Below are 110,868 nucleotides of genomic sequence, written 5' to 3' on the forward strand. Positions count from 1 at the left end.
TCACCGGCGGCGCGGTCGCACAGTCTTCCGGTGACGACGCGGACCTGTACGAGTCGCTGGAGGAGATGGTCCCGGCGTACAACGAAAACGCCGACAGCGTTAATCTCGGCCCGGTCAGCATCGCCGGGACGAGCAATATCTACATCGAGGACGGGGACTCCGTCGTCACGTACTCGATGACGATAGACGACCGGAACCGCATCACGGACCTGTCCGAGAGCCCGGACGACGACGCGGTCCGAAAGATAACCACCGACCGCGAGACGATAGAGCGTCTCACTGCCGCCGACAACCCGGCTCGCGCGTTCCGCGACGCGGTCGCCAACGACGACATCGTCATCACCGGGGAGGACGGCCAGACCGTCGAGCGGATAAAGTGGGCGGTGATCAACGCGTTCAAGGGATTCTTCCTGTAGCGCGCGGCGATTCACGTCGCTGTCAGAACTCGTCTAACGCCGACTGCTCGGCGGCGGCGAGCAGGTCGTCGCAGGTCGCCCACGACCGGCGGGCGCAGTCGGGGACGTCGCCGGTATCGGCCACGTACTCGCGGAGAAACGACCGAGTCTTCGGGTCGCTCGGGTAGCCGCTACCGAGGGCGGCGTAGTCGTCGTACTCGGCGTCGATCGCGGCCATTCGTTCGTCGCGGGACACCTTCGCGACGACGCTCGCAGCCGCGACGACGGGGTCGTCCGCGTCGGCCCCGTGCGCGGCGGTGACGTCGATCGACGGGACCGTCCCGCGGTCGTCGATCCGCTCGTTCCCGTCGCGTTCTCGGCGAACGAACTCCCCGAGCCGCCGACCGAACCGCTCCTCGTCCGTGTCGCCCGCATCGGCGACGACGCGAACCGGCTCGCCGAGACCGGCCGCGACGTCCCCCGAGAGCGCGGTCCGTGCCGCTCGCGCTTGGGCGCGCACCGTGAGCGTGTTCATGTCGGTGTCGGGGCGGTCGATCTCGCCCGGCTCGACGAACGCGACGCCGATCGCGACCGTATCGAGCGCCGCGATCTCCGCGTCTATCGCCTCGCGCCGATCGGGTGAGAGACGCTTCGAGTCGTCCACGTCCGCCGGCAGGTGCGCCGGGTCCGCGAGCACCGCCGCGGCCACCATCGGTCCGAGCACGGGCCCCTTGCCGGCCTCGTCGACGCCGAGATACACGTACCGGTGGTCGTCGCTGAAGGATAAATACGTTCAGAAAGCGGTCGAGTGCGTCCGACGGCGGTCAGCTACTCGACGAGGACGGCGTTGACCTGTCCGGTCTGGCCGGGACGGGAGGTGACGCGGGCGCGGCCGGCGGACGTCTCGATGATAGCGCCCTTCGTGACGATGTTCCGGCGGGCGTAGTTGACGTTCGAGGGGTTCTCGACGACGTTCTCGATCGTGGCCTCGCTGACGACACCGTCGTCTGCGACCTGTGCGACGTTCGTCGAGAGCGCGCGGACCTTCGTCTCCGTGCCGCGGGAGTCGATGTACTGGACCCGCGTTTCGCCGACGGTCGTCTCGGCGGGCTCGCGGCCGAGCTGGTGGCGCTTCTTGTTCGCGGCGTGCTTGAGTCGTCCGCCCGTGCGCTTGCGTGTGGAGCGTCCTTGGTCTTTCATACAGAGACGAACAGCCAGCGAATACTTGAAGCGTTCGACTCGCACCGGGCTACACGGCCTGTCTCGCCGCCGACACGGCACGAACCGTTGTCGTCACGCGAACCGGGGAGCCGTCACGTGAACTGCCGCTCGAACGCGCGGATCCCGTCGTCGGTGCCGACCACGACGACCTCGTCGCCGGCGACGAAGCGCGTGTCGGGTCCGATGTCGGTGATCGTCTCGTCGTTCCGCTCGATCGCGATGACGCTGCAGCCGGTCGTCTCGCGGACGTTCGCCCGAGCGACGGTCTGCCCGGTCAGCTGCGGTGCCGCGGTCTGGATCACCTCGACGTGGGTGTCGAGCGAGAGCACGTCACGGTCGTCGAGGACGCGTGACGCACACAGCCGTCCGGTCACCGTCGCGAGCGCGAGCACGTAGTCGGCACCCGCCCGGTGCATCTTCGGGACGCTCTCGCTCTCTTCGACCCGCGCGAGGATCTCGACGTTCGGTGCCAGATCGCGGGCCACGAGCGTCGTGAACTCCGCCACCGTGTCGTCGGGGAGCGCGAGCACGGCCGTCTGCGCGTCCTCGATACCGGCGGCGGAGAGCGTCTCCGGATCGGTCGCGTCACCGACCACGTCGACGTCGTCGGCGTCCGTCTCGTCGACGACCGTCACCGGAATGCCGGCGTCGGTCAGGACTGACGTGACTGCGCGCCCCACCTGTCCGTAGCCGACGACGACCGTCTCGCCGGCACCGAACCGACGGGTCGAGGAGTTGCTCATGTCGACGAGCCGTTCGAGCTGGTCTTCGCGTCCGGAGACCAAGAGCACGGTCCCCGCCGACAGCGTCGCGTCCGGCGGCGGCGCGGCCTCGAACTCCCCGTTGAACCACGCCCCGATCACGTTGACGCCGGTTCGCGCGCCGATGCCGCTGTTGGCGAGCGTCGTCCCGGCGAGCCCGCTCCCGTGGTGGATCGACACCTCCGCGATCCGAAGCGAATCGCCGATCGGGACCGCCTCGTCCAGGTCGGTCTGCACCGCCGTGGTAACTTTCGCGGCGAGGCTCTCACCGAGCAGCGACCGCGGGGAGAGCACCTCGTCCGCGCCGGCGAGTCGGTGGTACCGCTCGCGGTCGGGGTTCTCGACGACGCTGATGACGCGAACGTCGGGCGAGATCTCCTTGGCGGCGAGGACGACGCTCGCGTCGACCTGGTCTGACACGTCGGTGACGAGCGCCCGGGCGCTCGTCAGATTCGCGCGCTGCAGCCCGTCGGTTGATTCGGGGTCGGCGCGGATCACGTCGTGATCGTCTTCGTACAGCGCCACCGCGCGGTCGGAGTCGGGCTCGACGACGACGTACGGGATCGACTCCGAGCCGAACTCGTCGAGCAGCGCGTCGGAGCGGGAGGTGTCCGCACAGACCACCACGTGGTCCGTGAGGCCGTCGTCGACCGCGCGGGGGACCGTCGTCGAGAACGCCTCTTGGAGGAGCGGGGTCACGACGACGGGCAACGCGCCGATGAGGAGCACCATCCCGACCAGGTCCATCACGGCGATGAACGCGTTCATCTGTTGGCTCTTCCACGGGGCGTCGCCGCCGAAGCCGGTCGTGGTGAACATCTCGACCGAGAACCGAAGCGACTCGACGAGCGTGCGTGGGTCGTTCTCGTACACCTCCATCCCCCACCGATAGGCGAGGGCGGTGGCGATCAAAACGGCGACGACGAACGCGGAGTACCCGACGACGCGACGCTTCCACGAGTCCATCGAATCGCCGTACGGAACCCACCCACTAAAACGGGACGTGTGCGCTCCCGCCCCGCTTCCGCGACCGAACGTCGAGGGTTTAAGATTCGCGGGCGTCGATTGGGGCACATGGTGCGGAACCCGCCGCGCGAGCGGGCCCCTCCGTCGGTCGACGAGGTGCTCGACGCGCTGGCCGACGACGCCGCGCGGCGGATCGTCACGGCGCTTTCCGAGCCGAAGACCGCGAGCGAACTCTCCGAGGAGTGTGACATCCCGCTGTCGACGACGTACCGCAAGCTCGAACAGCTCACGGAGGCCTCACTCCTCGAAGAGTCGACGGACATCCGCCGCGACGGACAGCACACGACGCGGTACTCGGTGGCCTTCGAGTCCGTGACGGTCGCCATCTCGGACGACGGCGACGACGGTGACGACTCGGAGCGCCGCGAGTTCGACGTGTCGTTCACGCGCCCGGAGCGAACCCGGGACGAACGCCTAGCCGACCTGTGGTCGGAGCTACGCGAGGAAACATGACTACGCACATCGACCTGCTCATCATCGTCGCAAAGACCGCCATCCTCGTGCTCGGTGGCAGTATCACCTACTACGCGCTCCGCGCGTACGGCCGGACCGGCGACCGGTCGCTTCGCGCGCTCGGTATCGGGTTCGGGATCGTCACCGTCGGGGCGCTCGTCGGCGGGGTGTCTCACCAGATAATCGGCGCCGACCTCGCCGTCGGCATCGCGGTCAACAGCCTGCTGACGGCGGTCGGGTTCGGGGTCATCGTCTACTCGCTGTACGTGGAGTGAGATCGGCGGTCCCCTCGGTGTGGCGTGTCGTCTAACGTTCGTGTCGCCGGCTCGCAGTCTCCGCGTCGGACGAGACGGCCACTGAACCCCCCGTTTCGGTAGCCTTTTGCGCCGTTCGACCGTCAGACGGACCAATGAGCGACGCACGCGAAGAGCTCTCCCGTCGGATCGCCGGCGAAATAACGCTCAGCGACGACCCCGGGGCGACGCTCCGGAAGTGGCGGACCGACTTCGACGTCTCACAGACCGAACTCGCAGACCAGCTCGACGTCTCATCTTCCGTGATCTCCGACTACGAGAGCGGCCGCCGCGAGAGCCCCGGCATCGGCGTCGTGCGGCGCACCGTCGACGGCCTCCTCGACATCGACGAACAGCGCGGCGGCGGGCGGCTCCGCCAGTACGCCCGGGTGCTCTCGGCGGGCTTCGAAAGCGACATCGTCCACGACCTCCGCGAGTATTCGACGGCCGTGTCGCTCGAGGCGTTCTACGACGCGATGGGGGCCACGGAGATCGCGCGCGGCGACCAAGACCACGTGAACGGCCACACCGTCATCAACTCGATCGAGGCGATAACGCGGCTGTCGAGCGAGGAGTTCTACCGGCTGTACGGGCAGTCCACCAACCGGGCGCTGGTGTTCACGGGAGTCACCCGCGGCGAGTCGCCGCTCGTCGCCATGCGGGTCGTGAGCCCCACGCCCAACGCGGTCATCCTCCACGGCATCGAGGACGGCGAACTCTGGGAGCACGCGGCCGACCTCGCGCGGGTCGACCAGTTCTCTCTCGCGACCTCCACGAAGGACCTCGACGCGTGCCTTGCCGACCTACAGGCGCTTTGAGCCGAACGCGGAACGACCGGTAACTGCGCGTCCGCCCCCCGTCACTCGTGGTGGTGGACCCACTCTTCGGTCGGCACGAGGTCGGACCCTCCGCACGCCCCGCAGGCCTCCGGCGCTTCGAACTCGTGTTCGCCGGGGGCGATCTGCGTGGGCGTCCCGGCGTGGGTCACTTGACAGCTCTCGCATACGAACTCCTTGACGTTCTCCGGGCTGTGTGCCATGCGAAGCCACCACACCCTGTTTTCATAAATGTGCTGACCGCTGTCGGGCGGAATAGGGCGTCGTCGACGGCCGCGGCGCGCCGCACCGCGCGTCACCGGGTGTGAGAATCTCGCGGTCCGAGTGCCACGTGTCGTCAGAAAGCGGCGGATCGGCGAAGCCAGGGCAGGGAGTTGAACCCCGGAAGTCTCGATTACAAGTCGAGTGCATGAACCACCCATGCTCCCCTGGCGCAGGCTGGCGTACTCGGTCCACCTATGAGTGCGTGTCGCTTTCGGCGAGCGGTTTCGTCAGCTCGACGCGGTGCGGCTCGTAGCCCCGATCCGCGTAGAAGTCGCGGGCGAGGTCGTTGTCCGCGAGCGCCTCCAGCGCGACCGCGTCCGCGCCCGCCTCGCGCAGCGCCTCCTCGGCCGCGTCCAGCAGTTCGGTCCCGATCCCCTCGCCGCGCCGACCGGGAACGACGAACAGGTTACTCACCGTCCCCCGCGTTCGGTCGCGCTCGTACCCGTTCCGGTCGAGCTCGAAGCCGACGAAGCCGACGACCTCCTCCCCGGAGCGAGCGACGAGCAGCTCTTCGGTGACCGCGGCGCGCGCGACCCACTCCCGGACCGCCCCCCGGTTCGCCTCCGCCCGCAGGGTCGCACCGTAGCGGCGCTGTCCCGCGGCGAGCGCGACCCAGAGGTCGGTCACCGCGTCGGCGTCGTCGGTGGTCGCGGGGTCGACCCGGACCCGATCGCTGTCGGGCATCATCCGTGGTTCGGCGCGGCGCGTGTTGAGCCTATCGCCGGGGGACGCGGCGCGCTCGTTCCGGACCGCTCACGCCTCCCGACACTCCGGACAGACCGCCTGTCCGTTGGCGGTGACGAGGTCCGGAACGAGCGCGCCGCAGGCCTCGCACACGCCCTGCGTCGGCGATCCGTCGGCGTCCGTGGTCGACGCGTCCACGGCGGGGTCGGTCCCGCCGTCCGCGTCCGGCGACCGCGTCCGCATCCGACGCGACTCGCCCGGCGACTGCTCGCCGAACGCACCGCCCGGTGCGGCGTCGCCGCTCCGAGGCGTCCTCGCGGCGAGCACGTCGCCGGCGGTGACGACGCCGACCGCCTCGTCCTCCTCGACCGCCACGACGCGATCGACGCCTTCGGCGACGAGCCGCTCCTCGACGGCCGCGAGCGCGTCGTCCGGCGCGACGGTCGGCAGCGGCGGTCCCATCGCGGACCCGACGGTCCGCTCCACGGCCGCCTCGACGTCCGCATCCGCCGACTCCGCGTCGAGCAGCACGCCGAGCGCCTCGCGGCACGCGAGCCGACCGACCGGTCTGCTCCCGCGGACCACGACGAGACAGTCAGTCTCCTCGGAGACCATGAGGTCGGCCGCCGCCGCGAGCGAGTCGGACTCGCTCGCCCCGAGGAACTCTCGGTGCATCACGTCCCGAACCGTGGTGTCTGTTCGCATACTGCGTGGCTCGCTCCCGATCGGCTAAAAACTGCCCCCGGTACGATTATACGAACCCGCCGCGTAGCCTGGGGGTTGGGACCTCGAAAAAGGAGGCTTCAAACCCGCCCCCGTCCGATCGCGAACATGACCGTGCCCTCGTTCGTGATCGGGATCGCTGGGGGGACGGGCGCGGGCAAGACGACGGTCGCCCGTCTCGTCACCCGCGACCTCGGCGACGACGTCACCCGCATCCCGCTCGACAACTACTACGAAGACCTCACGCACCTCGACTTCGAGGAGCGACAGTCCGTCAACTACGATCACCCCTCGGCGTTCGAGTGGGACCTCCTCCGCGAGCACCTCGAAACGCTGCTCGACGGACGCCCCGTCGAGATGCCCCAGTACGACTTCGAGGTCCACAACCGGAAAGCCGACACCGTCACCGTCGAGCCGACCGACGTGATCGTGCTCGAAGGGATCCTCGCGCTGTACGACGAGGACATAAACGAGCTGATGGATCTCCGGCTGTTCGTCGAGACCGACGCCGACGTGCGTATCCTCCGGCGGATCCGACGAGACGTGATCGACCGCGGCCGCGACTTAGAGGGCGTCATCGAGCAGTACCTCTCGACGGTGAAACCGATGCACGAGCAGTTCATCGAACCGTCGAAGAAACACGCCGACCTGATCATTCCGGAGGGCGCGAACAGCGTCGCGGTGAACCTCTTAGAAGAGAAGCTCCGCGCGGAAGTCGACGGCGAGTCGGGAAGCGGCTGGGAGCGCGGGAGCCTCGAATCGGCGCTGGGTGAGAAGCGCTCCTCGGACCTCGACGGCGACGAGTGAGTCTCAGTCGACGCGGCTCGACCCGTCGTCGCGTTTCGTCTCACCGCTCGGTCTCCTCGCCTCCCCCGCTTTCGCGGCCGCCTACCGCCGCCGGCTCGCCACCCGCTCTTCTGCGGTCTCCGCGCTGACGACCTCATAAAGCGTCGCCCGCCCACCGTCGTCTTTCGGCCGCAGGACGCGCCCGAGCCGCTGGGTGAACTCCCGCTCGCTGCCCGACCCCGAGAGGACGACGGCGACGTTCGCGTCGGGCACGTCGACGCCCTCGTCGAGCACGTTGGCCGCGACGACTCGGCTGTAGGTCCCGTCTCGGAACCGCTCTAACGTCTCTCGGCGCTCCGCCGCGCTCGTCTCGGCGGTGATCGCGGGGAGGAGGAACCGCTCTGAGAGCCGATAGACGAGGTCGGTGTGTGCGGTGAACACGATCACGCGGTCGTCGCGGTGCCGATCGAGGATCTCCCCGAGTCGCTCGACCTTCCGCGTCGCGTTCATCATGACCGCGCGAGCGTCCTGCTTCGCTAACAGGGCCTCGCGGGCGGCCGGGTCGTTGCCCGAGCGCTTGACGAGCTCCTGATAATCGCTCCCGCTCGTGAACGTGATACCGGCGTCGCGGACGTACTCGACGAACGTGCCCTGTCTCTCGTCGTAGCGCTCGCGTTCCTCTGGCGTCAGTTCGACTTCGATCCGACGGATGTCGTAGGGTGCGAGGTGCTCTCCGGCGAGGTCGTCCGCGTCGAGCCCGTACACGCGGTCGCCGAGCAGCTCCGCGACGGTCTCGTGAGCGCCGTCCGGTCGCTCGAACGTCGCCGTGAGCCCGAGCCGAGCGGGCGCGGCGAGCAGCCGCGCCACGTCGCGGTACCCCTCGCCGCCGAGGTGGTGGACCTCGTCGAAGACCACGAACTCGAAGGCGTCTCCCACGTCCTCGGCTTTCAGGTACGCGGAGTCGTACGTCGACACCGTGATCGCCTCCCGTCGCTGTTCGCCGCCCCCGAACCGGCCGATCGGAACGTCGAACTCCGTCTCCAACTCCCGCTGCCACTGGTCGAGGAGATCGACGGTCGGGACCACGACCAGCGTCGGGACGCCGAGGTCGACCATCGCGCGGATCGCGATCACGGTCTTTCCCGCGCCGGTCGGGAGTTCGAGCACGCCGCGGTCGCCCGCCTCGTGCCACGCGTCGAGCGCCTCGCGCTGGTACTCTCGGAGGTCGTAGTCGGTCGTGAGGCCGTCGCCGAGGCAGTCGGCCTCGGCGGCGCGGTCGCTCGCGTCGAGCACGCGGTCGTCGACGCTCACGCCCGCGACCGCCAGCGCACGGCGGATCGCGGCGTAGCGGTACGCGGGCGCGCGGCCCGTCTCCGATCGCGGATCGGCCTCGACGCCGGGGAGCGGGGGAAGCGGCTCGGTCGCGTCCGCGCCGGCGTCGACCCGGATCGTCCCGTCCTCGTAGGTGAGCCGGACGGTCATCGGCGAGTGTTGCCGTCCGACTCACAAAGACGCACCGTTCGGCGTCCGACCGCCGGCGTCGCGCCCCGGGCGCGGATCGCGGACGCCGGCTCGGCCAGTCTCCTACTCGGAGATGGTCGTCTTCACGATGCTCACGGGCGCGGTCGACTGCCGCGAGACGCGCTCCGTGACCGACCCGAGCATCCGGCGGTAGCTCCCCGACCGCGTCTTCGAGCCCATCACCGTCAGATCGATGTCGTTCCCGTCGATGTACCGGAGGATCTCCTCGTGCGGGTCCCCGTACACGAGCTCTGTAACCGCCTCGACGCCGGCGTCTCCGGCGTGGTCCGCCACCGCTTCGAGCGCCGTGCGGCCGCGCTCTTCGAGCGTCGACTCGGCACCTTCCGCGCCGTCGACGAACTCGTCGCCGGAGTACGCGTTGACCACGCCGCTGTCGACGACGTACAGCACGTGAAGCGTCGCGTCGTACCGATTCGCGGCGTCGATCGCGTGGTCGATCGCGCGGTCGACGCCCTCGCTGCCGTCCGTCGGGAGCAGTATTCGATCGTACATGGGTGAGGATTCGACACCCCGGAGAATAAATCGGTCGGCGGTTCTCACGCCGTGCACGGGGACGAGACGAGTCCGGATCTGCACCGCTGGCTCGTCTGCGGTCGTTCAAATAAGATCGAGCGGTGGTCGAGCGGTCGGCCCGAGCGGTGGTCGAATCGTTCGCCGCGCGTCGGACTGTCTCAGATGACGCGGTTCTGCAGGTAGTCGAGGTGTTTCGCGTTGTAGACGATCTTGACCTCGTCGGTCGCCGGGCTACCGATGCAGGTCAGGCGGACGTTCTTCTCTTCGACCTCCTCGTCGGAGAGGATCTGTTGCATGTCCATCTCGATGTCGCCTTCCTTGACGATGGACGCGCAGTTCGCACACGCACCGGCGCGACACGAGAAGGGCCAGTCGTAGCCCTGCGCCTCGGCCGATTCGAGAATGTACTCGCCCTGATTGACGTCGAGGGAGCCGTAGTCTTCGGCGTCGAGGTCGGCGTCGGCGGCCTCCTCGAAGAGGTCGTCGTCGTCCATCGACCAGCCGTGGTCGTCGAGCACTTCGTAGTTGAGGTATTCTACTGTGGGCATCATCTGCCGGTTTGGTGCCCACCTCATTAGGCTTTGCTGTTCAGCGTGTTCTGTGTGAAAATCGAGGCCCCGAAGCGAGACGAGACCGAGTCAGCCGCGTTCGGCCGCCTCCGACCCGAACCCGAGCGGTACGCGCACGCGATTCCGCCCGCCGCCTCCGTAGCGGCCGCAGGCCGTCTCGCTCGGACGGGCCGACGACCGACGGGCGAGTCACTCGTCGGCGTCGTTCCCGGCCGGGTCGTCGCTCGGCTCTCCATCCTCGGGGTCGAACTCGTCGACCGGGGTCACGCTGTAATCGACGGTGAGGGTGTCCTTCGTCGCGCGGACCTTCCCGACGAACGCGGATATCTCGTCGAGACTCCCTTCGAGCACGAAAAGCTCCATGCAGTAGCGCGACCCGACGTGGCTGTGGAAGTTCGAGGCGACGATCCCCTCGTGCTCGTGTCGGAGCCGCATCATCCGCTCTTCGACGCTCGTCGTCTCGTAGTCGAACAGCACGGTCACCACGCCCATGAGTTCCCGGTCGTCGAGCCGTTCGTCTTCGAACTCGCCGAGGAGGCTCCGAGACGCCTCGCGGACGACCTCGCTGCGACCGGTGTAGCCGTGCTCGTCTGCGAACCCGTCTATCCGCTCCAGTAGCTCCTCCGGCATCGAGACGCTGACGACCGTCATATAATAACTGACTGCATAGATATTATTAACCTTTGAGGTTCGACTCGCCCGTCGTCGTCGCTCGCCCGCCGTCGACTCGGTCGGTGAGCCACGCGTAGTGATCGAGGAGCGCGCGTTCCCCGGCGTCGGTGAGCGCGTACACGTCCGCGATCCCCTCGGTGTGGCGGTCGAGGAAGCCGGCCTCGACGAGCGACGTGAGCGTCCCGTAGAAGGATCCGGGATCGATCCGCTCGTCGTAGTGCGATTCGAGCCGACTCTTCAGCGACTGCGCCCGCAGCTCCCCCGCGTCGTACAGCAGGGCACACAGGTCGCGGCGACGACCGCTGTGAAGCCACTTCGTCATGGGCCGCGTTTCGCGCGGGTCCCCTCGACCGTTTCGGTCGACGACCAAAGCGCCCACCCGCTGTCCGAGGAGTTCTAACCCGCCAAACATACACCACAGTATATTCGCCATCACGACATCTATTTCTAACTAAATGAGGATATATTAGCTATTTGTATCGTAATATTCCTTGTAGTGTGTAGTAACGGAAGTTTCATCAGTCTCCTATCCGTGGGGAGCGTATGCACACCACGATCGAACGGGTGATCTGTCGCCACCGGTACGAGCGCCGTGCGGTCGTCATCGATCCGGACGAGGTCGTCGAATCCTGTGCCAAGTGCGGCAAGGAGCGGGTCCGGTCGACCGCCGGTTCGTAACGCAGACCGGCCGCGTCTCTGTCGCGGACCGGCCGCGCCTCCGTCCGAGTCGTGCGGCTGCGGCGCGCGACACGTCGACCAGCGCAACACGACGATCGCGCGGCGGGACGACCGCGCGACGGACGCCGGATCAACCCCACTCCGCTCGTCCGCCGGTCGGTCCGGTATCACCCACCCGGGCGATAGGGGGAAATGTACGGAACTCCTACCCGGGGTATGCTCGCGCTCGTCGGGTTCCTCACCCTCGTCGCGCTCGTCGGATTCCACGTCCTGCTCGCCGGGGTGACGACTCGGTTCTTCCGTCTCCGCTTGTCGACCGCGTGGGGCTCGGTCGTCTACACGATCGTCTTGACGCCGATACTGCTCTTCGTCTCCACGCTGTTTTTCACCGGCGTGCTCAACGTCGGCATCGGCCTCGATCTGGGTAGCCCGACCATCGTCTTCGGGCTGCTCATCGTGCTCCCGATCGTGCTCGGCGTGGCGATCGACTACCTGTACGTCCCGTCGCCGGAGGAGTACGAACTCCCGGAGACCCGGTGACGACGGCCTACCGCTCTCCCGCGAGTTCCGCCACGACGTCGCCGACCCGGTCGCTCACCGCTGACGGCGACGCGGTCGCGTCGACGCGGTGGAACCGGTCCGGCTCGGCGTCGATCAGTCGTTCGTAGTTCTCACGGACCGCGGCGAGGTAGCCGTCCTGTTCGAACTTGTTCGTCCGTCCGGAGCGCTCGGCCGCGGTCCGCGCGTCGAGGTCGAGGTATATCGTCGCGTCCGGCGGCCGCGAGAACGGGTCGTGAACGTCGCGAATGTACGCGAGCGGTCGGTCGATGTCGACGTCGCTCGCGGCGAGCGTCGCCGCCTGATACGCGAACCGCGAGTCGGAGTAGCGGTCGGAGATCACGAGGTCGCCGTCCGCGAGCGCGGGCTCGATCGTTCGAGAGAGGTGGTCCGCGTGGTCCGCCGTGTAGAGGAACAGCTCCGCGAGCGGGTCCGCGTCGTCGGCCTCGATCGACCGGTAGACCGCGTCGCCGTACCAGCTGTCGGTCGGCTCGCGGGTGAACGTCGCGTCGGGGAAGCGGTCGCGAAGCGCCTCCCACGCGGTCGTCTTGCCGCTCCCGTCGATCCCCTCAAGCGTGATAAGCATGCGTCGCGCTCGGACGCGCCGGGGAATAAACGACTGGGGTTTCGGAGGGACGACGTCGTCCTTTTTAGTGTACCGGCGGCAAACCGCCGGCATGGTCAGCGACTCTCCCGGGCCGCAGCCGCCACGGAGGCACCGATGGTAGCCGTCGCCGTCTCAGTCACCCGCGTGGTCGCTGCGCTCGTGTTGGTGGTGTTGAACGGCTTCTTCGTCGCGAGCGAGTTCGCGTTCGTCCGCGTCCGCTCGACGTCGGTCGAACAGCTTGCCGAGGAGGGCCGCGCCGGGTCCGGCGCGCTACAGGACGTGATGACGAGCCTCGACGACTACCTCGCGGCGACGCAGCTCGGGATCACGATCGCGTCGCTCGGACTCGGATGGATCGGCGAGCCCGCGGTCGCCGCGCTCATCGAGCCCGTGCTCGGTCCGCTGCTCCCCGAGAGCCTCGTCCACCTCGTCGCGTTCGCGATCGGATTCAGCGTCATCACCTTCCTCCACGTCGTGTTCGGCGAGCTCGCGCCGAAGACGATCGCCATCGCGCAGGCGGAGCGGGTCGCGCTGCTTTTGGCCCCGCCGATGAAGCTCTCTTACTACCTGTTCGCGCCCGGGATCGTCGTGTTCAACGGGGCCGCGAACTGGTTCACGCGGGCCATCGGCGTCCCGCCCGCGTCCGAGACCGACGAGACGCTCGAAGAACGGGAACTCCGGCGCGTGCTGGCGCGCTCCGGCGAGGCCGGTCACGTCGCCGACGCGGAAGTCGAGATGGTCGAGCGGGTCTTCGAGCTCGACGACACCGTCGTCCGCGAGGTGATGGTTCCCCGCCCCGACGTGGTGAGCGTGCCGGTCGACGCCGACCTCGACGCGATCCGGACGATCGCACTCGACGCCGGCCACACGCGCTACCCGGTCGTGGCCGACGAGGACGCCGACCGCGTGGTCGGCTTCCTCGACGTGAAAGACGTGCTGCGCGCCACGGAGACCGGCGACGAATCGGTCACCGCGGGCGACCTCGTGCGAGACGTGATCGTCGTGCCGGAGACGACCTCGCTCTCCGACCTCCTCGTCCAGTTCCGCGCCGAGCACCGCCAGATGGCCGCCGTCGTCGACGAGTGGGGGGCCTTCGAGGGGATCGCCACCGTCGAGGACGCCGTCGAGGCGCTCGTCGGCGACCTCCGCGACGAGTTCGACGCCGGCCGCGGCGACCACACCATCCGGAAGGAGGCCGAGGGGACCTACGAGGCCGACGGCTCCGTCTCGCTGTCGGTCGTCAACGAGACGCTCGGCACCGACTTCGACGGGAACGGCTACGAGACGCTCGGCGGGCTCGTGTTGGACCGTCTCGGCCGCACGCCTGACCCGGGCGACGCCGTCTCCGTCGGCGGGTACGGCTTCGAAGTGACCGCGGTCGACGGTGCCCGCATCTCGACCGTCCGCGTGACCCGGACGGACGTGGAGGCCGGGAGCGGCAGTTCCCGAGGCGAGGCGACCGACGGCACTGACGAAAGCGTCACCGCCGGCGACAGCGGCGTGACTGACGACAGCGACGCCGACTCCGGCGACGACAGCGACGCCGACACGACTCACGACAGCGACGCCGACTCCGGCGACGACAGCGACGCCGACACGACTGTGTGACACCTCGCCAACGCGGGGGAGTATTTTAGTCTCGCGCGGTGACGGTGCGTGCATGATCGATCAGATCCTGTTTCCGACGGACGGGAGCGAGGGAGCGAGAGAGTCCTTCGAGCACGTCCTCGACCTCGCCGCCGACCACGCCGCGACCGTCCGCCTCCTCAACGTCGCCGACACGACTCACGACAGCGTCACGCGGATCGGAGGGGAGGTCGTCGACGTACTCGAACGCGAGGGGAAGTCGTTCGTCGACGACCTCGCCGACCGCGCCGCCGACCGCGGCGTCTCGGCGACGACGCACGTCGCACAGGGCGGGGTCGAAGAGACGATCGTCGCGTACGCCGCAGAACACGACGTCGACCTGATCGCGATGTCGACGCGGGGTCGCACGGGGCTCGACCGCCTGCTGCTCGGGAGCACCACCGAGCGGGTCCTCAGGCAGTCGGACGTCCCGGTGCTCAGCGTTCGCCCCGCCGACGCGACGCCGCGGTACCCGTATCGGAACGTCCTCGTCGCGACCGACGGGAGCGACCACGCCGACGCCGCGGTCGAGCGCGCCGCGGCGCTCGCGGCCGCCACGGACGCGACGGTCCACGTGCTCTCGGTCGTCGACGTCGGTGCCGTCGGGAGCGAGGCGTACTCGGGGGTCGACGCGCTGATCGACGACGCGGAGGAGACCGTCGCGGCGGCGTCGGCCGCCGCCGCGGCCGAGGGCGTCGAGACGGTGGAGGCCGTCGAAGTCGCCGCGTCGGCCGCCGGCGGCATCCGGTCGTACGTCGCCGACCACGACGTCGACCTCGTCGCGCTGGGGACGCGCGGGCGGACCGGCGTCGAGCGGTACGTCCTCGGGAGCGTCGCCGAGCGGACCGTTCGGACCGCGCCCGTGCCGGTGTTGACGGTTCCGCGACCCGACCGACCGAGTGAGTGACGCCCGACCGAGCAACGCGAGCGACGCCCGACCGCGCTCACGCGATCGCGGCCGAACCCGTCGACTCCGCGGTAGGTTTACGGGGCTTCCGCCCGTCACGAGTCGTATGAAAGTGTTGGTAGCCGGCGGAACCGGGTTCATCGGATCGCACCTCTGCCGCGCGCTCGCGGACGGCGGTCACGAGGTGACGGCCCTCTCGCGGTCGGCCGACGACACGCCCGGCGACGTCGCCGCCGCCGTCGGGGACGTCACCGACTACGACTCGATCGTCGACGCGGTAGACGGACAGGACGCCGTGGTGAACCTCGTCGCGCTCTCCCCGCTTTTCGAGCCGAAGGGCGGAAACGTGATGCACGACCGGATCCACCGTGGCGGCACCGAGAACCTCGTACGAGCCGCGGAGGAAGGCGGAGCCGACCGGTTCGTCCAGCTGAGTGCGCTCGGTGCCGACCCGGACGGGGCGACCGCTTACATCCGCGCGAAGGGCGAGGCCGAGGCGATCGTCCGCGACAGCGACCTCGACCACACGATATTCCGCCCCTCCGTCGTCTTCGGCGACGGCGGCGAGTTCGTCTCGTTCACCAAGCGGCTGAAGGGAATGTTCGCGCCCGGCGTCCCCCTCTACCCCCTGCCCGGCGGCGGGAGGACCCGGTTCCAGCCGATCCACGTCGAGGATCTCGTCCCCATGATCGTCGCGTCGCTCGAGTCGGACGACCACGTCGGCGAGGCCTACGAGATCGGTGGCCCGGAGCGGCTGACGCTGCGCGAGGTGACGGACCTCGTGTACGAGGCCGAACAGAAGGGGGTCACGATCGTGCCGCTGCCGATGCCGCTCGCGAAGATCGGGCTCTCGGTGCTCGGCGCGGTACCGGGATTCCCGATGGGGCCCGACCAGTATCGGTCGCTGCAGTTCGACAACACGACCGCCGACAACGACGTCGGCGCGTTCGGGGTCGACGCCGGCGAACTGACCACGCTCGCCGAGTACCTCGGCGTCGAGTGACATGACGCGGGTGCCGTGCGCCGCCGGAACGACCGAGACGAGCCGAGAGCGTCGGCCTCGCTCGCGGATACGGATCTCAGGGCTGGTAACGGCAACCGAAGGCTTAAATACGAGTTTACAGTCTGTTGTTTCCAAAGGCCGAGAGAGCACACGATGAAACTTGCAATGATCGGATTCGGACAGGCGGGGGGGAAAGTCGTCGACAAGTTCCTGGAGTACGACAAGCGGACGGGCTCGGAGATCGTCCGCGCGGCCGCGGCCGTCAACACGGCCAAGGCGGACCTGATGGGCCTCGAACACATCACCGAGGAACAGCGGGTACTCATCGGGCAGTCCCGGGTGAAGGGCCACGGGGTCGGCGCGGACAACGAACTCGGCGCGGAGATCGCCGAGGAGGACATCGACGAGGTACAGGGCGCGATCGACTCGATCCCGGTCCACGAGGTCGACGCGTTCCTCGTCGTCGCCGGGCTCGGCGGTGGGACGGGCTCGGGCGGCGCGCCGGTGCTCGCGAAACACCTCAAGCGGATCTACACGGAACCCGTCTACGGGCTCGGTATCCTGCCGGGCAGCGACGAGGGTGGCATCTACACGCTCAACGCCGCTCGGTCGTTCCAGACGTTCGTCCGCGAGGTGGACAACCTGATGGTGTTCGACAACGACGCGTGGCGACAGACCGGCGAGTCCGTGCAGGGCGGCTACTCCGAGATCAACGAGGAGATCGTCCGACGGTTCGGAATCCTGTTCGGCGCGGGCGAGATCCAGCAGGGTCAGGAGGTCGCAGAGAGCGTCGTCGACTCCTCTGAGATCATCAACACGCTCTCCGGCGGCGGCGTCTCGACCGTCGGGTACGCGGAAGAGGAGGTCGAGGAGCGAAGCTCCGGCGGGCTGCTCTCTCGGCTCCGAAACGACGACGACGAGGACGAACTCGACAGTGCACACACCACCAACCGGATCACGAGCCTCGTCCGCAAGGCTGCTCTGGGACGGCTCACGCTCCCCTGTGAGATCGAGGGCGCGGAGCGCGCGCTGCTCGTGCTCGCCGGGCCGCCGGAGTACCTCAACCGGAAGGGGATCGAGCGCGGCCGCAAGTGGCTCGAAGAGCAGACCGGCTCGATGGAGGTCCGCGGCGGCGACTACCCGTACCGCGGTGCCGGGTTCGTTGCGACCGTCATCCTGCTCGCGGGCGTCACGAACGTCCCGCGGATCAAGGAGCTCCAGCAGGTCGCCATCGAGGCGCAGGACAACTTAGACGAGATCCGCGAGGAGAGCGAGGACAACCTCGACGAGCTCGTCAGCGACGGCAGCGACGAGCTGGAATCGCTGTTCTAGGGCGACCCTCTCGATGGAGGTCCTCGTTCCGTTCTCGACCGACCGCCCCAAGTCTCGACTCTCTTCAGTCCTCGATCCAGCCGAGCGCGCGGCGTTCGCCAGGGCCATGCTCGCGGACGTGCTCGACGCTGTCAACGCCGCCGGCGGGGAGCCGCGGGTGCTCGCGACCGGTCCGGTCGAGCCCGAGACCGAGTGCCCGGTCGAGGTCGACGACCGCCCGTTGACGCGCGCGGTGAACGCGGCGCTATCGGACCGGCGCACGACCGCCGATCAGCCCGTCGGGATCGTCATGGCCGACCTCGCTATCGCCACCCCGTCCGCGCTTCGGGAGCTGTTCGACGCGGTCGAGCGAGCCGCTGACGTCTCGATCGCTCCCGGGCGCGGCGGCGGGACGAACGCGCTCGCGGTCGACCACCCCGAGTTCCACGTGGACTACCACGGCGCGTCCTACCGCGACCACCGACGGATCGCAGACGAGGTCGACGCGACCGTCAGCGCGATCGACTCCCATCGGCTGGCGACCGACGTCGACGAGCCCGCGGACCTCGCGGAGGTGCTGATCCACGGCGAGGGACGGTCGGCGGCGTGGCTCCGCGAGGCGGGATTCGCGCTCGACGCGTCCGGTGGCCGGGCCTCGGTCGTTCGGAAGTGAGCGTCCGGGCGCTCACCGCCGTTTCCGTCGGTACCGACAAGTGAGTGACGTCCCTTCCACACGTCAGAGCGTATGCCGAGGCGCATCGAAGAGACGCTGTCGGACCGGTTCGACGTCGACGTGGGGTACTGAAGACGAACGCGGGGCCCCTCGTTTCGACGGGGTCGGCGAAAGGACCCCGACTGACCATCCCGGCCCGTCGGGACGTAACCGGAACCGGTGTCGTCGGGAGATCCGCAACCGCGATCCTTTTTGAACGTCGACCGCGAGTAGCGCCCGTGTTCGCCGGAGCGGACGAGTACGACGTCGACGTCGCGGTCGACGAGCGGGCGGTCGAGCGGCTGCTCTCGGTTCGGCCGGACGACGTGGACACCGCCGATCGGCTCACGTTCGCCCGAAACGTCTTCGTGCCGCTGACGACCGCGTGCCGGTACACCTGCACGTACTGCACGTACTACGACGTGCCCGGCGAGGCGTCGCTGCTCTCGCCCGATGAGATCCGCGAGCGCTGTCGCGTGGGTGCCGACGCCGGCTGCACGGAGGCGCTTTTCACCTTCGGCGACGACCCGGACGACCGGTACACGGAGATCCACGAGCGGCTGGACGAGTGGGGGTTGGACTCGATCTACGACTACCTCTACCGCGCCTGCGAGATCGCCTTGGACGAGGGGCTCCTCCCGCACTCGAACCCCGGCGACCTCACGGAGACGCAGTTCGGCGACCTGCGCGCGGTGAACGCTTCGATGGGCGTCATGCTGGAGACGACGGCCGACGTCGACGCGCACAGCGGCGGTCGTCGAAAGACGCCCGGACAGCGGCTCAACACGATCCGCGCGGCGGGTCGGCAGGGCGTCCCGTTCACCACGGGGATCCTCGTCGGGATCGGTGAGGACTGGCGCGACCGGGCGGAGAGCCTGCTCGCCGTCCGCGAGCTACACGAGCGACACGACCACGTTCAGGAGGTGATCGTCCAGAACGTCGTCCCGAACGAGCGGTCGGACTTTTCGAAGCCGGACCTGTCGACGATGCGCCGGACCGTTGCGATGGCGCGAGCGGCGCTTCCTCCGGACGTCTCCGTGCAGGTGCCGCCGAACCTCTCGCCTGCGGCCGAGCTCGTCGACTGCGGGATCGACGACCTGGGGGGCGTCTCGCCGGTCACGGACGACTACATCAATCCCGAGTACGCGTGGCCGGACCTCGACGGGCTGCGCGCGGTGGCCGACGCCGGGGGGATGCCGCTTCGCGAGCGCCTTCCGACCCACGCCCCCTACCTCCCGACCGACAGTCGGCCGTCCGGTGTCGATCCCGCCCCGCCGCCGACGGGCCGCGACGACTGGCTCTCGCCCGCGGTCCGTTCCCGAATCCGCCGAGACGACGTGCACGGACGCCGGCTCCGCGGCGTCGCGCGCGGCGACGGACCGCTCGCCGCTCGCAGCGACTGAGACACCGGAGCGCACCGAACATAAACAACCGCGGAGCCAGTAGCTTCTTTATATACTCTCTCGAATGATGCGGTGATGGTACCACTCCAGTTCGGGCTGACGGGGTTGGCGGCAGCGATCGCCGGAATCCTGTTCACCGTGTTCTTGTTCGTCGCGGGCTTTCTGGCCGTGCTGTTGATCGGCAAAGTCGTCGCGATCCCCGCGGTCGAGCGGACGCTCCGCTCCCGCGGGTTCGACGAGGCCGTGTTGAGCCTCGGGTCGAGCGTCGCGAACGCGGTCGTCTGGGTCGCCGCGGTCGCGATCGGGTTCACGATCGCGGGTTACGGCGCGTTCCTCTCCGCGTTCGCCGTCTTCGGCGGCGCGCTCGCGCTCGCCGTCGGCTTCGCCGCCCAAGACCTGATCGGCAACTTCGTCGCCGGCGTGTTCATCCTGAAGGACAAGCCGTTCGAGGTCGGCGACTGGATCGAGTGGAACGGCAACGCGGGCCGCGTCGAGGACATCGACCTGCGCGTCTCGCGGGTCCGGACGTTCGACAACGAGCGGGTCACGGTGCCGAACGGCGACCTCGCGAACAACGCCGTCACGAACCCGGTCGCCTACGAGACGCTCCGACAGAAGTTCGTCTTCGGTATCGGCTACGACGACGACATCGACGAGGCGACCGACATCATCGTCGACGAGGCGGCGGAACACGACGAGATCCTCGACGATCCCGCCCCGTCGGTCCGACTGACCGAGCTGGGCGATTCGGCGGTCGGACTGCAGGCGCGGATCTGGATCGCCGATCCCGACCGCGGGGACTTCGTCCGCGTGCGGTCGGAGTACGTCACCGCGGTGAAAGAGGCGTTCGACGACGCCGGTATCGACATGCCGTACGTGCACCGACAGCTCACCGGCAGCGTCGAAGTCGTCGAGACGGTCGCAGACGACGAGTAGCCCGGTCCTTCCGGTGGCGATCCGCTCGCCGGCCGCCGCTTCGCCGCGTACGGAACCACTTTTCAGCCACCACTCGAAAGTACCACCGATGAATCCCACCGAGTGGCGGACGTATCTAGTGACGCAGTCGAGCCGATCGGCCGGCCGCGACACCGAGGCGATCGTCGAGGCGGCGATCGACGGCGGCGTCGACGCCGTGCAGCTCCGCGAGAAGGGTCGGTCGGCACACGACAGATACGACCTCGGCCGGCGGCTCCGCGAGGTCACGGCGGCGGCGTCGGTGCCGCTGATCGTCAACGACCGGATCGATCTCGCGGCGGCGATCGACGCGGACGGCGTCCACCTCGGACAGTCGGACCTCCCCGTCGAGGTCGCGCGTGAGCGGCTCGGATCCGAGGCCGTCGTCGGCTGTTCGACGTCGACGATCCCGGAGGCCGAGGCCGCGGAGGCGGCGGGCGCGGACTACCTCGGCGTCGGCGCGGTGTACGGAACGGTGTCGAAGGACGTCCCCGAAGAGAAAGACGGGATCGGGACGGAGCCGGTGGCGGCGATCGCGGACGCGGTCGACGTCCCCGTCTTCGGGATCGGCGGCATAACCGCCGACAACGCGAGGCCCGTGATCGAGGCGGGCGCGACCGGAACGGCGGTTATCTCCGCGATCACCGCCGCGGACGACCCGACGGCCGCGACCGCGGCGCTCGGCGAGGTGATCGGCGATGCCCGGTGAACCGATCGACGCCGACCGCGTCCGCGCGACGCTGTCTGCCGTCCGAGCGTCGGCACCGCTCGTCCATCACCTCACCAACGAGGTGACGACGAGCGAGACGGCGAACGTCACGCTCCACTGGGGCGGTCTCCCCGTGATGGCCAACGCCCCGGCCGAAGCGGGCGACATGGCCGCCGGTGCCGACGCGGTCGTGCTCAACACCGGAACGGCCTCCGTGACGGACGTCGACGCCATGATCGACGCCGGGACCCGCGCGAACGAGAACGGCGTCCCGGTCGTGCTCGATCCGGTCGGCTACGGAGCGACGCCCCACCGCGTCGAGTCGGTCAGTCGCCTGCTCGATGCGGTCGCGTTCGACGTGATCAAGGGCAACGTCGGCGAGATTCGCGGACTCGCGGGCGAGGAGGCGACCGTCAGAGGCGTCGAATCGGTCGGCGAGAGCGACGGAGCCGCTTCGGCGGCGCAGGCGCTCGCCGCGGAGACGGACGCGGTCGTCGTCACGTCCGGGCCGACCGACGTCGTCGCCGGCGACGGAGCGGCCTACGAGCTGGCGGTCGGTCACGAGCGGATGGGATCGTTCGTCGGGTCGGGCTGCATGCTCGCGAGCACGCTCGGGACGGTGGCCGCGGTCACCGACGCCTCCGAACCACCGGTCGACTCGACGCGAGAGGCTGCGCTCGTCGCGTGTGCGGCCTACGGGCTCGCCGGCGAGCGCGCCGCCGCGTCGGAGCCCGCCGGGCCGGCGAGCTACCGGACGGCGTTCATGGACGCGGTCGCGTCGCTCGCGGACGACCCCCTCGACGCCGACGTCGAGTCTCGCCTGTCACGGGTGTGACGTACTGACGGGGCACTGGTCGGACGCGGTGCGGTGACCGATAGCGAGGGCGAACAGGCGGTGCGTGTGACGGACGGGCACGTCGATCGTCCGATCCGCGCGAGACCGCACCGCACACCCGCGTTCCCCCGCGCGGTGGCCGAGGCTGGCACGGGCGGGATGGCCGCGGCACCGGTGATAAGCTAGCGGGTCGCGGCCTTCCACTCGCGGAGGCCGAGCCGCTCGCCGTCGAGGTCGTCGTCGTCGGCTTCGGTGGCGGCCCAGAGAAAAAGCGGCGCGACGCTCCCGGGGTCGCGAGCGCGCTCCTTACCGGTGAGGTCGGTGGCGACGAGCCCCGGATCGACGACGCCGACCGTCGCGTCGAGGTCGGCCGCGAACCCGCGTGCGACCGCCTCGGCGGCGGCCTTCGAGACCGCGTACGCGCCCATGCCCGGGGTCGAGTCGTGCGCGACGGTGCCCGACGGGACGATGATCCGGGCGTCCGCGGCGAGGTGCGGGGCCGCTTCCCTGATCGTCGCGAACACCCCCCGGGCGTTCGTCCGCATCGTGTCGTCGTAGTCGGCGTACGACAGGTCGTCCACCGGCTTCTCTCCCGGCGCGCCGTGGAGGACCGCCGCGTTCGCGAACACCACGTCGATCGGGCCCGCCTCGCGGGCGACTCGCTCGAAGAAGCGTTCGAGGTCGAACTCGTCGCGGACGTCGGCACGGGCTCCCCAGGCGGTGCCGGCGGGGTCGGATCCGTCCTCCTCGTCGGCGGAATCGGCCCCGTTCAGTGCCGCAACGGTCCGATCGACCGTGCCGCCGTCGCGCCCGGAGACGGCGACGAACGCGCCCGCGTCGACGAACGCCTCGGCGACCGCCCTCCCGATCCCGCTCGTTGCGCCGGTGATCGCGACCGTCGGATCCATATGGTCGTCGTAGGGGCGTCGGCGACTTAGGCGTACCCACTCGCCCGGTGGAATCGAGACCGACTCTGATTCGCGACGCGCCCGTCTGGCCGGTCTTTATACTTCGTCCGAGCGTACGAATGTGCATGGACGTGGCCCCGGATATCGACGCCGCGGCCGGCGAGTCCGTCGTCGTGATCGGCGGCGGATTCGGCGGCCTCTCGACCGCGTGTTACCTCGCAGACGCCGGCGCGGACGTGACCCTCTTGGAGAAGAACGAACAGCTCGGCGGACGCGCGAGTCGGCTCGAAGCCGACGGGTTCCGGTTCGACATGGGGCCGTCGTGGTACCTGATGCCCGACGTCTTCGAGCGCTTCTTCGGCCACTTCGGCCGCTCGCCCGAGGAGTTCTACGAGCTGGAGCGGCTCGACCCGCACTACCGCGTGTTCTGGAAGGACGGGGACCGGGTCGACGTGCTTCCGGACCGCGAGGCGAACAGGCAGCTGTTCGAGGAGTACGAGCCCGGCGCGGGCGAGGCGTTCGACGCGTATCTCGAGGAGGCGGAACGCACCTACGAGATCGGGATGGAACACTTCGTGTACGAGGACCGCCCGCGGCTGCGAGACTACGTCGACAAAGACGTGCTCCGGTACTCGTGGGGGCTCTCGCTTTTAGGCAAGATGCAGGGGCACGTCGAGGGGTACTTCGACCACCCCAAGCTCCAGCAGCTGATGCAGTACACGCTCGTCTTCCTCGGCGGCTCGCCGCACAACACCCCGGCGCTGTACAACCTGATGAGCCACGTCGATTACAACATGGGCGTCTACTACCCGGAGGGCGGGATCGGCGCGGTCGTCGACGGGATCGTCGAGCTCGGCGCGGACCTCGGCGTGGAGTACGTCACCGACGCCGAGGTGACGGGGATCGAGGGCCGCCGGGGCGCGTTCGCGGTCGACACCGCCGCCGGGGACCGACACCTCGCGGATCTCGTCGTCTCGGACGCCGACTACGCGCACACCGAGCAGGAACTGCTCCCGAAACACAAGCGACAGTACAGCGAGGCGTACTGGGAGTCGCGGACGTACGCCCCCTCCGCGTTCCTGCTGTACCTCGGCGTCGAAGGCGACGTACCCGAACTCGCCCATCACACGCTCGTGTTGCCGACGGACTGGGACGGGCACTTCGCGCAGATCTTCGACGAGCCGTCGTGGCCGGACGACCCCGCCTACTACCTCTGTGTGCCCTCGAAGACGGACGATACGGTCGCGCCCGACGGGCACAGCAACCTCTTCGCGCTGGTCCCGATCGCGCCGGGGTTAGAGGACACTCCCGAGCTTCGCGAGGAGTACCGAGAGCTGGTGCTCGATGACATCGCGGCGAACGCCGACACCGACCTGCGCGACCGGATCGTCTTCGAGGAGACGTTCTGCGTCGACGACTTCGCCGACCGGTACAACAGCTATCGGGGGAGCGCGCTCGGGCTCGCACACACCCTGCGTCAGACCTCGCTGCTCCGGCCGCCGCATCGCTCCGAGGCGGTCGACGGGCTCTACTTCACGGGCTCGACGACGACGCCCGGAATCGGGGTCCCGATGTGTCTCATCAGCGGCCAACTGACCGCGGAGTCGATCTCGGACTCGATCTGAGCGTGGGTGATCCCGTGACCGACACCGACGCGCCGACGGTCGCCGACGAACGCGGGGAGGGGCTCGCGGACCTCCTCCGGTACCTGCTGGTGTTGTCGCGCCCGCGCTTCTGGCTGTACCTCGCCGGTCCCGTCGCGGTCGGGGTCACCTACGGTATCGGCGACGTGAGCGGACTGTTCACACCCGTCACGGTCGGGCTCGCGGCCTACTTTCTCGTGCCGGCGAACGTCTACCTCTACGGCGTCAACGACGCGTTCGACGCCGACATCGACGAACTGAATCCGAAGAAGGACGACCGCGAGGCGCGCTGGCGGGGGTCCCGAACCGTCGCGCTCGCGGTGGTCGCGGCGGGGGTCGTCGGTCTCGTGACGTTCGCGATCACCCCGCGGGTCGCGTGGCCGTACCTCGTCGGCTTCTTCGCGCTCGGTGCGGCCTACAGCGCGCCGCCGCTGCGGTTCAAGACCACGCCGTTCGCGGACTCCGTCTCGAACGGGCTCTACATTCTCCCCGGCGCGGCCGCGTACGCGACCGCCGCGGGGGCGCACCCGCCGCTCGCGGCGCTCGCCGGCGCGTGGCTCTGGACGATGGGGATGCACACGTTCTCCGCGATCCCCGACATCGAGCCGGACCGCGCCGCGGGGATTCGCACGACTGCGACGCTTCTGGGCGAGAGTCGGACGTACGCCTACTGTCTCGGCTGCTGGACCGCCGCGGCGGCCGCGTTCGCCGCCGTCGACTACCGACTCGGCGCGCTGCTCGGGGTGTACCCGGTCTTCGTCGTCTGGGTCGCGACGTCGTCGGTCGCCGTCGACCGCGCGTACTGGTGGTTCCCGGCGCTGAACACGGTTATCGGGACGCTGCTCGCGATGGGCGGACTCTGGCGCGTCTACCCGATCACGGAGGCGCTCGGATGACCGACGAGAGCGGGTCGACCGCGACCGACGGGACCGCACCCGACGGTTCCGCCTCGTCGACCGCGAGCGACGCGTCCCCGCAGTCCGCCGCCTCGCGGGCGGACGCCGTCCGCGCCCGGCTCCCGGAGACACGGAAAGGGGCTCAACGCCGCCTCGACCGGCTCGTCCGGGAGAACCGGTTCACCATCGCCGTGTTGTTCCCGCTCGTCGGCGCGGTCGCGCTCGTCGGCAGCGCCGAGGGATGGGTGCCCGATCCGATCGCGTTCAACCCGTGGTTCGTGCTGTTCGGCGTGCTGGTGATGCGCTCGCCGCTCGCCGTCGGCGTGCTGCCGTCTATCGACCGTCGCGCGCTCGGCTGGGTCGGCGTCCTCGTCGCGTACACCTACGCGATCGAGTTCGTCGGCGTCGCGACCGGGTGGCCGTACGGGGGATTCGAGTACACCGTGAGCCTCGGGCCGATGCTCGGCGGCGTGCCGCTCGCGCTCCCCGTCTTTTTCATTCCGCTCGTCGTCAACGCGTACCTGCTCTGTCTGTTGTTGCTCGGGCCGCGGGCCGAGCACGGATGGCTCCGGCTCGCGACCGTGATCGCCGCCGTCGTCGCGATGGACGTTGTCCTCGACCCGGGCGCGGTCGCGCTCGGCTTCTGGGACTTCGGCGGCGGCGCGTTCTTCGGCGTGCCCCTCTCGAACTACGCCGGCTGGGTGCTCTCCGCGACGGTCGCGGTCGTCACCCTCGACCGGGCGTTCGCGCTCTCGGACCTCCGCGCCCGCCTGCGCGACTGCGAGTTCATGCTCGACGACATGGTGAGCTTCGTCATCCTCTGGGGCGGGATCAACCTCTTTTACGGGAACCTCGTCCCCGCCGTCGTCGCCGCCGCCTTCGGCGTCGGTCTCGTCCGCGCGGACCGGTTCGACGCCCGCCTGTTCGTCCCGTGGGCGTGAGCGGTTCGCCCTGCGGGCGCGAGCGCCGCCGTCTGGCTCGCTTGACATACGTCTCGTCGTCACCGGCCGCCGCCACTCGAAACCGCTTATATATCGCCCGTTCATCGATCGATCCATGAGCGTCCGCGCGGCCGCCGTTCCCCGGACGGCGGCGGAGGGAGCGAGATGAGTCGCCTCGCCATCGAGTACGGATCACACGATCGGGTCAGGGAGATAATCGATCGCCTGACCTACTGTACGGAGCACGTCAGCCGGTCGTTCGACGGCTGGGACGAGCCGCACGCCAAGGGCCCGGGGCTGTACTTCGCCGTCGTCGCGGACCGCGAGTACGGCGCGTACGCCGACGCGATGGGCGACAATCGCTGGCCCCGAGACGGCTGTCGGTCCGTCTTCGAGGAGGACGAGTTCGTCGACGCGGCGGAGGCCGTGAGCCTCGAACAGGACGGCGGCATCGTCGTCGCCGCCGACGGCGAGATCGAATCGCAGATGGTTCGGTTCCGCGATCTGGGAACGCGGAGCGGCGAGTCGGACCTCGTCGACGACGTGAGCTACGAGCCGTGGATGGGGTCCAGACACATGAGCGCGATCGAGACCTCGGTCCGCCCGGAGGTCGTCGCGACGGTCACCCTGAGCGAGGAGACGGGCCGCGTGAGCATCTTCCGCGACGGCGACGCGGAGTCGCTGGAGCGCGACGAGCTCGGCGGGCCGTGGCGCGTCGACTGACGGGGCTTTCTTCGACCGGGCTGCGGGCGGGTCTCCGCCCCAGCGCGCCGCCGTCGACCTCGGCGAAAACGCACGCTTACGACGGGGTTTTACCGCCGGGTTTCCTACCGTGCTATATGATGGCACAGATCGGGTCGGGACGGGCGGTCTCCGACGTCTCCCCCGTCGCCGGCAGTAGCGCCAACAGGCTTATTCCCGAACCGGGTGCAGTTACTGGTATCTCCAGCGAGGAAGCATGAACGAAGTTCAACTCGAAGTGGCGAAGGCGTACCCGAACGATTCGGGGCGCGGTATCGCCCGACTCGACCCCGACACGCTGTTGCACCTGAAGCTCTCGCCCGGCGACATCATCGAGATCGAGGGCGCGGAGACCACCGCCGCGAAGGTGTGGCGCGCCGACCGACAGGACTGGAACACGGACACCGTCCGCGTCGACGGATTCACCCGGCAGAACGCCGACGTGGGCATCGGCGAGCGCGTCACGATCCGGAAGGCGGAGGCGGAGAAGGCCGACAAGCTCGTCTTGGCACCGCCGGAGGAGGCGTCGGTCCAGTTCGGCTCCGACGCCGCAGGCATGGTGAAACGCCAGATCCTCAAGCGGCCGGTCGTCGAGCGCGACATCGTCCCCGTGATGTCGAGCACGAACCACCCGTTCATGCGGTCGCCGGGGCAGGCGATCCCGCTCATCGCGGTCGAGACGGAGCCGGAGGGCGTCTGTCTCATCACCGAGGACACCGAGGTCGAACTGCGAGAGGAGCCGATCTCCGGCTTCGAGAAGACCGGCGGCGGGATCACCTACGAGGACATCGGCGGGCTCCAGTCTGAGATCCAGCGCGTCCGCGAGATGGTCGAACTGCCGATGAAACACCCGCAGATATTCTCGAAGCTCGGGATCGAGCCGCCCCAGGGCGTCCTGCTCCACGGCCCGCCCGGCACCGGGAAGACCCTGCTCGCGAAGGCCGTCGCCAACGAGACGTCGGCGTCGTTCTTCTCCATCGCCGGCCCCGAGATCATCTCGAAGTACTACGGCGAGTCCGAACAGCAGCTCCGCGAGATATTCGAGGACGCCAAAGAGGAGAGCCCGAGCATCATCTTCATCGACGAGCTCGACTCGATCGCGCCCAAACGCGAGGACGTCACGGGCGAGGTCGAGCGCCGCGTCGTCGCCCAGCTCCTGACGATGATGGACGGACTGGAGACGCGCGGGCAGGTGATCGTCATCGGCGCGACGAACCGCGTCGACAGCGTCGATCCCGCGCTCCGTCGTCCGGGCCGGTTCGACCGCGAGATCGAGATCGGCGTCCCCGACGAGGTGGGCCGCAAGGAGATCCTCCAGATCCACACCCGCGGGATGCCGCTGTCTGACGACGTGAGCTTAGATCACCTCGCCGACGAGACGCACGGCTTCGTGGGAGCCGACATCGAGAGCCTCACCAAGGAGGCGGCGATGAAGGCGCTGCGCCGGTACCTCCCAGAGATCGACTTAGACGAAGAGGAGGTGCCGCCGAGCCTGATCGACCGGATGATAGTCAAGCGCGACGACTTCTCGGGAGCGTTAAACGAGGTCGAGCCCTCGGCGATGCGCGAGGTGCTCGTCGAGCTTCCGAAGATCTCGTGGGACAACGTCGGCGGGCTCTCCGAGGCCAAACAGCAGGTGAAAGAGTCGGTGGAGTGGCCGCTCTCCTCCCCGGAGAAGTTCGACCGGATGGGCGTCGACGCGCCGAAGGGCGTCCTGCTGTACGGTCCCCCCGGCACCGGGAAGACGCTGATGGCGAAGGCCGTCGCCAACGAGACGAACGCGAACTTCATCTCGGTGCGCGGCCCGCAGCTGCTCTCGAAGTGGGTCGGCGAGTCGGAGAAGGCGATCAGACAGACCTTCCGCAAGGCCCGGCAGGTGAGCCCGACGATCATCTTCTTCGACGAGCTCGACAGCCTCGCTCCCTCGCGTGGTCAGGAGATGGGCAACAACGTCTCAGAGCGCGTCGTCAACCAGCTACTGACGGAGCTCGACGGGTTAGAGGACATGGGTGACGTGATGGTGATCGGCGCGACCAACCGCCCCGACATGATCGACCCCGCGCTCCTCCGGTCCGGTCGGTTCGACCGCCTCGTGATGATCGGGCAGCCGGACCAGGAGGGCCGCGAGCAGATCCTCGACATCCACACCGAGAACACCCCGCTCGCGCCCGACGTGAGCCTCCGCGAGATCGCGGAGATCACGGACGGCTACGTCGGCTCCGACTTGGAGGGGATCGCCCGCGAGGCCGCCATCGAGGCGCTGCGCGACGACGACGACGCCGAGGAGGTCGAGATGAAACACTTCCGGCGCGCGATGGAGTCGGTGCGGCCCACGATCAACGAGGACATCCTCGCGTACTACGAGGAGGTCGAAGAGCAGTTCAAGGGCGGCGGCGGCGAGTCGCTCCGCGACACCGGCGGCCGGATCGGCTTCCAATAACGACTCGTCTCACGCGGTGAGGTGTTTCTGCGCTCGACCGCGACTGTCGCTCCGCCGGCGGAATCGCTTGCGTTGCGGTCGTCGACCGGTCTACTCGTCGTCCGTGTCGCACACGCCGAGCGGGAGCGCCTCAGTCGCCGCGTCGTCGGCGTCGAGCCCCTCGTAGGCGTCGTCGATGAGTCTGGCGAGCTGGGCCTCCGGAGTCACGCCGCGGGCGGCGGCGAGCGCCGTGAGCCGCTCGTACTGCTCGGACGGGACGGACACCGTACCATCGTTCATACGCGAACTGGATGTCGGAGCTACAAAAGCGTTGTTCGCCCCGGCCCGCGCGGCTGGGCGGCTCTCTGACCGGCTACCGCCCGAGGTCGGCGTGTGCCGACGACAGGTGCCGCGAGCCGAGCGCCGCGAGAAGCGAGAGTTCGCCGGCGAGCGCACAGACCGCGATCGCCTCCGCGAGCGCGTCGCCGTTGCTCCCGGCCGGATCGCCGCCGCCGCGCACTCCTAAGATGTCCAGCCCGGCCGCCTGCGTCGGGAGCGTCGTGCCCCCGCCGACGGTCCCCACTTCGAGGCTCGCTATCGACACCGACGCGTAGAGGTCGCCGTCGGTCGTCGTCTCGGCGGTGGTGATCGCGTTCGCGCCCTCGACTACCTGCGCCTCGTCTTGACCCGTGGCGAGGAACATCGCCGCCACCGCGTTGGCGACGTGGGCGTTGAAGCCGAGCGATCCGGCCTTCGCGGACCCGACGAGGTTCTTTCGCGTGTTGATCTCCGCGACGGCCTCCGGGGTCGTGTGGAGCCGATCCTCGACTATCTCGCGGGGCACCTCCACGTCGGCCGTGACGGAGCGCCCGCGCCCCTCGACGGCGTTGACCGCGGCGGGCTTTTTGTCCGAACAGAGGTTCCCGGAGAGCGCGACGAGCGACGCGTCGGTCTCGTCTTCGATCCGGTCGCAGGCCTCGCGAGTCGCGATGGTCGCCATGTTCATGCCCATCGCGTCTTTCGTGTCGTAGCGGAACCGCAGGAAGACGTTGTTCCCGACGACGTACGGCGTCACGTCGAGGAGTTCGCCGTGGCTCGTCGTCGACTCGGCCGCCTCGCGGAGGACGTCCTCGCTGTCGCGGACCCATTCGACGAGCGCCTCGGCCTCGGCGACGTCGCGGACCCGGAACACCGGCGCGCGCGTCATTCCGCTCTTCGTCACGCGGGCGGTCGCGCCGCCGGCGTCGGTGACGACGGAGCAGCCGCGGTTGATTGAGGCGACCAGGGCGCCTTCGGTCGTCGCGAGCGGGAGGTACCGCTCCCCGGAGAGCGCGCCGCCGTCGATCGCGACCGGTCCGGCGACGCCCATCGGCACCTGCACCGCGCCGATCATGTTCTCGATGTTCGAGCCGTGCGCGTCGGCCGCGTCGAAGGCGTACTCGCCGAGCGCGTCGGCGTCGGCGTCGGCCGTCTCCGCGACCAGCCGCCGGCGGGCGGCGGCCGCGGTGTCGGCGTCGGCGTGCTCCTCTATCTCGTGAAACCGCACGTCGCCGTCGCGGACGCGGTCCGCGAGCGACGCCGGCGAAGGGTCCGTCATGGACGACCCTCCTCGCGGCGTATGCTAATGGGTATCGGTTCGGCGGGGTCGCCGGGCGGTCCTACCGGCTCACGAACTCCGAGAGCCGTTCCCGTATCGAGTCGCTGCCGAGCTTGAGGTAGTAGGCGTCGCCGCCGTCCTCGTAGTAGTTGTCTATCCGGCGCACGACCTCGAAGCCGAGGTGCTCGTAGAACCCCAGCGCGGTGTCGTTCGTCGTGCGGGCGTGACAGGTGACGGAGCGGTGTTCCGCGGCGACGTCGGCGACGAGGCGTTCCGCGTGGCCCTGGCCGCGGTAGTCCGGATTGACCGCGAGAAAGAGCACGTAGCCGTCGCGGCGGACGGAGGCGAACGCGACGAGCGTGTTCCGCTCGACGAGGAGGTGCGTCGTGGACCGGCGGTAGGCGTCGACGAAGAACCCTCGACGCTGTCGCAGAACGCCCTCGTCGGCGCGGATCCGCTCTTTGAGATCCCACGCGGCCGAGGCGTACTCGGTCTCGCCGGGCGGATCCGTCCGTTTCTCTACGGTGACGCTCACTGCACGCATCTAACAGTCCTGTGGGATATAACTCCACCGCCACCGGGGTCCCTCGCGACGGCCGGCGTCCGCGACAGAACTGTTTTGTCGCGGTCGGTCGTGGTGACGCGTATGTTCGAGGAGACGCCGCCGGGGCGGAAGCGGCTCCGACGGGCCTTCGTGACCGGGATCGCCGTGATCGTGCCGGCGGTGATCACCCTCGCCGTCTTGGGGTTCGTCTTCAACGCCATCTACGACTATCTCGACGCCTTCTCCTCCGCGGTCGTGCCGCTCTCCTCGCGAGTCTCGGTCCCGCTCTTCGGATCGATCTCCCGACAGCTCGTCGTCGAGGTCGCGACGCCGCTCGTGTTCGTCGCCTCGCTTCTCGTCCTCGGGATCGCCGTCGAATCGACTCGGTACGGCGAGCGGGCCGTCGAGTACACGCACTACGCGATCGAGCGGGTCCCCGGCGTCGGGTCGGTGTACCGCGGGTTCAGGCAGATGAGCGACGCGATGCTCGAATCCGACGAGGGGAACTTCCGCGAGGTGGTCTTAGTGGAGTTCCCGACAGAGGGGACGTACACGCTCGCGTTCGTCACGAGCGCCACGCCCGAAGCCGTCTCGGGGCCGACCGGAAGCGACGAGATGCGGACGCTTTTCATGCCGATGGCCCCGAATCCGGTCATGGGCGGCCACGTCGTCTTCGTCCCCGAAGACCGGATCGTCGAGGTGGACCTGAGCGTCGAACAGGGACTGCGCGCCGTGGTGACGAGCGGCGTCGCGTTGGAGGGCGCGGCCGAGGACGTCGACGGCGTCTCGGCCGAGGGAATGCATGCGACCGACACGACGACCCACCTGCGGGACGGTCTCGACTCGGACTGGGAGATGGCGGCGGCAGCCGGCGACGCGGCCGAGTCGACGGAGGACGTCGACCGCGGTTCGACGGGGGGAGTCGGTCGCGAGTCGACGGACGAGGACGCGGCGGGGCCGGGCGGTGACGACGCGACAGAACCGGATAGTGCCGACGCGACCGGCCGAACGGACACGACCGAAGGCCCCGACCGATGACGTACGCCCTGCGCGACCACACCGCGGACGTCGCCGTCGAGGCGACCGGTGACTCTCTCTCGGCGCTGTTCGCGTCCGTCGCCGACGGGCTCACGGCGGCGAGCTGTGAGTCGGTTCCGGAGACGGGCGACCGCTTCGACCTCACCGTCCGCGCCGAGAGTCCGGAGGCGCTGCTTTTCGACTACCTCGACCGGCTGATCTACGAGCGAGACGTGCGAGGCGTGTTACCGGCCGACCATCGGTGTTCGGTCTCCGGCCTCCGGGAGGACGCGACCGGCGACGGAACTGCCTCCGGGAGCCGCGGCGAGCGGGACGACGACGCGTGGACGGTCGACTGCTCTGCCCGCGGCGTCCCCCTCGAGGACGTGACGGCTCGCGAGATCAAGGCGGTCACCTACTCCGAGATGACGCTCGAACGACGCGGCGACGAGTGGTACGCGTACGTCGTCTTCGACGTCTGACAGACCGTCTCACGCTACGGGCGGCCGCTCCGCTCGACACTCGTGGCGGCTCCGTCTCTCCGCGCCCGTCGTCGACCTATACTCTCCCGTTCGACCATTTATCCACACGGAGCCCCTTGTCTCGGCATGGCACGCACCCGTCTCGCCCGTCCGGCGACGGTCCTCGCCGCGGCGCTCGTCGGCGTCTCCCTCGTGCCCGGCGTCGCCTCTGCGCACGTGCGGTACGTCACCTCGACCGAACAGGTCGGGGAGGGGTTGGCGTTTCTGACCGCCGCGCTCGCAGACCCGGTGAACGTGGCGGCGCTCGCGGGCGGTGGTCTCGCGGCCGCGGCCGCCGTCGTCTCGTACCGCCGCGTCCGCGTCTTCGACCGCGACGTCGCGGCGTTCCGGACCGTGATGGCCGAGTACCGAGACCTCCTCCCGTGGCTGTTGCGCCTCGGGTTCGGACTCCCGCTCGTCGGCGCGGGCTTTGCCGGGTACTTTCTCAATCCCGTGGTCGACCCGCTGATCGGCGGCGGCGTCGACCGCCTGGCACAGATCCTGATCGGCTTCATGATCGTCTTCGGGTTCGGCACCCGCGTCGCCGCCGGCGTCGGACTCCTCGCGTACCTGATCGCGCTCCCCGTCGCGCCGCTTCTCGTCTACTCGCTGGAGTGGATACCCGGCTTCCTCGCGTTAGTGCTCGTCGGCAGCGGCCGCCCGAGCGCGGACCACGTGTTCGAGCGCGTGGCGTCGACGCCCGGGACGTTCTACAGCGAGGTCGACCCCGTTCGACGGGTCGTGGAGTGGGGAACCGACCGCCTCGATCCGCTCGAACGGTACGTCCCCACGGTCGTCCGCGTCGGGATGGGCGTCGGATTCATGTTCCTCGGTCTGTTCGAGAAACTGCTCGCGCCGGAGATGGCCCGGGGCGTGGTCGAGCAGTACGGGCTCTCGACGGCGACGCCGATCCCCCCGGACCTGTGGGTCCTCGGTGCGGGGTTCGGCGAGATCGCCATCGGTGCCGCGATCGCCGTCGGCTTCTTCACCCGAGCGTCGGCGATGGCCGCGCTGTTCGTGTTCACGCTCACGCTTTTCGGCATCCCCGACGACCCGGTGTTGGCGCACATCGGGCTGTTCAGCCTCGCGTCCGCGCTGCTCATCACCGGCTCCGGACCGTACGCGCTCGACAATAGACTCTCGGACCCGCGGCGCGCGCCCGACGATTCCGGGGCCGAGGGCGCAGCGCGGTCGGCGCGCGCCGCGGACGACTGAACCGGGGCTGTTCGGTGACCGCGTGGCGATCGTCCGCGGACGACCGTCCGCGCGACGGCCGACCGCGCGAGGGCCGCCCGCGGGACGTAACGCTATTCCCCCGTCCCGGCGAACGCCGGCGTATGACTACCCGCGAGATCGACGGGATCCGACTGGAGAAGGTGCGCGAGCACGTCTGGGAGATCCCGCGCGAGGGCGACATGAACGTTCCCGCCCGCGTCCTCGCCAGCGAAGCGCTCTTAGAGGAGATCGGCGAGGACAACACCCTCGAACAGCTGAAAAACGCGACGCATCTCCCGGGGATGGCCGAGCCGGCGCTCTGTATGCCGGACGGCCACCAGGGATACGGGTTCCCCGTCGGCGGCGTCGGCGCTATCGACGCCCGGACCGGCTGTATCTCGCCCGGAGCGGTCGGCTACGACATCAACTGCGGCGTCCGGATGGTGCGGACGAACCTCACGTACGACGACCTCCGCGGCCGCGAGGAGGAACTCGTCGACGCCTTATTCGAGGCGGTTCCCTCCGGGCTCGGCGGCGGCGGCGTGATAGACGGCACCGCGGACGCCATCGACGGGGCCCTAGAGCGCGGCGTCGAGTGGGCGGTGGAGGAGGGGTACGGGATCGAAAGCGACCTGGCGCGCTGTGAGGACGAGGGACGACGCCCCGACGCCCGCCCCGAGTACGTCACCCAGAAGGCGAAAGACCGCGGCCGCAACCAGCTCGGCTCGCTCGGCTCCGGCAACCACTTCCTCGAAGTACAGCGGGTCACCGACGTGTTCCGCGAGGGCGTCGCCGAGGCGTACGGGCTCGAAGAAGACGGGATCGTCGTCCTGATCCACTGCGGGAGCCGCGGGCTCGGCCACCAGACCTGCAACGACTACCTCCGCCGGATCGAAAAGGAGCACGCAGACCTCCTCGACGACCTCCCCGACAAGGAGCTCGCCGCCGCGCCCGCCGGCTCGGAGCTGGCAGAGGAGTACTACGGCGCGATGGGCGCGTGCATCAACTTCGCGTGGGTGAACCGCCAGCTCATCACCCATCAGGCCCGCGAGACGTTCGGCGAGGTGTTCGACGCCGACCCGATCGCCGACCTCGGAATGGAGCTGCTGTACGACGTGGCACACAACATCGCCAAAAAAGAGGTCCACGAGGTCGGCGTCGACGCCGACGGGCGGCCCGCGGTCGGCGACGCGGCCGTCGACCGCGCGGAGCGCGAACTGTACGTCCACCGGAAGGGCGCGACGCGGGCGTTCCCCGCCGGCAACGAGGACGTGCCCGCGGCGTACCGCGACGTCGGCCAGCCCGTCATCATCCCCGGGAGCATGGGCGCGGGCTCGTACGTGCTCCGCGGCGGCGACCGGTCGATGTCGGTCTCGTTCGGGTCGACCGCCCACGGTGCCGGACGCCTGATGAGCCGGACGCAGGCGAAACAGGAGTTCTGGGGCGGCGACGTGCGCGACGACCTCGAAGCCGACCAGCAGATATACGTGAAAGCGCAGTCGGGAGCGACGATCGCAGAGGAGGCACCGGGCGTCTACAAGGACATCGACGAGGTGATCCGCGTCAGCGACGACCTCGGGATCGGTGACAAGGTCGCGCGGACCTTCCCCGTCTGTAACATCAAGGGCTGAGTCAGGGATCGCTCGCCGACCGCACCCGTGCGGTGTCAGCGCTCGCGCTCGGCCGCCCGTCCCAGGTGTTCCTCGACCGCGTCGACCTTGCGGTCCGCGCTCTCGTCGCTCGTCCGTTTGTCGTCCACTTTCAACACCGTGGAGACGCGGTCACCGTCGACGGCGTCGTGCGCCGCCGCCGCGGCCGCGAACAGCGTGTCGGCGTCGTCGGCCTCGATCACCGTCCCCATCGGGTTCGTCTCGTAGCTCACGTCGAACGCGTCGAGCGCGTCGACGGCCTTCGCGACCTCTTCGGCCATGCTCCCTTCTATCACCGGCGCGACGCTCAACAGCGCGATGACGGTCATACGCGGCGCTCCGTGTCGCTCTTACTTAAAACACGCCGCGGAGGAACGACAGCTGGTGGCCGATCGCGGGCTCGAAGTCGTCGCCGAGCACGGAGAAGTGGTCGGCGGGCATCGAGACGACGGTTCCGCGAGTGAGCGTATCGCCCGCGTCCGCGACCGTCTCGCGCTCGACGATCGGGTCGTCGGTGCCGGCCACGAGGAGCGTCGGCGCGCGGATCTCCGAGAGCCGATCGACCGGCCGGTAGCTCGCCACGCGGAGCAGCGACCGCGCCGGCGTCTCGTTTCGCCACCGCGAGTCGCGGTCGACCAGATCGAGGTACCCCCGCTTCGTTCCCTGCTCCGTGATCGCCGCGAGGTCGGCGGCGTCGCCGACGATCGGGACCGTGCGTCCCCGCCCGAACCGGGACCCGACCAGGTCGCGGACCCCGGCGACGCCCGCGCGAAGCAGGTACCGCGCGCCGCGTCGGCGAGCGATCGCCCGACCGTCGAGCATCGGGACGAGGCCGATCACGGCGTCGACGTCGGTGCGGTCGGCGGCGAGCGTGAGGGCGTGTGCGGCCGACAGCGACGCGCCCCAGAGAATCAGCCCCCGGCCGACGGCGTCGACACGGCGCGCCCGATCGATCGCCGCCGCGTAGTCGGCGCGCTGTGCCGCGGGCGAGACCGCCTGTGAGTCCCCGTCGGACGCACCGAACTCGCGGTAATCGAAACACAGCGCGGCGTAGCCGGCGTCTGCGAACCGCTCTGCGACCGCGGGATAGCCGAAGCTCCGCTCCGCGCCCAGCCCCGGTGCCAACACGACGACGGGCGGGTCGTCCGGGTCGCCGGCGGGGAGATACAGCGTGCCCCGGCACGTCTCCCCGTCCACGTCGAAGGCGACCTCGCGGGTGGCGAACCGTTCTCGCGGCGGACGCTCGAGGCGTCGCTGCGCGCGGTTGATCGGGTTCCGTCGCGTCACTGTCCGTCTCCCTGCCCGGCTTCTGCCGGTTCGTGTTCGCCGTCGCCGTCCGCGTGCGTCAACGTCTCCAGCACGCGCGTCGAGAACTCGGTCTCCGATATCTCGTACGCGATGAGCGCGTCGAACCACTCCGCCTCGGCGCGCCACGTGCCGAGGACGTCTCCGGGCGAGCGGATCACGGTGCCGTCGACCGTGACGGGGTCCCACGCGTCGGCCTCCGCGCGATCGATGAGCGCGTTGAGCGCGCGACCGATCTCGCCGTGGTGAACCTCGCGGCCGGGGAACGCAGTCATGTACGTCAACTCCAGCGGGTCGTCCCCGTCGATGCGCTCGACGTTGATCCCGTAGCTCCGGAGCGCGGACTCCACGTCGTCCGTCCGGTCGTCGTCGGTCATACAGGACCGTCGGTCGGCCGGGATAAATCGGTACCGGCGTGTGATAGACGAGCGCAAAACGCTGATCGGCGTTCCGAAAGCCGCGGACGGGGAAGCCGCCGAGAGGCGGCTATCGATTCTGTCAGAGGCACACGATTTCCCGTGCGGCCGGCTAGCAGTAGCCTTCGAAAATATATAAACTCTCTGGCGAATTATCAGAATTTGATCGCCCGGCTCCGAGCCTCCCGTGTCGCCCGTTCGCCCCTCGTCGCGGTCACCATTTATCACCATCGCGGAACAGGGTCCGATATGCTCCGGAGGGCGACCACGGCGCTGGCACGGTCGACGGACGTCACCGGCACCCTCGTCGTCGGCGGACTGTTGACCCTCTCGACGTGGATCGTCCTTCCGCTCTGGCTCGTCGCGACGCTCACCACCCCGCCGGCGGCCGTGGCCGGCCCGTTCGTGCTCACGCCGGCGCTCGTGGTCCGCGGCTACTTCGTCCGGATCCTCGCCGACGGGATCGAGAACGGCAACGCCGAGGGTGCCGCGTCGTTCGTCGCGTGGAACGACCTCTACCGCGACGGCGTCAGGTCGCTGCTCGTGAGCGCGGTCCTCCTCGCGCCGCTCGCCGTGCTGCTCGCGACGGCGGCCGTCGCGGCCGCAGCCTTGCGGTCCGCGTCCACCGACCTGCGACCGATCACCGTCGCGATCGAGGGCGCGCTCGGGCCGAGTGGATCCACCGCGATCGCCGCCGCCGCGGTCGGACTCCTCGGCGTCCTCACCGCCGCGTACCTGCTCGCGTACGCGTACGTCAGGCCCGCCGCACTCGCCGCGTTCGCCGCCTCCGGCCGCCTCCGTGACGGCCTCCGACCGAGCCGGATCGTCCGCGTCGCCGGGTCGGGTCGGTACGCGGCGGCGTGGGTCGTCGCGACGGCGACGCTCGTCGCGGGATACGCGCTCGCCGGTCCGCTCGCGCTGATCGTGATCGGCAGCGTGGTCGTCTTCGCCGTCCGGGCGATCGCTCACGGCGTGTACGGCCGCGGCGCGCGAGACGCGCTGTCGGGACACCCGGCCGGGCCCTCCGGTATCACACGCGTCGGTTCCGGTGACGACTCCCGCCCTCCTCCCGCAGTCGCTGCACGTGGCGCGCCTGCGTCCACCGGGACAAGCTACCGCTCGTCGCGGTCGCTCGGCGACGGCGGTTCGCGGTCGCGCCGAATCGAGGCCTCCCCGGCCGTCCAGTCCGGGCGGACCGTCCCGATCCGCCGTCGCGAGTCCGCCGACGGACCGGGCGATCCACGGGACGAGAGCGAGGGGGGCGACGGTCAGAGCGAGACAGTCGACGCCGGCTTCGAGTGGGTCTCCGCGGACCGTCTGAGCGGTGGCAAAGACAAGAGTTGATACGAGCCCGGGCGAACGGGCGGGCATGCGAATCTCCGATCGGGGCTACGGCGAGGAGGGGCGCGAGCGGCTCACCCTCGTCCCCGAGAACGTCGACGACCTCTGGCATCTGGCACACGTCCTAGAGCCCGGCGACCACGTCGAGGGCGACACCACCCGCCGGATCCAGCGGAACGACGACCAGATGCGCGACACCGGCGGACAGCGCGAGCACATCTTCGTCACGCTCGAGGTCGAAGACGTCGAGTTCGCTCGGTTCGCCAACCGGCTTCGGGTCTCGGGCGTCATCGTCGCCTGCTCGCGCGAGGACCAGCTCAACGCCCACCACACGCTCAACGTCGAGGAACACGACGAGATCACGGTGGAGAAACACTTCAAGCCGGACCAGACCGAGCGGCTGGAGGAGGCGACGGAGGCCGCGGAGAACCCGGACGTGGCCATCGCGACCGTCGAGGAGGGGGCCGCGTACGTCCACACCGTCCAGCAGTACGGCACCGAGGAGTACGCCTCGTTCACCAAACCCACCGGGAAAGGCGACTACTCCCGCCCGCGAGAGGAGCTGTTCGCCGACCTCGCTGACGCGCTCGCCCACCTCGACGCGGACGCCGTGATCCTCGCCGGCCCGGGGTTCACGAAGACGGACGCGCTCGACTACATCGAGGAGGAGTACCGGGATCTGACGGACCGGATCACCACGGTCGACACCTCCGCCGCGGGCGACCGCGGCGTCCACGAGGTGCTCAAACGCGGCGCCGTCGACGAGGTGCAAAAGGAGACGCGGATATCCAAGGAGGCGAGCCTCATCGACGACCTCACCGCCGAGATAGCCCAAGGCGCGAAGGCGACCTACGGCCCCGAGGACGTGGCCGAGGCCGCCGACTTCGGCGCGGTCGAGACGCTGCTCGTCGTCGACGACCGTCTCCGGACCGAACGACAGGGCGACGGGGACTGGGACATCGACGTCAACGACGTCATCGAGTCGGTCGAACAGCAGGGCGGCGACGTGGTCGTCTTCTCCTCTGAGTTCGCGCCCGGCGAACAGCTCGCGAACCTCGGCGGAATCGCTGCGATCCTGCGGTACCGGCTCCAGTAGCACGCCGAGACGTCGTCGCGTCGAACTGACCTCAGCTCCCGGCGCGGAGGTCCCCCACCGTCAACACGCGCGTCCCGACCGGTCGCTTTACGAACTCGCCGACGTCACGCCCGAACAGCTCTCCGACTCCCCGTTGAGCCGCCACGTCGAGGAGTCGCTGGTCGATCCGACCGTCGATAACGACCGCGCTCGGGGCGACGTCCGCGCCCTCGACCGCGTCGAACGCGTCGTCGACGGAGACCTCCGCGAGCACGCCGAGATCGTCTCCGAGGAGCCGAGCTCGCCCGCTCTCAGCGTCGACGATCTCCTGTACGTGCTCTTCGAGCGATCGCGGCTCGCCGTCGGGTGTGTTCGGCTCGTCGCCTGCACCGTCCGGATCGCTGTCGGCGGCGGTCGTCCCGTCGCTTCTCGCCTCGTCGTCGACCGCAGTCGGTTCGTTTCCGGGAGCGGGAGCCGCGCCCTCGGCGACCGTCTCCCCGCCCGCGTCGGCGTCCCCGCTTGCGTCGGCGTCCCCGCTTGCGTCGGCGTCAGCGTCACGCTCCGCGTCGTCGTCGACGTCCTCGTCGGCGTCCTCGGCCTCGTCGACGTCCCCGTCCCCGCCGTCGCTCGAACCGCCGTCCACCGGTCGATCGCGCGCGTGGTCGCCGCCGCGTCGCCGGGATCCGTCCCCGGTCGCGTCCGCGGTAACGTCGTTCGGCTCGTCGGGCGCGCCCGCCTCGGCCTCGCTCTCTGCGGCCCCGTCCGCATCGACCGACTCGACTGCCCCCGCCCCGACCGCGGTACTGCCCGTGTCGCCGGCGGTCTCCGTCCGGGGCTCTGCCTCGACGGCCTCCCGGAGGTTCGGTTCGTCGGAGAGGCTGCTGTACGGAACCTTTCCGCGGAGCGCGTCGAACACGGTGCTGCGGTCGAGATCCTCGACGGACTCGCCCGGCGGAGCGAACGCGACGTAGTCGACGTCGCCGACCTGTGCCAGTTCGCGCAAGATCAGTTCGCCGCCGCGGTCGCCGTCGAGGAAGGCGGTGACGGTGCGGTCGGCGGTGAGGTCCGCGACCGCGTCGGGGACGTTCGTCCCCTCGACGGCGACCGCGTTCTTGATCCCGCAGTCGAGGAGGGTCAGCACGTCCGCGCGCCCCTCGACGACGATGACGGCGTCGGAGTCGCCGACGCGGGGACCGGCCGGAAGCCCCCGGTAGTCGACGATCCCCTCGACGCGGGCGGCCTCGCGGACCTCTTCGAGGATGTCGTCGCTCGCGAGGCTCGTCTCGTCGAAGCCGCCGGCGATCAGCTCTTTCGCGCGCTCGACGACCTCGCGGCGCTTCGCCGCCCGGACGTCTTCGATGCTCGTCACCTCGACCGACGCCCGACACGGTCCGATGCGGTCTATGGTCTCCAGCGCGGCCGCGAGGATAGCCGTCTCGACTTTATCGAGGCTCGACGCGACGGTGACCTCGCCGAACGACTGGCCGTTCTCGGACTCGACGGCGACGTCGATCCGACCGACGCGGGAAGACTCCTGGAGGTCTCTGAGGTCGAGTTCCTCCCCGAGGAGCCCCTCCGTCTGTCCGAACACCGCGCCGACCACGTCGCTCCGCTCGACGACGCCGTCGGCCGCGATGGTGGCGTGAATCAGGTATTTTTCTGTGTCTTTCATGATGGTGAATGGTGATGATCGGGCGGCACAAGCCGCCCGTGCGTGGTTGTGTCCCTCGCCGAAAATAGTTATCGCACTGTCTCCGTCGTCGCCGATTGAAGAAAATTATTCTGCGAAGTACCTAATCGAATCTCATTAGTAGAATTTATGGGCATAGAACCAAATTCGATCTGTATGGTGCGAGAGCAGAGAGATTTCCTGTGGATACCGACGTTCGCTGTGCTCGTCGCCTTCGCCGTGCCGTGGCCGCTGTGGGGCGTCGACCTGATCGTTGCGGGACTTCCGGTGTGGATATGGTGGCACATCGCGTGGCTCGGGCTCTGTACGCTCCTCTTCACACGCTTCGTCCGGAGCGGGGCATGGGAGCGGGGCATGGGGCTCCACGCGTCGTCGAGTCCGGCCGCAGAGAGCGCGAGCGAGCCGTTCGGTCGAGGTGACGAGCCGTGACCCTCGGTCTCTCGCTCGGGGTGGTCGTCGGCTACCTCGTGATCGCGCTCGCCGTCGGCCTCGTCGCCTATCGCGTCTCCGAGACGACCGCGGAGGACTACTACCTCGCGAACCGGTCGATAGGGACCGCGGTCCTGCTTTTCACCACGTTCGCCACGCTGCTGTCGGCGTTCACCTTCTTCGGCGGACCAAACCTCGCGTTCGCCGCCGGGCCGGAGTGGCTGATCGTGATGGGAACGCTCGACGGCGTGTTGTTCGCGGTGTTGTGGTACGCGATCGGGTACAAGCAGTGGCTGATCGGCGACCGGCACGGGTACGTCACGCTCGGGGAGATGCTCGGCGACCGGTTCGGCTCGACCGGACTCAGGGCCCTCGTCGCGAGCGTGAGCCTGCTGTGGCTGTTCCCGTACGTCATGCTCCAGCAGATGGGCGCGGGCGAGGCGCTCGTCGGACTCACCGGCGGCGCGGTCCCGTACTGGGGCGGCGCGGCGCTCGTCACCGCCTTTATGATCCTCTACGTCGTGCTCGCCGGGATGCGCGGCGTCGCGTGGACGGACACGATCCAGGGGCTGTTCATGCTCTCCGTCGTGTGGATCGCGGCCGTCTGGATCGTGTCCGCGGTCGGCGGCGTCGGCGCGGCGACCGGCGCGATGCTCGAGGCGAGACCCGAGTTCGGGAGCTTCGGCGGCGGGCTCTACTCGCCGGGGTTCATCGTCTCGACCGCGATCACCATCGCGTTCGGCGTGACGATGTTCCCGCAGATCAACCAGCGGTTCTTCGTCGCGGACTCGGGCGAGACGCTGAAGCGGTCGTTCGCGCTGTGGCCGGTACTCGTCCTCCTGCTTTTCGTCCCCGCGTTCATGATCGGCGCGTGGGCGGCGGGGATGCCGGTCGACGTGCCAGACGGCGCGAACGTGCTCCCGGTCGTGTTGAGCGAGTATACGCCCGCGTGGTTCGCCGCACTGGTGGTCGCCGGCGCGATGGCCGCGATGATGTCCTCGTCCGACTCGATGCTGCTCTCGGGGTCGTCGTACTTCACCCGCGACCTGTACCGTCCCCTGATCAACGCCGACGCGTCCGAGCGCCGCGAGGCGTGGCTCGCCCGGATCGGCGTCGCCGCGTTCGCGCTCGCCGCGTTCGTCGCGAGCCTGTTCCGGCCCGGCACGCTGATCGAGGTCGGCGACACGGCCTTCTCCGGGTTCGCGCTGCTGGCGCTCCCCGTGATCTGCGCGCTCTACTGGCCCCGGACCACCCGGAGCGGGATGATCGCCGGGGTGCTCGTCCCGCAGGTCGCGTACCTCGCGGTGGTGCTGTCGGCGGTCGCCTCGGCCGTCCCGACGCTGCCGCGAACGGTCGCCGGCGGCTGGGACGTGGCGCTCGGGCTGATGGTGCTTTCAGCCGTCCTCACCGTCGGCGTCTCGCTCGTGACCGCGCCGACCGCGGAGAGCGACGCCTCGCGGTTCGCCGTCGCGGGCGACTGAAGCGCGGCGGGCTCGCGGGCCACGCTCGGCGGCCGGTCGAACGACAATAACCGGCCGCCGACCGACGGCTATTCGTCGCCGCCGACCGCACCGAGGGTCGTGCTCAGATACGTCACGACGAATCCGGGAAAGGTGCGCGAGGCGGAGCGGTACCTGACGGACGGCTCCGTCAGCCAGCTCGACTTCGATTACACGGAAGTACAGGCCGACGAACTGGGCCCGATCGCGGCCCGCGGCGCGCGGGAGGCGTACCGCCACGCCGGCGAGCCGGTCCTCGTCGACGACGCGGGGCTGTTCATCGAGGGGTTCGACGGGTTCCCCGGCCCCTACTCCGCGTACGTCGAGGAGACGCTCGGCGTTGAGCGCGTCCACGAGATCGCCGCCGACCTCGACGACCGACGGGCCGCGTTCCGGTGTACGCTCGGCTACTGTGACGGCGAGGCGTTCGCCGCCAGCCCCGACCCGGTCGACCGCGGCGACCGCGACGCGGCCGCGGCCGCCGGACCGACGACGGACGACGACCCGGCATCGGCGGAGGCGCTTCCGGTCAAGCTGTTCGAGGGGTACGTGCCCGGACGGATCGTCGCGCCCCGCGGCGACGGCGGGTTCGGGTACGATCCGATATTCGAACACGACGGCGAGACGTTCGCGGAGATGGACACGGATCGGAAGAACGCGGTCTCACACCGGGGTCGCGCCCTCGCGAAGTTCGCGGAGTGGTACGCGGACCGATAGCTCGCGGTCGCGCGGCCACTCGCGGTCGCGCAGCCGCTCACGGCCGATCGGCCGTCACGAAAACAGCGGCTTCGCCGGACGGCGTCAGTGCTCGATGTACTGCGTCTCCCACTCGATCCGGGCGTCGATCTCGCGCTGCCCGCGTCGCGTCAGCGTGTAGTAGTTCGTCCGCCGGTCGCGCTGTCCCTTCTCCACCAGTCCCTTCTCGACGAGGGTGTCGAGGTTGGGATAGAGCCGGCCGTGGTGGATCTCCTTTTCGTAGTAGTCTTCGAGTTCGTCTTTGATCGCGAGTCCGTGCGGCTCATCGAGCCCGGCGATCACGTAGAGCAGGTCACGCTGAAAACCTGTGAGGTCGTACATACAACTGCCTATACCTTCAGTTTGCGAATAAATAAATACATCGTTATAAATAGTCACTATCGCTGGTATCGGCCCGCGCTACCCCGCGATTCCACCACCTACGATATATCAGAAAAGCAACTACCGTCTGCGGTTCGACGGTCGAACTCGCTGCGATCGTCGTTTATGAGAACTGATATACTCGTGTGAGCGGCCGCTCACTCGGCGCTCTCGTTCGGTAACTCGTCGGCAGAAAGAGGCACTCCCGACGCGGAAAAAAGCCGCGTCGGGCGTGCCGTTGGTCCCCGCTGACGCTTCGGCCCTCCAGACGAAGCGTCACCCGACGGTAACGGACACGGAGTGATAAACCTGACGAGCACGCGCTACCAGTGTCCGCTCGCTCACACGTTTGCGGAGCCGAACGTGTCGCGGTCACGAACACACGTATTCGGCCGTGTTCGGACGGACACGATCCGGCGGGCGGCCGCCACGAACGGTAACGTCTATACGTCGACCGCGGGTACAACGCGAGAGCATGGACGATCGGACGCGAGAGTATCTGGAGGGGCGGTTCGGCGACTACTATCGCCACGCCTCGCCCGCCCTTCCCCCGGACGCGAACCTCCGCGAGTGGGGGCACATCCCGTGGACTCCGGGGTCGGGCACGACGATGGTGCGCCATCAGTCGCTCTTCGACCTCGGTGACGTCGACACCTTCTTCGCGGACAACGCTCCGCGGCACGCGTACTTCTCGGCCGCCCGCTACGACGACCCGGGCGCGTCGACGATGTCGAAGAAAGGGTGGCGGTCGGCCGACCTGATCTTTGATCTCGACGCCGACCACCTCCCCGGCGTCGACCCGGAGACGACGAGCTATCCCGAGATGCTGGCGGCCTGTAAGGACGCCCTCTGGCGGCTGCTCGACTTTCTCGAAGACGATTTCTCCTTCGACGACCTCACGATCGTCTTCTCCGGCGGTCGGGGGTACCACGTCCACGTCCGCGACGACGGCGTCCGCGATCTGGACAGCGAGGCGCGACGCGAGATCGTCGATTACGTCCGCGCGATCGACCTCGACACGGAGGGGTTGATCCGAACGGTGTCGGACCGCGGCACGACGAAACGCGTCCTCCGCACCGAGGGGGGATGGGGCGCTCGCGTCCACGAGGCGCTCGTCGCGTACGCGGACGACCTCCGCGAGATGGACGAGGCGGCCGCCCGCGAGCGGCTGATGGAACTCGACGGGATCGGCGAGGGGCGCGCGGAGACGATCCTCGGCGCGTTCGAGCGCAACCCGACCGCGGTCCGCGAGGGGAACGTGGAGGCCGGCGGCCCGGGTGTGCGCCGGCTCGTCTCCGCGCTCGCCGCGCGGGTGGCCGCGACCGACACCGCCCCGATCGACGAGCCGGTCACCACGGACACCAGACGGCTAATTCGGCTTCCGCGAACGCTCCACGGCGGGTCCGGACTCGTCGTCACCCCGATCGACCGCGCGGATCTCGACGACTTCGATCCGCTTCGGGACGCGGTTCCGGAGCGGTTCGTCGGCCGCGAGATCCGGATCGAGAGCGACGCGGATCGGACGGTAGAACTAAACGGCGAGAGAGTGTTAGTCGAATCCGGTAGTAACACCGTGCCCGAGTTCGCGGGGGTCTTCCTGATGGCCCGCGGCGAGGCGCGGAAAGCCTCCGAACGATGAACCTCGACGAACTCAGATCGGCGCAGGCCAAGGAACGCCGCAAGGACAGCCTCCAGCACCTGCGGGACTCCTTTTACGACGACGTGGCCGCCTACGTCGCCGACCTGCGCGCGGCCCGCGACCGGCGCGCCGAGCAGGTCGAAAAACCGTTCTCCGACGACGACGTACGGCGCATGTCCGACGAGGTCGAGACCGCAGAGGAGGTCGCAGAGGCCCTCTACGAGCGCCGCGTCGGTAAGGTCGTCAAGCTCGCCTCTTTCGCGGCGGCCGACATGCCCGTCGAAGACGAGGGGATGACGACGGAGGAGCGCGAGCTGTTCGACGACCTCGTCGATCGGATCGGCCAGAACAAGTCCCGCGTGCTCGACGTGCTCTCCGGCGACGCCCCGCCGTCGTCCGACTCGGATGCGGCGACGCGGTCCGCTGATCCCGACCCCTCGACCGCGGCCTCGACAGCCGCCTCGACTGACTCTGACCTCCCCTCGGCGTCGGACGACACCGACGACAGCGCCCTCGCGGGGGCGATGGGTGGGTCCGCCGACACGGCCGGCGGACCGCCGCTCGACGACGCCCCCTCCGCTGACGCCGGCGACGCCGGCGATCACGCCCGCGACGACGCCGACGCTCCCGCGGCCCCTTCCGAAGCGACGTCCGCCGTCGGGACCGAGGATCGGCCGCCGGCCGACGTCGCCGGAAGCGACACGTCCCGTGACGACCCCCCCCGCGACGCCGCGGCCGACGGCTCCGGGGAACCGTCCGCGTCCACTGGCCCGACTGAAGTACCGCCGGAGCCTGCCCCGCCGGGCGCGCCGGGCGTGGAGGAGTCGAACCCGCACGCACCCGACTCGGTCGCGCCCGGCAGCGACCGGAAGGAGGCTCCCGACCGCACTAGCGACGGGCCGACGGCGCGCGACACGCCCGCGCACGACGACCGCACGACCGTCAGAATCACCCGGGACGTGGGCCCGATCCTCGGCGTCGACGACCGGGAGTACGACCTCGCGAGCGAGGACGTCGTGACGCTGCCGGCGGAGAACGCGGACCCCCTCGTCCAGCGCGACGCCGCGGAGCGACTGGACTGACGCGACGGGGTCGGTTCCCTCCTGCGACGTCGACCGACGGACACTAACGCCGAGAGCGACTACTCCTCGGCGATGGAGGTCGAGTTCCTCGGCGGAGCCCGCGAGGTCGGTCGGAGCGCCGTCCTCGTCGACGACGCCCTCTTGCTCGATTACGGGCTGATGACGGGTGACCCCCCGCAGTACCCGACCCGCGACCCGGAACCCGACGCGGTCGTCGTCTCGCACGGACACCTCGACCACGTCGGGGCCGTACCGGCGCTTTTGAAGGGCTCGCGCAGGCCGACGATACACTGGACGCCGCCGACCGCGGAACTCGCACGAACCCTCGCCCGCGACACGCTCAAGCTCCACGGGAACAGCCCGCTCTGCCCTTTCTCTGCGGAGCACGTCGCGCGGCTCGGCGAGGTCGAGGCGCGACACGGGTACGCGGAGCCGTTCGTCGTCTCGGCCGGCGGTCGCGAGTACGAGGTGACGCTTTTCGACGCGGGCCATATCCCCGGTTCCGCACACGTGCTGGTGGACGACAGCGTGGGACGGAGTCCCACGGGCGATCGGACGGAGTCCGATAGCGGAGCCACCCGCCTCCTGTACACCGGCGACTTTCACACCGACGACCAGCGACTGGTGTCGGGGACGACCGCCCGACCCGACGCCGATATCGTGGTCTGCGAATCGACGTACGCCGACGTGCGCCACGAGGACCGGGAGGCGGTCGAGACGCGCTGGACCGAGCGCGTGCGGACGACGATGTGGGAGGGCGGGACGGTCGTCGCGCCCGCGTTCGCGATCGGCCGGACGCAGGAGATGCTGCTCGTCGCCGACGCCGCCGACGTGCATCCCTACGTCGACGGAATGGGCGTGGACGTGACGCGGATGCTCCGGCAGCACCCGTCGTTCCTGCGCGACCCCGAGGCGTTCCGTCGGGCGACGGGCGGGGCCCGGTTCGTGACGGGCCGCGACGGCCAACGCGAGCGGATCGCCGGCGACAACGAACTGATCGTCACCACGTCGGGGATGCTCGCCGGCGGCCCGGTCCGATCGTATCTCCCGAAGATCCGCTCGAATCCGACGAACGCGGTCACGCTGACCGGCTATCAGGTGGAGGGAACGCCCGGCAGAGAGCTACAGGACCACGGTCGGATGGAGCTGAACGGCCGGGTGCGCCCCGTGAGCGCGACCGTCGAGTCGTACGACTTCTCCGCGCACGCGGACCGAGACGGGCTGGAATCGTTCCTCTCTGACTACCCCGACGCGCGGCTGGCGATCGTCCACGGCGACCGCTGCGAGTCGTTCGCGGCCGATCTAAAAAACGCGGGATTCGACGCGAGCGCGCCCGAACTCGGGGACCGGATCGAGGCGTGAGGCGGCGGTCGCCGTGGCCACTGCGGCCGAGTCAGGCGCCGCCGTCGGTGTACGCCCAGTCGTCGAGCACGCGCTCCGCGGTCGCGTTCGCCTCGGCCGGAGAGGGACAGCAGCCGTCGACGACCTCGTCCGAGAGCGCTCCGGCGAGCGCGTAGACGGCGGCCCCGTCCGCTCGGTCGGCGACTCGCTCGAACGTCGGCCGGTACCCGGCGGCGGCGCGCTGTCCGGTCTCGTCGAGCGAGGCGTCGATGGCGTATTCGAGCTGACGAACCGCTTCCTCTGGTTCCATACCTACCGATCCGACCCCGGTTCACTTAAACGTACTCTGATTCATAACTGAGTTAATAGTGGTGCCGGCGGGGTGTCGCGGTGACGCCTCGTAGATCGACGCGCATACGCGTCGCGAGCGCCGAGGGCACCTATGACCGACGCAGACGAGCGAGCCGCCGTCGCGGAGCGCGCGGCCCGGGCCGGGGCGCGGGTCGCGGACGAGCGGTTCCGGAGCGACATCGCGGTCGAGACCAAAGGCGAGGTCGACGTGGTGACGGAGGCCGATCGCGCGGCTCAGCGGACCGTGATCGAAGCGATCCGGGAGTCGTTTCCCGACGACGCGATCGTCGGCGAGGAGGAGGACGAACGCAAGACGGTCCCCGACGAGGGCGCGGCGTGGGTGATCGATCCGATCGACGGCACGAACAACTACGTCAGAGACATCCGGGTGTGGGCGACGGCGGTCGCGGCGGTCGTCGACGGCGAGCCCGTCGCGGCCGCGGTCGTCGCGCCGGCGCTCGGCGACGTCTACACTGCCGACGCCGAGGGCTCGTACCGCAACGGCGAGCCGATCGCGGTCAGCGACGTGAGCGACGAGCGGCGGGCCACCGTCGCCCCGACGCTGTGGTGGGAGTTCGATGCCCGCGACGAGTACGCGGCGGCCTGTGAGGCCGTCGTCCGTCGGTTCGGCGACATGCGACGGCTCGGCTCGGCCCAGATCACGCTCTCGACCGCCGCCGCCGGCGGGCTCGAAGGAGTCGTCTCGAACCTGCGCGCCAACCCGTGGGACTCCGTCGCGGGCGTGTTCATCGTCCGACAGGCCGGCGGTCGCGCCACGGATCTGGAAGGCGACCGCTGGCGACACGACTCGACCGGCCTCGTCGTCTCGAACGGGGACCTCCACGACGAGGTGCTTGCGACCGCGAGAGCGGTCGAGGAGTCGACGTGATCGGCCACGGCCTCGGGCCCGACGGCTCCGGATCGTCGGCCGACGCGACCGGACGGTGGACGGTCGGTCAGCCGACGTAGTCGAACGCGACGGCGAGGTCGTCGCCGCCCCAGAAGACGAACCGGTATCGACCGGCCACGAGGTCGGGACAGACGCGGAGGGCGTCGGCGTGTGGTCCCCCCTCGACCAGCCCCGAGTCCGTCATCTCGAACTCCCACGCGAGCGTCTCGCCCGGTTCGACGCCGAGCGCCTCGTCCGTGTACCCGAACAGTGCCTCGCCGTCTGTCCCTCGGACCTCCGTCCAGCCGTCCGTCGTGCGAACTTCGAGGTTGTACTTGCCCTGATTGCCGACGTACGCCAGACGGCCGGAGACGTTCGTCAGTTCGATCCGGAACGGATCGCCGCGGGCGAGCGGCCCGTCGGCGGAGCTGGGGCCGTCTCCCGCCTCGTCGTCCGTGGTCACGATCCGCAGCGCGAGCGGACCCGCAGCGTCGTCGGTGTCGCCGTCGTCGATCCCCCCGCCGCCGCCCCAGTTGACCGCGCCCTCGTACGCCTGCGGGTGTCGCTCGAACCCCTCTGTCTCGCAGTCGAACGAGGCGGGAATCACGTTCGGTTCGCCGTCCGGGCGGACGACGCCGGGCAGCGCGCCGGGGTCGATCACGCCGTCGGCGTCGCGTACCGTCCCCGTCTCGCCCCAGCCGTCGGTGACCCGCAGCCGCACCGACTCCGGACGCGGGTCGGACTCGGCGCGCACCATCGCGGCCGGATAGGTGATCGCCTGTCCGCAGGCTTCGTTCGCCGCCGAGGTGTCTTCGACCCGTGCGCTCGCGGTCAGCGTCCCGTCTTCGATTGCGACGTCGTCGAACGACAGTTCGTCGTGACACGTCGTGGGGCCGACCGACTCGACGTACACGACGACGGCGCGTTCGAAGTCGGTCTCCGAGACGAACTCGCGCGTCTCCTCGGACGCGTCGTCGAGCAGCCAGTTCGCGTCCTCCGCTGCCGCGATGCGCGTGCAGAACCCCCGCCGCGATTCACGGTCCCACGCCGGGCCGGAGAGCGGCGATTCGACCTGCCGAACGGTCGCAACCGGGGACCGTGCGCCGCCGTCACCGCCGCCGTCGCCACCGCCTCCATCGCCACCGCCGCCGTCCCCGTCGTCACCGCCCCCGCACCCGGCGAACGCGCAGACCCCTCCGGCCGCGACGCCGCGGAGCGCCAGTCGGCGCGTGATGTCGATCATGCACCGGCCTACGCCGCGACCGAATAAGTGTCTCGTGTACGGACAAGCCGCTCTTTGTCCCACGCGCGTCGACGAAGTATAACGGACGCAAAATGAGCTATAAACAATTAAATGGGTTCTACGGGCGTTGTGAAACGTCCCGCGACCTCCGAGAAATGAGATAAAAATCCCCGAACCCTCGCCCGGCTATATGTGGGTCCCCGACGTAGCGTGAACCGAGCATGTCAACCCCCGCTCCCACTCGTCTCGCCTCCGGTCGGCACGTCGCCGGTCTGATGACCGGCACGGTGAAGGCGGTCGCCTTCTGGGCGGCCATCGTCATCCCGCTCGCGTATCCCGCGCTGCTGTACGTGGGTCTCGACGGGACGACGGGACTGTGGTTCGTCGGACTGCTCGTCGCCAACGTCGTCGCGCTCGCACTCGGCCACGATCACAAGCGCTGATCGACGGACGGGACGCAGTCGACGGACGGATCGAGCGACACGCCCTCCACGGCCCTCCGACGATCCCTCCCGCACGCCCTCCGACGATCCCTCCACGGCCCCGCCCGTATCGGTCTGTCAGTGCGGCTCAGCGTTCGCGTCGATCGACTCCGTGCCGACCCGTCTCGAAGCGCTTACCCACGGTCCGACCCGACTGCGGGTATGACCGACGAGACGCACGTCGAGTGGCGCGACTGGGGCTCCGAGGCGTTCGCCGAGGCCGACGACCGGGACCGTCCGGTGCTTCTGTCGCTGTCCGCGACGTGGTGTGAGGGCTGTCACGAGATGGACGCGGTCACGTACGCCGAACCGCGGATCGCCGCCAACGTCAACGAGGGGTTCGTCCCCGTCCGCGTCGACGTCGATCGCCACCCGCGGGTGCGCGAGCGGTACAACATGGGCGGGTTCCCGACGACGGCCTTCCTCACGCCCGACGGCGAACTGCTCACGGGCGCGGGCTACCTCGACGTCGACGGGATGCGACAGGTGCTCGAATCCGTCCGACAGATGTGGTCTGAGAAGGGCCGCGGGGCGGGCCGCGTCCCCCGCGCGCTCGACGCCGACCTGCCGCCGCGCGGCGATCTGACCGACGCCGTCGAGAGCCACCTCGCCGGGCAACTGGAGGTGAAGTACGACGAGGAGCACGCCGGCTGGGGGACGGACGCGAAGTTCCCGCTCCCGAGGACCGTCGAGTTCGCGCTGAAGCGCGACCGCGACCGCGCGCTCCGCACGCTCGACGCGGTCCGGGACCACCTCGCGGACGAGGTCGCCGGCGGCTTCTTCCGGTTCGCGGGCACCCGCGACTGGGGCGACGTGGCCTACGAGAAGCCGCTCGACACCAACGCCGCGGTGACTCGCGCGTTCGCGAACGCCTACCTCTACACCGGCGACGAGGCGTACCTCGACCCCGCGCTCGACGCCGTCTCCTTCCTCACCGACGACCTCTGGACCGGCTACGGGGTCGGCGGGAGCCTCGGACCGGGGCTCGGCCGCGCCTACTACGCCGCGCCCGCCGAGGACCGCGCCGATCTCGACTCGCCGCGCCGCGACCTCACCGTCTTCGCGGGCGGAAACGCGCTGGCGGCCGACGCGCTGCTCGCCGTCGCCGCTTACACCGACGACGACCGCGCCCGCGAGTACGCGAGCCGGATCCTCGACGGGCTCGAACGCGACCTGATCGACGCCGATTCCGGAGAAGTAACCCGCTACCGCGGCAGCGACGAGGTCGGCGAGTCTGACCTGCTCGACGACGCCGCCCACGTCGTGAGCGCGTACACCCGCGCGGCGGGGGTGCTCGGCGAGGGGGCGGCCGTCGCCCGTGCGGTCGCGGACAGAGCTATCGACCGACTCCACGTCGACGGTTCGTTCGTCGACGGCCCGCGGTCGGGTGCCGGTCTGCTCGACCGCCCGTTCCGGCCGCTCGACGGGAACGTTGAGATGGCGACCGCGCTCTCCGATCTGGCGGTACTGACCGGCGAGGAGCGGTACCGGGCTGTCGCTCGTGAGACCGCGGAGTCGTTCGCGGGCGCGACAGAGCGGCTCGGCGTCCAGGTTGCCGGCTACGGGAGCCTCGTCGGCCGACTCCTCCGGGGGACGACGGCGATCGCGGTCGGCGACGAGCCGGGGAGCGACCTCCACCGCGCCGCGTGGCGCGTCGCCGACCACGAGAAGGTCGTCGCGCCGAACGCCCACCTGGACGGGTCGCCTGCTCCAGAGACGGTTCCGGAGGGGTCGGCGGTCGTCCTCGCCGGCGACGCCGTCTCGGAGCCCGCCGAATCGCCGGACGCGCTGCTGGAGCGGGTGGCGAAAACCGCAGAGTAGGTCGGTCCGGCCTCTCGCCGGAGACGCCTACGCGACGTCCAGTTCGTCGCGGAGGTCGCCCATCCGGACCTCGCGCTCGGCGTGGGCGTTGTGCTGGTGGATCGACTCGTCGTTCGACTGTTTCATGTGGATGACCGCGTCGTCCGGGAGGTGGTCGAACTCCGAGACGGTGCCCTCGGCCAGAGCGCGGACGCAGTCCTCGACGAACTTCGCGTCGGCGTGCGCCTGGTACGTCATGTGGTCCTCGTCGGGTCGCTTCGCCATGTTGTAGATGCGCGCGCTCATCGAGTCGCGGGCGACGTCGATCAGGTCGCGCAAGTCGATCTCGGGGTGGCCGTCGGTGGTCACCGTCAGCGTCGCGTGGCCGCGCTGTGAGTGTCCCGGCTGCGGGACGGCGTCTAAGAACTCCTCCGTGGTCTCCTCGTCGACGCCGAGCTCGGCGAGCTTCTCGCGGGCTCGCGACTCGCTCATCCCCTGTGAACAGGGACAGACGGTCATCCCCGTGACCTCCGCGCCGATCTCCTCGCGGGTGCCCTCCTCCGTCGCGGTGGCGCTCGCGACGATCGTCGCCGTGCTCTGGGTCTCGATCTCGGACGCGGGCGTGTCCTCTCTGGTGACGAGTTCGGCCGACATCGACACCTCGGCCGTCGTGGTGTAGTCGTGTTTCTCCAAGAGCCGCTCTGCGGCGTCGCCACAGACCTCCTCGACGCGGTACGCCTCCTCGCGGGTGATCTCCTCTAAGATCTCGTCGACCGTCGCGAGGTTCCGGGACATGTCGATCCCCTTGCGGCCGCTCGGCAGGTCGACGAACACCTCGAACTCGGCCATGAGGACGATCGGACGGTCCCCGTTCCGCGAGATTTTGACGAGCTTCTCGACGCCGGTGACGCCGACCTGCGAGAGCCCGACGGTCACGTCGGGCGACGACGCCTGTACGTCCGGCAGCTGATGACTCATTACGCACACGGTAGGGAAGTCACGGGATTAGCCCTTTCGAAAGGGGGGCTCCGTTCGGGTGTTTCGGGCGTCGGCACACGGGTTCGAGCGGAATCGGTGTCCGAGATTTTCGGCACCGAGCGCGGCGTCGCGAACCAGCACGCGTCGGTGTGCGATCGGCTCTCGACCTCGACCCGTAACGCACCATTTATAACCGCGGCAGCGGAAGAGAACTCAAGACCATGCCGAGTTCCAATGGGCCCCAGAAGGCGACCCGCGACAAGCTTTCGAACAAACCTCGCGACCGCGGCACGTCGCCGCCGCAGCGAGCGATCCAGGAGTTCGAGGAGGGGTCGCAGGTCCACCTCAAGATCGACCCGAGCGTTCAGAAGGGACGCTTCCACCCCCGATTCGACGGCCGCACCGGGACGGTGACGGGCAAACAGGGCGCCGCGTTCAAGGTGGCGATCCCAGACGGCGGCAAGACGAAGACGCTCATCGTCCGGGCCGCCCACATGAGCGCCCAGCAGAACTGAGATGACGATATTCAAAGAGAAGGTAGACGAAGAGTACGTCACCACGTCGGAGGCGAAAGAGATCCTCGTCGAGATCGAAGCCGAGCGCGCGGAAGACGAGGACCGCGATCTCCGCTACGAACTCGCCCGCGCGATCGAGCACGTCAACCGGTTCGCCCACCTCGACGCCGACGAGTCCCGCGAACTCGTCGAGGAGCTGGCGGAGCTAGAGCAGATCGACGTGCCGACCGCCGTGAAGATCGCCGACCTCCTGCCCGAGGACCGGACCGAACTCCGATCGGTGTTCGCACAGGAGCGCTACTCGCTCGACGGCGACGAGCTCGACGACGTCCTGAACGTCGTCGCGAAGTACGCCTGAGCCGGCGGTCGCCGACCCCCTTTCTCGCTGCCTGTCGCACAGCTTCTCGAAGTGACGCACGCGACCGGGTACAGAACCGTTTCCGACCGCGTCAGTACACAAGCTCGCCGTCGATGAACTGCCGCGTGCGCTCGTCGGAGGGATCCTCGAAGACGACCTCCGTCGGAGCCATCTCGGTGACCCCCTGATCCAGTAACACCGCGACGCGGTCGGCGACCCGACGCGCCTGATGCATGTCGTGTGTCGCCACGACGACGCCGATGTCCCGGTCGCGCGCCGCGTCGATCGCCGATTCGATGACGGCGGTGTTTCGCGGATCGAGGTCGGAGGTCGGTTCATCGAGCAGCAGGACGTCGGGCCGGTACGCCAGCGCGCGAGCGAAGGAGACGCGCTGTGCCTCGCCGCCAGAGAGCGACCCGGCGTGCTGGTCGAGCGCGTCCGCGAGCCCGACGACGTCGAGCGACTCGTGGACCGCGTCGGTCGTCGAGTTCGCTCCGACCAGCGACGCGACGCCGTTTCGGAGCCGGTCGCTCCACGGTCTCCGGACTCGGAGCCCGTACTCGACGTTGCGGGCGACGGAGGCGTCGAAGAGGCTCGCCTCCTGAAACACCATCCCGACGCGCCGCCGCAGCGAGAGCCGCTCCGACTCGTCTGTGTCCCAGACGCTCGTTCCGTCGAGCGTGACGGTTCCCTCGTCGGGTTCGACAGACAGCGCGAGCAGCCTGAGAAGCGTGCTCTTCCCGACGCCCGAGGGACCGATGACGGCGACGACCTCTCCCGCGTCGACGTCGACGGAGAGGTCGTCGAAGACGGGGTCTGTGCCGTACGCCTTCGTCACCCCGGTCGCGCGGAGCATCACGGCTGTACCCCCCGATCGCCGAAGCGGACGACCACGGCGTTGACCGTCAACACGAGCGCGACGAGCACGGCCCCGAGGACCATCGCCGTCTCGTACTGTCCCTGTCTCGCCTCCAACTGGATGGCGGTCGTGAGCGTCCGCGTCTTCGAGATGCCGTCCGCGCTCGTGATGTTCCCGCCGACGATGAGCACGGAGCCGACCTCGCTTATCGCGCGGCCGAACCCGGCCAAGACGGCCGTCGCGATGCCGTACCTCGCTTCCTTGACGACCACGAGCGCGACGTCGAAGCGGGTACCGCCAAGCGCGCGCGCGGCGTCGCGAACGGACTCGTCCACGCCGGTGACGGCGGCGAGGCTGATCGCCGTGATCGGGGGCGTCGCGAGCACGAACTGTGACATGATCATCGCCTGTTTGGTGAAGATGAGTTCGAGCGAGCCGAGCGGCCCCTGATTCGAGACGGCGAACAACACGACCAGTCCGACGACCACGCTCGGGAACCCCATCCCGGTGTTGATGACCGACTTCACGAACTGCTTTCCGGGGAAGTCGGTGAGCCCCACGACGATCGCGACCGGAATGCTGAACAGCGTGCTCAACGCCACGGCGGCGAGGCTGACGTACAGCGAGACGTAGATGACACTGGAGACGTACCCCTCCCTGAACGGCGACTCGAAAAGCGCCGGCACGAACGGTACTATCGGGTCGAGCGGCACGCTCACTCGTCAGTGGACTCGCTACTCCAGCCTTCCGGAACGTACTGCTGGAAGTCGGGGTTCTCCGAAACCGCCTCCGGGAAGAACAGCTGTTCGCCGTTCACCTGGTACTCCGAGATGGCGTCTTGCACGTCGGGACTCGTGATCCAGCCGATGTACGCCATCGCGAGGTCGTAGTTCGCGTTGTCGTGCACGCCGGGGTTGACGGCCATGATCCCGTACGGGTTCGCGAGGATCTCCGGGCCGTCCTCGATCGGTCCCTGAACGAGGATCGTCAGGTCGATCTCCGACCGCTGGGAGATGAACGTCCCGCGGTCCGAGAGCGTGTACGCGCCCTGCTGGTTCGCGATGTTCAGCGCCTCGCCCATCCCCGTCCCGGTCTCCTGGTACCAGTCGCCGCCCGGGTCGGTGCCGGCGGCCTCCCAGAGGTTGAGTTCCTTGGTGTGGGTCCCGGAGTTGTCGCCGCGCGAGACGAACTGGGCTTCGGCCTCGGCGATGGCCGTGAGCGCGTCGGTCGCCGACTCCATCCCCTGAATTCCGGCCGGGTCGTCTTCGGGCCCGACGATCACGAAGTCGTTGAACATCAGGTCGCGGCGGTTGATCCCGTACCCGTTGCGCATGAACTCGTCTTCGAGCCCGCGGGCGTGGACCATCACCACGTCCGAGTCGCCGTTGCGCGCCGACTCTAAGGCCGCGCCGGTTCCCTGTGCGACCGCGTCGACGGACACGTCGTACATCTCCTCGAAGTCCCCGTGGATCTCGTCCAGTAGTCCCGTGTCGTAGGTGCTCGTCGTCGTCGTGAGCGTGAGCGTCTCGCCCGCGACGCCCGCCTCGTCGCTGGCGTCGCTCTCTCCGCCGTCGCTCCCGTCCCCGCTGTCGGTCCCGTCTCCACCGTCGCCGCCACCGGATCCCCCGTTCGACTGTGAACATCCAGCCGTGCTCGCGACCGCCCCAGCGCCGATCGCCGCGATGAACTGCCGCCGTTGTATCGTCATAGACACACCGTTGGACTGATACTAAATATAGCTTCTGCTGGACCGTCACGACGTGCTCCGAAGCGCCCCCGAATCGACGGCTTCCGTCGGGGTGGACTCTCGTTTTGCCCTAGCGCCGACGGCGGGACGACCGTCGGCGATCGACCCCGACCGATCAATGACCCCGAACGTGTTCGCGACGGTCGACACGTATCGGGGACGCCGACGGTCACGTGCGATGTCAGAACTCGACGTCAGAGAGATTCCGCCGAACGAGCGACACGACCGTATCCACGACGCCTTCGCGGACGTAGATCCCGGCGAGTCGCTCACGATCGTCAACGACCACGATCCGAAACCGCTCTTCTACGAGCTGTCGGCCGAGGTGCCGGCGTTCGACGACGAGGGGTACGCCGTCGAGCGCGAGGGTCCGGAACGGTTCGTCGCCGAGCTACCGAAGGTCGCGACGGACGGGTCCGCCGACATCGTCCGAATAGACGCGCTCTCCGGCGAGCCTCACGCGGAGGTGTTCCCCGGACGCGAGCCGAAGACGGTCCGGCTCGCGCTGTCGGCCGGCGAGGGGGTGCCCGCACACGACCATCCCGGGAGTGCGGTGCTGTTTCACGCGCTTGAGGGGTCGTTCGACGTGCGCGTCGACGACGAAACACACCGCGTCGAGGCCGGTGAACTCCTCCGATTCGACGGCGATCGAACGGTCGAGCCGACCGCGCGCGAGGACGGCGCCGCGCTCATCGTGCTGACCGAACGGTCTGATTCGTAATCACCGGCCGCGCGTGGCGCGTCACGCGCACCGAAGATGCGCTCCGGCCCGAACGTGTTCGTCGCGTTCTCGCAGGCCGGATCAGCGCATGGCCCGTTACAAACACGACACCACAATCACCGACCGACTACATGACGAACGATACGCGACTCGACCGACGACGGTTCGTACAGGCGACGACTGCCGCCGGCGCGACGCTCCTGCTCGCCGGATGTTCCGGTGGGGGCGACGGCGGTGACGGCGGCGACAGTTCCGGCGGGAGCGATGGGAGTGACGGCGGTGACAGCTCCGGCGGGAGCGACGGTTCCGGCGGCTCCGGCAACACCGCGTACCTCAGTGAAGAGCCGGACTACGGCGGCTGGTTCGATGGCGCGAACAACTACGACCAGACGGTCGACGCCACGGGACAGGACGAGGTCACCGTCGACGTCGGCGCGGGAGACGGTCTCTCGTTCGGTCCGGCCGCGGTGGCGGTGAGCCCGGGGACGACCGTCGTCTGGGAGTGGACCGGCGAGGGTGGCGGCCACAACGTCGCCGCCGAGTCCGGCGACTTCGAGAGCGAAACGGTGAGCGAAGCGGGTCACACGCTCGAACATACCTTCGAAGAGTCGGGGATCCACGAGTACGTCTGCACCCCCCACGAGGCCGTCGGCATGAAGGGTGCAGTCGTCGTGCAGTGACGCCGCCGACGGACTGAGCGGTTGCATCGTCGTCACTCTCCTTTTTTACGGCGCGCGTGACGGATTCGACGACTGCGATCCGTCGGTTGCGACGCGGTATCGATCGTCACGTCGGGACGATCTGTCTCTGCGTCTCCTCACTCCTACTTGCGTCCCGAACGTGTTCGCGCGCTTCCTATCGTATCGCAAGCCGCTGGACCAGCTATATGGGTGACCCAGCAACCGCCAACTGTCGCGAGAACACGCCACTCGCGGAGACCACCTATGTCACAGGACACACGACGGTCCACGGACGCGGGAGAATCGGACGGCCAGCCGACCGGCGACGACGGCTTCGACTCGATGCTCCCCGGACTCCGCCGGCGAGACTTCATGAAGGCCGGCGCCGCGATCGGCGGGCTGAGCGGGCTCGCGGGCTGTACCAGCCTACTGAGCGACGAGAACACTGTCGACGGGGCAGCGTCGGCTAGCGGGGTCGACAACTCCGTCCCGCCGGGCGAACACGATGAGTACTACGCGTTCCTCAGTGGGGGCCAGCAGGGCGACGTGCGGGTGTACGGCCTCCCGTCGATGCGCGAACTCATCCGCATCCCGGTGTTCAACCGGGACGCCAGCCAGGGCTACGGCCACGACGACGAGAGCCAGCAGATGCTCGAAGAGTCTGGCGGATACACCTGGGGCGACACGCACCACCCGCGGATCAGCCAGACCGACGGGGACTACGACGGCCGGTTCGCGTACGTCAACGACAAGGCGAACGGCCGGATGGCTCGCATCGACCTGACGTACTTCGAGACGGACGCCATCGTTGACATCCCGAACCAGCAGGGGACTCACGGTGCCTGCGCGCAGTTGCCGGACACCGATCTGATATTCGGCGTCGGAGAGTTCCGAACGCCGATCCCCAACGACGGGAGCGGTGAACTCCACGACCCCGACTCGTACGGCTCCGTCCTCGCCGCGATCAACCCCGAGTCGATGAACGTCGAGTGGGAGGTGCTCATCGACGGCAACATGGACAACGGCGACGGGAGCAAAGAGGGTCGGTACTTCTTCACGAGCGCGTACAACAGCGAGGAGGCCGCGACCGAATCGGGGATGACGCGCGCCGACCGCGACAACGTGAAGGCGTTCGACATCCCGCGGATCGAGGCCGCGGTCGAGGCCGGCGAGTACGAGACGATAAACGAGGTGCCGGTCGTCGACGGTCGGCAGGACAGCCCGCTCAACCAGGGCGACGAACCGATCGTCCACTACATCCCGACGCCGAAGAGCCCGCACGGGGTCAGCGTCACGCCGGACAACGAGTACGTGATCGTCAGCGGGAAGCTCGACCCGACCGCGTCGGTCATCGACATCGACGCGATCGACGAGGTCGACGACCCGACGGACGCGATCGTCGGCCAGCCGAAGCTCGGTCTGGGACCGCTCCACACCGCCTACGACGGGCGTGGCCACGCGTACACCACGCTGTTCATCGACTCGCAGGTCGTCAAGTGGGACATCGAGGAGGCAGTCGAGGCAGAGGCGCGCTCGGAGAGCCCGGTCATCGAGAAAATCGACGTGCACTACAACCCCGGCCACCTGATCGCCGCGGAGTCGTACACCGAAAACCCCGCGGGCGACTGGCTCATCTCCCTGAACAAGCTGTCGAAAGACCGGTTCCTCCCGGTCGGGCCGCAACACCCGGAGAACGACCAGCTGATCTACATCGGCGACGACGAGTCGGGGATGGAGCTCGTGAAAGACTCGCCCGCACAGGCCGAGCCGCACGACGCGTCGATCTGCCACAAGTCGAAGCTCGATCCGGCGAAGACGTACGACCCCGACGACCTCGAACTCGACTACACCGACGAGGGCGAGGAGACGATGGAGCGCGTCGAAGAGGACCGCGTCGAGATCGAGATGTACTCGACGCGGAACCACTACGGCTTCCAGGAGATGACGGTTCAGGAGGGTGACACGGTCGAGATGCAGGTGACGAACATCGAGACCACGAGCGACATGCTCCACTCGGTGGCGATCCCCGAACACGACATCAACATGCGGGTCGCCCCCCAGGAGACGCGGAAGGCGACGTTCACCGTCGACGACCCCGGTGTCTACTGGATCTACTGCGCGCACTTCTGCAGCGCGCTGCACTTAGAGATGCGCTCGCGGCTGATCGTTGAACCGGAGGGATAAGCCATGACATCGTCGCTCGCGCGGCTGGCCGAGATCCGACGCGCGCTCCCGCTCGCAGCGGCGGCGCTGCTCGTCGGCGCGCTGCTGGTTCCGGTGTGGCAGATCACGCTCACTGCGCCGCAGTATCCCAGTCAGGAACTGCTCATCGAACTGTACGCGTACCCGCGTCTGGGCGGCAACTTCGCCGAGGTACAGGGGCTCAACAAGTACGCCGGGTTCTACTACCCGGACCCGGTGTACGTCGACCCGAACTACGAGGTCCAAGAGGGGGCCATCCGCGTTCCGGAATGGCTGCTCGGACCGATCGTGTTCGTCGGCCTCGCGCTCACCGGGGCCTTCGTCGCGTTCGCGCCGACCGTCCGAAAGCTCAAGGCCGGACTCACGGCGCAGTTCGTCGGGACGATCGCCGTCTTCGTCGGCATGTTCGCGTTCATCCAGTACCGGCTCTACCAGGCCGGCCACGCGCTCGATCCGGACGCGCCGTTGCGCGGCATCGACGGGTTCACCCCGCCCCTCTTGGGTCCCTACGAGGTCGCAAACATCAGCGGCTTCGCGTGGTTCGGTCCCGGCGGGTACATGGCCGTCCTCGCCGCCGTGCTGCTCGCGGTCGCGTACCTCGCACGAGACACCGAGGCGACGGTCGCCGAACTCCCCGCGCTAGCCCGAGCGCTCCCGGGCGAGATCCGAGACGCGCTCGCGCGTCGCCGCGACGGCAGTCCCGGTTCGAACCGCGGCAGTGACGGCTCCGATCGGAAGCGTAGCGACGACCGCGACGGGGGGAGTCATGCCGGGTAGCCGCGCCGAGACCGGCTTCCTCGCCGCGGCCTGTGTCGTCGCCGCGCTCGCGCTCGTGTTGCCGGTCGCCGCCGGGGCCGCAGACGCGAGCGCCTCCACCGCTGACGCCGGGCGTGCCGCGAACGGAACCGGCGCTGCCACCGGGTTCGACGTGCCTACCGACGTCGCGGCGACCGACGTGACCGCGCCCGGCCACGACGGCACCGCGACCGTCGACGGCGAGTCGTTCGAGTCCGCACAGGCCGCGATAGACGCCGCAGCGCCCGGCGAGACGGTCACTCTCGACGGACGGTTCGACGAGCGCGTCAACGCGAGCGTCGACGGCGTGCAGCTCGTCGCGGGCGCGGACGGGGCCGTGATCGACGGCGGCGGCGAGGGACGCGTTCTGACCGTGAGCGGCGAGAACGTCACGGTCTCCGGGGTGTGGGTGCGCGGGTCCGGCAGCGACCTCGGTACGGAGGACGCCGGCGTGTTCATCGCGGGCGGCGACGCTCGGATCGAGTCGGTCAGGATCACAGACACCGCCTACGGGATCTGGATCGACGGGGTCGACGAGGCCGTCATCGACGACGTGCGGATCGACGGCCGCGAGGAGGTCTACCCCGTGACCAACCGCGGCAACGGGATCCACCTCTACGAGACGAACGGCACCGTCGTCCGCGGCAGCGAAATCGCGAACGTTCGCGACGGGATCTACTTCCAGTGGGCGACCGAGGTGCTCGCCGCGAACAACACGATCCGGGACGCGCGGTACGGCGTCCACTACATGTACTCGGACGACAACCGCCTCGTCGACAACGTCGCCGCCGATAACGGCGTCGGCTACGCGCTGATGGTGAGCGAGGGGCTCGACGTGCGGAACAACGTCGCCTTACGTAACGGCGGTACGAGCGGCCACGGAATCATGGCGAAAGACATCGAGGAGTCGACGATCGCCGGCAACCATCTCGTCGCGAACCGGCACGGCCTGTACCTGTACAACGCGCAGGACAACCGGGTCGTCGACAACCTGCTGTACCACAACGGGGTCGGGGTCCACAGCGCCGCCGAGAGCAACAACGCGGTCGTCGCCGGCAACAGCTTCGTCGCCAACGACCGCGCCGCACGGACCGCCCGCAACTCGCTCGCCGTCTGGAACGGGACCGACCGCGGCAACTACTGGTCCGGTGCGCGAGTCGCCGACCGCGACGGCGACGGGACGAGCGAGATCCGCCACCGCCCGATCGGACTCGTCGAGAACCTCGTAGACGCCCATCCGCAGGCGGCCGTCTTCGCCGACAGCCCGGCGTTCGAGGCGGTTCGGCTCGCCGAGAGTTCGTTCCCGGTGATCGAGTCGCCGGGTATCGTCGACCGCCGTCCCTTGGCCGAGCCGAACCACGACTGGCGCGTCTACGCCCCGGACGACGAGGCGGCCGAGCCGAGAGGTGGAGAGACGACTACGACGGCGAGCGACGACACCGACCGCGGCGGGAACCGAACCGCAGACACGGAGGGACACCAATGAGGATCGACGCCACTGACGTTCACAAGACGTACGGGGACGTGACCGCTCTCGACGGCCTCTCGCTGTCGATCCCGAGCGGATCGACGTTCGGTGTCCTCGGCACCAACGGTGCCGGGAAGTCGACGCTGTTCCGGCTGCTCGTCGGCCACGATCGCCCCGACGCCGGCACGGTCGCGGTCGGGGGCACCGACGTGACGGACGACGGCCGTCGGATCCGCGAGCTGGTCGGCTACCTCCCCGAACACGTCGGCTTCCCCGACGGGCTCACCGGTCGCGAGGTGCTCGGTTTCCACTCGCGGGTCCGCGGGCTTCCCCGTGACGGCCGCGTCGCGGACGCGATCGACCGCGTCGGTCTCGCGCCGGAGGAGGCCGACCGCCGCGTCTCGGGGTACTCGAACGGGATGTGCCGGCGGCTCGGGCTGGCGTCGGTGCTGTTGCCCGACCCCGACGTGCTCGTCTTGGACGAGCCGACCGCCGGGCTCGACCCTCGCGGCGTCGACGAGTTCCACGCCATCATCGAGGAGGTCACGTCGTCGTCGGACGCGACGGTGGTTTTCTGCTCGCACGTCCTCCCTGAGGTTGAACGGCTCTGTGATCGCGCAGCGGTGCTCCACGAGGGCCGAGTTCACGCGGCCGGACCGATCGACGCACTCGCGGCCGACGCTGCGGACGACGACACCGGCGCGGCGAACCGCGCAGACGACCGCCACCGCGGCGGTCTCCGCGCCGCGTTCCGCGCGGCCGTGACAGACGCGTCCGCCGATGAGCCGTCGGAGGTGGCACCATGACGGGCCCCGTCGACCCCGACGAGAGGGCGTCGGACCGACGGACGCCGGACGAGCGAGAGTCTGCTCCCGACGAGACGGGGACGCGACCCGACGGCGGGCACGCCGGCGCGACGGTCGAGGCGTCGACGACGCCGGTGACGGCCGCGAACGCCGCGGCGGTCCGCGGTTCGGTTCGGCGGGTCCTGACGGTCGCCGTGACGGAGTACCGGCTCGCGGTCCGGAGCCGCTGGGCCCTCGCGCTGACCGGGCTGTTCGTCGTCTTCGGCGCGATGATCCTGACCTTCAGCGGCTCCGCGCTCGGTCCCGACGGGGCCGGGCGGGTCGTGGCGTCACTGACGAGTCTCGCCGCCTACCTCGTCCCGCTCGCGGCGCTCGCGCTCGGCTACGACGCGGTCGTCGGACGCGAAGACGAGGGATGGCTCGCGGTCACGTTCTCGCTTCCCGTGCGCCGGAGCGAGGTCGTCGTCGGGACGTACCTCGGGCGGCTGGCAGTGCTCGCTGGGGCGACGGTCCTCGGATTCGGGTTCAGCGGCGTCCTGATCGTCCGCGAGTTCGGGATCGGCGCGTGGTCCGCGTTTCTCGGGTTCCTCCTCGGCGCGGTCGCCGTGGGATCCGCGTTCCTCGCGGTCGCACTGCTTTTGTCGACGGTCGTCCGCGAGAAGACCCACGCGCTGGGCGCGGCGCTGCTGGTGTGGGTCTGGTTCGTCTTGATCCACGACCTGCTCGCGCTCGGATTGGTCGCCGCGTTCGAACTGCCGGACATCGCGCTCACGGCCTTCGTGCTGTCGAACCCGGTGAGCGCGTTCCGCGTGCTCGTCTTGAGCGGGCTCGGCGCTGCGGCTGGCGGCGGCTTCACCGCCCTCCTCGTCGACAGCGGGCTCTCGACCGCCTCTATCACGTTCGCGCTGATCGCGTGGTGTCTCGTCCCGGTCGCGGTCGCGGCGCGGTTTGTCCGTCGACGGCGGCTCTGATTTTCCGGGTCGTTTCACTCGACCGGGTCGGGTCGCGTCACTGGACGCGATCGACGCCTTCGGGGCCGTCGTCGATCGATTCAAAGTCGACCGGGCGGCGCGGGAGGTCGTCGACGAACTCTCGGACGACGGTGCGCTCGACGCGCTGGAGCACTTCGCTACAGGTCGATTTGGCGATGCCGACGTGGTCGGCCACCTCGGTGAGCGTGCATTCTCGGGGGACGTCGTAGTAGCCGCGGTCGACCGCCTCGAAGAGGACTTCTCGCTGGCGCGCCGTGAGAGACCCGCCGGGGTTCACGCGCTGCTGGACGTAGTCGACCTCGAACTCCGCGCCGACGTCGCGGAGCGCGTCGCCGAACTTCGCCACGCGTTCGTGCGGGCCGGTGATGTCGACGCGGGCGACGCCGTCACAGATCTCGACGGGCATCTCGATCGGGACGCCCGCTCGGCGCGCAACCGTCTGTAACAGCGGGACGAGTGCCGCTACTTGGAGCGTCAGCATGCCGTCGTCCTCGGCCATCACCGAAACGTCAGTGATCGTGTCGTGTTCCTCGACCGCGTCGAGGATCGGGTCCACGTCGTCGGCGGTGACCCGAACCAGCGCGAACCCGCCCCCGTCGTCGGGCGTCGCGGTCAGCACCTGAAACCGCGCGTTCGGGAACTCGCGGGAGATGTCGCCGACCCACGGGCCGTCCGGGATGTCAACTCGGAGACGTGCCTGTGCCATGGTACCGCTTCGTCGTCGCGGTGGAAGTACCTTCGGCTCCGCAGTTTCGTCGCTCGTTCTCGGCGATACACGGCATCGAGCGGCCGTTATCCGTCCGACTCGCCGCGAAGCGCACCCGGTGCGTGCTCGACCACGACGCGCGCGACGTTTGCGACGAAGAGCGCGACACCGAGGGCGACGAGGACGAGTCCAGCGCGGACGACGAGACCGATCGACGTCGCGACGGGAACGCTCCCGACGCCCGCACCGCCTGCGATGTCCAGACCCCCAGCGACACCCGCCTCACCGGCGACACCCACAACGACCAGCAGGGCTCCTGTGAGCGTACACCACAGGTCCGTCCTAGCGATCCGCGCGTCGTAGAGGTCGTCGATCATCGGGACTTGTTCGAGTCCAACGCGGTCCGCGTACCGCTCCAGCCAGACGATGAACGGAACCACGTGGTACAGCGTTCCGACAACGACGAAGCCGACGAGGGCCGCGAACAGCGGCAGCCCCAGCGTCGGGTGGCCGAACCGGACCGCGGCTCCCGTCGCACTGTCGGTCCACGCGAGCGCGGCGCTCGTCGCCCAGGCGACCGCGGCGACGCCGACCACCGCGTACCGAGAGACCATCGGCGTCGTCGCTCCCGAGGCAGCGAGGACGCGTCGCAGCAGCACCGCGCCGGCCAACCCCGTTCCGAGCGCGACCGCGACACCACCGACGGTCGCGACGCCTTCGACGCCCGTCAGCCGTCCGCCAGCGAGGACGAGCACGCCGGTCGGCGCGGCGACCGACTCCAACTGCGTCGCGACTCGATCGACCGCGGTCGGCTGCTCTCGCGTGAACATCGGACCGAGCTGATAGAGCGCAGCGACGACGGTCGTGAGTACGCCGCCGAGTACCGCGAGCGTGACGTGCGCGTCCGCGACCGCGGACCGGGAGAGCCCGCCGGAGCCGACGACCCCGGCGACAGCGTCCGGCCACCCGAGCCCGGTCGCCGGAAACAGTCCGTACCGATAGTCGATCGCGAGGAGCCACCCGAGCGACGCCGCCAGCGCGAGGTAGCCGACCGCGGCCGCGAAGTGCCTCTCGGTGACGTCGAGCGGGCGCGCCCGCCACAGGGTTGCGAGCAGGTTCGCGGCGAACGCCCACACCCCGGCGAGCAGCACGGTCGCGAACGCGGCGGTCGCGGCGGGCCGTCCGATCCAGAGCAGGCCGGCGAAGCCGGCGACGCCCACCGCAGACAGCGTCAGATCCAACGACGCGAGGCGGTCGGAGTACAGCTCGACACCGGCCCACACCGGGACGAACTGCGTCATCGCGCCGAAGATGGTGATCCCGACCCATCCGGCAAACAGCAGGTGTGCGACCGCGACGCCGTCGAGTCCCGCCGCGAGGAACGACCCGCCGGTCGCCGCGAGCGACCCCGCGGTCGAGCCGACCCCAACGGCGGTCCCGAGAGCGAGGAACCCGAACCCGACGACGAAGTGTCGCAGCGGGATCGTCGTGGGGGGCGCTGCGTCCGTCGAGAGATCGCCTCGCAGATCCTCCATACCGAACGGATCTCCCTCGACGCTCCTCAACCCGTCTCCGAACATATTCGCCTGCCCGGAGATTCGAGAGGGCCCGCTGAACATGTTCGTCACAAGCGACCCGGTGATGGGACGCGTCGTCTCACACATGGGATCCGAAACCGTCGATTCGACGGCGATCGAACGGGCGGTAGCCGAGCGGACGGACGCGCCGACCGGAGGTGAGACCGAGTCTCTCGACGTCCGCGAACTTGGACCGCCCGAACCGCTCCGGAAGACGCTAGAACGGATCGAGGCGCTCCCGGAGGAAGGGGTCTTGCTCCAGTACAACGACCGGTCCCCGAAGTTCCTCTTCCCGCGGCTCGACGAGCGGGGGTTCGCGTACGCCGCAGTCGAAACCGACGCGACAGACGCGGTCGTCACGGCGATTTGGCCCGACGGATCCGAGGGGGTGGAGTCGTGAGTCTCCTCGGCGGGTCCGAGCCGGAGTTCGATCCGGTCGATGCATTCACCCCCGACCACCTCCCGGAGCCTGGACCATTCGTCCGGGAACACGACGTGTTGGCCGGTGCGCGCCACGCCACGGTCCACGAGCACGTCACCGACGCCTTCGAGGAGCACGACGTGTACGACGCCACCTTCGGCTACAACCTCGCCCGGCTCAGTCTCGACCCGAGGCATCCAGACGCGGGGTTCCGGTACGCCGAGGCCGCGGACAACGGGAGCGACGACGTGGTCCTCCGCGTCGAGTTCACGCCGACGACCGCGTTCTGCCCGCAGGCGGAACCGCTCGCGGTGGGGGCGCTCCGGGCACTGCGTTCGACTTCCGAAATCACCCACGACGCGGTCGAACTCCGGATCGCCGAGCGGGCCGACAACGCCGACCAGATCAACGAGCGGCTCGCGACGCTCTCGGCCGATGGTCCCTGATGCTCCCCGATGGTCCCCGATGATCCCGCGGCGGGTGCGGAGGTCGACACCTCGCGACGCGAGCGGGTGGTCGCTCGGACGGAAATCCGCGTCTCGCTCCGCCCTGAGGAACACGTTCGGGGGTCTGCCCAAAGGGATCGGGGCCGTACTGCGATCTGACAATGTTCGACGACATCGACCCGACTCGGCGGCCGCTCGTCCTCGTCTGGGAGGTGACACAGGCCTGCGGGCTCGCCTGTCGCCACTGCCGGGCGAACGCCCGTCCAGAGCGCCATCCCGACGAACTCACGACCGCGGAGGGAAAGCGACTGCTGGAGGACGCGGCCGAGTTCGGTGACAACCAGCTGATCGTGCTCTCCGGAGGCGACCCGCTCGTCCGCGACGACCTCATCGAACTGGCCGCACACGGCGATGATTTGGGTCACCGGATGACGATCACGCCGAGCGGAACCCGGTCGTTGACGCCGGATCTGGTCTGCGCTCTCGAAGCCGCCGGGATCTGCCGGATGGCGCTCAGCCTCGACGGCTCGACCCGCGAGCGCCACGACGACTTCCGCGGCGAGGAGAGCTTCGAGGACACGATGAGGGCCGCGCGCGCGGCGCGTGACGCCGGGATCCCCCTCCAGATCAACACCACCGTTTGCGCGGACACGGTCGCGGACCTCCCCGCGATCCGGGACCGCGTCCGCGAGTTGGGTGCGGTCCTCTGGAGCGTCTTCTTCCTCGTCCCGGTCGGGCGCGGTCGCGTGCTCGATCCCGTCTCACCTGAGCGCGCCGAGGAGACGATGGCGTGGCTCCACGAGGTCTCCGAAGCCGAGGCGTTCGGCGTCAAGACCACGGAGGCACCCTTCTACCGACGGGTCGGACTCCAGCGAGCGAGCGCGGGAGAGACCGACAGTGCCGCCGAACGCCGCGGCGGGATCACGGCCGGCCGCGGGTTTGCGTTCGTCAGCCACACCGGCGAGGTGTATCCGTCCGGGTTCCTGCCAGCCTCCGCCGGCAACGTCCGCGATCGGGACCTCGTCGACGTGTACCGGAACGCCGACCTGTTCGAGTCGCTACGCGATCCCGACGCCTTCGCCGGGAAGTGCGGAGTCTGCGAGTTCCGACAGGTCTGTGGCGGCAGTCGGTCCCGAGCGTACGCTGCCACCGGCGACCCGCTGGAGAGTGACCCGCTCTGTTCGTACGTCCCCGAGGAGTACGACGGTCCGCTCCCGAACCGACAGACGACAACCGGAGAGCGGAGTGAACCGGCGGAGTGACGCAGAACGGCTTTCTTTTCACGGAGAACCGAGGAGAACGCCTCGCGCTTCAGCGCGGGAGATGTCTAGCTTCGCCAAACGCCGATAGACTCGGTACACTCGCCTATCGAGCCCGACGAAGCTACGCTTCGTCGAACAACTCCTCGCCCTCCACCATGTGCGCCTCGACGGCGTCCATGTCGAGCGTGACACCGAGCCCCGGCTCCTCGGGGACCTCGATGTAGCCGTCCTCAATGACGTCCTCCTCGACGAGGTCCTCCCACCAGCCCAGTTCGTAGGAGTGGTACTCGATCGCGAGCGAGTTCGGAATCGACGCGCCCACGTGAGCGGCCGCCATCGTCGCCACCGGCGACGCGACGTTGTGCATCGCGACCGGCACGTAGTACTGGTTCGCCACGTCCGCGATCTTCCGCGTCTCGCGCATCCCGCCGACCTTCGGCAGGTCGGGCGCGACGATGTCGACCGCCTGGTTCTCGATGAGCCGGCGGAGCTCGGTGACGCGGTAGCGGTTCTCGCCGACCGCGATGGGCGTGACGGTGTTTTTCGTCACTTCCTCCTGCACCTCCAGATTCTCCGGCGGCACGGGGTCTTCGAGCCACCACACGTCGTACTCCTCGATGGCGTCGGCGAGCCGCTTCGCGGAGCCGCCGGAGAACGTCCAGTGGCAATCGAAGGAGACGTCGGCCTTGTCTTTGACACGCTCCGTGACCTTCTCGACGATCTCCGCCTTGTGGCGGATCTCGCCGGGGCGCAGGTGGCGGTTCGCGCGGTCCTTCTCGTGGCCGCTCGGCACGTCGAGGTCGAACTTCAGCGCGTCGTAGCCGAGTTCGTCGACGACGCGCTCGGCCTCGTCGGCGCACGCCTCCGGGTCCGCCTCGTCCTCGGTGTGACAGTCGCAGTAGACGCGCATCCGGTCGCGGTACTTCCCGCCGAGCAGCTGGTAGGCGGGCACGTCGAGGATCTTGCCGGCCAGATCGTGTAACGCCACCTCGATCCCGGAGATCGCGGTGACCGTGACGCCCTCGACGGAGCCCTCACCGGACATCTTCTGGACGAGGTGCTCGTAGAGCCGGTCGATGTCGAGCGGGTTCTCGCCGATCACGAACGGCTTCATGCGCTCGATGAGCTCCGGCACGCCCGCGCCCCAGTACGCCTCACCCGTGCCGACGACCCCGGCGTCGGTGTACACGCGGACGAGCGTCCACGGGAAGTTCCCGTCGACCATGGTGGTCTGTACGTCCGTGATCTCGACGTCGCGGCCGCCGCCGCGCGACCCCGTAACACCCATCGTTCCCGCGGAGAGCTCCCGCATCGTGTACTCCGCGTTCGGGTCGTGAAGCGACTCGTAGTTCCTGCTCATGGCCCAGTTGTTTATTCGAAACAGGGTAAACGTTTATGTTCGACCGCCGGGCCGCCCGCCTCGGACGCGAAGATAGGGAGCTTTTCAACGACGCACCCGCAACGGGGTGCATGGTCGAAATCACCGATTCGCTGGCGTGTCTCTTCACCGGCGAGATCGAAGAGCGCGACGGCGAGCACGTCGTCACGGTCCCGTCGTCCGAGATCGAACACGGCACCCTCGAACCGGGCGAGTCGTACCGCGTCGCGCTGATCGCACGGGAGGCGTCGGAATCGCCGGCCTCCAGCGCCGGAGGCGCGGCAGAACCGACGTCAGGCCGGTCTCCTTCCGGAAACGGCGCGAGTCCGACGACGTCGCAGTCGTCGACCGACGCCGCGCCGTCCGGCCCTCCGGTGTCGGAGGGTGACGTCCGCGAAGTGACGATCGAGACGCTCGGCGACAAAGGCGACGGGATCGCCAAGATCGAGCGGGGATACGTCGTGATCGTTCCCGACTCCGAACCGGGCGACCAGCCGACGGTGGAGATCACGAGCGTCCGCGAAAACGTCTCCTTCGCCGACGTCATCGACGAGTAAGCGATCCCCTCGCCGTTCGCCTCACTCTCGCAGGCCGTCTCGCTCCGGCGGATCGCTCCGCGCGAACAGCTTGCGGAGGTGCGCCGGCGAGAAGACGGAGGTCGGTCGGTCCATGTGTACGCCGATCTCGCCCGACAGCGCCCACAGCCCGGCCCGCTGGACCGACTCCGGCAGCGAGTAGCAGGTGCGGATCGCGTGGCCGAGCCGGATCTCCGTGCCGAGTTCCTCGCGCCATCCCGTCTCGTAATCGGCGAGCGTGTCGGGATCGGTCGGGTCGATCGTCTCCGCGGCCACGTCCGCCGCGGTCATCCCGTACAGGATCCCGCCGCCGGTGAACGGCTTCGTCTGCGCGGCGGCGTCGCCGATAAGGAACGCTCGGTCGGTCGTCACGCGATCGGGCGGGCCGATCGGGATCGCCCCCGAACAGAACCGGTCGGTCGTCACGCCGTAGGCGTCGGTGAGGTCGTCGAACCGCGCCGAGACGTCCTCGCCCGGCGGCGCGGCGAGCCCGTACTCCACCCCCGCGTCGCCGCGCGGGATCCGCCACGCGAAGAACGTCGGCGCGGTGAGGTGCACGTCGACGAGGTCGCCGTCGTCCGGGTCGTCGTCGAACGCGAGCACCCCGTGCAGCAGCTCGTCCGGCTCGGGGAGGCCGAGCGACCGCCGGACCCGCGAAGTGGGACCGTCGCAGCCGGCGACCATCCGCGCCTCGAAGCGCTCCGTGCCGCCGTCGGCGACGCTCACCTCGACGGTCACGCGGTCCGCGCGTTCCTCGACCGAGACGACCGTGTGCCCCTCGCGCACGTCGGCACCCGCATCGCGGGCCGCGTCCGCGAGCGTCCGGTCCAGCTCGACCCGGTCGATCACGTTCGAGACCGGCTCGGGCTTGTAGAACGGGTACGCTCGCGAGTCCGGGCCGCCGACGTGGAACCGCGCGCCGTACACGCGGTTCTGGAGGAGCCGCTCTCGGGCGTCGTCGGGGACGAACGCCCAGATGTCGTCGGAGACGTGTCCGGAACAGGCCAGCGGCTCGCCGACCGTCCCCTTCTCTACGACGAGCACGTCGCGGCCCGCGGCGGCCGCGCGGCGGGCGAACCGCGAGCCGGGGGGACCGGCACCGACCACGACGAAGTCGTACATGTCCGGACGGTCGTGACGACGATACATAACTGCGACGAGCCGGACTCCAGCGCGCGATCGGGGCGTGCGCCGCGAGTCACTCCAGCCGCGCGAACAGGTTCATAACGTACGCCGTCCGGAGCATCTTCGCTGATTGGCCCCGATCGAACACCAGCTCGTCGTGATCGAGGACGTGCGAGAGCACGTCGGCGGAGGCGTGCTCCGGCGCGGCCGCGATCCCGGCGTCGTTGGCGGCGGCCCACTCCATCACCCGGAGGTCAGACTTGCTGTCGCCCATCACGAGCGCGAAGGGGTCCGTCACGTCGAGCACGTCGAATGCGGCCTCTACCCCGGCCACCTTGTCGAGTTCCAGCGACCCGATCTCCGCGGCGTCCCCCCGGTAGTACGCGACGTCGATCTCGTCGAAAAGCGATGCGACGGGATCGGGGATGGAGACGGACGCGTCCGGCTCGTCGGCCGCCGGCTCGATCCCCGACGCCTCGAGCACGTCGCGGATCTCCGGGTCGGCGGCCGCGTAGTGCGCCCGCGCCCACGCCGCACCGCGGTTCGCGCGGCCGGTCGGGTCGTCGCCTCCCGTGTCGTCAGCTGGGGCGTCGCCTTCCCTGTCGTCGGCCGAAGCGTCGGAACCGTCTCCGACCCGTTCGGCGACCGCCGCGCCGAGCGCGTCGAGCAGGTGGACGAGCCCGTCGTCGATCACGGCCTCGGCGTCCGCGCTCCCCGTCTCGAAGTTCGGCTTCAGCGTGACGTTGAACTCGTTGCCCTGGAGGTGACAGCCGCGCCGCACGTTGTCCGGCGCGGCCGACAGCGCGCGCGTCCGGACCCGCTCGAATATGCTCCTGACGTCCGCGCCGAGGTCCTGATACAGCAGCCGCTTCGTCTGTGAGCCGTGACCCGGCGTGAACACGCCGTTTCCGGCCTCGTAGACGATAGAGAGGTCCCCCGAGTGCACCAGTTCGTTGCCGAGCCCCTGAATCATGAACCCCTTCACGTTCTCCAGCGTCTGGCCGGTACAGATGACGATCGGGACGCCGGACTCGTGTATCTCCGTCAGGATGTGGAGCGTCTCGCGGGGGATCTCGTTGTCGGTCTGTCCCGCCGACCGAAGCGTCTCGTCGACGTCCAACACGAGCGCGTTGACGGCGCGGTCGTATCGCGCGAACAGGTCGAGCGCGGTGAAGGCCGTCTCTCGGTCGGCGCGCGCCGCGGTCTCGGCGAACGTGCTCCCGGCGGGAAACGACTCGCGGATCTGTCGTTTCAATCGGTCGAGCTCGTCGCTGACCTCTTCCCAGTGATCGAGCGCCACCCGCGAGTCGACCGGCGGAAAGAGGTCCACGAACGACTGGTACTCTCGCAGCGTCTCCACGTCGAACTCGTCGTACAACCGATAGAGGAGATCGTACCGCTCCATAGCGCCCCTGCGATCCGGACCGCGTAAAACGTGCCGTCTCGCGGTCGGGTGGGCCGGCTCAGTCGAATATCATTGTGGTATGTCAGCTAGTAGCACGTGTTCTGTGGCGGTCGATTCACCCGAACTGAGAGGGCTGTCTGGTGTCACCGCGTCTGACGTCGACCGGTACTTTCGGGAAGTTGAAATAAGCGTTATGTGCGGCGCTCCCGTCGTTCGCGTAATGATTGTACCTCTCGATGGCGGCCGTCGACGGCTGGGCCTGACCGGCCGGTCGGTCGGCCGTGTCTCCCGGTCCGGTCGGCACGACGCGACCGGAGGAAATGAGACCTGATCGACCAGTCGTTCACGTCGGCGATCGTCTCGACGCAGCGTGGGCGGTGCTACCTGCGGACACGATATCACTTTCCCCGGCCGATCGCTCGGATCTCGGCGACGACATCGCGGCGGCGGTATCCACGCGGACGACCACGCCCGACGGCACGCGCGAGGACGCGGCGGAGACCGCGACGGACTCCGTCGTGGTCGTGCGCGTGGGGACTGCGGCCGGCTCCGCGCCCAGCCGACTCGACACCGACACTGCGACGGTGTTGCGCTCGGTCAGAACGCGGTTCCCGGAGGCGAAACTACTCGCGTACTCCGCCGAAGACGACCCCGACGCCGCGATCGACGCCAGCCGGTTCGGTGCCGAGTACGTCTCCGGCCGCCGGCTTACGGCGGACGACGAGACGCTCGAAGCGCGCATCGATGACCGATCGTCGCCCGCGGCGACCGGCGGAACCGCGTTTCTCGAACCGTTCGTCCGGATCGTCTCCGACCGGACGACGGGGCTCGAAGCGAAGCTCGACGCGCTCTTGGACCTCGGGCGAGCGCGCTTAGACCTCTCGGTCGGCTACGCGTCCCGGACGACGGAGGACCGCTTCACCCTCGACCGACACCGCGGCGGGTCCGCGCTCGTGGAGTCGCTCGTCGAGCGCGGCGTCATCGACGCCGACGGGTCGCTTCCGCTCTCGAAGACGTACTGCCGACGAACCGTCGGAACCAGCGACGGACTCGACGATTCGGACAACGGACCCGACGATTCGGACAACGGACCCGACGACACGCGCGACGCGTTCGGCGGCGACACCGACGGTGATCCCGCCGGCGACGCGGGCGGCACGGTGGGCCGCGCGTCCGGCGGATCGGACGACGCCACGGTGGACGCCGGGAGCGGATCTCGCGGCGTCGTGGCCTTCACGGACCCGGATGAGGCGGGGTGGGACGGCGACCCGGCACACGAGCTGTTCGGCCTCGGGAGCTACGTGGGCGGCCGCGTCGTCGTCGACGGCGAGGTGTTCGGGACCCTCTGTTTCGTCGACGAAGACAGCCGCGAGCGTCCGTTCACCGAGGACGAACTCCTCTTCGTCGAGCTTCTCGCCGACTGGCTCGGCCGGGCGATCGAGCGGCGAGAGGACCGCGAGCGGCGCGAAGAGGCCGTCAGAGAGCTTGAAGACACGCTCTCGCGGATCGACGACGGGTTCTTCGCGCTCGATACGGAGTGGCGGTTCACCTACGTCAACGACCGGGCCGCAGAGCTGCTCGACCGGCCGGCCGACGACCTGATAGGCTCCGTCGTCTGGGACGAGTTCCCCGCCGCGCTCGGCCGGGCGTACGAGACGAGCTACCGACGCGCCATGGAGACGCAAGAGACGGTCTCGTTCGTGGACCACTACGCGCCGCTGGACCTGTGGACCGAAGTGACCGCGTATCCTTCGCCCGACGGGCTGTCCGTGTTCTTCGCGGACGTCACCGAGCAGCGGCGGCGCGAACAGACGCTCGAACGGCTCCTTCGGACCGCAGAGCGGATGCAGCGCGACCCCGACCCCGAGAGCGTCGCAGACCGTCTGAACGACGCCGTCGACGACATCCTCGGGTTCGACATCGGCGGGGTTCGGTTCTTCGACGACGACACCGAACGTCTCCGGCTCGTCTCGACCGGCGGCGACAAGGGCGACGCGTACGCGGATCGCGACCCGAGAGCACCTGGCGGCGGCGTCGCGGGGGCCGCGTTCGAGACCGGTGAGACACAGACGTACGACGACCTGAAAGCCCGCGACGACGACCGGGAGTACCACGGGATCCGATCTGCGATCGGCGTTCCCCTGGGCGACCACGGCAGCTTCGTCGTCGGGTCGACCGAGCCGGACGCGTTCGACGACTCTCACGTCTCGGTAGTGGAGCTGTTAGCGATGAACGCGACGGCGACGCTCGACGCCCAGCGGAGACAAGAGCGTCTCCGGACCTACGAGAACGCCCTGCAGAACGTCGACGACATGGTCTGTGTGCTCGACGGATCCGGCGCGGTCACGTACGCCACGCCGTCGTTTATCGCGTGGCTCGGCGTCGACGAGGACGAACTCGTCGGCTCGTCGCTCTGTACGGTGCTCCCGGACCCGGCCGCCGGCCGCGTCGCGGGTGCGCTCGACGGGCTCGTGGCTCGCGACGCGATCGACGCCGAGGCTCACGGGGGCGAGGACGGCGACGGCGCGAGCGACGCCGGCGGCACCGACTCCAGCGGTACCGACGCCGAGAGGCGGCGGATCGACGTGACGATCGGCGGAGCAGACGGGGCCTTGGAGCGACACGGCGAACTGCGCCTCTCGGCGCTTTCCGGTGGGATCTCCGGAGCGGTCGTGTCGCTCACCGACACGACGGATCTCCGGCGGACGCGGACCGAACTCTCTCGCGAGCGTGACCGGTTCGATCGGCTGTTCGAGCGACTTCCGGACCCGGTGATGGAGGTGTCGCTCGAATCCGAGGAGACGGTCGTGACCGGGATCAACTCCGCGTTCGCGTCGCAGTTCGGACACGACCCGTCGACGTTGCGGGGCCAGTCGACTGACGCGCTGGATATCATCTCCGATCGACGCCACCGCGACCGAGACGGCGGTGCGGACGCGGCCGCCTCGGCCGACGACGATCCGGCTCCCGCGGAGGCGAAGACGCTCGATCAGCGCGTCCGGGAGGAGGGGTCGGTCACGGCGGAGGTCACCCGGCAGACGGTCGACGGGCCGAGGGAGTTCCTCTTCCGAGGCTTCTCGTACGAGACGACCGACGGCCGCCGGGCGTTCGGCATCTACACCGATATCACCGACCGGAAGCGGCGGGAGCGATACGTCCGCGTCATCAACCGCATCCTCCGGCACAACCTCCGGAACGAGCTGAACGTCGTCTTCGGGTTCGCGAGCGAGATCGAAACCACCACCGACGACGAGCGTATCGCCGACTTCGCCCGACGGATAGAGACGACCGGGAAGCGGCTCTCCGAGCTCGCCGAGGGCGCGGCGACGATCAAACGCGTCGTCGAGGACGGGATCGTGGCCGACCCCGACGCGGTCGCCGTCCGACCGGCCGCGGAGGCCGTTCGAGACCGGTACGCGGAAGCGTACCCCGACGCGCGCATTTCGGTCTCGGTTCCGGGAGACGTCGAGATACGCGGCGACGAGCGCTTCGAAGACGCCCTCGACCAGCTCGTCGAGAACGCGGTCGCACACGGGAGCGCGGGTGCGCCTCGGGTCGAGATCGCGGCCGACCGCGACCCCGCGACCGGCACCGTCACCGTTCGCGTCGCCGACGACGGCTCCGGGATCCCCGAGCCGGTCCGCGCCGTGATCACCGGCGACGCGGAGGTGACACAGCTCACGCACAACACGGGGATCGGGCTCTGGATCGTCGCGTGGATCGTCGAGTCGTACGGCGGCGAGATCGCGTTCGATCCCGGGCTCGGCGGTGCGGGGACGACCGTCACGCTGCGGATTCCGGCCGCCGAGTGACGGCCGATCGCCGGGGCACCCCAGCGGCGAGGTCGCCGACGCGGACGCGAGGCTCGGCGGTGCGTCGCCGGTGGCGTTCCGACCGGTTTATAATCGCCCGCGAGCGCCTCTCCAGTATGATCGACGACGAGCGACGACGCGACCTCATCGCCGCGCTTCGGGCGGCCGACGCGGTCAGGTTCGGCGAGTTCGAACTCTCACACGGGGGGACGAGCGACTACTACGTCGACAAGTACCGGTTCGAGACGGACCCGGAGGCGCTGCGGCTCGTCAGCGAGGCGTTCGCCGACGAACTCGCCGAGACGGACGCAAAGCTCGCCGGCGTCGCGCTCGGTGCGGTGCCGCTCGTCGCCGTGACCGCCGCGGAACTGGCCCGACCGTACGTCATCGCCCGCAAGCAGACGAAAGAGTACGGCACGGCCAACCGGATCGAAGGGAAGCTGGAAGACGGCGAAGAGGTCGTCGTGATCGAGGACATCGCGACAACCGGCCAGTCCGCCGTCGACGCCGTCGAGGCGCTGCGCGAGGCGGGCGCGACGGTGAACCGCGTGCTCGTCGTGGTCGACCGCGAGGAGGGAGCCGGAGCGCTGCTCGCCGACCACGGCGTGGAGTTAGAGTCGCTGATATCCGCCTCGGCGCTGTTGGCGGAGCGCGACGCAGACGAGTAGCGGCGGCCGACAGATATCGAGACCGAGCGTCCCGCCGCCGTCCGCGATCGAAACGCATAACAGCGGAACCGGCCAACCCGAAGACGAGCCGAGGTAGCCTAGCCTGGCCAAGGCGGTAGATTCGAAATCTACTGTCCATTCGGACACCGGAGTTCAAATCTCCGCCTCGGCGCTTTTCCAGTTTCCACCCGTCGAGTCGCTTCGCCGCGTTCTCTCGCAGCCCTCAGTCGCTCTCGCGAGCGGAATCGATCGTGTGCGCACTGATCCGTCACAGGGGAAAGACCCATACCCCGACGCCGCGTCCCCCGAGTATGCCCGACGCGACGCTGTACGACCGGCTCGGCGGCGAGCCGGCGGTCGGGGCGGTGGTCACGGAGTTCTACGACCGGGTGCTGGCCGACGACGACGTTTCACACCACTTCGAGGACGTCGACATGAGCGAGCAGCGCTCCCACCAGACGAAGTTCCTGAGCGCGGTCACCGGCGGACCGATGCAGTACGAGGGCGACGACATGGAGGCGTCCCACGGGGGCATGGGTATCACCGCCGCAGAGTTCGACGCGGTCGCGGGACACCTCGACGACGCGCTCCGCGAGTTCGACGTCGACGACGCGGACCGCGAGGCCGTACTGGAGGCCGTAGAGGGGTTTCGCGACGACATCGTGGAGGCGGGGTAGAGACGTCGACGCCGCGCTCACCGCTCGCGATAGCGACTCTCGACGCGGCTACGGCTCACTGCCGAGCGACTCCTGTTCGGGTGTCGGGCCGCCGCGAAGCCGACGACGGCGCTTGTCGTAGGCCGCCTCGAGCTTCGCGTTCGTCGCCCGGGAGACTAAATAGAGGTCGGCGTCCCCCTCGTCTCGCGGATGCGCGCTCGCGATCCAGACGTGGCCGTCGCCCGTAGAGAGGTCGTCTGCCCACCGCTCGGCCGCGGCGCGGCTCTCGAAGGCGTGGCGGCTCCCGTCCTCGAACACCAGCCGCCCCACCTTCGCGTTGCGCTTGCGGGCGGACGGTTTGACCGCGACGACGACGCTCACGGGTTCGATTGGAGCGTCATCGATTAAAACCCCCGTCAGACGGCCGGGGCGAGCGAGCAGTTCAGTCGTCCGCGACGGCGCTCGGTTCCGTGCCGGTCGCGTCGGCCTCGGCGGCCAAGAGGCGGTCGAGCCCGTCGACCATCCCGACGACGCTGGCGCGGGTGATGTCCGCGTCGGTCGCGGAGACGCTCACCGACCGGTCGCCGCGGGAGAGGTCGACCTCGACGGTGACGACCGCGTCGGTGCCGCCCGTGATCGCGTCGACGTGGTAGGAGTCGAGGTCGAAGGAGACGCCGGTCGACCCGTCGGCGTCCGCGGCGTCGCCCGTCCCGTCACCGCCCGCGAGCGCGGCCCGGACCGCTTCGAGCCCCGCGTCGACCGGCCCGGCACCGGTGCCGGACGCGACGCGCTCGTCGTCGCCGACGCGGAGGCGGACCGACGCCGTCGGGAGGTTGCCGCCGGAGGTCGCAGAGAGGTCGACGAGTTCGACGTGGCGGTCGCGCTCGCGGCCCTGCACGTCCTCGGTGATCGCGAGCAGGTCGGCGTCGGTGACGCGCTTTCCGCGGTCGCCGAGCTCCTTCACGCGGCTCACGACCTCGCTCAGCTCGTCGTCGTCGACGGCCACGTCCTGCTCCGCGAGCGCGGCCTTGACTCCCGCCCGTCCGGCGTGTTTCCCGAGCACGAGTCGCCGCTCCCTGCCGACCGTCTCCGGCGGGTACGGCTCGTACATCGTCCCGTCCTTGAGGGTGCCGTCGGTGTGGATGCCCGACTCGTGCGCGAAGGCGTTGGTCCCGCAGACCGCCTTGTTCGGCGGGAGCGCGACGCCGGTCGCCTCGCTCACGGTCCGACAGAGCCGGTAGAGCCGTGCCAGCTCGACGGTGTCGACGTCGTACGAGCGGTCGAGCGCGATCGCGACCTCTTCGAGAGCGACGTTGCCGGCGCGCTCGCCGACGCCCATCACCGTGCCGTGAACGGTGTCGGCACCGGCGCGCAGCCCCGCGTGGACGTTCGCCATCCCGAACCCGAGGTCGTCGTGGGTGTGGAGGCTCGTCGGACCGAGGTCGGCGAGCCGGGAGACGACCTCGGCGGTGCGCTCGGGGTCCGCCGCGCCGACGGTGTCGCAGTAGCAGATCCGGTCCGCGCCGGCGTCGAGGCCCGCGCCGAGCAGCCGTTCGAGGTAGTCGAGGTCGGCCCGCGAACCGTCCTCGCCGAGTACCTCGACCCACAGCCCGTGGTCTTTCGCGTACTCGACGAGTTCGACCGTCGTCTCGACGACCTCGTCGCGGCTCGACCCGACCTTCGTCTCGACGTGTTTGTCCGAGGCGGGAACGACGAGATTCACCCCGTCGACGCCGCAGTCGAGGGCGTGGTCGACGTCCGCTTTGACCCCGCGAGCGAAGCTCGTCACCGTCGCCGAGAGCCCCTCTGCTGCCACTCGACGGATCGCCTCGCGCTCTCCCTCGGAGGTACACGCCGAGCCCGCCTCGACGAGGTGGACGCCCGCCGCGTCGAGTTCGCGCGCGATGTCGACCTTCTCGTCGGGCGAGAGCGAGACGCCCGGCATCTGTTCCCCGTCGCGCAGGGTGGTGTCTAAGAGCTGTACCTCGTCGAGGGTGGTGAGTGGTGTCTGAGTCAAAAGCGGATCCGTAACTGTGTCGGCTGTCTCGGGGTCGGTGCCGCCGCGGGGCGGGCGTGCCCCGGAGTCGTTATCGTCGGAGAATTTCGCGGCCAGCCGCCGTGAGGCGACTTCCTCTATCCCCCGAACGATCACGATCGTCTCGTGTCATTCGTGTGCGTGCCGACGCGTCACACACTGATAAATGGTCGGATTCCGCCGACGGCGGCGAGCGCCACCGGATCTCGACGAAAGCGACGGCCGACGGCAGATCTCGACCGGTTCGACGCGCTCTCGGCCGCGGCTCGCGGGTCACCCCAATAGCGAGCGCAGCGATCGGCGGCCTGTCCCGCACTGATCGCGGTACTCACACGCCGAACAGCGGTCGTCGTCGACGCGAGGCGGCGGCCCGTCGATCGCCCGGGCGGCCCGCAGCGCCCGGCGGTAGGCGGCCAGCTTCCGGCGCGTGAGCCGGACCGAACGAACGACGCCGACGCTGGGGTACTCGACGAGCGCGCGCGGCACCGTCCGCTCGCGCTCCCACGACAGCGCCTTCGCGGCCGCGACGGCCCTGACCGCCTGCGGCTCCCAGACCCCGTTCTCCGGCGGCTCGCCCGGCGAGACGATCACCGGCGTCGGCGGACCGTCGTCGTCGGGCGTATCGACGGCACCCGTGCCGCCGTCCGCCCCACCGCCGTCCGCCCCACTGTCCGCGAGCACCTTGTGGACCCGCCCGTGGCAGTCCTTACCCGCACAGAACGCCCGCGTTCGGTCGGGGTCGACGAGGCGGTCGTAGTCGTCGCGCTCGCGAAGCCGCGAGAGGTTCCGCCGGTAGGCGGCCGGCGACCGCCGGATCGGGAGCCGGCGGAGCGTCGCGTCCGGCGCGCCGACGAGAGACGGGTACCGGTACGCGAGATCGATGCGAGCGCTCGCCTCCGGCGGGACCCGACGCTCGTCCGCGCGCCGCACGTAGTAGAGCTGCCGCGGACAGTAGGCCGCGCGGGCCACGTCGCTGAACGAGATCACGGCGGGACTGTGCCCGTTTCGGTGATAAGGTGACGGCCGGACCGAACGAACGCCGCTCGCGCGACGGGTGGTACGTCGTGAAAAACATCGACGACCGACCGATCAGCGTCCGCGGCGGAGCTCTTCTATCAGCTGTTCGATGAGGGCGGACTGTCGTTCGAGCCGCTCGGACTGCGTCTCGACTTCGCGGCGGAGCGCGGCGACCTCCGTCGCGAGGTCCTCGCCCTCGACACCGGCGCTCTCGAAGGGTGACTCGTCGAACGCGTCGGACTCGATCCGTCCGGTGTCGTCGGACGCGTCGGAGACGGGATCGTCGAGCACGTCGGTCGCGGTGTCCGTCGAGGGCGCGTTCGCCGATTCGGTCGCCGGGTCGCCGTCGTGTCGCGGTTCGGTCGGAGCGTTCGCATCGGCGTCCGCCGTCGACCCCCCGGTCGCGTCCACCACCGGGTCGACCGACGGCTCCGCCCCTTGGGCGTCCGCCGTTTCCGTCGGTCGGTCGCCCCCCGATTGCGTCGTCGCTCCGGCCGTCGAACCGGAGTCGGAGTCAGCCTCGCCGATACCGCGTACCGCCTCGTCACGGGCGTCGACGTCGTGCGCGGCGTCGGACTCGGCCTCGGCCTCCGCGTCCGCGACGGGCGACGCCGACAACGGGTCTGGACCCTCACCGAAGTCCGTGGTGCTCTCGGCGCTGTCGGGCCCTTCGCCGGCGTCGTCCGCGTCCGCGGCGACGGTCGCCCGGAACTCGCCGAGGCTGTCGACGCCGTAGAACGAACAGACGGCGTCGACGAGCGTCTCGCGGACCGCCCGAGCGGACTCGTTCGGGGCCTTGAACCGCTCCGAGCGGCTGTCGAGCGCGAGCACGACGGCGGTCGCGACCGTCCCCTCCTCGAAGTCGAGGTCGGTGAGGTCGGCGTAGTGGAACTCCTCGAACTCCTCGTCCCAGACGACCGACCCGATGTGCTTGACGAGTCGGTCGCTGGTGACGACGAGCGTCAGCTCCGAGAACCGGAACGTCCGGACGACCGACTCGCCGGGATCCGTGACGCCCGTCGCCGAGAGGATGCCGGCGAGGATCGGGTGGAGCACGTCGTCGACGCGCTTCGCCGGCACCGATATCGTCTCGTCGCCGTCGAGGCCGTAGCTGAGCGTGAGTTTCGCCTTGCGGCGGCCCGAAGAGACCGCGATTCGCTCGACGTCGTGGGAGTACTCCGCGACCGACTCGTCCGACAGCAGCCCGTCGCTGCGGTACACGAGCGTCCGCGTCGGCGTGACCGCGAGCCGGTCGTCTCCCCCGAGCGAGACCTCGGCGACGACGCTCTCGTCGCCGACGGTCTCGGCGAGCAGGTCGGGAAGGCTCATGTCGCGGATATCCGCCCCGCCCGGCATAAATCCGCGGGGTCCGCGGCGGGAGACGCTCCCGAATGCGCTCGTCGCGTCGTCGGCCTCGAACACGAGCGAACCTCTGTCACCGGATCGCACGCGTCGAACGGATGGGAAGGTTAAAGAGTATCATGGCGGTACGGAGACGTGAGGCCGGGTGGCTTAGCTGGACATAGCGCCGCACTCATAGGGTTCAGAGATTCGGTGCGGTGACGCCTTGGAAGCGTCCGCGTCCTTCCCGTGGCTCCGCCGAGCCTCGGACCTGGGACATGCGGAGATCGTGGGTTCGGAGCCCACCCCGGCCATTCCGTTTTTCCCGACACCGCCTTCGTCAGCGGAGCCGAGACGCCGAGAGCGCCTTCATTATCACCGGGAAGACGACGAAGAACGCGAGGACGCCGCCGAAGGTTCGGAGGAGCACGAAGAGGACGTCCCGCGGACCGAGAGCGGTGAGTCGACCGCCGGAGACGAGTATCACCACCGTCACCGAGAGGAACGTGAGCGTCCAGAGGACCGCGCCGAGCGCCTTGACGCGACCGCCGCGGAGGCCGGTGGCCGGTCCGTCGATCGGCTCGTCGTCACCCGGCCGCGGAGCGGTCATGCCAATCAGTTGACGCTCGATTGGTAAAGGTCATTGTGTTTGATACCACGTGCCATATCCGACGCGACGGAACGGGGCGGCGCGCGCCGGCCGGCCGAAACGCCTACCACGCCGCGACGAGACGGCGACGGTATGCACGCGCGTGACCTGATGGTGACCGACGTGAAGACCGTCGCTCCCGACGACGACGTGGCGGACGCGTTCAAGCGATTCGCCCGGCACTCCTTCAGCGGGTTTCCGGTGGTCGACGACGGTGGGCACGTCGTCGGCGTCGTCACCGAGTCCGACCTCGTCGACCTGTTCGAGCCCGACGACGAGACGCTGTGGATCCCGATCGGACTCCCGCCCTTCGTCGACACCCTCACGTACCAGATAAAGCCTCCGTGGGGCGACCTCGACTTGGGCGTCGACATGGTCCGCAACGCCGACCGCCCCATCTCCGACGTGATGAGCACGGACGTGGTGACGGTCACTCCGGAGACGGACGTCGACGAGGTGCTCGACCTGCTCGCGAGCGACGATCCGAACATCAATCGCGTTCCCGTCGTCGACGACGAGGGGACGCTCGTCGGGATCATCGCCCGACAGGACGTCGTCCGGGCGTTCCGGGACCGCCGGCTGGACTGAGGCGAGCGGGATCGCCTGGAACGGGGCCGACCTGATCCAAGCCGACCCGACCGCCGTCCGCGGTGGCGGTTCGGTCGGTCCCGCGGTTCCGCGGCGTTTTTTTAGCCGCCCCGGGTAGCGAAGGACATGGACGACGAACTCCGCGAGCGCGTCGAGGCGGCGGGCGAGACCGCCGCGTTATACAACGCGCTCAAACACGACAGCGACCCGGACGTGGGCGCGATCATGGGGCCGCTCATGGGGGAGAACCCAGAGTTCCGCCCGCACGGCGACGAGATTCCGGGGATCGTCGCCCCCGTGGTGAACCGAGTCGCCGCGATGGACGAGGCGGAGCGCCGCGACCGGCTCGGAGAGCTGGCTCCCGATCAGCTCGACGAGTTGGAGGCCGAAGACGAGGGGGACGAGCACGTCCTCCCGGACCTGCCGAACGCCGAGGAGGGCGCGGTCGTGATGCGCGCGGCCCCCAATCCGAACGGCCCGTGGCACATGGGCCACGCGCGGATGCCCGCGGTCATCGGTACGTACAAGCAGCGGTACGACGGCGAGTTCGTCTGCCGGTTCGACGATACCGACCCCGAAACGAAACGCCCGGACTTGGACGCGTACGACGCCATCTTAGAGGACATCGACTACCTCGGGTTCGAGGCCGACCGCGTGCTGAAGGCCTCCGATCGGCTGGAGACGTACTACGACCACGCCCGCGAGTTGATCGACCTCGGGGGCGCCTACACTTGTTCGTGTTCCGGCGACGACTTCTCCGAGCTGAAGAACGCGGCCGAGGCGTGCCCGCATCGCGAGAAGGACGCGGAGACCGTTCACGAGGAGTTCGAGGCGATGATCGCGGGCGAGTACGACGCCGGCGAGATGGTCCTCCGCGTGCGGACCGACATCGAGCACAAGAACCCCGCGCTGCGCGACTGGGTCGCGTTCCGCATGATCGACACGCCGCACCCGCGCGAGGAGGCAAGCGACTACCGCTGCTGGCCCATGCTCGACTTCCAGTCCGGCGTCGACGACCACCTCACCGGTGTCACCCACATCATCCGCGGCATCGACCTCCAGGACTCCGCGAAGCGCCAGCGGTTCGTCTACGACTACTTCGGCTGGGAGTACCCCGAGGTGCTCCACTGGGGGCACGTCCAGGTCGACGAGTACGACGTGAAACTCTCGACGTCGACGATCAAAGCGCTGATCGAGGCCGGCGATCTGACGGGCTGGGACGACCCGCGCGCCCCGACGATCCGGTCGGTCCGCCGCCGCGGAATCCGCGGCGAGGCGATAGTCGAGTCGATGATCGAACTCGGCCTGTCCACCTCGGACGTCGACCTCGCGATGTCGTCCGTCTACGCCAACAACCGCGACATCGTCGACGACGCGGCCGACCGCTACTTCCTCGTGCGCGACCGCGACGACGACCCGGCGGTCGAACTCGACGTGGTCGACGGCGACGCGCCCGCGCCCGCCGCTGGCCACCCGCCACTGCACCCCGACTACCCGGACCGCGGTGACCGCGAGGTGCCCGCCGGGCGGGTCGTCGTCGAGTCCTCGGATCTCCCCCCCGAAGGCGAGCGCGTCTGGCTCAAGGGGTACGGCCCCGTCCGGTACGACGGCGACGAACTCGCGTTCCTCGACGCCGACATCGACGTGGTCCGAGACGGAGACGTGGACGTGATCCACTGGGCTCCGGCCGGAGGGAGCCGCGAGACGCTCTTACGGACGATCGAGGGCGACGTGCGCGGGTACGCCGAGCCGGCGGTCGCGAACGCCGCCGTCGACGACGTGGTCCAGTTCGAGCGCGTCGGCTTCGCTCGGATCGACTCGTTCGACCCGGCCGCGACAGACGAGGCCGACGGGCCCGACGGCTCCGAGGACCTGCTCGCGTACTACGCGCACCCGTAGGCGCGCTCGCGACCGGCGCTTCGAGCCGGTCGCCGACCGCCGTCTGCCCGCTCGCGGGCCGCTGACGTCTCTCGGGCTTTCGTCCCGCGTCGCGGAGTTTATACCCCCGAGCGGCGAACCACGTCCAAGATGGCCATCGACCCGAACTTCGAACAGAACCGCGAGCAGGTCGGCGAGGAAGACGGCGTCGCCGTGTGGGGCCCGGTCGAGCCGCCGGAGAAACAGGGTATCCGGGGCACCCACGTCGCGGTCGATTTCGACATCTGTCTCGCCGACGGCGCGTGTCTGGAGGACTGTCCGGTCGACGTGTTCGAGTGGGTCGACACCCCGGGCCACCCGGAGTCGGAGCGGAAGGCGAGCCCCGCGGACGAGGACCAGTGTATCGACTGCATGCTCTGTGTCGACGTCTGTCCGGTCGACGCGATCGACGTCGACCCCGGCCGCGAGAACCGAATCTGATCGGCCGGCTCGCGTCCTACGTGCCGATGTGAGTCACTCAACGGGCTGAGACGCAGAAACGTATCCGCAAGCGACTGCAACTCTCGATGACATCTCGGAGATGTCGCGTACTCATGTGTCATAGAACGGCAACAGAAGTGTGACCATGCTGCCCCTGTTGTCTCGCTCTCGGAACTGGATATCTCCGTCAATTCGGGATACGATCCGTTTGACCAGCCACAGACCCATTCCGCTACTGTGGGTGACGTCATCGATTTCACTGTCTCCCGCAATCACACGTCGTTCGCTTGGCGGAATTCCCGGACCGTCGTCTGCAACCTGAATCTCGACGGTTGCCTCGTGTTTCGTCACCGTTATGCGCACCTGCGGCGAGCGGCCGTCACTGTGAATAACCGCATTTTTGACAAGTTCTTCTATCGCTCGTTGCACTTCCGGAATCGACAGCATCTGTAGATCTGTCGGCACCTCGACAGATATTTTGGCGTCGGGGTGTTCCCCGAGAACTTGGTCAACGACGGCGTCAACGATCTCAGCGAGGTTGATGTGCGTTGGATCGGCCGGGTCTGAAAGAAGTTCGACAATTTCGCGCTCTTTGTTAGCTTGTTCGAGAATGCGATTTGCGGATTCTTCGATCGTCGTCGATAGCTCTGCGATTTCATCTGGTGCTTGGTCGTCGATCATCTGTGCGTGACCCAACACCAGATTCAGTTCATTTTGGATATTATGCCGCAACATCCGGTCGAGCGACGTGAGATGTTGTTCTCGCTCAACCTGCTCAGTCAGGTCACGCATCGTGGCAACGACCCCCTCGACGTGCCCGGTGTCATCTGTAAGCGGGTAATATCGAATATCGAAGACTCGATCGGACCGATGGGAGCGTGTGCGAGTCATCCGATATTGAACTGCCTCACCGTCTAACGCGCGCTCGAGATTCGGTTCGGCCGTTTCGTACGTTTCCGTCCCGATGGCATCAGCGAGTGTCATCTCACTCAACGACTCACTACCGAGGTCGTGGAAGTCACGGTATGCTTCATTAGCAAATAAGTAGCGTCGCTCGTGATCGATTGCAGCGATCAACTCATCAGCACCTTCAATGGCGCGTTCGTACTGCCGAAGTTGGAATTCGTCTTCTTTCTGGTCAGTGATATCTTGCTGGATAGCCACATACGCCTCAATATCACCGTTACTGCGAGTGAGTGGTGCTATCGTCTGGTGTGCATAGTACAATTCACCTGATTTCTTTTGATCGTGGATCTCTTCTTCCCAAACGTGCCCACGCGAGATCGTCGCCCACAGCCGATCGTAGTACGTCGTAGACATCTCGCCAGATTTGAGAACGCGGGGGTTCTGGCCGACGATCTCGTTGCTATCGTACCCGGTAATCCGCTCAAACGCCGGATTGGCGTAGGTGATCACACCGTCCGGATCGGTGATGTAAATCGCGTGTCCGGCCGCCTCGACCGCTCGCTGGAAGCGACGCAACATCTGCTCATACTCGACTCGCTCCGTTACGTCCTCTTGGAACCCGACGTAGTGTGTGACCTCGCCCGTGTCATTGGTGATCGGTGCAATCGTCACGCGATTCCAGAACTCGGTTCCATCAGCACGGTAGTTCCGCAGTTCGACGGCCACGGATTCTTCGGCGTCGGCGGCGTCACGTATCTCCGCTATCTGGCCGGGGTTGGTGTTTTCACCTTGGAGGAACTGAAAGTCCTGACCAAGCGTGTCGCCTTCGTCGTACCCGGTTAATTCATGGAACTTGTCGTTCGCGTAGATGAGTGGCTTATTCGACTGTGTGGCGTCAGCAACCGTGATCCCGATGGGCGCTTCGTCGATGACCTGATTCGTGAGCCGCAGTTCGTTCGCTTGGTCTTCCTGTTCGCTAACGTCTCGTAGGATAAGCACGACTGCCGGCGTCTCAGTCCACGTGACTCGGGTTGCTGTTATCTCGACCGGAACGGTCGTTCCCTCGGCGGTCATCAACTTCCCGCCGCGGTGATCGAGCGTCTCGAGTCCCGACTGAACCGCAGCGAGGAGGTCATCGATAGGCGTCGTATCATCTGCAACAAGAAAGTCTGAGACGGAGCCGGTTGACGTCTGGTCTTGCGCGTCGTGAATATAGGATGCTCCCGTCTCGTTGAGATACGCTACCGCCCCGTCTCGGACAACTGCAATAATATCGTTTGCGGCGTTGAGGAGCGTTTTCGCTCTCTCTTCTGTATTGACAATGCCGCTCTGGTCGCGGTAGTATCGAACTGCGTTTCGGATGAGTGTCGCGAGCTGCTCCCATTGGTTCTTGTGACGCTCTTTGATTAGGTAGTCAGTGACACCCGCAGAGATGGCGCGACTGGCCACCATTTCGCTTCCCTCGGTCGTGAACAGAATAAACGGAAGCGTTGGGGTCCTCGCACGAACAGCTTCGAGAAACGCGATCCCGTTCGTGTTCGGCAGGTCGTGATCGCTTACAACACACTCGATATCTGTCTGTCTCTCCAAGATCTCAATTGCCTCCTCAACCGACGCCGCAGAGACAAGTTGTATATCACCGTGCTCTGGGAGTGCAGTCGCACAAGCGGCAGCGAACTCGTCGTCAGCCGCGACTGTGAGTATTTTTGTCATAAATACGTTGGTTTGTTATGACTTTCTGCGGGCGTTCTTTCAGTCAAACTATCACCGCTCCGCGTTCTTCGCTGGTAAGCGTATTGATCATCGCATCCCGCGACAGTTAGTATCAAATAGAATTCATATCTTCGTCTCTGCTAGACTCTTCCGAGAGTCACCGCGCGTATCGCGGAGAAGTAGTCACACGCCTCACCGAGTCCTCACCACACGAGAGCAGTTATTATTGCCGTGCCGAAACTCGGCCGTTAGCCGAGACACGCTACGCACTGTTTTTAAGTCTAAACGGACCCCAGGTTGGGTATGCTCCGGCTCGCGATGACCACCGACGCCGAGACGTTCGAGCGCGTGCGCGAGCCCCTCGCCGACCGCGGTATCGAGGTCGAACACGTCCGAGCGAAAGAGCGCGCGCTGGTCGCGTCGACGGGCGGCGCGCGCGACGGTCTCGCGACGATCGGTGACGACGTCCATAGCGGGGCCGATACCCGTGACGGGGAGGACGCCCGCGGCGAGTTCGACGGTTTCGACGTCGGCTTCGTCTACCCCTCTCGCCTCATGGAGGGTGCCGTCGTCGACTGCCGACTGGGGGTTCCGTGGGTGAACGGCCGCGACGCGGTGGTGACCTCGCGCAACAAGGCCGGCGTGGTCGCCGCGCTCGACGATGCCGGGATCCCCACCCCGCGGACGACGCTGGTGTCGAACCCGGTCGACGAGTCGGTCGTCGAGGCGGCGGCGGCCGACCTCTCCTACCCGATCGTGGTCAAGCCGAACTCGGCGACCCGCGGGGTCGGCGTCGCGGTCGTCGACGACCTCGACTCCCTGCTCGGCGTCGTCGACTACCTGAATCTCGTGCACGACTACCGCGCGACCGGCGACAAGTCGTACCTCCTCCAAGAGTTCCTCTCGGACGCCGCCGACTACCGAGCGATGGTCGTCGACGGCGAGTACGTCGGCGGGGTGCGGCGAACGCTCCCGCCCGAGGCGACCGAGGCGGGCCGGTGGAAGCACAACGTCCACCGCGGCGCGGAGGCGGTCGGCGTCGACCTCGATGCCGAGGCTCGCGACCTCGCCGAGCGCGCGGCCGCGAGCCTCGGCATCGATTACCTCGGCGTCGACCTGCTGGAGACGGACGGGCGGCTCGTCGTCAACGAGACGAACGCGCGTCCGACCGTCGACGCGGCGACGAAGTACGAGTCGGGGTTTTACGACCGGCTCGCGGCGCTGATACGGCGGACGGCGAAGAGCGACGACGGGTAGCGCCGGCCGCGGAGCGGTGGCCGGCTACGAGAGGTCGATAGACGCGGAGTCGTCGTCGCGGTCGAACTCGACCTCTAGGACGCCGTTGTTGAACGTCGCCTCGGCGGAGCGCTCGTCGACCGGGACGGGGAGATCGACCGTCTCGTCGTACTCCCGCCGGTCGGAGACCGCAGAGATGGTGAGCGCCTCGCCGTCGCACTGCAGCGAGAGCTCCTCTTTCGAGACCGCCGGGAGGTCGGCGATGAGTCGGACGCCGTCGTCGGTCGTGTACGCGTCCACGTGCGTCTCGGAGCCGAATCCGGCGTCGTCGCCGGGTCCCGCGCCGGCGCTGGCGTTGGCCATCTCGTTCATCATCCGTTCGATCTCCTCGAAGAAATCGCCGAACGGATCGTCACGGTCGTCTCTGTCCATACCGCACGTGACGCGGGTAATCCCGATAAGCCTTCTGTCGGTCGCCGTATTGACCCGGTTCTACGGCGCGGCCGGCGGTGATCGATACCGTTCGTAACAAATACGAACGTCTGTGACGGATACAGCCCGACTGAGTCGGTTTTAAGTGTCTGCGGGTAGCCTATTTCGGATATGAGTAAATCGTATCTCGCTGCGGGCGACGACGTGAGCGACGACGAGGTCGTCCGCGTGGGGCTCAACGGATTCGGACGAATCGGACGGAACGTGTTCCGCGCGGTCACGGAGAGCCCGCGGATCGAACTCGTGGGCATCAACGACGTCATGGACTTCGACGACATGGCGTACCTCGCGAAGTACGACACCGTCATGGGCCGGCTCGACGGCGTCGAACGCGACGGCGACGCGCTGACGATCGGCGGCACGTCGGTCGACCTGTACAACGTTCAGGACCCCGCCGACCTCCCGTGGGACGAACTCGACGTCGACGTCGCCTTGGAGTGTACGGGCGTCTTCCGCACCCGCGAGGACGCGAGCGCGCACCTGGAGGGCGGCGCGGACACCGTCATCATCTCCGCGCCCCCGAAGGGAGACGACCCGGTCAAACAGCTCGTCTACGGCGTCAACCACGACGAGTACGACGGCGACGACGTGGTCTCGAACGCCTCCTGTACGACGAACTCCATCACGCCCGTCGCGAAGGTGCTCGATTCGGAGTTCGGCATCGACGCCGGGACGCTCACGACCGTCCACGCGTACACGGGCTCCCAGAGCCTGATCGACGGCCCGAAGGCGAAGACCCGCCGCGGCCGCGCCGCGGCGGAGAACATCGTCCCGACGTCGACCGGTGCCGCGGGTGCCGCCCAACAGGTCCTCCCGCAGTTGGAGGGCAAGATCGACGGGATGGCGATGCGCGTGCCCGTTCCGACCGGCTCCATCACCGAGTTCGTCGTCAGCCTCGACGAGACCGCCACCGCCGAGGAGATCAACGCCGCCTTCCGCGACGCCGCCGACTCGGGGCCGCTCGCCGGCGTCTTGGGGTACACCGACGACGAGGTCGTCTCCTCGGACATCGTCGGGCTCCCCTTCTCCAGCTACGTCGACCTCCGGTCGACGAACGTGATCGCCGGCGGGAAACTGGTGAAGATCCTGACGTGGTACGACAACGAGTACGGCTTCTCGAACCGGATGTTGGACATGGCCGCGTACGTCCACGACGAGGCGTGAGCCGTCGGCGCACGCGCGGTCCGCAGTTCGACGTCGCCCCGCCGCAGCACCGCCGATCGACCGCCCGGTAACCCACCACTAAGTAGCTCACCGTCCTTCGCTCACTCATGTCCACGTTCGCCACCATCGACGACCTGCCAGCCGACTCGCGCGTCCTCGTTCGACTCGACCTGAACTCGCCGATCGAGGACGGGAAACCGCAGGACAACCGCCGCTTCGACCGCCACGCCGAGACCGTCCGCGAACTCGCCGAGGCGGGCCACCGCGTCGTCTGTCTGGCCCATCAGGGCCGTCCCGGCCGCGACGACTTCACCACCCTCGCGGGCCACGCCGACATCCTCGCCGACCACGTCGGCCGGGCGGTCGGCTTCGTCGACGACACCTACGGCGAGGAGGCGCTGGCGGCGATCGACGGGCTCGACGCCGGCGAGATACTCCTCTTGGAGAACACGCGGATGTGCGACGACGAGCTGCCGGAGGAGAGTCCCGAGACGAAAGCCGAGACCGAGTTCGTTCGGACGCTCGCGGGCCACGCCGACGCGTACGTCAACGACGCCTACTCGGCGGCACACCGCGAGCACGCCTCGCTGGTCGGCTTCCCGCTCGTCCTCCCGTCGTACGCCGGTCGCGTGATGGAGACGGAGTACGAGGCCAACACCGCCATCGCGACCCGCGAGTTCGACGGCCCCGTCACGATGGTCGTCGGCGGGACCAAGGCGACCGACGTGATCGGCGTGATGGACGCCTTAGACGACCGGGTCGACCGGTTCCTGCTGGGCGGCGTCGCCGGCGAGCTGTTCTTGCGCGCCGCGGGTCATCCTGTCGGCCACGACCTGGAGGGGATGGACCTGTTCGACGAGCAGTGGGAGCGGAACCGCGAGCTTATCGAGTCGGTGCTCGACGAGCGCGGCGACGCGATCCGGCTCGCAAGCGACCTCGCGTACGAGGGCGAAGACGGCGGCCGCGCCGAGGTCGCCGTCGAGGATATCGACGAGAAGCGCGAGGCGTACCTCGACGTGGGCGCGGCGACGGTCGACGGCTACGAGCCGCCGATCCGGGAGTCCGACGCGGTGTTCGTCAAGGGGGCGCTCGGCGTCTTCGAAGACGAGCGGTTCGCGGACGGCACCGTCGGCGTGCTCGACGCGATCGCCGAGACCGACTGCTTCTCGGTCGTCGGCGGCGGCGACACCTCTCGGGCCATCGAGATGTACGGACTGAGCGAGGACGACTTCTCGCACGTCTCCATCGCGGGCGGCGCGTACATCCGCGCGCTCACCGGGGAACCGCTCCCGGCGGTCGAGGCCCTGGAGGCCGCGGCGAACCGGTAGCGAGAGGAGCCGCCGGAACCGGGCCGACGGGGCTGGGCCGACGGGGCTGGGCCGACTAACGCGGTGTCGACGCGCGCGACGAGTTACTCCTCGTTGAGGTCGAGGTCGAACTGCTCGTTCTCGGAGACCGCGTTCAGGACGACGCTCGTGTTCGATTCGCGGATGTCCGCGTCCGTGAGGATCGCTTTGATCTGGTCGTTCATCCCGTCGGTGTCGGTGAACTTCCCGATCGCGATCACGTCGTAGTCACCGGTGACCTCGTAGACGCTCACCATCTGTTTCTCCTTGCGGAGCTTCTCCGTCACGTCGGGGAGCGCGCTCCCCTCTACCTTGAGCTGGAGCACCGCCGTCACGTCGTAGCCGAGCTTGTCGTAATCGACGATGGGCGTGTAGCCGCGGATCACCCCCTCGTCTTCGAGGTCGCGCAGGTGATTCGAGACGGTGGTGACCGACACGTCGAGCTCGTCGCCGAGACTTCTGAGACTCGCGCGGCCGTTGCTGAGAAGCGAGTTGACGAGTTTCGCGTCGAGGTTTTCGTACGTCATCACACCTAATCACGCGTTCGGGGGTTTATAATTTTACGAATGTCCAGCATTCTTGCGCGACTGGCGGTTCATGCGCCAAGCGATAAGGCCTTTATACTGGCAGATAACGAATGAGACGTCCAGAACATGACGGACGAACACGCGAAACCAGACGGCGGTCTAACGGCGAAAGAACAGGCGGTACTCGACGAGATCGAAGAGGAGAACGTCGACTTCCTCCGGCTCCAGTTCACCGACATCCTCGGCGTCGTGAAGAACGTCTCCGTGCCTGCCCATCAGGCCGAGAAGGCGTTCACCGAAGGGATCTACTTCGACGGCTCCTCTATCGAGGGGTTCGTGCGCATCCAGGAGTCGGACATGCGGCTCGTCCCCGACCCCGACACGTTCGCGGTGCTCCCGTGGCGCAGCGACGGTGACGGCGACAGCGGGGCCGCGCGACTCATCTGTGACATCGTGACGACGGAGGGCGAACCGTTCGTCGGCGGCCCGCGTCAGGTGCTCAAGAGCGTCCTCGAGAAGGCGGACGACATGGGGTACTCCGTCTCCATCGGCCCGGAGCCCGAGTTCTTCCTGTTCGAGAAAGACGAGGACGGCAACGCGACGACCATTCCGCACGACAACGGTGGCTACTTCGATCTGGCTCCCAAGGACCTCGCGAGCGACGTCCGCAAGGAGATCATCTTCACGCTGGAGGACATGGGCTTCGAGATCGAGGCCTCCCACCACGAGGTCGCCGAGGGCCAACACGAGATCAACTTCAAGTACGACGACGCGCTCACGACCGCGGATAACATCGCGACGTTCCGCGCCGTCGTCCGCGCGGTCGCAGAGCAGCACGACCTCCACGCGACGTTCATGCCCAAGCCGATAGCGGAGATCAACGGCTCGGGGATGCACAGCCACATCTCGCTTTTCGACGAGGACGGCAACGCCTTCGCCGACGACGACGACGAGTTCAACCTGAGCGAGACCGCCTACCAGTTCATGGGCGGCATCCTGAACCACGCGCAGGCGTTCACGGCCGTCACGAACCCGACCGTGAACTCCTACAAGCGGCTGGTGCCCGGCTACGAGGCACCGATCTACGTCGCGTGGTCGGACACGAACCGCTCGGCGCTCGTCCGCGTTCCCGACGCCGCCGGCGTCTCCGCGCGCTTCGAAGTCCGCAGCCCCGACCCGTCGTGTAACCCCTACCTCGGGATGGCGTCGCTCATCGCCGCCGGGCTCCACGGCATCGAAACCGACGCCGACCCCGGCGAGCCGGTGCGCGAGGACATCTACGAGTTCGACGACGAGAAGCGCGAGGAGTACGGCATCGACACGCTCCCGCCGAACCTCGGCAAGGCGGTCGAGGCCCTCGAAGCCGACGACGTGATCCAGGACGCGCTCGGTCCCCACACCTCCGAGAAGTTCGCGGAAGCGAAGTCACAGGAGTTCAGCGAGTACCTGACTCAGGTCTCTGGGTGGGAAGAGGACCGCTACCTGGAGACGTTCTAAGCTTCCGGTACGAGCGGTTCTCTCTCTCTGTATCTCTCTTTTCGACCGGCGCTCTCGGCGCGAACCACTCGTCAGCGTCCGCGCTCCCGATGCGATCGACTCCGGTCCGGGCGGCGGCGTGGACGGAGCGCGTCGCCGATCAGCGTCCGAGGAGAGCCGCGTCGCGGCCGCCGTCCGCCACGGCCGGTAGCGCGACCACGGCGACGACCGCGGCCGTCGTCGCGACGAGCGTGACGAGGAGCGAGTCCGCGAGCGCGTACGCCCCGACCCACAGCGCGCCGGTGACCGCCAGCGCGGGGACGACGATCCGAACCGGGACCGCGGGTTCGTCGCCGTCGACGAACCGCCAGCCGACCGCGCCGCCGACCCCGGTGGCGATCCCGATCCCCGCCTCGACGACTTCGCCGGTGTGTCCGGCGGTGACCGCGAGCCCGGCGGCGACGACGGAGAGCACCGCGGCAGACAGGAACGCGGGAGTCGGGTCGAGAACGGCGGTCGGGTCGCGAGACGCGGCCCCCCCCGAACGGAACCGAGGGTCGCCGGCGAGCCGGAGTCCGCCGGCGACGACGCCCGCTCCCACGGCGACGCCGACGATCACGTCAGCGAGGTAGTGGACCTTGATGACGACCCGCGAGGCGGCGACCGCGGCCGCGACGACGGCCGCCCCGAGGAGCCGCCGACGGCGCGTCCAGACGCGGTCGTACAAAAGCGCCAGCGCGCCGTACGCCGCCGCGCCGCCGGTCGCGTGACCGCTCGGGAAGCCGAACCCGTCCGAGAGCACCTGCGCTCTGAACCATCCGGCGAGCGCGTTCGGGAGCCACGTCGGCACGTCGGCCGGGGGCATCGCTCCCGGTGGCCGCGGCACCGCGAACCACGCCTTGCCGACGGCGACGACGGCGTACGCGCAGGTGACCACTGCGATCGCCGTCGCCCCGGCGCGGCGCGGCGAGCCGGCGGCCCCCTCGCCGGCGAACCAGTAGCCGAGCGCGAGCAGGGCGAAGAGGAACCACGGGTCCGCGAGGTGAGTGACGGCGGCGAAGGCGACGACCACGAACTCCGGGAGCGCGTCGACGGCGGCGGTCTCGCCGACACCGCGTTCGGCCGGGACGAGTCCGGTCACGCCTCGACCACCGTTCGGCCGGAAGCTCCGATCGTCATTTCCGGTCGCGTGCGTAGTCGAGCGCCTTTCCGGGCGTCTCCAGCACGTTCAGGCCGATGCCGACGATGATAAAGAGGGTGTACAGCCCGAGCGTCGACAGCCCGAGGATCACCATGGCGGCGATGGCGTAGAGGCCGTCGAGCAGGGAGAACGCCCCGAGCGTCAGCACCGTTCCGTACAGCAACACGAGGTACGGTCCCCAGCCGCGGGCGTGCCCGCGGCGCATCCGGCCGCGAACGTACCGCTTCAACTCGGCCTCGACCGCGGGTTTGTCGACGGTTCGCTCTTCGACGTCGTCCTCGAACTCGTCGAACTCCGCGCGGAGCTCGCTGAGTTCCTCTCGCAGCGCCGCGACGTCCGGGGCCCCGCGCGGGCGCTCCTCGTCGCCGGTGCCGGCGGCACCGTCCGACTCGCCGTTCATACTCGGGCGTCGGTCGCGAGAGTGTTGTAACTGCCGGTCCGCGCCGTGGCGGGGCGGGAGGCCGTCCCGGTCCGGTCGACGAGTTCCCTGCGGGGCCTCTCCGGGGCGATCGCGGTCGGCGAGCACGACGTTGACCACGCCGCCGAGGACGACGACGACGGCGGCGAGGTACAGCCACGTGACGAGAAGCAGGACGCCGCCGATGACGCCGTACACCTGATACTGACCGGCGCTCGCGGCGTACACCTGAAAGCCGGCCTGTAGGAGCGTCCACCCGACCGCCGCGAACACCGCACCGGGCAGCGCCTCCCGAACCGACACCGAGGGTTCCGGAAGCAGGTAGTACGGTCCGAGGAACACCACCACGAGCACCGTCGGGAGCGCGAGGAAGCTCGCCGCCTCGATCGCCGGGACCGCGTCCGCGGCCGCGACGAACGCGCCGACGGCGACCATCGTCCCGATGCCGACGCCGACGGCGAGAACGACCGCGACCGCGTCCACGACTTGCTCCGCGAGGGTCGGGAGCTTCTCGACGCCGTACAGCGTGCCGAACGCGGTGTCGAGCCCGCGGAACACCTTCAGCGTCGACCAGAGCAGGACGGCGAGTCCCAGCACGCCCGCTCCGGTCCGGCCGCCGGCCGACGAGACCGCCGCGGCGACCGCGCCCTGTCCGGCCGGCGTGAGGAACTCTCCCGTCGCCGCGACGAGCCGGGCGGCGATCGTCTCGCCGAACACCGCGCTCGCGAGGACGACGAGCAACAACAGGGCGGGGATCAGCGAGACGAACGCGTAGTAGGCGATCGCGGCGGCGAGGAACGTCACCTGCCGGTCGACCGCGACGGCGGCGACGCGGCGAACGGTGTCGACTGCGGCTGTCGCGTGGCGGGACACACGGCGTGATTCGAGCGATCGCGACAAAAGCGGGAGGGTCTCAAGGAGGGTAAAGAGATTCAGTCGCCGGCGTCGTCGCCGAGGACCGCCTCGCGCATCTCCGGGATCGACGCCGTGCTCTTGACCGCCGTGCCGCGGTAGTGCGCGCGGCTCGCCTCGTGGCCGGCCGCGCGCAGGTGTTCGACGAACTCGTCCATGCCTATCGCGGGCTCGCCCCACTGCTTGTAAAGCCGGTGCTGGTCGTAGTGCGTCGGCGTGTCGATCTCGCTCGCGACCCTATCGAGCAGCTTTCGCGCGCGCTTCGCCTCGCCCATGTCGTCCGTGACGCGGTCGCGGACCGCGCGCGAGAAGTCGGCGTCGGCGACGGGACCGAGCCAGATCGGACCGGCCGTGAGCACGCGGTCGCTCCCGCAGACCGGACAGGCGTCGACGGGGTCGGCGATCAGCCCGGCGGTCGGCTCGCGAAAGAGGCAGTCCTCGCAGTGATCGACGTAGCCGAGTTCGTCGAGACAGGCGTCGGCCGCCCGCGCGCCGGACTCTAACTCGAGGTACGTCCGCGCGTAGTGACGCGAGACGTGCGAGAGGATCGGCTTCGCCGCCTTGTCGTAGCGCGCGGCGGTCCGGACGAGCGCCGATATCAGGGTTCGGAGCCCCATCTCGGGGTGGTAATCGGTGTTGCGGGGGACGGCCCCGTACTTGCGGATCCCGCTCTGCAGGTGCGCGCCACACAGCGGCGCGGTGTCGGTGGCCGTGACGCAGATCAGGTTCCGGCCGTTCGCGAACGCGGCGTCGGCGAAGGGGATCGGGGTTCCGTACGGGTCCAGATCGACGACGTCGAACGGCCCGTCGTCGTACAGGAGGGCGTTCACGTCGCGCCGGACGGTCTCGCCGTCGAGGCCGTTGTCGGCGAGGTTCTCGGCCGCGAGGTCGACGGCGTCGGGGTCGACGTCGGCGCAGGTCACGTCGTACCCTTCCGCGGCGGCGCGGACGCCACGAATGCCGGAGGCCGCCATCGCGTCGAGGTACGAGGCGGCGCGCGGCTCGCGGTCGCGATACGCGCGAAGCGCCGCGACGGTGACGTCGCGGTTCAGCTCCTGTGTGGGGTTGAAGAAGACCCCGCCGCCGGTCCCCTCGCTCGCCCCGTCGCGCGCTTCCGGAACGGAGACGGTGACGCCGCCCTCCTCTATGTCCATGCTCCGCGTTCGCCCATCCGGCACAAAAGGACCGCGCTCCGAGACCGAGCGCTCGCGGCGGCCGAGACGCCGCTCGCGTCGTCGCCGTAGAAGCACGGCCATTTTAGCCCGTCAGCGCGGATAGCAGGTATATGACGCCCAACACGCCGAAGCGGCGAGTAGACATCGAGACGCTCCGACGGCCGAGAGCGACGGGGCGGGACGCCGGTACGGAGGGGTGGTAACGATGGCGAGTCCCGCCCGCGTGGACGCGCTCACAGACATCGCGTACGGCGCGTTGATCGTGTTGTCCATCGCGCTCATCGCGACGTTCGAACCGAACAACGTCGGCGTCGCGTTCGGCATCGGTGTGTTCGTGTCCTACGTCGTCCACGTCGTCTGGAAGATGGCCCGGTTCGATCCCGACTGGATGACCCGCGAGGTCGCAGATCAGGTCGGCAAGGAAGTGGAGAAGACCGTCGGAGACACGGTCAACAGGGAAGTGGAGAAGACCGTCGGAGACACCGTCGACAAAGAAGTGACCGGTAAAGTCGAGGAGACCGTCGGCGAGACGGTGGAAAAGACCGTCGGAGAAACGGTCGAAAAGACGGTCGGCGAGAAGGTCGAGGAGACGGTGGAGAAGACGGTCGGTGAATCGGTTGAGAAGACGGTCGAGGAAACGGTCGGCGAGAAGGTAGAAGAGACGGTCGGTGAGAAGGTCGAAGAGACGGTCGGTGAGAAAGTCGAAGAGACGGTCGGTGAGAAGGTCGAGGAGACGGTGGAGAAGACGGTCGGTGAATCGGTCGAGAAGACGGTCGAAGAGACTGTCGGCGAGAAAGTCGAAGAGACGGTGGAGAAGACGGTCGAGGAGACAGTCGGCGAGAAAGTCGAAGAAACGGTCGAAGAAACCGTACAAAGCGCCACCGCGGAAGATGAGACGGACGACGCGGAGAGCGAAGACGAGGACGAAGACAGCGAGACTGACGGCGACGCGGCGGACGACAGATCACGATAAAAAAGACGCGTAGATCGTCGAGACGAACATCGGCGTTTCCGCGGGAGCGATCGGGAAGCGGTCACGGGTCGACGCGCGCGATCCACGCCGACGGGTCGTCGATCTCGGCCGCGGTCGGAAGGGACGCGGGGCCGTCCCAGACGGCGCTCGCGGCCTCGATCCCGCGGGCGTCGGCGACGTGGGCGAAGAACGCCGCGCCGCGCTCGTACTGTCGGCGTTTGAGCCCGAGGCCGAGCAGTCGGCGCGCGAGTCGCTGTACCGGGCCGCCGTCCCCGCGCCGGGCGTCGAGCTTCCGGCGCAGGTCGGCGTACTCGCCGTCGAACGCGCGGTCCATGAGCAGCTCCGCGTACCCCTCGACCGCGGTCATCGCGGTCTGTAGCTCCGCGAACGCGGCCGGGTCGAACCCGCCGGCGGAGAGCCCGTCGACGCCCCGCTCGACGCGAGATTCGAGGTACTCGGGGAGCCACGGTGCCGCGCCGAACTCCGCCGCGTGCGTCACCTCGTGGAAGGCGATCCACCGCCTGAAACGCGGGAGTTCGACGTCGAGCGTCGCCGCGACGCGGACGATGTTCGGGTGGACGAAGTACAGCCCGTGGTCGGCGTCGGGCTCGTCGGCGAGCAACAGGGGGTCGTACTGGCCGAGCACGTTTCGCGCGAGGAACCCGAGCGCGAACGCCATCGAGCCGGTGTTGGCGACGCGAGAGAGGTCACGCACCGGCTCCCACGCCCCACCGGCCGCGCCGTTCCCGAGCCCGGCGGCCGGTCGGCCGCCGGAGCCGCTCGTATCCCGATGGGTCGCGTCCGAATCGACCGCGTCCGAATCGGTCGCAGCCGCCTCGATCGGAGCCATCACCCGCCGGAAGGTGTCTGCGCTCGCGTCGATCCAGTGGTGGCGGTTCTGCACTTCGATCGTCTCCGGCACGTCGAAGTCGATCCCCGCGACGTCGCGGAGGCGCGCGTTCGCGTCGCGAACGTCGGTCGCGTAACCCTCTCGATCCGCGCCGGTGAGCGCGAGCGACCCGGGATCGGTGCTCGCCTTCGCGGCCGCGGCGGCCCGGTCCCAGTCGACGACGCCGGAACCGGACGCCTCGGAGACGACCCGGACGCTGCGGAGAATGTCCATACGAACGAGAGGGGGAGCCGCCTCAAATCCCTTGTGTCGGTGCCGGCGGCGAGCGCAGACCGGCACGGAGACGCCACGCGTCACCGGTGCGAGCGGCGGATCCGGCGGTTTATTGTTGGTCCCACGACAGCCACCTCCATGAACCAGCCACAGCGGGCGTTTCTCGACGACCTCCTCGCGACCGCCAGCCCGTCCGGGTTCGAGACGGCGAGCCAGCGGGTCTGGACCGAATACGTTCGCGAGTTCGCCGACGACGTATCGACGGACGCGTACGGCAACGCGGTCGCCGTCCACGAGGGCGACCCCGACGCGCCGACGCTCGCGTTCACCGGCCACGCCGACGAGATCGGGTTCATCGTTCGGGACATCCTCGACGACGGCTATCTCCGGATCGGTCGGATCGGGGGGTCAGACCGCACCGTTTCGAAGGGACAGCACGTCACCGTCCACGCCGACGAGCCCGTCAACGGCGTGATCGGTCAGACCGCGATCCACCTCCGTGACGCCGGCAACGAAGAGCACGAAGACATCGCGGGCCAGTTCGTCGACATCGGCGCGGTGGACGCCGACGAGGCCCGCGAGCACGTCGAGATCGGCGACCCAGTCACGTTCTCGACCGCCGCGACGGAACTGGCCGGCGACCGGATCGCTGCACGGGGAATCGACAACCGAACCGGAACGTGGGCGGCCGCAGAGGGGCTCCGTCGCGCGGTCGACGCCGAGGTCGAGCCGACCGTCTACGCCGTGTCCACGGTCCAAGAGGAGGTCGGACTGCAGGGCGCGCGGATGGTCGGCGTCGACCTCGACGACGTGGACGCGTTCGTCGCCGTGGACGTCACCCACGCCACCGACAATCCGGACATCGACAGGGAGCATCGGGGCCCGGTCGAACTCGGATCCGGACCGGTGGTGAGCCGCGGGAGCGCGAACCATCCCGCCCTCGTCGACCTCGCCACGACCGCCGCGACCGACGGCGACATCGAGGTGCAACTGCAGGCGGCGGGCACGCGGACCGGCACCGACGCGGACGCGTTCTACACCGCCCGCGGCGGCGTCCCGTCGCTCACCGTCTCGATCCCGAACCGCTACATGCACACGCCGGTCGAGGTGATCGACACCGGTGACCTCGACGCGGTCGCCGACCTCCTCGCCGCGATCGCTGCCGGCGCACCCGACGCGACGCCGCTCGCCGTCGACGTGTGAGCGGTCAGGCGGGGCGTGAGCGCCGGCCTCTGTCACGGTAAACCGGGGCACGGAAGCGGCGAAACGGAACTGTTTTACAATCTCTCTTCGTACCGACGAGTGCGTAGAAGACGCGCTCTGGTGGTGTAGTCCGGCCAATCATATCACCCTCTCACGGTGATGACCTGGGTTCAAATCCCAGCCGGAGCATTCTCGTTCCGTTCTCAATTCTAACGACAGTTTTCGCAGCCGGCGGTCCGACAGGCGCGAGAGATCTCTGAACCCCTCCCGCCGTGCGTTCCCGCGCACTCCGTTCGTCGTTCGCACCAGATCGGTTAGTGTCGGCCGACGCCTACGCCGGGTATGGACGCGCTCGCGACGCTTCTCGCCCCGCTCCGCCTGGAACCGAGCGCCGCCGCGACGACGTGTGAACCGACCGGAACGATCTATTCGGCGGAGCCGCTGGGCCTCGTCGTGTTCGCGCTCGTCGGGCTGCTCGGCGGGGCCCACTGTATCGGCATGTGCGGGCCGCTCGTCACGACCTACGCCGACCGCATGCGCGGCGACGCCGACCGTCCCGGAACCGGTTCGCGCGCGGATCGGCTCACGGTTCGACACGTCCGCCAGCACGCCCTGTTCAACCTCGGTCGGACGGCCAGCTACGCCGTCATCGGCGGGCTGTTCGGCCTCGCGGGGAGCGTGGCGTTCGTCAGCGCGCGGACGGTCACGACGATCGCCGACGACGTGCACGCGCTCACCGGAATTCTCATCGGCGGCGCGATCATCGCTATCGGGGTGAGGTACGCGCTGCGGCTGCAGCTGCACGCGCTTCCGGTTCCCGGCCTCTCGGCGGCGACGGGGGCGGTCACCGAACGGCTTCTTCCGCGCGTCGACGCGTGGGTCGGCGGCTGGCGGATCGTCGGCCTCGGAGCCGTTCACGGGCTCCTCCCGTGTCCGCTGTTGTACCCGGCGTTCCTGTACGCGTTCGTACAGGGGAGCGCCGTCGGCGGGGCGGCGGCGCTCGCCGCGCTCGGCGCGGGAACGGTGCCGGCGATGTTCCTCTTCGGCACCGTGTTCCAGTCCGTGCGCGTCGGGACGCGGATGCGGCTCCACCGCGTGCTCGGTGTCGCCTTCGTCGCGCTCGGGTACATCCCGCTTCAACACGGGCTCGCGACGATCGGCGTGCCGCTGCCGCACCCGCCGATCCCCTACTACTCGCCGTTCTGATCCGGCGCGTTCGACGGGCGCACCAGACGCGTTATGGCCGGACGGCGTCTGCGATCGGGTATGGAACGCCGGAGGCTGCTCGGGAGCGTCGGCGCGCTGACGGCGGCGGCGACCGCCGGATGCACGGCGCGGCTGTTCGGAGACGACCCAGCGGGCGTCGTCCTCGACCCACAGGAGGACCAGATCGCCGACAGCGAGGACCTCTCGTACCCCGCGTACGGCCAACCGCTCCCCGCGTTCGAACTCACCGACCCGATCGCCGATATCACGATCGACAGCGAGGCGCTCAACCGGACCGCGCTCGTGACGGGCGTGTTCACGTTCTGTCCCGTCGAGTGTAGCATCCTCCTCCGTCGGCTGGTGGGCGTCCAACACCGGATCGCGGAGGCGGGGCTCACCGACGAGACGCTCTTCCTCCCGATCACGTTCGATCCCGAGCGCGACGACGAGGCGCAACTGCGGCGCAACGCCGAGACGATCGGCGTCGACCTCGCGGCCGGCAACTGGCACTACCTCCGCCCGGAGAGCCCGGAGCGCGCGAAGACGGTGGTCCAAGAGCGGCTGGGAATCGGCTTCGAGCGGACGACCGAGCGCTCGCGGATCGAGGGGTACGACTTCACCCACCTCGTCGTGACCCTGCTCGTGAACCCCGACGGTGTCGTCGAGCGCGCGTATCGCGGCGAGCGGATCGACCGCGAGCGCGTCGCGGACGACGTCAGCACCGTCGTCGAAGCGTTCGCCGATCGCTGACGTCGCCAGCCGATCGCAATCGCCATTCATCGACCGCAATCGCCATCTATCGCACTCCACCGCCAATCACCACCGATCGCCGCCCGGTCGTTCCCATGCCTGGTTGTCACATGAGGGCAACACACATATCCGTCGCCGTCTCACGGCCGGTATGAACGTCGACGTGGTGGTGTACGACGGCTTCGACGAACTCGACGGGATCGGCCCCTACGAGGTGTTCGATCACGCGTTCGCGGTCGACGCGGCCGATGCAGGCCGCGTCCGGTACGTGACGCTCGACGAGCGCGAGACGGTGACGGCGAGCCACGGGACGCGCGTCGGCGTCGACGGCGCGCTGCCGGATCCGACCGCGGCGAACGCCCCCGACCTGCTCGTCGTCCCCGGCGGCGGGTGGCGCGCGCGCAACGAGGAGGCGAGCGCGTGGGCCGAAGCGCAGCGGGGCGACCTGCCCGACGCGCTCGCCCGGTACCACGACGCTGACGTGACTATCGCCTCGGTCTGTACCGGATCGATGCTGTTGGCCGAGGCGGGCGTCACCGACGGACGCCGGGCGGTCACACACGCGTCGGCGCTCGACGAACTCCGCGAGTCAGGCGCGCGGGTCGTCGACGCGCGGGTCGTCGACGACGGCGACCTGATCACCGCGGGCGGGATCACCTCCGGGATCGACCTCGCCTTGTACCTTCTCGAACGGGAGTTCGGAGAGCCGACCGCAGCGCGCGTCGCGACCGTCCTCGAATACGAACGGCGGGGAGACGTCGCCGGTCCAGCGTAGGCGAGCGCGTCGAGAGGCGCGGGAAACTCCGAAACCGCTCTCCCCGTCAGTCGCCGCCGTCGTCGGGGAGCGGTGCCGCGTCGCTCGGGCTCTCGCCCGCCTCGTTGCTCGTCGTGCCGCCGTCGGCGTCCACGGTGATGACGGTGCAGTCCAGCTCGCTGCGGAGGAACGAGTCGATGTCGGGGTCCGAGAGCAGCTTCTGGACCATGCGCCGCCAGCGACCCGCCTGTTTCGAGCCGATGACGACGACGTCCGCTCCCTCGGCGACTATCTCTTCGAGGATGGTCTCCTCGACGAGGAAGCCGCGGCGGACGACGTACCGGGCGCGGTCCAGTCGGCCCAGTCGCTCTTCGACCGCGCGCTTGAGGTCGCTGCGCGAGACGCCCCCCGAGTTCTGGTACAGATCCACGTGGAGGACGGTGAGTTCGGCGTCGCGCTCTTCCGCGACGCGGACGGCCTCCCGCAGCGTCGCCTCCGAGTGAGACGACGGTGGGTATCGAACGGGGACCACGACGAGGGTCATGTTGGAAGCGTTGCACACCGGGGATAAATACGCTGTCGGTGACGTTAAAAGGTAAAGTGGCTCCCTCCCGGAGAGGCGGACATGGCCGACGAGGAGATCGACGACGTGGACACGGCGATCCTGTACGCGCTCCAGGAAGACGCACGGAACATGTCGTCGGGCGACATCGCGGAGCGGACCGGCACCTCGGACAGCACCGTTCGCAAGCGAATTCAACGGCTCGAATCCGACGGCGTGATCAAGGGGTACAGCGCGAGCGTCGACTACCAGAAGTCGGGGTATCCGCTCAGGATGTTGCTCTACTGTACCGCGTCGATCGTGGAGCGCGGTGACCTGATCGACGACATCCTGGCCATAGACGGCGTCGTCTCGGTCCAGGAGCTGGTCACCGGCGAACAGAACCTCCTCGTGACCGCGGTCGGCGAGACGGACGGCGACATCACCCCCGTCGCACAGGCGCTCATCGACATGGACCTCACCGTGGCCGACGAAGTGCTCGTGCGCACACACGAGACGACCCCGTTCGGGAAGTTCGACTCCGGGGACCGCACTGCGGACGGTTCCCAGTCGGCCGAAGACGCCTCGTAGTCCGCCGACGACACACCGGCGTCGGCCGAAGACGCGCTTCTCTCAGCCGGACAATCTATCCGCTCACCCGCCAGAGGACACGCTCTCGGGTGACGTGGCGACGGCCGTATGCGACACCACCCACAAAACCATAACGTTCTATAATGGGAAAATCACGAACGGTTTGTGAATACAAACAGATTTAATACGCGTTCTGTTATTAGAGGCAGGTAGAAGCGACCAGATGCGGATTCCGGATCCGCCTCGCTCACAGGCGCTGGTCGTCCGATGGGCTACACGATGTCAGGACACAGCTCGAAGCCGACGGTCGGAGCACTTCCGGACACGACGGCGGAGTCGCCGCTCGTGCCCGTCGTACTAACGTGGCTCGTGTGGTCGCTTTTCGCGGCGAGCGTCGTCGTCCTCGTCGCTCGCGTTCGGACCGAGGGCCCGTGGGGCGTACCCGGCGTGGTCGCCGTCGACGGCCTGACGGCCCTGATGTGGGTCGTCGTCACCTTCTTCAGCGGGATCGTCCACAGCTACTCGCGCCGCTACATGGCCGGAAGCGCCCACGAGACGGGCTTTTTCCTCGGGGTGTTCGGATTCACGACCGCCGTGATGGCCCTCGTGGCTGCAGACCACCTCGTCCTGTTCGCCGGCCTGTGGCTGGCGATGGGGCTCGTGATGGCGAACCTCATCGGAACCCTCGACGGCTGGGATCAGGCGCGGGCCGCCGCACGCGTCGCACGCCGGTATTTCCTCGCCAGCAGCGGGCTGCTCGGTGTCGCGCTGACCGTGCTGTGGTGGTCGACCGGCGCGACGTCGGTATCCGGCGTCGCCGCTGCCGCCGACGGCCTCGGGGGGCCGGCGTGGCTCGTCGCCGCGGCGGCGCTCCTCCTCGCCGCGATGATCCAGTCCGCTCTCGTCCCGTTCCACCGGTGGCTGCTCTCCTCGATGACGGCTCCGACCCCCGCCTCGGCTCTGATGCACGCCGGGTTCGTCAACGCGGGCGGCATCCTGCTCCTCCGCTTCGCGCCGGTCGTGACCGTCGACGCCACGTTCATGCTCGCTGTCGTGGCCGTCGGCGCGACGAGCGCCCTGCTCGGAAAGCTGCTCAAATCCGTTCAGGCGGCGGCCAAGAGCGAGCTGGGCTGTTCGACGGTCGGACAGATGGGATTCATGATCATGCAGGCCGGCCTCGGCTTCTTCGGCGCGGCCGTCACGCACCTCGTCTTGCACGGATTCTATAAGGCGTACCACTTTCTCAGCGCGGGCGCACAGGTCGAACACACCAGTCCGGCCGACGAAGACGCCAGCGGGACGAGCCTCGCGGGCGCCGCGGTCGTCCTACCGACCGGCGTCGCGGGCGGCGCGCTGTTCGCGGTCCTCACCGGGAAGGGAACGAGCGTCGACAGCGGCCTCCTGCTCGTGGTGTTCGTCGTGCTCACGACGCTCCACGCGGCTCGCAGCGCCGTCACGCACACCTCCCTCTCCGCGAACGCCCGCTACGGCGCGGTCCCGCTCGTCTTTCTCCCGGCAATCGCCGTCTACGCGCTCGTCTACGAGGCGATCTCGGGCGTCCTGTCGGGCCTTCCGGTCGTCGCGGCTCCGACCCAGCTGAGCGCCGCGCACGTGCTCGTCGCGGCCGTCTTCCTCGCCGTCTACGTCGCGATAGAGACCGGCGTCCACGAGCGGAGCCAGCGCCTCTACGTCGCGCTGTTGAACGCGAGCCAGCCCGTCTCAAGCACCGTTTTGACCGCCACGGAGAACTACGATGAGCACTGACCACACGATAGCGGACCGTATCGACAAAGCAGCAGCCACCGTCGGACCGATGTGGCCGATCCACTCGTTCGTGACGGCCAACCCGCTGTCCGGCTTCGAGGACGTGCCGTTCGGGGAGGCCGTCGCGCAGGCGTCTGCCCTCTTCGGCGGCCGCGGGTACCCGAGTCCCGAGACGTTCCGGGCGGCCCTCGATCGCGGACAGATAGATCCCGAGGCCCTCCGGGCGGAACTCGCAGAGCGCGGCTACGACGCCGACCCCGAAACCCTTCTGGACCGGCTTGAAACCGGGGCTCACGCGGAGCGTCCGGACGCCGACGCCGGCGCGGAGCGCTCGGACGCCGACCGGGTCGACCGCGTGCTGACGAAGTGGCTGTCGGCGTTCCTCGACGAGGGACAGGCGAAGTGGCCGATGCCGAACCGCGAGGACGGGTTCTACAGCGCCTTCCGCTCGGTGGCCGCGATCGACGGACAGATTCCGGACGGCGAGCATATCGCGGAGCTTCCGTCGTCGCCGATCGACGCCATCGACGCCGTGCTCGACGCCCACCCCGAGAGCCAGTTCGTCCCCATCTTCGAAGAGCAGCTCGCCGCGCTCCCCGGCTGGACCGGTCTGATCAAACAACGCGCGGCCGACGGCGGCGCGTGGCAGTCCGCGCATCCGATCACGCTCGAAGGCTACCTCGCGGCCCGGCTCGCGCTGTCTTCCGCCTTCGACGTCGACATCGAGCCGTCGGTCGGATCGGACGACCCCGAGACCCAGCCGGACGACGCGCTCGCGGAAGCGTTCCTGAGCGCGTGGGAGGCGACGTACCGCGACGACCTCGTCGACCGCGTCGCGGACGAGAGCGAGGCTCGTGCCGCCGACGAAGCCGTCGCAGAGAGCGACGCGGACGGTCGTCCCGACGCGCAGCTCGTCTTCTGTATCGACACGCGCTCGGAGGTGCTCCGCCGTCACGTCGAGGCGACCGGCGAGTACGAGACGCACGGGTACGCCGGCTTCTTCGGGGTCCCCGTGGAGTATCAGGAGTACGGCTCCGACGTGTCGGTCGACGCCTGTCCGCCCATCCTCGACCCGCAACACCGGGTTTCCGAAGTCCCGGTCGACAGGGACACACAGACGACCCACGACCGCCTCTCGAACCTCCGCGAGGCCGCGGGCGAGGTGATCGAGACGCTGAAGACGAACCCCGCCACCGCGTTCGGCTTCGTCGAGAGCGCCGGAAGCGGGTACGGGCTCGCGCTCGCGGCCCGCACGCTCGTCCCCGGCCGCGTCCGCGACGCCCTCGAAACCGCGGACGACGCGACGCCCGACACCCACGAGTTCTGTGACCAACTCGTCCACCACCAACACACCTACGCCGACGACCTGCCCGTGGGACTGACCCGCGACGAGAAGGTCGAGTACGCCGCCACCGCCTTCGAACTGA

112 protein-coding genes and 4 tRNA genes (2 of these 116 only partly in view) are annotated in these 110,868 nt (G+C 68.8%); 70 read left to right on the forward strand and 46 right to left on the reverse strand.

The genetic code is table 11. The features are described 5' to 3' along the window. Positions 1-416, forward strand: partial view of a hypothetical protein gene (locus NO930_RS02250; RefSeq protein WP_256402341.1) — the 3' portion only. It extends 58 nt beyond the left edge of the window; the window shows 416 of its 474 coding nt (coding positions 59-474); its start codon lies off the left edge, out of view; its stop codon occupies positions 414-416. Positions 417-438: 22 nt separating this feature from the next. Here NO930_RS02250 and rnhB read toward each other — a convergent pair whose 3' ends face one another. The 3 genes from rnhB to NO930_RS02265 form a co-directional block, all read right to left on the reverse strand. Further along, complete coding sequence (gene rnhB, locus NO930_RS02255; protein WP_256402342.1) at positions 439-1,155, reverse strand: ribonuclease HII; 717 nt, start codon at positions 1,153-1,155, stop codon at positions 439-441. A 68-nt stretch (positions 1,156-1,223) separates the two neighbouring features. After that, positions 1,224-1,595: a 30S ribosomal protein S8e gene (locus tag NO930_RS02260; RefSeq protein ID WP_137783232.1), complete on the reverse strand. Its 372-nt coding sequence runs from the start codon at positions 1,593-1,595 to the stop codon at positions 1,224-1,226. 113 nt (positions 1,596-1,708) lie between these two features. Next, entirely contained in the window at positions 1,709-3,343 is a 1,635-nt protein-coding gene (locus NO930_RS02265; protein WP_137783233.1) for a potassium channel family protein, read from the reverse strand. Positions 3,344-3,451: 108 nt separating this feature from the next. Here NO930_RS02265 and NO930_RS02270 point away from each other — a divergent pair, with 108 nt between their 5' ends. From NO930_RS02270 to NO930_RS02280, 3 genes are all read left to right on the forward strand, one after another. After that, positions 3,452-3,856 (forward strand): ArsR/SmtB family transcription factor, encoded by a 405-nt coding sequence (locus NO930_RS02270; protein ID WP_137783234.1) that lies wholly within the window; start codon positions 3,452-3,454, stop codon positions 3,854-3,856. Further along, entirely contained in the window at positions 3,853-4,131 is a 279-nt protein-coding gene (locus NO930_RS02275; protein ID WP_137783235.1) for a DUF7521 family protein, read from the forward strand. The genes NO930_RS02270 and NO930_RS02275 overlap by 4 nt, the downstream gene beginning before the upstream one ends. Positions 4,132-4,265: 134 nt before the next feature. Next, positions 4,266-4,967 carry a helix-turn-helix domain-containing protein gene (locus tag NO930_RS02280; protein ID WP_137784485.1) on the forward strand — a complete coding sequence of 234 codons (702 nt, stop codon included), beginning with the start codon at positions 4,266-4,268 and terminating at the stop codon, positions 4,965-4,967. A 41-nt stretch (positions 4,968-5,008) separates the two neighbouring features. Here the strand turns inward: NO930_RS02280 and NO930_RS02285 are convergent, their stop codons facing one another. The 4 genes from NO930_RS02285 to NO930_RS02300 all read right to left on the reverse strand — a co-directional run bounded on the left by NO930_RS02285 (position 5,009) and on the right by NO930_RS02300 (position 6,638). Further along, complete coding sequence (locus NO930_RS02285) at positions 5,009-5,188, reverse strand: hypothetical protein (protein WP_256402343.1); 180 nt, start codon at positions 5,186-5,188, stop codon at positions 5,009-5,011. Between the two features lie 156 nt (positions 5,189-5,344). Further along, a tRNA-Thr gene (locus tag NO930_RS02290) sits at positions 5,345-5,418 on the reverse strand. 23 nt (positions 5,419-5,441) lie between these two features. Then, complete coding sequence (locus tag NO930_RS02295; RefSeq protein WP_256402344.1) at positions 5,442-5,933, reverse strand: GNAT family N-acetyltransferase; 492 nt, start codon at positions 5,931-5,933, stop codon at positions 5,442-5,444. 69 nt (positions 5,934-6,002) lie between these two features. Beyond that, on the reverse strand, positions 6,003-6,638 hold the full coding sequence (locus NO930_RS02300) for a CBS domain-containing protein (protein WP_256402345.1): 636 nt from the start codon (positions 6,636-6,638) through the stop codon (positions 6,003-6,005). A 126-nt stretch (positions 6,639-6,764) separates the two neighbouring features. Here NO930_RS02300 and udk point away from each other — a divergent pair, with 126 nt between their 5' ends. Beyond that, positions 6,765-7,463, forward strand: coding sequence for a uridine kinase (gene udk, locus NO930_RS02305; RefSeq protein ID WP_137784461.1), 699 nt, complete (start codon positions 6,765-6,767; stop codon positions 7,461-7,463). An 81-nt stretch (positions 7,464-7,544) separates the two neighbouring features. On the opposite strand, the gene NO930_RS02310 is transcribed toward udk, so the two are convergent. From NO930_RS02310 to NO930_RS02330, 5 genes are all read right to left on the reverse strand, one after another. Beyond that, the gene (locus tag NO930_RS02310; protein WP_256402346.1) at positions 7,545-8,924 is read right to left on the reverse strand and encodes a DEAD/DEAH box helicase; all 1,380 of its coding nucleotides are present in this window, start codon (positions 8,922-8,924) and stop codon (positions 7,545-7,547) included. 102 nt (positions 8,925-9,026) lie between these two features. Continuing rightward, a complete protein-coding gene (locus NO930_RS02315; RefSeq protein WP_256402347.1) occupies positions 9,027-9,476 on the reverse strand; it encodes a universal stress protein in 450 nt (149 codons plus the stop codon). 179 nt (positions 9,477-9,655) lie between these two features. Beyond that, entirely contained in the window at positions 9,656-10,045 is a 390-nt protein-coding gene (gene fer, locus NO930_RS02320; RefSeq protein ID WP_137782983.1) for a ferredoxin Fer, read from the reverse strand. A gap of 210 nt (positions 10,046-10,255) precedes the next feature. After that, positions 10,256-10,717 carry a CopG family ribbon-helix-helix protein gene (locus NO930_RS02325; protein ID WP_256402348.1) on the reverse strand — a complete coding sequence of 154 codons (462 nt, stop codon included), beginning with the start codon at positions 10,715-10,717 and terminating at the stop codon, positions 10,256-10,258. A 25-nt stretch (positions 10,718-10,742) separates the two neighbouring features. Beyond that, positions 10,743-11,060: a PadR family transcriptional regulator gene (locus NO930_RS02330; RefSeq protein ID WP_137782981.1), complete on the reverse strand. Its 318-nt coding sequence runs from the start codon at positions 11,058-11,060 to the stop codon at positions 10,743-10,745. Positions 11,061-11,281: 221 nt separating this feature from the next. Between NO930_RS02330 and NO930_RS02335 the strand changes: the two genes are divergently transcribed. After that, positions 11,282-11,416: a hypothetical protein gene (locus NO930_RS02335; protein ID WP_255511556.1), complete on the forward strand. Its 135-nt coding sequence runs from the start codon at positions 11,282-11,284 to the stop codon at positions 11,414-11,416. 216 nt (positions 11,417-11,632) lie between these two features. Beyond that, complete coding sequence (locus tag NO930_RS02340) at positions 11,633-11,956, forward strand: DUF7991 family protein (RefSeq protein ID WP_137782980.1); 324 nt, start codon at positions 11,633-11,635, stop codon at positions 11,954-11,956. A gap of 7 nt (positions 11,957-11,963) precedes the next feature. Here NO930_RS02340 and tmk read toward each other — a convergent pair whose 3' ends face one another. Then, entirely contained in the window at positions 11,964-12,560 is a 597-nt protein-coding gene (gene tmk / locus NO930_RS02345; protein ID WP_137782979.1) for a dTMP kinase, read from the reverse strand. 135 nt (positions 12,561-12,695) lie between these two features. On the opposite strand from tmk, the gene NO930_RS02350 reads away from it, so the two are divergent. From NO930_RS02350 to thiM, 9 genes are all read left to right on the forward strand, one after another. Then, positions 12,696-14,189, forward strand: a complete 1,494-nt coding sequence (locus NO930_RS02350; RefSeq protein WP_256402349.1) for a hemolysin family protein — start codon at positions 12,696-12,698, stop codon at positions 14,187-14,189. 52 nt (positions 14,190-14,241) lie between these two features. Continuing rightward, the gene (locus tag NO930_RS02355) at positions 14,242-15,114 is read left to right on the forward strand and encodes a universal stress protein (RefSeq protein WP_256402350.1); all 873 of its coding nucleotides are present in this window, start codon (positions 14,242-14,244) and stop codon (positions 15,112-15,114) included. A 106-nt stretch (positions 15,115-15,220) separates the two neighbouring features. After that, on the forward strand, positions 15,221-16,117 hold the full coding sequence (locus NO930_RS02360) for a complex I NDUFA9 subunit family protein (RefSeq protein WP_137782976.1): 897 nt from the start codon (positions 15,221-15,223) through the stop codon (positions 16,115-16,117). A 153-nt stretch (positions 16,118-16,270) separates the two neighbouring features. Continuing rightward, on the forward strand, positions 16,271-17,449 hold the full coding sequence (locus tag NO930_RS02365; protein ID WP_199242172.1) for a tubulin/FtsZ family protein: 1,179 nt from the start codon (positions 16,271-16,273) through the stop codon (positions 17,447-17,449). Between the two features lie 13 nt (positions 17,450-17,462). Next, positions 17,463-18,101 (forward strand): 2-phospho-L-lactate guanylyltransferase, encoded by a 639-nt coding sequence (gene cofC, locus NO930_RS02370; protein ID WP_256402351.1) that lies wholly within the window; start codon positions 17,463-17,465, stop codon positions 18,099-18,101. Positions 18,102-18,379: 278 nt separating this feature from the next. Beyond that, the gene (gene cofG / locus NO930_RS02375) at positions 18,380-19,543 is read left to right on the forward strand and encodes a 7,8-didemethyl-8-hydroxy-5-deazariboflavin synthase subunit CofG (protein ID WP_256402352.1); all 1,164 of its coding nucleotides are present in this window, start codon (positions 18,380-18,382) and stop codon (positions 19,541-19,543) included. A 75-nt stretch (positions 19,544-19,618) separates the two neighbouring features. Continuing rightward, complete coding sequence (locus NO930_RS02380) at positions 19,619-20,479, forward strand: mechanosensitive ion channel family protein (RefSeq protein ID WP_256402353.1); 861 nt, start codon at positions 19,619-19,621, stop codon at positions 20,477-20,479. An 88-nt stretch (positions 20,480-20,567) separates the two neighbouring features. Continuing rightward, positions 20,568-21,206 (forward strand): thiamine phosphate synthase, encoded by a 639-nt coding sequence (gene thiE, locus NO930_RS02385; RefSeq protein ID WP_256402354.1) that lies wholly within the window; start codon positions 20,568-20,570, stop codon positions 21,204-21,206. Next, positions 21,196-22,041 carry a hydroxyethylthiazole kinase gene (gene thiM / locus NO930_RS02390; protein ID WP_256402355.1) on the forward strand — a complete coding sequence of 282 codons (846 nt, stop codon included), beginning with the start codon at positions 21,196-21,198 and terminating at the stop codon, positions 22,039-22,041. Before thiE ends, thiM begins: the two co-directional genes overlap by 11 nt. A gap of 182 nt (positions 22,042-22,223) precedes the next feature. On the opposite strand, the gene NO930_RS02395 is transcribed toward thiM, so the two are convergent. Further along, a complete protein-coding gene (locus NO930_RS02395) occupies positions 22,224-22,949 on the reverse strand; it encodes an SDR family oxidoreductase (protein ID WP_256402356.1) in 726 nt (241 codons plus the stop codon). A 125-nt stretch (positions 22,950-23,074) separates the two neighbouring features. Here NO930_RS02395 and NO930_RS02400 point away from each other — a divergent pair, with 125 nt between their 5' ends. The 5 genes from NO930_RS02400 (at position 23,075) to NO930_RS02420 (ending at position 29,610) form a co-directional block, all read left to right on the forward strand. Next, positions 23,075-24,574: a phytoene desaturase family protein gene (locus tag NO930_RS02400; protein WP_137784003.1), complete on the forward strand. Its 1,500-nt coding sequence runs from the start codon at positions 23,075-23,077 to the stop codon at positions 24,572-24,574. Positions 24,575-24,588: 14 nt separating this feature from the next. Then, positions 24,589-25,488, forward strand: a complete 900-nt coding sequence (locus NO930_RS02405; RefSeq protein WP_256402357.1) for a prenyltransferase — start codon at positions 24,589-24,591, stop codon at positions 25,486-25,488. After that, the gene (gene cruF, locus NO930_RS02410) at positions 25,485-26,429 is read left to right on the forward strand and encodes a bisanhydrobacterioruberin hydratase (protein WP_256402358.1); all 945 of its coding nucleotides are present in this window, start codon (positions 25,485-25,487) and stop codon (positions 26,427-26,429) included. The genes NO930_RS02405 and cruF overlap by 4 nt, the downstream gene beginning before the upstream one ends. Positions 26,430-26,594: 165 nt before the next feature. After that, on the forward strand, positions 26,595-27,152 hold the full coding sequence (locus NO930_RS02415) for a diadenylate cyclase (protein ID WP_137783595.1): 558 nt from the start codon (positions 26,595-26,597) through the stop codon (positions 27,150-27,152). 235 nt (positions 27,153-27,387) lie between these two features. Continuing rightward, the gene (locus NO930_RS02420) at positions 27,388-29,610 is read left to right on the forward strand and encodes a CDC48 family AAA ATPase (protein WP_256402359.1); all 2,223 of its coding nucleotides are present in this window, start codon (positions 27,388-27,390) and stop codon (positions 29,608-29,610) included. A gap of 90 nt (positions 29,611-29,700) precedes the next feature. Here NO930_RS02420 and NO930_RS02425 read toward each other — a convergent pair whose 3' ends face one another. From NO930_RS02425 to NO930_RS02435, 3 genes are all read right to left on the reverse strand, one after another. Beyond that, the gene (locus tag NO930_RS02425) at positions 29,701-29,889 is read right to left on the reverse strand and encodes a hypothetical protein (protein WP_137783593.1); all 189 of its coding nucleotides are present in this window, start codon (positions 29,887-29,889) and stop codon (positions 29,701-29,703) included. 73 nt (positions 29,890-29,962) lie between these two features. Further along, on the reverse strand, positions 29,963-31,186 hold the full coding sequence (gene hmgA / locus NO930_RS02430) for a hydroxymethylglutaryl-CoA reductase (NADPH) (RefSeq protein ID WP_256402360.1): 1,224 nt from the start codon (positions 31,184-31,186) through the stop codon (positions 29,963-29,965). Positions 31,187-31,247: 61 nt separating this feature from the next. Then, positions 31,248-31,721 (reverse strand): GNAT family N-acetyltransferase, encoded by a 474-nt coding sequence (locus tag NO930_RS02435; RefSeq protein WP_137783044.1) that lies wholly within the window; start codon positions 31,719-31,721, stop codon positions 31,248-31,250. Between the two features lie 111 nt (positions 31,722-31,832). Here NO930_RS02435 and NO930_RS02440 point away from each other — a divergent pair, with 111 nt between their 5' ends. The 4 genes from NO930_RS02440 (at position 31,833) to NO930_RS02455 (ending at position 36,114) form a co-directional block, all read left to right on the forward strand. Beyond that, on the forward strand, positions 31,833-32,768 hold the full coding sequence (locus NO930_RS02440; protein WP_137783045.1) for a DUF502 domain-containing protein: 936 nt from the start codon (positions 31,833-31,835) through the stop codon (positions 32,766-32,768). Then, positions 32,765-33,229, forward strand: coding sequence for an archease (locus NO930_RS02445; RefSeq protein WP_256402361.1), 465 nt, complete (start codon positions 32,765-32,767; stop codon positions 33,227-33,229). The genes NO930_RS02440 and NO930_RS02445 overlap by 4 nt, the downstream gene beginning before the upstream one ends. A gap of 126 nt (positions 33,230-33,355) precedes the next feature. Next, positions 33,356-34,483, forward strand: coding sequence for a DoxX family protein (locus NO930_RS02450; RefSeq protein ID WP_256402362.1), 1,128 nt, complete (start codon positions 33,356-33,358; stop codon positions 34,481-34,483). A 122-nt stretch (positions 34,484-34,605) separates the two neighbouring features. Next, positions 34,606-36,114, forward strand: a complete 1,509-nt coding sequence (locus NO930_RS02455; RefSeq protein ID WP_256402363.1) for an RtcB family protein — start codon at positions 34,606-34,608, stop codon at positions 36,112-36,114. 35 nt (positions 36,115-36,149) lie between these two features. On the opposite strand, the gene NO930_RS02460 is transcribed toward NO930_RS02455, so the two are convergent. From NO930_RS02460 to NO930_RS02470, 3 genes are read right to left on the reverse strand one after another with little or no spacing between them, the layout of a single operon-like run. Further along, entirely contained in the window at positions 36,150-36,461 is a 312-nt protein-coding gene (locus tag NO930_RS02460) for an MTH1187 family thiamine-binding protein (RefSeq protein WP_137783049.1), read from the reverse strand. A gap of 25 nt (positions 36,462-36,486) precedes the next feature. Beyond that, the gene (locus tag NO930_RS02465; RefSeq protein WP_256402364.1) at positions 36,487-37,419 is read right to left on the reverse strand and encodes an alpha/beta hydrolase; all 933 of its coding nucleotides are present in this window, start codon (positions 37,417-37,419) and stop codon (positions 36,487-36,489) included. After that, positions 37,416-37,814, reverse strand: coding sequence for a DUF8159 domain-containing protein (locus NO930_RS02470; protein WP_137783051.1), 399 nt, complete (start codon positions 37,812-37,814; stop codon positions 37,416-37,418). Before NO930_RS02470 ends, NO930_RS02465 begins: the two co-directional genes overlap by 4 nt. A gap of 288 nt (positions 37,815-38,102) precedes the next feature. Here NO930_RS02470 and NO930_RS02475 point away from each other — a divergent pair, with 288 nt between their 5' ends. Beyond that, positions 38,103-39,197, forward strand: coding sequence for a DUF4013 domain-containing protein (locus NO930_RS02475; RefSeq protein ID WP_137783052.1), 1,095 nt, complete (start codon positions 38,103-38,105; stop codon positions 39,195-39,197). A 25-nt stretch (positions 39,198-39,222) separates the two neighbouring features. Further along, entirely contained in the window at positions 39,223-40,290 is a 1,068-nt protein-coding gene (locus NO930_RS02480) for an mRNA surveillance protein pelota (protein ID WP_256402365.1), read from the forward strand. A gap of 31 nt (positions 40,291-40,321) precedes the next feature. Here NO930_RS02480 and dnaG read toward each other — a convergent pair whose 3' ends face one another. Then, positions 40,322-41,941 carry a DNA primase DnaG gene (gene dnaG / locus NO930_RS02485; protein WP_256402366.1) on the reverse strand — a complete coding sequence of 540 codons (1,620 nt, stop codon included), beginning with the start codon at positions 41,939-41,941 and terminating at the stop codon, positions 40,322-40,324. Between the two features lie 174 nt (positions 41,942-42,115). Here dnaG and NO930_RS02490 point away from each other — a divergent pair, with 174 nt between their 5' ends. The 3 genes from NO930_RS02490 to NO930_RS02500 all read left to right on the forward strand — a co-directional run bounded on the left by NO930_RS02490 (position 42,116) and on the right by NO930_RS02500 (position 44,604). Then, entirely contained in the window at positions 42,116-42,388 is a 273-nt protein-coding gene (locus tag NO930_RS02490; RefSeq protein ID WP_256402367.1) for a hypothetical protein, read from the forward strand. Continuing rightward, positions 42,385-43,869: a sodium:solute symporter family protein gene (locus NO930_RS02495; protein ID WP_256402368.1), complete on the forward strand. Its 1,485-nt coding sequence runs from the start codon at positions 42,385-42,387 to the stop codon at positions 43,867-43,869. The genes NO930_RS02490 and NO930_RS02495 overlap by 4 nt, the downstream gene beginning before the upstream one ends. Positions 43,870-43,968: 99 nt before the next feature. Further along, a complete protein-coding gene (locus NO930_RS02500) occupies positions 43,969-44,604 on the forward strand; it encodes a non-canonical purine NTP pyrophosphatase (RefSeq protein ID WP_137784028.1) in 636 nt (211 codons plus the stop codon). A gap of 84 nt (positions 44,605-44,688) precedes the next feature. On the opposite strand, the gene NO930_RS02505 is transcribed toward NO930_RS02500, so the two are convergent. Continuing rightward, positions 44,689-44,964 carry a PadR family transcriptional regulator gene (locus NO930_RS02505; protein WP_049983293.1) on the reverse strand — a complete coding sequence of 92 codons (276 nt, stop codon included), beginning with the start codon at positions 44,962-44,964 and terminating at the stop codon, positions 44,689-44,691. Positions 44,965-45,478: 514 nt separating this feature from the next. Here NO930_RS02505 and priS point away from each other — a divergent pair. The 3 genes from priS (at position 45,479) to NO930_RS02520 (ending at position 49,086) form a co-directional block, all read left to right on the forward strand. Continuing rightward, positions 45,479-46,642, forward strand: a complete 1,164-nt coding sequence (gene priS, locus NO930_RS02510; RefSeq protein WP_137784029.1) for a DNA primase small subunit PriS — start codon at positions 45,479-45,481, stop codon at positions 46,640-46,642. Then, positions 46,639-47,724 (forward strand): DNA replication complex subunit Gins51, encoded by a 1,086-nt coding sequence (locus NO930_RS02515; protein WP_256402369.1) that lies wholly within the window; start codon positions 46,639-46,641, stop codon positions 47,722-47,724. Before priS ends, NO930_RS02515 begins: the two co-directional genes overlap by 4 nt. Before the next feature lie 72 nt (positions 47,725-47,796). Further along, positions 47,797-49,086, forward strand: coding sequence for an MBL fold metallo-hydrolase (locus tag NO930_RS02520; RefSeq protein ID WP_256402370.1), 1,290 nt, complete (start codon positions 47,797-47,799; stop codon positions 49,084-49,086). A gap of 31 nt (positions 49,087-49,117) precedes the next feature. On the opposite strand, the gene NO930_RS02525 is transcribed toward NO930_RS02520, so the two are convergent. Beyond that, on the reverse strand, positions 49,118-49,375 hold the full coding sequence (locus NO930_RS02525) for a hypothetical protein (protein WP_137784036.1): 258 nt from the start codon (positions 49,373-49,375) through the stop codon (positions 49,118-49,120). A 132-nt stretch (positions 49,376-49,507) separates the two neighbouring features. On the opposite strand from NO930_RS02525, the gene NO930_RS02530 reads away from it, so the two are divergent. After that, positions 49,508-50,305, forward strand: a complete 798-nt coding sequence (locus NO930_RS02530) for an inositol monophosphatase family protein (RefSeq protein ID WP_256402371.1) — start codon at positions 49,508-49,510, stop codon at positions 50,303-50,305. 67 nt (positions 50,306-50,372) lie between these two features. Here NO930_RS02530 and NO930_RS02535 read toward each other — a convergent pair whose 3' ends face one another. Then, positions 50,373-51,548: a hypothetical protein gene (locus tag NO930_RS02535; protein ID WP_256402372.1), complete on the reverse strand. Its 1,176-nt coding sequence runs from the start codon at positions 51,546-51,548 to the stop codon at positions 50,373-50,375. A gap of 221 nt (positions 51,549-51,769) precedes the next feature. Between NO930_RS02535 and NO930_RS02540 the strand changes: the two genes are divergently transcribed. Next, the gene (locus NO930_RS02540; RefSeq protein WP_137784953.1) at positions 51,770-51,991 is read left to right on the forward strand and encodes a DUF8028 family protein; all 222 of its coding nucleotides are present in this window, start codon (positions 51,770-51,772) and stop codon (positions 51,989-51,991) included. Positions 51,992-52,192: 201 nt separating this feature from the next. Continuing rightward, complete coding sequence (locus tag NO930_RS02545; protein ID WP_256402373.1) at positions 52,193-53,851, forward strand: DUF255 domain-containing protein; 1,659 nt, start codon at positions 52,193-52,195, stop codon at positions 53,849-53,851. A 27-nt stretch (positions 53,852-53,878) separates the two neighbouring features. Here the strand turns inward: NO930_RS02545 and mptA are convergent, their stop codons facing one another. Beyond that, positions 53,879-54,808 (reverse strand): GTP cyclohydrolase MptA, encoded by a 930-nt coding sequence (gene mptA / locus NO930_RS02550; RefSeq protein WP_137783279.1) that lies wholly within the window; start codon positions 54,806-54,808, stop codon positions 53,879-53,881. Between the two features lie 221 nt (positions 54,809-55,029). Between mptA and NO930_RS02555 the strand changes: the two genes are divergently transcribed. Both NO930_RS02555 and NO930_RS02560 read left to right on the forward strand, forming a co-directional pair. After that, on the forward strand, positions 55,030-55,323 hold the full coding sequence (locus tag NO930_RS02555; protein WP_137783278.1) for a 50S ribosomal protein L21e: 294 nt from the start codon (positions 55,030-55,032) through the stop codon (positions 55,321-55,323). A gap of 1 nt (position 55,324) precedes the next feature. Further along, the gene (locus NO930_RS02560) at positions 55,325-55,681 is read left to right on the forward strand and encodes an RNA polymerase Rpb4 family protein (RefSeq protein ID WP_137783277.1); all 357 of its coding nucleotides are present in this window, start codon (positions 55,325-55,327) and stop codon (positions 55,679-55,681) included. A gap of 91 nt (positions 55,682-55,772) precedes the next feature. Here the strand turns inward: NO930_RS02560 and NO930_RS02565 are convergent, their stop codons facing one another. From NO930_RS02565 to NO930_RS02575, 3 genes are read right to left on the reverse strand one after another with little or no spacing between them, the layout of a single operon-like run. Further along, positions 55,773-56,537, reverse strand: coding sequence for an amino acid ABC transporter ATP-binding protein (locus NO930_RS02565; protein ID WP_256402374.1), 765 nt, complete (start codon positions 56,535-56,537; stop codon positions 55,773-55,775). After that, entirely contained in the window at positions 56,537-57,259 is a 723-nt protein-coding gene (locus NO930_RS02570) for an ABC transporter permease (protein WP_345780031.1), read from the reverse strand. The genes NO930_RS02565 and NO930_RS02570 overlap by 1 nt, the downstream gene beginning before the upstream one ends. After that, on the reverse strand, positions 57,256-58,248 hold the full coding sequence (locus tag NO930_RS02575; RefSeq protein WP_137783275.1) for an ABC transporter substrate-binding protein: 993 nt from the start codon (positions 58,246-58,248) through the stop codon (positions 57,256-57,258). The genes NO930_RS02570 and NO930_RS02575 overlap by 4 nt, the downstream gene beginning before the upstream one ends. Positions 58,249-58,465: 217 nt before the next feature. Between NO930_RS02575 and NO930_RS02580 the strand changes: the two genes are divergently transcribed. The 7 genes from NO930_RS02580 to NO930_RS02610 all read left to right on the forward strand — a co-directional run bounded on the left by NO930_RS02580 (position 58,466) and on the right by NO930_RS02610 (position 65,930). Further along, positions 58,466-59,008, forward strand: a complete 543-nt coding sequence (locus tag NO930_RS02580) for a DUF2249 domain-containing protein (protein WP_256402375.1) — start codon at positions 58,466-58,468, stop codon at positions 59,006-59,008. 131 nt (positions 59,009-59,139) lie between these two features. Then, the gene (locus NO930_RS02585) at positions 59,140-59,688 is read left to right on the forward strand and encodes a halocyanin domain-containing protein (protein WP_137783556.1); all 549 of its coding nucleotides are present in this window, start codon (positions 59,140-59,142) and stop codon (positions 59,686-59,688) included. Positions 59,689-59,952: 264 nt separating this feature from the next. Continuing rightward, entirely contained in the window at positions 59,953-61,872 is a 1,920-nt protein-coding gene (nosZ, locus tag NO930_RS02590) for a TAT-dependent nitrous-oxide reductase (protein ID WP_137783557.1), read from the forward strand. Positions 61,873-61,875: 3 nt separating this feature from the next. Further along, complete coding sequence (locus tag NO930_RS02595) at positions 61,876-62,667, forward strand: hypothetical protein (RefSeq protein WP_137783558.1); 792 nt, start codon at positions 61,876-61,878, stop codon at positions 62,665-62,667. Further along, entirely contained in the window at positions 62,657-64,171 is a 1,515-nt protein-coding gene (gene nosD / locus NO930_RS02600) for a nitrous oxide reductase family maturation protein NosD (protein WP_256402376.1), read from the forward strand. The genes NO930_RS02595 and nosD overlap by 11 nt, the downstream gene beginning before the upstream one ends. After that, positions 64,168-64,959 (forward strand): ABC transporter ATP-binding protein, encoded by a 792-nt coding sequence (locus NO930_RS02605; protein ID WP_256402377.1) that lies wholly within the window; start codon positions 64,168-64,170, stop codon positions 64,957-64,959. Before nosD ends, NO930_RS02605 begins: the two co-directional genes overlap by 4 nt. Then, entirely contained in the window at positions 64,956-65,930 is a 975-nt protein-coding gene (locus NO930_RS02610) for an ABC transporter permease (protein ID WP_137783074.1), read from the forward strand. Before NO930_RS02605 ends, NO930_RS02610 begins: the two co-directional genes overlap by 4 nt. A gap of 37 nt (positions 65,931-65,967) precedes the next feature. Here NO930_RS02610 and NO930_RS02615 read toward each other — a convergent pair whose 3' ends face one another. After that, positions 65,968-66,657 carry a helix-turn-helix domain-containing protein gene (locus NO930_RS02615; RefSeq protein ID WP_256402378.1) on the reverse strand — a complete coding sequence of 230 codons (690 nt, stop codon included), beginning with the start codon at positions 66,655-66,657 and terminating at the stop codon, positions 65,968-65,970. Positions 66,658-66,743: 86 nt separating this feature from the next. Next, the gene (locus tag NO930_RS02620) at positions 66,744-68,192 is read right to left on the reverse strand and encodes a hypothetical protein (protein ID WP_256402379.1); all 1,449 of its coding nucleotides are present in this window, start codon (positions 68,190-68,192) and stop codon (positions 66,744-66,746) included. An 82-nt stretch (positions 68,193-68,274) separates the two neighbouring features. Here NO930_RS02620 and NO930_RS02625 point away from each other — a divergent pair, with 82 nt between their 5' ends. The 3 genes from NO930_RS02625 to NO930_RS02635 all read left to right on the forward strand — a co-directional run bounded on the left by NO930_RS02625 (position 68,275) and on the right by NO930_RS02635 (position 70,363). Next, on the forward strand, positions 68,275-68,634 hold the full coding sequence (locus NO930_RS02625) for a DUF2249 domain-containing protein (RefSeq protein ID WP_137783071.1): 360 nt from the start codon (positions 68,275-68,277) through the stop codon (positions 68,632-68,634). Then, on the forward strand, positions 68,631-69,101 hold the full coding sequence (locus tag NO930_RS02630) for a DUF7998 family protein (RefSeq protein WP_137783070.1): 471 nt from the start codon (positions 68,631-68,633) through the stop codon (positions 69,099-69,101). Before NO930_RS02625 ends, NO930_RS02630 begins: the two co-directional genes overlap by 4 nt. A gap of 161 nt (positions 69,102-69,262) precedes the next feature. Then, complete coding sequence (locus NO930_RS02635; protein WP_137783069.1) at positions 69,263-70,363, forward strand: TIGR04053 family radical SAM/SPASM domain-containing protein; 1,101 nt, start codon at positions 69,263-69,265, stop codon at positions 70,361-70,363. 121 nt (positions 70,364-70,484) lie between these two features. Here NO930_RS02635 and NO930_RS02640 read toward each other — a convergent pair whose 3' ends face one another. Then, positions 70,485-71,723 carry a mandelate racemase/muconate lactonizing enzyme family protein gene (locus tag NO930_RS02640; RefSeq protein ID WP_256402380.1) on the reverse strand — a complete coding sequence of 413 codons (1,239 nt, stop codon included), beginning with the start codon at positions 71,721-71,723 and terminating at the stop codon, positions 70,485-70,487. 110 nt (positions 71,724-71,833) lie between these two features. Between NO930_RS02640 and NO930_RS02645 the strand changes: the two genes are divergently transcribed. Then, positions 71,834-72,298 (forward strand): TRAM domain-containing protein, encoded by a 465-nt coding sequence (locus NO930_RS02645; protein ID WP_256402381.1) that lies wholly within the window; start codon positions 71,834-71,836, stop codon positions 72,296-72,298. A 21-nt stretch (positions 72,299-72,319) separates the two neighbouring features. Here NO930_RS02645 and NO930_RS02650 read toward each other — a convergent pair whose 3' ends face one another. Beyond that, on the reverse strand, positions 72,320-73,438 hold the full coding sequence (locus NO930_RS02650) for a geranylgeranyl reductase family protein (RefSeq protein ID WP_256402382.1): 1,119 nt from the start codon (positions 73,436-73,438) through the stop codon (positions 72,320-72,322). A gap of 76 nt (positions 73,439-73,514) precedes the next feature. Then, positions 73,515-74,846: an HAD family hydrolase gene (locus NO930_RS02655; protein WP_256402383.1), complete on the reverse strand. Its 1,332-nt coding sequence runs from the start codon at positions 74,844-74,846 to the stop codon at positions 73,515-73,517. Between the two features lie 320 nt (positions 74,847-75,166). Here NO930_RS02655 and NO930_RS02660 point away from each other — a divergent pair, with 320 nt between their 5' ends. From NO930_RS02660 to NO930_RS02675, 4 genes are all read left to right on the forward strand, one after another. Next, a complete protein-coding gene (locus NO930_RS02660; RefSeq protein ID WP_256402384.1) occupies positions 75,167-78,658 on the forward strand; it encodes a PAS domain-containing protein in 3,492 nt (1,163 codons plus the stop codon). Positions 78,659-78,774: 116 nt separating this feature from the next. Then, positions 78,775-79,326, forward strand: coding sequence for an orotate phosphoribosyltransferase (pyrE, locus tag NO930_RS02665; RefSeq protein ID WP_137783757.1), 552 nt, complete (start codon positions 78,775-78,777; stop codon positions 79,324-79,326). A gap of 87 nt (positions 79,327-79,413) precedes the next feature. Beyond that, a tRNA-Ser gene (locus tag NO930_RS02670) sits at positions 79,414-79,498 on the forward strand. 139 nt (positions 79,499-79,637) lie between these two features. After that, entirely contained in the window at positions 79,638-80,003 is a 366-nt protein-coding gene (locus tag NO930_RS02675) for a group I truncated hemoglobin (protein WP_137783758.1), read from the forward strand. A 48-nt stretch (positions 80,004-80,051) separates the two neighbouring features. On the opposite strand, the gene NO930_RS02680 is transcribed toward NO930_RS02675, so the two are convergent. The 4 genes from NO930_RS02680 to NO930_RS02695 all read right to left on the reverse strand — a co-directional run bounded on the left by NO930_RS02680 (position 80,052) and on the right by NO930_RS02695 (position 84,363). Next, positions 80,052-80,363 carry a DUF8081 domain-containing protein gene (locus NO930_RS02680; protein ID WP_137783759.1) on the reverse strand — a complete coding sequence of 104 codons (312 nt, stop codon included), beginning with the start codon at positions 80,361-80,363 and terminating at the stop codon, positions 80,052-80,054. Between the two features lie 61 nt (positions 80,364-80,424). Continuing rightward, positions 80,425-81,999, reverse strand: a complete 1,575-nt coding sequence (locus tag NO930_RS02685; RefSeq protein WP_256402385.1) for a (R)-citramalate synthase — start codon at positions 81,997-81,999, stop codon at positions 80,425-80,427. Between the two features lie 291 nt (positions 82,000-82,290). Continuing rightward, on the reverse strand, positions 82,291-83,004 hold the full coding sequence (locus NO930_RS02690; protein WP_256402386.1) for a hypothetical protein: 714 nt from the start codon (positions 83,002-83,004) through the stop codon (positions 82,291-82,293). A gap of 102 nt (positions 83,005-83,106) precedes the next feature. Continuing rightward, entirely contained in the window at positions 83,107-84,363 is a 1,257-nt protein-coding gene (locus tag NO930_RS02695; protein ID WP_256402387.1) for a DUF7115 domain-containing protein, read from the reverse strand. A gap of 172 nt (positions 84,364-84,535) precedes the next feature. Between NO930_RS02695 and NO930_RS02700 the strand changes: the two genes are divergently transcribed. Further along, positions 84,536-84,689 (forward strand) — tRNA-Met (locus NO930_RS02700). 26 nt (positions 84,690-84,715) lie between these two features. Here NO930_RS02700 and NO930_RS02705 read toward each other — a convergent pair. Next, positions 84,716-84,985, reverse strand: a complete 270-nt coding sequence (locus tag NO930_RS02705) for a hypothetical protein (protein WP_137784270.1) — start codon at positions 84,983-84,985, stop codon at positions 84,716-84,718. A gap of 132 nt (positions 84,986-85,117) precedes the next feature. On the opposite strand from NO930_RS02705, the gene NO930_RS02710 reads away from it, so the two are divergent. From NO930_RS02710 to NO930_RS02720, 3 genes are all read left to right on the forward strand, one after another. Beyond that, a complete protein-coding gene (locus NO930_RS02710; RefSeq protein WP_256402388.1) occupies positions 85,118-85,612 on the forward strand; it encodes a CBS domain-containing protein in 495 nt (164 codons plus the stop codon). Between the two features lie 126 nt (positions 85,613-85,738). Beyond that, a complete protein-coding gene (locus NO930_RS02715; protein ID WP_256402389.1) occupies positions 85,739-87,511 on the forward strand; it encodes a glutamate--tRNA ligase in 1,773 nt (590 codons plus the stop codon). Between the two features lie 129 nt (positions 87,512-87,640). Further along, positions 87,641-87,970, forward strand: coding sequence for a 4Fe-4S dicluster domain-containing protein (locus tag NO930_RS02720; RefSeq protein ID WP_137784363.1), 330 nt, complete (start codon positions 87,641-87,643; stop codon positions 87,968-87,970). Between the two features lie 111 nt (positions 87,971-88,081). On the opposite strand, the gene NO930_RS02725 is transcribed toward NO930_RS02720, so the two are convergent. Further along, positions 88,082-90,589: a PAS domain S-box protein gene (locus NO930_RS02725; protein WP_256402390.1), complete on the reverse strand. Its 2,508-nt coding sequence runs from the start codon at positions 90,587-90,589 to the stop codon at positions 88,082-88,084. 303 nt (positions 90,590-90,892) lie between these two features. Here NO930_RS02725 and NO930_RS02730 point away from each other — a divergent pair, with 303 nt between their 5' ends. Then, complete coding sequence (locus NO930_RS02730) at positions 90,893-91,846, forward strand: ATP-grasp domain-containing protein (RefSeq protein ID WP_256402391.1); 954 nt, start codon at positions 90,893-90,895, stop codon at positions 91,844-91,846. A gap of 24 nt (positions 91,847-91,870) precedes the next feature. Here NO930_RS02730 and NO930_RS02735 read toward each other — a convergent pair whose 3' ends face one another. Beyond that, positions 91,871-92,257 carry an Hsp20/alpha crystallin family protein gene (locus NO930_RS02735; RefSeq protein WP_137783799.1) on the reverse strand — a complete coding sequence of 129 codons (387 nt, stop codon included), beginning with the start codon at positions 92,255-92,257 and terminating at the stop codon, positions 91,871-91,873. Between the two features lie 171 nt (positions 92,258-92,428). Between NO930_RS02735 and gap the strand changes: the two genes are divergently transcribed. Together gap and NO930_RS02745 are read left to right on the forward strand one after the other, a co-directional pair. After that, a complete protein-coding gene (gene gap, locus NO930_RS02740; RefSeq protein WP_256402392.1) occupies positions 92,429-93,481 on the forward strand; it encodes a type I glyceraldehyde-3-phosphate dehydrogenase in 1,053 nt (350 codons plus the stop codon). Positions 93,482-93,588: 107 nt separating this feature from the next. Further along, entirely contained in the window at positions 93,589-94,809 is a 1,221-nt protein-coding gene (locus NO930_RS02745; RefSeq protein WP_256402393.1) for a phosphoglycerate kinase, read from the forward strand. Positions 94,810-94,892: 83 nt separating this feature from the next. On the opposite strand, the gene lrp is transcribed toward NO930_RS02745, so the two are convergent. Continuing rightward, positions 94,893-95,354 carry an HTH-type transcriptional regulator Lrp gene (lrp, locus tag NO930_RS02750; protein ID WP_049983261.1) on the reverse strand — a complete coding sequence of 154 codons (462 nt, stop codon included), beginning with the start codon at positions 95,352-95,354 and terminating at the stop codon, positions 94,893-94,895. Positions 95,355-95,480: 126 nt separating this feature from the next. Here lrp and glnA point away from each other — a divergent pair, with 126 nt between their 5' ends. Continuing rightward, entirely contained in the window at positions 95,481-96,851 is a 1,371-nt protein-coding gene (gene glnA / locus NO930_RS02755; RefSeq protein ID WP_256402394.1) for a type I glutamate--ammonia ligase, read from the forward strand. A 139-nt stretch (positions 96,852-96,990) separates the two neighbouring features. Here the strand turns inward: glnA and NO930_RS02760 are convergent, their stop codons facing one another. The 3 genes from NO930_RS02760 to NO930_RS02770 are packed head-to-tail and all read right to left on the reverse strand — an operon-like array spanning position 96,991 to position 100,515. After that, complete coding sequence (locus NO930_RS02760; RefSeq protein ID WP_256402395.1) at positions 96,991-97,971, reverse strand: phosphatase PAP2 family protein; 981 nt, start codon at positions 97,969-97,971, stop codon at positions 96,991-96,993. Positions 97,972-98,005: 34 nt separating this feature from the next. Beyond that, positions 98,006-99,322, reverse strand: a complete 1,317-nt coding sequence (locus tag NO930_RS02765) for a YihY/virulence factor BrkB family protein (protein WP_137784305.1) — start codon at positions 99,320-99,322, stop codon at positions 98,006-98,008. Positions 99,323-99,381: 59 nt separating this feature from the next. Continuing rightward, the gene (locus NO930_RS02770) at positions 99,382-100,515 is read right to left on the reverse strand and encodes a tRNA (guanine(26)-N(2))-dimethyltransferase (RefSeq protein WP_256402396.1); all 1,134 of its coding nucleotides are present in this window, start codon (positions 100,513-100,515) and stop codon (positions 99,382-99,384) included. 226 nt (positions 100,516-100,741) lie between these two features. On the opposite strand from NO930_RS02770, the gene NO930_RS02775 reads away from it, so the two are divergent. Further along, entirely contained in the window at positions 100,742-101,509 is a 768-nt protein-coding gene (locus tag NO930_RS02775; protein WP_256402397.1) for a hypothetical protein, read from the forward strand. 61 nt (positions 101,510-101,570) lie between these two features. Here NO930_RS02775 and NO930_RS02780 read toward each other — a convergent pair whose 3' ends face one another. After that, positions 101,571-102,632 (reverse strand): zinc-dependent metalloprotease, encoded by a 1,062-nt coding sequence (locus tag NO930_RS02780; protein WP_256402398.1) that lies wholly within the window; start codon positions 102,630-102,632, stop codon positions 101,571-101,573. Positions 102,633-102,770: 138 nt separating this feature from the next. Here NO930_RS02780 and NO930_RS02785 point away from each other — a divergent pair, with 138 nt between their 5' ends. The 5 genes from NO930_RS02785 (at position 102,771) to NO930_RS02805 (ending at position 106,566) form a co-directional block, all read left to right on the forward strand. Beyond that, on the forward strand, positions 102,771-103,835 hold the full coding sequence (locus NO930_RS02785; RefSeq protein WP_256402399.1) for a zinc-binding metallopeptidase family protein: 1,065 nt from the start codon (positions 102,771-102,773) through the stop codon (positions 103,833-103,835). Positions 103,836-103,949: 114 nt separating this feature from the next. After that, positions 103,950-104,024: transfer RNA gene (locus tag NO930_RS02790), tRNA-Glu, on the forward strand. 153 nt (positions 104,025-104,177) lie between these two features. After that, positions 104,178-105,041, forward strand: coding sequence for a sulfite exporter TauE/SafE family protein (locus tag NO930_RS02795; RefSeq protein WP_256402400.1), 864 nt, complete (start codon positions 104,178-104,180; stop codon positions 105,039-105,041). 60 nt (positions 105,042-105,101) lie between these two features. Beyond that, a complete protein-coding gene (locus NO930_RS02800) occupies positions 105,102-105,791 on the forward strand; it encodes an SCO family protein (protein WP_256402401.1) in 690 nt (229 codons plus the stop codon). A 151-nt stretch (positions 105,792-105,942) separates the two neighbouring features. Continuing rightward, positions 105,943-106,566: a DJ-1/PfpI family protein gene (locus NO930_RS02805; RefSeq protein WP_256402402.1), complete on the forward strand. Its 624-nt coding sequence runs from the start codon at positions 105,943-105,945 to the stop codon at positions 106,564-106,566. A gap of 46 nt (positions 106,567-106,612) precedes the next feature. On the opposite strand, the gene NO930_RS02810 is transcribed toward NO930_RS02805, so the two are convergent. After that, on the reverse strand, positions 106,613-107,089 hold the full coding sequence (locus NO930_RS02810) for a universal stress protein (RefSeq protein ID WP_137784244.1): 477 nt from the start codon (positions 107,087-107,089) through the stop codon (positions 106,613-106,615). Between the two features lie 81 nt (positions 107,090-107,170). Here NO930_RS02810 and NO930_RS02815 point away from each other — a divergent pair, with 81 nt between their 5' ends. The 3 genes from NO930_RS02815 to NO930_RS02825 all read left to right on the forward strand — a co-directional run. Continuing rightward, a complete protein-coding gene (locus NO930_RS02815) occupies positions 107,171-107,677 on the forward strand; it encodes an Lrp/AsnC family transcriptional regulator (RefSeq protein WP_137784245.1) in 507 nt (168 codons plus the stop codon). A gap of 279 nt (positions 107,678-107,956) precedes the next feature. Beyond that, positions 107,957-109,441, forward strand: a complete 1,485-nt coding sequence (locus NO930_RS02820) for a proton-conducting transporter transmembrane domain-containing protein (RefSeq protein ID WP_256402403.1) — start codon at positions 107,957-107,959, stop codon at positions 109,439-109,441. Next, positions 109,431-110,868, forward strand: partial view of a DUF2309 domain-containing protein gene (locus NO930_RS02825; protein WP_256402404.1) — the 5' portion only. The gene runs 1,007 nt beyond the window's last position; 1,438 of the gene's 2,445 nt are visible here — the first part of the coding sequence; its start codon is at positions 109,431-109,433; its stop codon lies off the right edge, out of view. Before NO930_RS02820 ends, NO930_RS02825 begins: the two co-directional genes overlap by 11 nt.

Origin of the sequence: Halorubrum salinum, from assembly GCF_024494575.1 — an archaeon.
Lineage (GTDB): Archaea > Halobacteriota > Halobacteria > Halobacteriales > Haloferacaceae > Halorubrum > Halorubrum salinum.

What these genes read in the sequence shown, in the direction of transcription:
- NO930_RS02260 (WP_137783232.1), bottom strand. Translation starts at nt 1,595, where the DNA reads ATGAAAGACCAAGGACGCTCCACACGCAAGCGCACGGGCGGACGACTC.
- NO930_RS02265 (WP_137783233.1), bottom strand. Translation starts at nt 3,343, where the DNA reads ATGGACTCGTGGAAGCGTCGCGTCGTCGGGTACTCCGCGTTCGTCGTC.
- NO930_RS02270 (WP_137783234.1), top strand. Translation starts at nt 3,452, where the DNA reads ATGGTGCGGAACCCGCCGCGCGAGCGGGCCCCTCCGTCGGTCGACGAG.
- NO930_RS02275 (WP_137783235.1), top strand. Translation starts at nt 3,853, where the DNA reads ATGACTACGCACATCGACCTGCTCATCATCGTCGCAAAGACCGCCATC.
- NO930_RS02280 (WP_137784485.1), top strand. Translation starts at nt 4,266, where the DNA reads ATGAGCGACGCACGCGAAGAGCTCTCCCGTCGGATCGCCGGCGAAATA.
- NO930_RS02285 (WP_256402343.1), bottom strand. Translation starts at nt 5,188, where the DNA reads ATGGCACACAGCCCGGAGAACGTCAAGGAGTTCGTATGCGAGAGCTGT.
- NO930_RS02295 (WP_256402344.1), bottom strand. Translation starts at nt 5,933, where the DNA reads ATGCCCGACAGCGATCGGGTCCGGGTCGACCCCGCGACCACCGACGAC.
- NO930_RS02300 (WP_256402345.1), bottom strand. Translation starts at nt 6,638, where the DNA reads ATGCGAACAGACACCACGGTTCGGGACGTGATGCACCGAGAGTTCCTC.
- udk (WP_137784461.1), top strand. Translation starts at nt 6,765, where the DNA reads ATGACCGTGCCCTCGTTCGTGATCGGGATCGCTGGGGGGACGGGCGCG.
- NO930_RS02310 (WP_256402346.1), bottom strand. Translation starts at nt 8,924, where the DNA reads ATGACCGTCCGGCTCACCTACGAGGACGGGACGATCCGGGTCGACGCC.
- NO930_RS02315 (WP_256402347.1), bottom strand. Translation starts at nt 9,476, where the DNA reads ATGTACGATCGAATACTGCTCCCGACGGACGGCAGCGAGGGCGTCGAC.
- fer (WP_137782983.1), bottom strand. Translation starts at nt 10,045, where the DNA reads ATGCCCACAGTAGAATACCTCAACTACGAAGTGCTCGACGACCACGGC.
- NO930_RS02325 (WP_256402348.1), bottom strand. Translation starts at nt 10,717, where the DNA reads ATGACGGTCGTCAGCGTCTCGATGCCGGAGGAGCTACTGGAGCGGATA.
- NO930_RS02330 (WP_137782981.1), bottom strand. Translation starts at nt 11,060, where the DNA reads ATGACGAAGTGGCTTCACAGCGGTCGTCGCCGCGACCTGTGTGCCCTG.
- NO930_RS02335 (WP_255511556.1), top strand. Translation starts at nt 11,282, where the DNA reads ATGCACACCACGATCGAACGGGTGATCTGTCGCCACCGGTACGAGCGC.
- NO930_RS02340 (WP_137782980.1), top strand. Translation starts at nt 11,633, where the DNA reads ATGCTCGCGCTCGTCGGGTTCCTCACCCTCGTCGCGCTCGTCGGATTC.
- tmk (WP_137782979.1), bottom strand. Translation starts at nt 12,560, where the DNA reads ATGCTTATCACGCTTGAGGGGATCGACGGGAGCGGCAAGACGACCGCG.
- NO930_RS02350 (WP_256402349.1), top strand. Translation starts at nt 12,696, where the DNA reads ATGGTAGCCGTCGCCGTCTCAGTCACCCGCGTGGTCGCTGCGCTCGTG.
- NO930_RS02355 (WP_256402350.1), top strand. Translation starts at nt 14,242, where the DNA reads ATGATCGATCAGATCCTGTTTCCGACGGACGGGAGCGAGGGAGCGAGA.
- NO930_RS02360 (WP_137782976.1), top strand. Translation starts at nt 15,221, where the DNA reads ATGAAAGTGTTGGTAGCCGGCGGAACCGGGTTCATCGGATCGCACCTC.
- NO930_RS02365 (WP_199242172.1), top strand. Translation starts at nt 16,271, where the DNA reads ATGAAACTTGCAATGATCGGATTCGGACAGGCGGGGGGGAAAGTCGTC.
- cofC (WP_256402351.1), top strand. Translation starts at nt 17,463, where the DNA reads ATGGAGGTCCTCGTTCCGTTCTCGACCGACCGCCCCAAGTCTCGACTC.
- NO930_RS02380 (WP_256402353.1), top strand. Translation starts at nt 19,619, where the DNA reads ATGGTACCACTCCAGTTCGGGCTGACGGGGTTGGCGGCAGCGATCGCC.
- thiE (WP_256402354.1), top strand. Translation starts at nt 20,568, where the DNA reads ATGAATCCCACCGAGTGGCGGACGTATCTAGTGACGCAGTCGAGCCGA.
- thiM (WP_256402355.1), top strand. Translation starts at nt 21,196, where the DNA reads ATGCCCGGTGAACCGATCGACGCCGACCGCGTCCGCGCGACGCTGTCT.
- NO930_RS02395 (WP_256402356.1), bottom strand. Translation starts at nt 22,949, where the DNA reads ATGGATCCGACGGTCGCGATCACCGGCGCAACGAGCGGGATCGGGAGG.
- NO930_RS02400 (WP_137784003.1), top strand. Translation starts at nt 23,075, where the DNA reads ATGGACGTGGCCCCGGATATCGACGCCGCGGCCGGCGAGTCCGTCGTC.
- cruF (WP_256402358.1), top strand. Translation starts at nt 25,485, where the DNA reads ATGACCGACGAGAGCGGGTCGACCGCGACCGACGGGACCGCACCCGAC.
- NO930_RS02415 (WP_137783595.1), top strand. Translation starts at nt 26,595, where the DNA reads ATGAGTCGCCTCGCCATCGAGTACGGATCACACGATCGGGTCAGGGAG.
- NO930_RS02420 (WP_256402359.1), top strand. Translation starts at nt 27,388, where the DNA reads ATGAACGAAGTTCAACTCGAAGTGGCGAAGGCGTACCCGAACGATTCG.
- NO930_RS02425 (WP_137783593.1), bottom strand. Translation starts at nt 29,889, where the DNA reads ATGAACGATGGTACGGTGTCCGTCCCGTCCGAGCAGTACGAGCGGCTC.
- hmgA (WP_256402360.1), bottom strand. Translation starts at nt 31,186, where the DNA reads ATGACGGACCCTTCGCCGGCGTCGCTCGCGGACCGCGTCCGCGACGGC.
- NO930_RS02440 (WP_137783045.1), top strand. Translation starts at nt 31,833, where the DNA reads ATGTTCGAGGAGACGCCGCCGGGGCGGAAGCGGCTCCGACGGGCCTTC.
- NO930_RS02445 (WP_256402361.1), top strand. Translation starts at nt 32,765, where the DNA reads ATGACGTACGCCCTGCGCGACCACACCGCGGACGTCGCCGTCGAGGCG.
- NO930_RS02450 (WP_256402362.1), top strand. Translation starts at nt 33,356, where the DNA reads ATGGCACGCACCCGTCTCGCCCGTCCGGCGACGGTCCTCGCCGCGGCG.
- NO930_RS02455 (WP_256402363.1), top strand. Translation starts at nt 34,606, where the DNA reads ATGACTACCCGCGAGATCGACGGGATCCGACTGGAGAAGGTGCGCGAG.
- NO930_RS02460 (WP_137783049.1), bottom strand. Translation starts at nt 36,461, where the DNA reads ATGACCGTCATCGCGCTGTTGAGCGTCGCGCCGGTGATAGAAGGGAGC.
- NO930_RS02470 (WP_137783051.1), bottom strand. Translation starts at nt 37,814, where the DNA reads ATGACCGACGACGACCGGACGGACGACGTGGAGTCCGCGCTCCGGAGC.
- NO930_RS02475 (WP_137783052.1), top strand. Translation starts at nt 38,103, where the DNA reads ATGCTCCGGAGGGCGACCACGGCGCTGGCACGGTCGACGGACGTCACC.
- NO930_RS02480 (WP_256402365.1), top strand. Translation starts at nt 39,223, where the DNA reads ATGCGAATCTCCGATCGGGGCTACGGCGAGGAGGGGCGCGAGCGGCTC.
- dnaG (WP_256402366.1), bottom strand. Translation starts at nt 41,941, where the DNA reads ATGAAAGACACAGAAAAATACCTGATTCACGCCACCATCGCGGCCGAC.
- NO930_RS02490 (WP_256402367.1), top strand. Translation starts at nt 42,116, where the DNA reads ATGGTGCGAGAGCAGAGAGATTTCCTGTGGATACCGACGTTCGCTGTG.
- NO930_RS02505 (WP_049983293.1), bottom strand. Translation starts at nt 44,964, where the DNA reads ATGTACGACCTCACAGGTTTTCAGCGTGACCTGCTCTACGTGATCGCC.
- priS (WP_137784029.1), top strand. Translation starts at nt 45,479, where the DNA reads ATGGACGATCGGACGCGAGAGTATCTGGAGGGGCGGTTCGGCGACTAC.
- NO930_RS02515 (WP_256402369.1), top strand. Translation starts at nt 46,639, where the DNA reads ATGAACCTCGACGAACTCAGATCGGCGCAGGCCAAGGAACGCCGCAAG.
- NO930_RS02520 (WP_256402370.1), top strand. Translation starts at nt 47,797, where the DNA reads ATGGAGGTCGAGTTCCTCGGCGGAGCCCGCGAGGTCGGTCGGAGCGCC.
- NO930_RS02525 (WP_137784036.1), bottom strand. Translation starts at nt 49,375, where the DNA reads ATGGAACCAGAGGAAGCGGTTCGTCAGCTCGAATACGCCATCGACGCC.
- NO930_RS02530 (WP_256402371.1), top strand. Translation starts at nt 49,508, where the DNA reads ATGACCGACGCAGACGAGCGAGCCGCCGTCGCGGAGCGCGCGGCCCGG.
- NO930_RS02535 (WP_256402372.1), bottom strand. Translation starts at nt 51,548, where the DNA reads ATGATCGACATCACGCGCCGACTGGCGCTCCGCGGCGTCGCGGCCGGA.
- NO930_RS02540 (WP_137784953.1), top strand. Translation starts at nt 51,770, where the DNA reads ATGTCAACCCCCGCTCCCACTCGTCTCGCCTCCGGTCGGCACGTCGCC.
- NO930_RS02545 (WP_256402373.1), top strand. Translation starts at nt 52,193, where the DNA reads ATGACCGACGAGACGCACGTCGAGTGGCGCGACTGGGGCTCCGAGGCG.
- mptA (WP_137783279.1), bottom strand. Translation starts at nt 54,808, where the DNA reads ATGAGTCATCAGCTGCCGGACGTACAGGCGTCGTCGCCCGACGTGACC.
- NO930_RS02555 (WP_137783278.1), top strand. Translation starts at nt 55,030, where the DNA reads ATGCCGAGTTCCAATGGGCCCCAGAAGGCGACCCGCGACAAGCTTTCG.
- NO930_RS02560 (WP_137783277.1), top strand. Translation starts at nt 55,325, where the DNA reads ATGACGATATTCAAAGAGAAGGTAGACGAAGAGTACGTCACCACGTCG.
- NO930_RS02565 (WP_256402374.1), bottom strand. Translation starts at nt 56,537, where the DNA reads ATGCTCCGCGCGACCGGGGTGACGAAGGCGTACGGCACAGACCCCGTC.
- NO930_RS02575 (WP_137783275.1), bottom strand. Translation starts at nt 58,248, where the DNA reads ATGACGATACAACGGCGGCAGTTCATCGCGGCGATCGGCGCTGGGGCG.
- NO930_RS02580 (WP_256402375.1), top strand. Translation starts at nt 58,466, where the DNA reads ATGTCAGAACTCGACGTCAGAGAGATTCCGCCGAACGAGCGACACGAC.
- NO930_RS02585 (WP_137783556.1), top strand. Translation starts at nt 59,140, where the DNA reads ATGACGAACGATACGCGACTCGACCGACGACGGTTCGTACAGGCGACG.
- nosZ (WP_137783557.1), top strand. Translation starts at nt 59,953, where the DNA reads ATGTCACAGGACACACGACGGTCCACGGACGCGGGAGAATCGGACGGC.
- NO930_RS02595 (WP_137783558.1), top strand. Translation starts at nt 61,876, where the DNA reads ATGACATCGTCGCTCGCGCGGCTGGCCGAGATCCGACGCGCGCTCCCG.
- nosD (WP_256402376.1), top strand. Translation starts at nt 62,657, where the DNA reads ATGCCGGGTAGCCGCGCCGAGACCGGCTTCCTCGCCGCGGCCTGTGTC.
- NO930_RS02605 (WP_256402377.1), top strand. Translation starts at nt 64,168, where the DNA reads ATGAGGATCGACGCCACTGACGTTCACAAGACGTACGGGGACGTGACC.
- NO930_RS02610 (WP_137783074.1), top strand. Translation starts at nt 64,956, where the DNA reads ATGACGGGCCCCGTCGACCCCGACGAGAGGGCGTCGGACCGACGGACG.
- NO930_RS02615 (WP_256402378.1), bottom strand. Translation starts at nt 66,657, where the DNA reads ATGGCACAGGCACGTCTCCGAGTTGACATCCCGGACGGCCCGTGGGTC.
- NO930_RS02620 (WP_256402379.1), bottom strand. Translation starts at nt 68,192, where the DNA reads ATGGAGGATCTGCGAGGCGATCTCTCGACGGACGCAGCGCCCCCCACG.
- NO930_RS02625 (WP_137783071.1), top strand. Translation starts at nt 68,275, where the DNA reads ATGTTCGTCACAAGCGACCCGGTGATGGGACGCGTCGTCTCACACATG.
- NO930_RS02635 (WP_137783069.1), top strand. Translation starts at nt 69,263, where the DNA reads ATGTTCGACGACATCGACCCGACTCGGCGGCCGCTCGTCCTCGTCTGG.
- NO930_RS02640 (WP_256402380.1), bottom strand. Translation starts at nt 71,723, where the DNA reads ATGAGCAGGAACTACGAGTCGCTTCACGACCCGAACGCGGAGTACACG.
- NO930_RS02645 (WP_256402381.1), top strand. Translation starts at nt 71,834, where the DNA reads ATGGTCGAAATCACCGATTCGCTGGCGTGTCTCTTCACCGGCGAGATC.
- NO930_RS02650 (WP_256402382.1), bottom strand. Translation starts at nt 73,438, where the DNA reads ATGTACGACTTCGTCGTGGTCGGTGCCGGTCCCCCCGGCTCGCGGTTC.
- NO930_RS02655 (WP_256402383.1), bottom strand. Translation starts at nt 74,846, where the DNA reads ATGGAGCGGTACGATCTCCTCTATCGGTTGTACGACGAGTTCGACGTG.
- NO930_RS02660 (WP_256402384.1), top strand. Translation starts at nt 75,167, where the DNA reads ATGAGACCTGATCGACCAGTCGTTCACGTCGGCGATCGTCTCGACGCA.
- pyrE (WP_137783757.1), top strand. Translation starts at nt 78,775, where the DNA reads ATGATCGACGACGAGCGACGACGCGACCTCATCGCCGCGCTTCGGGCG.
- NO930_RS02675 (WP_137783758.1), top strand. Translation starts at nt 79,638, where the DNA reads ATGCCCGACGCGACGCTGTACGACCGGCTCGGCGGCGAGCCGGCGGTC.
- NO930_RS02695 (WP_256402387.1), bottom strand. Translation starts at nt 84,363, where the DNA reads ATGAGCCTTCCCGACCTGCTCGCCGAGACCGTCGGCGACGAGAGCGTC.
- NO930_RS02705 (WP_137784270.1), bottom strand. Translation starts at nt 84,985, where the DNA reads ATGACCGCTCCGCGGCCGGGTGACGACGAGCCGATCGACGGACCGGCC.
- NO930_RS02710 (WP_256402388.1), top strand. Translation starts at nt 85,118, where the DNA reads ATGCACGCGCGTGACCTGATGGTGACCGACGTGAAGACCGTCGCTCCC.
- NO930_RS02715 (WP_256402389.1), top strand. Translation starts at nt 85,739, where the DNA reads ATGGACGACGAACTCCGCGAGCGCGTCGAGGCGGCGGGCGAGACCGCC.
- NO930_RS02720 (WP_137784363.1), top strand. Translation starts at nt 87,641, where the DNA reads ATGGCCATCGACCCGAACTTCGAACAGAACCGCGAGCAGGTCGGCGAG.
- NO930_RS02725 (WP_256402390.1), bottom strand. Translation starts at nt 90,589, where the DNA reads ATGACAAAAATACTCACAGTCGCGGCTGACGACGAGTTCGCTGCCGCT.
- NO930_RS02730 (WP_256402391.1), top strand. Translation starts at nt 90,893, where the DNA reads ATGCTCCGGCTCGCGATGACCACCGACGCCGAGACGTTCGAGCGCGTG.
- NO930_RS02735 (WP_137783799.1), bottom strand. Translation starts at nt 92,257, where the DNA reads ATGGACAGAGACGACCGTGACGATCCGTTCGGCGATTTCTTCGAGGAG.
- gap (WP_256402392.1), top strand. Translation starts at nt 92,429, where the DNA reads ATGAGTAAATCGTATCTCGCTGCGGGCGACGACGTGAGCGACGACGAG.
- NO930_RS02745 (WP_256402393.1), top strand. Translation starts at nt 93,589, where the DNA reads ATGTCCACGTTCGCCACCATCGACGACCTGCCAGCCGACTCGCGCGTC.
- lrp (WP_049983261.1), bottom strand. Translation starts at nt 95,354, where the DNA reads ATGACGTACGAAAACCTCGACGCGAAACTCGTCAACTCGCTTCTCAGC.
- glnA (WP_256402394.1), top strand. Translation starts at nt 95,481, where the DNA reads ATGACGGACGAACACGCGAAACCAGACGGCGGTCTAACGGCGAAAGAA.
- NO930_RS02770 (WP_256402396.1), bottom strand. Translation starts at nt 100,515, where the DNA reads ATGGACATAGAGGAGGGCGGCGTCACCGTCTCCGTTCCGGAAGCGCGC.
- NO930_RS02775 (WP_256402397.1), top strand. Translation starts at nt 100,742, where the DNA reads ATGGCGAGTCCCGCCCGCGTGGACGCGCTCACAGACATCGCGTACGGC.
- NO930_RS02780 (WP_256402398.1), bottom strand. Translation starts at nt 102,632, where the DNA reads ATGGACATTCTCCGCAGCGTCCGGGTCGTCTCCGAGGCGTCCGGTTCC.
- NO930_RS02785 (WP_256402399.1), top strand. Translation starts at nt 102,771, where the DNA reads ATGAACCAGCCACAGCGGGCGTTTCTCGACGACCTCCTCGCGACCGCC.
- NO930_RS02795 (WP_256402400.1), top strand. Translation starts at nt 104,178, where the DNA reads ATGGACGCGCTCGCGACGCTTCTCGCCCCGCTCCGCCTGGAACCGAGC.
- NO930_RS02800 (WP_256402401.1), top strand. Translation starts at nt 105,102, where the DNA reads ATGGAACGCCGGAGGCTGCTCGGGAGCGTCGGCGCGCTGACGGCGGCG.
- NO930_RS02805 (WP_256402402.1), top strand. Translation starts at nt 105,943, where the DNA reads ATGAACGTCGACGTGGTGGTGTACGACGGCTTCGACGAACTCGACGGG.
- NO930_RS02810 (WP_137784244.1), bottom strand. Translation starts at nt 107,089, where the DNA reads ATGACCCTCGTCGTGGTCCCCGTTCGATACCCACCGTCGTCTCACTCG.
- NO930_RS02815 (WP_137784245.1), top strand. Translation starts at nt 107,171, where the DNA reads ATGGCCGACGAGGAGATCGACGACGTGGACACGGCGATCCTGTACGCG.
- NO930_RS02820 (WP_256402403.1), top strand. Translation starts at nt 107,957, where the DNA reads ATGTCAGGACACAGCTCGAAGCCGACGGTCGGAGCACTTCCGGACACG.